General features: G+C 60.9%; 106 protein-coding genes and 2 pseudogenes (2 of these 108 running past the window's edge). 60 read left to right on the top strand and 48 right to left on the bottom strand.

Annotation, left to right across the window (positions count from 1 at the left end; all coding sequences use genetic code 11):
• From J2J98_RS17015 to ugpC, 4 genes are all read left to right on the top strand, one after another.
• Positions 1–331: the end of an extracellular solute-binding protein gene (locus tag J2J98_RS17015; RefSeq protein ID WP_064711665.1), read on the top strand. 1025 nt of this gene lie to the left of the window's left edge; only the last 331 of its 1356 coding nucleotides appear in the window; its start codon lies off the left edge, out of view; it ends in the stop codon at positions 329–331.
• Between the two features lie 129 nt (positions 332–460).
• Positions 461–1345 (top strand): carbohydrate ABC transporter permease, encoded by an 885-nt coding sequence (locus J2J98_RS17010; protein ID WP_064706041.1) that lies wholly within the window; start codon positions 461–463, stop codon positions 1343–1345.
• Positions 1346–1355: 10 nt separating this feature from the next.
• On the top strand, positions 1356–2270 hold the full coding sequence (locus J2J98_RS17005) for an ABC transporter permease subunit (RefSeq protein WP_207601663.1): 915 nt from the start codon (positions 1356–1358) through the stop codon (positions 2268–2270).
• Positions 2271–2282: 12 nt separating this feature from the next.
• Positions 2283–3392, top strand: coding sequence for a sn-glycerol-3-phosphate ABC transporter ATP-binding protein UgpC (gene ugpC / locus J2J98_RS17000; RefSeq protein WP_207601662.1), 1110 nt, complete (start codon positions 2283–2285; stop codon positions 3390–3392).
• Between the two features lie 71 nt (positions 3393–3463).
• Here the strand turns inward: ugpC and J2J98_RS16995 are convergent, their stop codons facing one another.
• Positions 3464–3937 carry a cupin domain-containing protein gene (locus J2J98_RS16995; RefSeq protein WP_207601661.1) on the bottom strand — a complete coding sequence of 158 codons (474 nt, stop codon included), beginning with the start codon at positions 3935–3937 and terminating at the stop codon, positions 3464–3466.
• 89 nt (positions 3938–4026) lie between these two features.
• Here J2J98_RS16995 and J2J98_RS16990 point away from each other — a divergent pair, with 89 nt between their 5' ends.
• Positions 4027–4560 (top strand): carboxymuconolactone decarboxylase family protein, encoded by a 534-nt coding sequence (locus tag J2J98_RS16990; protein ID WP_207601660.1) that lies wholly within the window; start codon positions 4027–4029, stop codon positions 4558–4560.
• Here J2J98_RS16990 and J2J98_RS16985 read toward each other — a convergent pair.
• Positions 4557–5327: a TIM barrel protein gene (locus J2J98_RS16985; protein ID WP_207601659.1), complete on the bottom strand. Its 771-nt coding sequence runs from the start codon at positions 5325–5327 to the stop codon at positions 4557–4559. The genes J2J98_RS16990 and J2J98_RS16985 overlap by 4 nt on opposite strands.
• A 139-nt stretch (positions 5328–5466) precedes the next feature.
• Here J2J98_RS16985 and J2J98_RS16980 point away from each other — a divergent pair, with 139 nt between their 5' ends.
• Positions 5467–6255 carry an SDR family NAD(P)-dependent oxidoreductase gene (locus tag J2J98_RS16980; RefSeq protein ID WP_207601658.1) on the top strand — a complete coding sequence of 263 codons (789 nt, stop codon included), beginning with the start codon at positions 5467–5469 and terminating at the stop codon, positions 6253–6255.
• Between the two features lie 163 nt (positions 6256–6418).
• Entirely contained in the window at positions 6419–6883 is a 465-nt protein-coding gene (locus J2J98_RS16975; RefSeq protein ID WP_064706035.1) for an RrF2 family transcriptional regulator, read from the top strand.
• Positions 6884–6896: 13 nt separating this feature from the next.
• Here the strand turns inward: J2J98_RS16975 and J2J98_RS16970 are convergent, their stop codons facing one another.
• The gene (locus J2J98_RS16970) at positions 6897–8048 is read right to left on the bottom strand and encodes a monooxygenase (RefSeq protein WP_207601657.1); all 1152 of its coding nucleotides are present in this window, start codon (positions 8046–8048) and stop codon (positions 6897–6899) included.
• Between the two features lie 202 nt (positions 8049–8250).
• On the opposite strand from J2J98_RS16970, the gene J2J98_RS16965 reads away from it, so the two are divergent.
• Positions 8251–8988, top strand: coding sequence for a metallophosphoesterase family protein (locus tag J2J98_RS16965; protein WP_138396515.1), 738 nt, complete (start codon positions 8251–8253; stop codon positions 8986–8988).
• A gap of 35 nt (positions 8989–9023) precedes the next feature.
• Here the strand turns inward: J2J98_RS16965 and J2J98_RS16960 are convergent, their stop codons facing one another.
• The 3 genes from J2J98_RS16960 to J2J98_RS16950 all read right to left on the bottom strand — a co-directional run bounded on the left by J2J98_RS16960 (position 9024) and on the right by J2J98_RS16950 (position 15176).
• The gene (locus J2J98_RS16960) at positions 9024–12209 is read right to left on the bottom strand and encodes an efflux RND transporter permease subunit (protein WP_207601656.1); all 3186 of its coding nucleotides are present in this window, start codon (positions 12207–12209) and stop codon (positions 9024–9026) included.
• A complete protein-coding gene (locus J2J98_RS16955; RefSeq protein WP_207601655.1) occupies positions 12206–13384 on the bottom strand; it encodes an efflux RND transporter periplasmic adaptor subunit in 1179 nt (392 codons plus the stop codon). The genes J2J98_RS16960 and J2J98_RS16955 overlap by 4 nt, the downstream gene beginning before the upstream one ends.
• A 250-nt stretch (positions 13385–13634) precedes the next feature.
• Positions 13635–15176, bottom strand: coding sequence for a cation:proton antiporter (locus J2J98_RS16950; protein ID WP_207601654.1), 1542 nt, complete (start codon positions 15174–15176; stop codon positions 13635–13637).
• A 217-nt stretch (positions 15177–15393) separates the two neighbouring features.
• Here J2J98_RS16950 and J2J98_RS16945 point away from each other — a divergent pair, with 217 nt between their 5' ends.
• From J2J98_RS16945 to J2J98_RS16935, 3 genes are read left to right on the top strand one after another with little or no spacing between them, the layout of a single operon-like run.
• Positions 15394–15858: a MarR family winged helix-turn-helix transcriptional regulator gene (locus J2J98_RS16945; RefSeq protein WP_207601653.1), complete on the top strand. Its 465-nt coding sequence runs from the start codon at positions 15394–15396 to the stop codon at positions 15856–15858.
• Positions 15851–17071, top strand: coding sequence for an HlyD family secretion protein (locus J2J98_RS16940; RefSeq protein ID WP_207601652.1), 1221 nt, complete (start codon positions 15851–15853; stop codon positions 17069–17071). Before J2J98_RS16945 ends, J2J98_RS16940 begins: the two co-directional genes overlap by 8 nt.
• A complete protein-coding gene (locus J2J98_RS16935; protein ID WP_207601651.1) occupies positions 17064–18605 on the top strand; it encodes a DHA2 family efflux MFS transporter permease subunit in 1542 nt (513 codons plus the stop codon). Before J2J98_RS16940 ends, J2J98_RS16935 begins: the two co-directional genes overlap by 8 nt.
• Here J2J98_RS16935 and J2J98_RS16930 read toward each other — a convergent pair whose 3' ends face one another.
• The 4 genes and pseudogenes from J2J98_RS16930 to J2J98_RS16915 all read right to left on the bottom strand — a co-directional run bounded on the left by J2J98_RS16930 (position 18606) and on the right by J2J98_RS16915 (position 21029).
• A complete protein-coding gene (locus J2J98_RS16930) occupies positions 18606–19223 on the bottom strand; it encodes a DNA-3-methyladenine glycosylase (RefSeq protein WP_246569379.1) in 618 nt (205 codons plus the stop codon).
• 50 nt (positions 19224–19273) lie between these two features.
• Entirely contained in the window at positions 19274–19588 is a 315-nt protein-coding gene (locus J2J98_RS16925) for a hypothetical protein (protein WP_207601650.1), read from the bottom strand.
• 95 nt (positions 19589–19683) lie between these two features.
• Positions 19684–19860, bottom strand: a pseudogene (locus J2J98_RS16920) (helix-turn-helix domain-containing protein); the annotation flags it as partial.
• Positions 19861–20117: 257 nt separating this feature from the next.
• A complete protein-coding gene (locus tag J2J98_RS16915) occupies positions 20118–21029 on the bottom strand; it encodes a LysR family transcriptional regulator (RefSeq protein ID WP_064706024.1) in 912 nt (303 codons plus the stop codon).
• Between the two features lie 163 nt (positions 21030–21192).
• On the opposite strand from J2J98_RS16915, the gene J2J98_RS16910 reads away from it, so the two are divergent.
• The 5 genes from J2J98_RS16910 to J2J98_RS16890 all read left to right on the top strand — a co-directional run bounded on the left by J2J98_RS16910 (position 21193) and on the right by J2J98_RS16890 (position 29910).
• Positions 21193–22008 (top strand): alpha/beta hydrolase fold domain-containing protein, encoded by an 816-nt coding sequence (locus J2J98_RS16910; RefSeq protein ID WP_207601649.1) that lies wholly within the window; start codon positions 21193–21195, stop codon positions 22006–22008.
• A 46-nt stretch (positions 22009–22054) separates the two neighbouring features.
• Positions 22055–23245, top strand: a complete 1191-nt coding sequence (locus J2J98_RS16905) for an efflux RND transporter periplasmic adaptor subunit (protein ID WP_138396468.1) — start codon at positions 22055–22057, stop codon at positions 23243–23245.
• Positions 23246–23361: 116 nt separating this feature from the next.
• Positions 23362–26562 carry an efflux RND transporter permease subunit gene (locus J2J98_RS16900; protein WP_138396467.1) on the top strand — a complete coding sequence of 1067 codons (3201 nt, stop codon included), beginning with the start codon at positions 23362–23364 and terminating at the stop codon, positions 26560–26562.
• 291 nt (positions 26563–26853) lie between these two features.
• Complete coding sequence (locus J2J98_RS16895; RefSeq protein WP_207603157.1) at positions 26854–28638, top strand: IlvD/Edd family dehydratase; 1785 nt, start codon at positions 26854–26856, stop codon at positions 28636–28638.
• A 423-nt stretch (positions 28639–29061) separates the two neighbouring features.
• Positions 29062–29910, top strand: a complete 849-nt coding sequence (locus tag J2J98_RS16890; protein ID WP_138396465.1) for a GNAT family N-acetyltransferase — start codon at positions 29062–29064, stop codon at positions 29908–29910.
• A 5-nt stretch (positions 29911–29915) separates the two neighbouring features.
• Here the strand turns inward: J2J98_RS16890 and J2J98_RS16885 are convergent, their stop codons facing one another.
• Complete coding sequence (locus J2J98_RS16885) at positions 29916–30833, bottom strand: DMT family transporter (protein WP_064706019.1); 918 nt, start codon at positions 30831–30833, stop codon at positions 29916–29918.
• A 191-nt stretch (positions 30834–31024) separates the two neighbouring features.
• On the opposite strand from J2J98_RS16885, the gene J2J98_RS16880 reads away from it, so the two are divergent.
• Together J2J98_RS16880 and J2J98_RS16875 are read left to right on the top strand one after the other, a co-directional pair.
• Positions 31025–32323 carry an adenylosuccinate synthase gene (locus J2J98_RS16880; protein WP_064706018.1) on the top strand — a complete coding sequence of 433 codons (1299 nt, stop codon included), beginning with the start codon at positions 31025–31027 and terminating at the stop codon, positions 32321–32323.
• Between the two features lie 59 nt (positions 32324–32382).
• Positions 32383–34866, top strand: a complete 2484-nt coding sequence (locus J2J98_RS16875; RefSeq protein ID WP_207601648.1) for a RodZ family helix-turn-helix domain-containing protein — start codon at positions 32383–32385, stop codon at positions 34864–34866.
• Between the two features lie 93 nt (positions 34867–34959).
• On the opposite strand, the gene rpoH is transcribed toward J2J98_RS16875, so the two are convergent.
• Both rpoH and J2J98_RS16865 read right to left on the bottom strand, forming a co-directional pair.
• The gene (rpoH, locus tag J2J98_RS16870) at positions 34960–35868 is read right to left on the bottom strand and encodes an RNA polymerase sigma factor RpoH (protein WP_064695517.1); all 909 of its coding nucleotides are present in this window, start codon (positions 35866–35868) and stop codon (positions 34960–34962) included.
• 187 nt (positions 35869–36055) lie between these two features.
• A complete protein-coding gene (locus tag J2J98_RS16865; RefSeq protein WP_064706016.1) occupies positions 36056–37081 on the bottom strand; it encodes an RluA family pseudouridine synthase in 1026 nt (341 codons plus the stop codon).
• Positions 37082–37122: 41 nt separating this feature from the next.
• Between J2J98_RS16865 and J2J98_RS16860 the strand changes: the two genes are divergently transcribed.
• Both J2J98_RS16860 and J2J98_RS16855 read left to right on the top strand, forming a co-directional pair.
• A complete protein-coding gene (locus J2J98_RS16860; protein WP_064706015.1) occupies positions 37123–37506 on the top strand; it encodes a hypothetical protein in 384 nt (127 codons plus the stop codon).
• A 6-nt stretch (positions 37507–37512) separates the two neighbouring features.
• The gene (locus J2J98_RS16855; protein ID WP_207601647.1) at positions 37513–38337 is read left to right on the top strand and encodes a TrmH family RNA methyltransferase; all 825 of its coding nucleotides are present in this window, start codon (positions 37513–37515) and stop codon (positions 38335–38337) included.
• 3 nt (positions 38338–38340) lie between these two features.
• Here the strand turns inward: J2J98_RS16855 and J2J98_RS16850 are convergent, their stop codons facing one another.
• Positions 38341–39501 (bottom strand): coiled-coil domain-containing protein, encoded by a 1161-nt coding sequence (locus J2J98_RS16850; RefSeq protein WP_207601646.1) that lies wholly within the window; start codon positions 39499–39501, stop codon positions 38341–38343.
• A 117-nt stretch (positions 39502–39618) separates the two neighbouring features.
• Complete coding sequence (locus J2J98_RS16845; protein ID WP_138396462.1) at positions 39619–40206, bottom strand: DUF1134 domain-containing protein; 588 nt, start codon at positions 40204–40206, stop codon at positions 39619–39621.
• 195 nt (positions 40207–40401) lie between these two features.
• Here J2J98_RS16845 and chpT point away from each other — a divergent pair, with 195 nt between their 5' ends.
• Together chpT and J2J98_RS16835 are read left to right on the top strand one after the other, a co-directional pair.
• On the top strand, positions 40402–41049 hold the full coding sequence (gene chpT / locus J2J98_RS16840) for a histidine phosphotransferase ChpT (RefSeq protein ID WP_064706167.1): 648 nt from the start codon (positions 40402–40404) through the stop codon (positions 41047–41049).
• Positions 41050–41168: 119 nt separating this feature from the next.
• Positions 41169–41531 carry a response regulator gene (locus J2J98_RS16835; RefSeq protein ID WP_064706011.1) on the top strand — a complete coding sequence of 121 codons (363 nt, stop codon included), beginning with the start codon at positions 41169–41171 and terminating at the stop codon, positions 41529–41531.
• Positions 41532–41707: 176 nt separating this feature from the next.
• Here the strand turns inward: J2J98_RS16835 and ctrA are convergent, their stop codons facing one another.
• A complete protein-coding gene (gene ctrA / locus J2J98_RS16830; protein WP_007533606.1) occupies positions 41708–42409 on the bottom strand; it encodes a response regulator transcription factor CtrA in 702 nt (233 codons plus the stop codon).
• A 435-nt stretch (positions 42410–42844) separates the two neighbouring features.
• On the opposite strand from ctrA, the gene J2J98_RS16825 reads away from it, so the two are divergent.
• Positions 42845–43195 carry a hypothetical protein gene (locus J2J98_RS16825; RefSeq protein ID WP_064695510.1) on the top strand — a complete coding sequence of 117 codons (351 nt, stop codon included), beginning with the start codon at positions 42845–42847 and terminating at the stop codon, positions 43193–43195.
• Between the two features lie 150 nt (positions 43196–43345).
• Here the strand turns inward: J2J98_RS16825 and J2J98_RS16820 are convergent, their stop codons facing one another.
• Positions 43346–43624 carry a GNAT family N-acetyltransferase gene (locus J2J98_RS16820; protein WP_207601645.1) on the bottom strand — a complete coding sequence of 93 codons (279 nt, stop codon included), beginning with the start codon at positions 43622–43624 and terminating at the stop codon, positions 43346–43348.
• A 134-nt stretch (positions 43625–43758) separates the two neighbouring features.
• On the opposite strand from J2J98_RS16820, the gene J2J98_RS16815 reads away from it, so the two are divergent.
• Entirely contained in the window at positions 43759–44226 is a 468-nt protein-coding gene (locus J2J98_RS16815; RefSeq protein WP_064711354.1) for a paraquat-inducible protein A, read from the top strand.
• Between the two features lie 20 nt (positions 44227–44246).
• Here J2J98_RS16815 and sciP read toward each other — a convergent pair whose 3' ends face one another.
• From sciP to cysQ, 3 genes are all read right to left on the bottom strand, one after another.
• Positions 44247–44522: a CtrA inhibitor SciP gene (gene sciP / locus J2J98_RS16810; RefSeq protein WP_007533628.1), complete on the bottom strand. Its 276-nt coding sequence runs from the start codon at positions 44520–44522 to the stop codon at positions 44247–44249.
• Between the two features lie 609 nt (positions 44523–45131).
• On the bottom strand, positions 45132–45857 hold the full coding sequence (locus J2J98_RS16805) for a sugar transferase (protein WP_064706008.1): 726 nt from the start codon (positions 45855–45857) through the stop codon (positions 45132–45134).
• Positions 45858–46495: 638 nt separating this feature from the next.
• Positions 46496–47293 carry a 3'(2'),5'-bisphosphate nucleotidase CysQ gene (cysQ, locus tag J2J98_RS16800; RefSeq protein ID WP_207601644.1) on the bottom strand — a complete coding sequence of 266 codons (798 nt, stop codon included), beginning with the start codon at positions 47291–47293 and terminating at the stop codon, positions 46496–46498.
• A gap of 533 nt (positions 47294–47826) precedes the next feature.
• On the opposite strand from cysQ, the gene J2J98_RS16795 reads away from it, so the two are divergent.
• The 6 genes from J2J98_RS16795 (at position 47827) to J2J98_RS16770 (ending at position 53358) form a co-directional block, all read left to right on the top strand.
• A complete protein-coding gene (locus tag J2J98_RS16795) occupies positions 47827–48729 on the top strand; it encodes a branched-chain amino acid ABC transporter permease (RefSeq protein WP_064706006.1) in 903 nt (300 codons plus the stop codon).
• A gap of 4 nt (positions 48730–48733) precedes the next feature.
• Complete coding sequence (livM, locus tag J2J98_RS16790; RefSeq protein WP_064706005.1) at positions 48734–50125, top strand: high-affinity branched-chain amino acid ABC transporter permease LivM; 1392 nt, start codon at positions 48734–48736, stop codon at positions 50123–50125.
• Entirely contained in the window at positions 50125–51000 is an 876-nt protein-coding gene (locus J2J98_RS16785) for an ABC transporter ATP-binding protein (protein ID WP_138396458.1), read from the top strand. The genes livM and J2J98_RS16785 overlap by 1 nt, the downstream gene beginning before the upstream one ends.
• On the top strand, positions 51000–51743 hold the full coding sequence (locus J2J98_RS16780) for an ABC transporter ATP-binding protein (protein ID WP_171049302.1): 744 nt from the start codon (positions 51000–51002) through the stop codon (positions 51741–51743). Before J2J98_RS16785 ends, J2J98_RS16780 begins: the two co-directional genes overlap by 1 nt.
• Positions 51744–51762: 19 nt before the next feature.
• The gene (locus J2J98_RS16775; RefSeq protein ID WP_064706003.1) at positions 51763–52116 is read left to right on the top strand and encodes a DUF6867 family protein; all 354 of its coding nucleotides are present in this window, start codon (positions 51763–51765) and stop codon (positions 52114–52116) included.
• Between the two features lie 120 nt (positions 52117–52236).
• Positions 52237–53358 carry a branched-chain amino acid ABC transporter substrate-binding protein gene (locus J2J98_RS16770; RefSeq protein ID WP_064706002.1) on the top strand — a complete coding sequence of 374 codons (1122 nt, stop codon included), beginning with the start codon at positions 52237–52239 and terminating at the stop codon, positions 53356–53358.
• A gap of 182 nt (positions 53359–53540) precedes the next feature.
• On the opposite strand, the gene J2J98_RS16765 is transcribed toward J2J98_RS16770, so the two are convergent.
• Both J2J98_RS16765 and J2J98_RS16760 read right to left on the bottom strand, forming a co-directional pair.
• Entirely contained in the window at positions 53541–54458 is a 918-nt protein-coding gene (locus J2J98_RS16765) for a response regulator transcription factor (RefSeq protein ID WP_207601643.1), read from the bottom strand.
• A complete protein-coding gene (locus J2J98_RS16760) occupies positions 54451–57834 on the bottom strand; it encodes a hybrid sensor histidine kinase/response regulator (RefSeq protein WP_207601642.1) in 3384 nt (1127 codons plus the stop codon). The genes J2J98_RS16765 and J2J98_RS16760 overlap by 8 nt, the downstream gene beginning before the upstream one ends.
• A gap of 427 nt (positions 57835–58261) precedes the next feature.
• Here J2J98_RS16760 and urtA point away from each other — a divergent pair, with 427 nt between their 5' ends.
• The 18 genes from urtA (at position 58262) to ureG (ending at position 73086) form a co-directional block, all read left to right on the top strand.
• The gene (urtA, locus tag J2J98_RS16755) at positions 58262–59554 is read left to right on the top strand and encodes an urea ABC transporter substrate-binding protein (RefSeq protein ID WP_064705999.1); all 1293 of its coding nucleotides are present in this window, start codon (positions 58262–58264) and stop codon (positions 59552–59554) included.
• Positions 59555–59666: 112 nt separating this feature from the next.
• Positions 59667–61292: an urea ABC transporter permease subunit UrtB gene (gene urtB, locus J2J98_RS16750; protein ID WP_207601641.1), complete on the top strand. Its 1626-nt coding sequence runs from the start codon at positions 59667–59669 to the stop codon at positions 61290–61292.
• Positions 61289–62452, top strand: coding sequence for an urea ABC transporter permease subunit UrtC (gene urtC, locus J2J98_RS16745; RefSeq protein ID WP_207601640.1), 1164 nt, complete (start codon positions 61289–61291; stop codon positions 62450–62452). Before urtB ends, urtC begins: the two co-directional genes overlap by 4 nt.
• A gap of 5 nt (positions 62453–62457) precedes the next feature.
• A complete protein-coding gene (gene urtD, locus J2J98_RS16740) occupies positions 62458–63213 on the top strand; it encodes an urea ABC transporter ATP-binding protein UrtD (protein ID WP_207601639.1) in 756 nt (251 codons plus the stop codon).
• Positions 63214–63289: 76 nt separating this feature from the next.
• Positions 63290–63808 carry a hypothetical protein gene (locus J2J98_RS16735; protein WP_064705996.1) on the top strand — a complete coding sequence of 173 codons (519 nt, stop codon included), beginning with the start codon at positions 63290–63292 and terminating at the stop codon, positions 63806–63808.
• A 17-nt stretch (positions 63809–63825) separates the two neighbouring features.
• A complete protein-coding gene (gene urtE / locus J2J98_RS16730) occupies positions 63826–64521 on the top strand; it encodes an urea ABC transporter ATP-binding subunit UrtE (protein WP_207601638.1) in 696 nt (231 codons plus the stop codon).
• A gap of 152 nt (positions 64522–64673) precedes the next feature.
• Positions 64674–65495, top strand: coding sequence for an urease accessory protein UreD (locus J2J98_RS16725; protein ID WP_207603156.1), 822 nt, complete (start codon positions 64674–64676; stop codon positions 65493–65495).
• Between the two features lie 28 nt (positions 65496–65523).
• On the top strand, positions 65524–65826 hold the full coding sequence (locus tag J2J98_RS16720) for an urease subunit gamma (RefSeq protein WP_064695492.1): 303 nt from the start codon (positions 65524–65526) through the stop codon (positions 65824–65826).
• A 9-nt stretch (positions 65827–65835) separates the two neighbouring features.
• Positions 65836–66087: a DUF1272 domain-containing protein gene (locus tag J2J98_RS16715; RefSeq protein ID WP_207601637.1), complete on the top strand. Its 252-nt coding sequence runs from the start codon at positions 65836–65838 to the stop codon at positions 66085–66087.
• Between the two features lie 10 nt (positions 66088–66097).
• Positions 66098–66403 carry an urease subunit beta gene (locus tag J2J98_RS16710; RefSeq protein ID WP_064711360.1) on the top strand — a complete coding sequence of 102 codons (306 nt, stop codon included), beginning with the start codon at positions 66098–66100 and terminating at the stop codon, positions 66401–66403.
• A gap of 18 nt (positions 66404–66421) precedes the next feature.
• Positions 66422–66829: a lysozyme inhibitor LprI family protein gene (locus tag J2J98_RS16705; RefSeq protein ID WP_207601636.1), complete on the top strand. Its 408-nt coding sequence runs from the start codon at positions 66422–66424 to the stop codon at positions 66827–66829.
• Between the two features lie 16 nt (positions 66830–66845).
• Positions 66846–67460 carry a Urease operon accessory protein gene (locus J2J98_RS16700; protein WP_207603155.1) on the top strand — a complete coding sequence of 205 codons (615 nt, stop codon included), beginning with the start codon at positions 66846–66848 and terminating at the stop codon, positions 67458–67460.
• Between the two features lie 12 nt (positions 67461–67472).
• On the top strand, positions 67473–69185 hold the full coding sequence (ureC, locus tag J2J98_RS16695; RefSeq protein ID WP_207601635.1) for an urease subunit alpha: 1713 nt from the start codon (positions 67473–67475) through the stop codon (positions 69183–69185).
• 29 nt (positions 69186–69214) lie between these two features.
• Positions 69215–69880 (top strand): TIGR02117 family protein, encoded by a 666-nt coding sequence (locus J2J98_RS16690; protein ID WP_207603154.1) that lies wholly within the window; start codon positions 69215–69217, stop codon positions 69878–69880.
• A 329-nt stretch (positions 69881–70209) separates the two neighbouring features.
• Positions 70210–71073, top strand: a complete 864-nt coding sequence (locus J2J98_RS16685; protein WP_138396448.1) for a GGDEF domain-containing protein — start codon at positions 70210–70212, stop codon at positions 71071–71073.
• Positions 71074–71161: 88 nt separating this feature from the next.
• The gene (gene ureE / locus J2J98_RS16680; RefSeq protein ID WP_138396447.1) at positions 71162–71707 is read left to right on the top strand and encodes an urease accessory protein UreE; all 546 of its coding nucleotides are present in this window, start codon (positions 71162–71164) and stop codon (positions 71705–71707) included.
• Between the two features lie 6 nt (positions 71708–71713).
• On the top strand, positions 71714–72385 hold the full coding sequence (locus J2J98_RS16675) for an urease accessory protein UreF (protein WP_138396446.1): 672 nt from the start codon (positions 71714–71716) through the stop codon (positions 72383–72385).
• Positions 72386–72474: 89 nt separating this feature from the next.
• Positions 72475–73086 (top strand): urease accessory protein UreG, encoded by a 612-nt coding sequence (ureG, locus tag J2J98_RS16670; RefSeq protein WP_064705985.1) that lies wholly within the window; start codon positions 72475–72477, stop codon positions 73084–73086.
• A gap of 104 nt (positions 73087–73190) precedes the next feature.
• Here the strand turns inward: ureG and J2J98_RS16665 are convergent, their stop codons facing one another.
• The 6 genes from J2J98_RS16665 to J2J98_RS16640 form a co-directional block, all read right to left on the bottom strand.
• Positions 73191–76517 (bottom strand): efflux RND transporter permease subunit, encoded by a 3327-nt coding sequence (locus tag J2J98_RS16665; protein ID WP_064705984.1) that lies wholly within the window; start codon positions 76515–76517, stop codon positions 73191–73193.
• Positions 76518–76529: 12 nt separating this feature from the next.
• Positions 76530–77720, bottom strand: coding sequence for an efflux RND transporter periplasmic adaptor subunit (locus J2J98_RS16660; RefSeq protein WP_207601634.1), 1191 nt, complete (start codon positions 77718–77720; stop codon positions 76530–76532).
• A gap of 395 nt (positions 77721–78115) precedes the next feature.
• Positions 78116–79087, bottom strand: a complete 972-nt coding sequence (locus tag J2J98_RS16655; protein ID WP_207601633.1) for an ABC transporter substrate-binding protein — start codon at positions 79085–79087, stop codon at positions 78116–78118.
• Positions 79088–79146: 59 nt separating this feature from the next.
• Entirely contained in the window at positions 79147–80274 is a 1128-nt protein-coding gene (locus tag J2J98_RS16650; protein ID WP_138396443.1) for an ABC transporter permease, read from the bottom strand.
• The gene (locus J2J98_RS16645; protein WP_207601632.1) at positions 80271–81200 is read right to left on the bottom strand and encodes an ABC transporter permease; all 930 of its coding nucleotides are present in this window, start codon (positions 81198–81200) and stop codon (positions 80271–80273) included. Before J2J98_RS16645 ends, J2J98_RS16650 begins: the two co-directional genes overlap by 4 nt.
• A 60-nt stretch (positions 81201–81260) precedes the next feature.
• Complete coding sequence (locus J2J98_RS16640) at positions 81261–82046, bottom strand: ABC transporter ATP-binding protein (RefSeq protein ID WP_207601631.1); 786 nt, start codon at positions 82044–82046, stop codon at positions 81261–81263.
• Positions 82047–82140: 94 nt separating this feature from the next.
• On the opposite strand from J2J98_RS16640, the gene J2J98_RS16635 reads away from it, so the two are divergent.
• Positions 82141–82554, top strand: coding sequence for a cupin domain-containing protein (locus tag J2J98_RS16635; protein ID WP_011426527.1), 414 nt, complete (start codon positions 82141–82143; stop codon positions 82552–82554).
• 58 nt (positions 82555–82612) lie between these two features.
• Here the strand turns inward: J2J98_RS16635 and hydA are convergent, their stop codons facing one another.
• The 3 genes and pseudogenes from hydA to J2J98_RS16625 all read right to left on the bottom strand — a co-directional run bounded on the left by hydA (position 82613) and on the right by J2J98_RS16625 (position 85539).
• Positions 82613–84067, bottom strand: a complete 1455-nt coding sequence (hydA, locus tag J2J98_RS16630; protein WP_207601630.1) for a dihydropyrimidinase — start codon at positions 84065–84067, stop codon at positions 82613–82615.
• A pseudogene (locus tag J2J98_RS30880) lies at positions 84064–84203 on the bottom strand (endonuclease domain-containing protein); the annotation flags it as partial. The pseudogene J2J98_RS30880 and the gene hydA, both read right to left, overlap by 4 nt.
• An 82-nt stretch (positions 84204–84285) precedes the next feature.
• Entirely contained in the window at positions 84286–85539 is a 1254-nt protein-coding gene (locus tag J2J98_RS16625) for a Zn-dependent hydrolase (RefSeq protein ID WP_064705977.1), read from the bottom strand.
• A 297-nt stretch (positions 85540–85836) separates the two neighbouring features.
• Here J2J98_RS16625 and J2J98_RS16620 point away from each other — a divergent pair, with 297 nt between their 5' ends.
• On the top strand, positions 85837–86481 hold the full coding sequence (locus J2J98_RS16620) for a TetR family transcriptional regulator C-terminal domain-containing protein (RefSeq protein ID WP_138396440.1): 645 nt from the start codon (positions 85837–85839) through the stop codon (positions 86479–86481).
• A 5-nt stretch (positions 86482–86486) separates the two neighbouring features.
• Here the strand turns inward: J2J98_RS16620 and J2J98_RS16615 are convergent, their stop codons facing one another.
• The 3 genes from J2J98_RS16615 to J2J98_RS16605 form a co-directional block, all read right to left on the bottom strand.
• Positions 86487–89060, bottom strand: coding sequence for an HWE histidine kinase domain-containing protein (locus J2J98_RS16615; RefSeq protein WP_207601629.1), 2574 nt, complete (start codon positions 89058–89060; stop codon positions 86487–86489).
• On the bottom strand, positions 89057–89593 hold the full coding sequence (locus J2J98_RS16610) for a biliverdin-producing heme oxygenase (protein WP_207601628.1): 537 nt from the start codon (positions 89591–89593) through the stop codon (positions 89057–89059). Before J2J98_RS16610 ends, J2J98_RS16615 begins: the two co-directional genes overlap by 4 nt.
• Positions 89594–89744: 151 nt before the next feature.
• The gene (locus J2J98_RS16605; RefSeq protein ID WP_207601627.1) at positions 89745–90644 is read right to left on the bottom strand and encodes a LysR family transcriptional regulator; all 900 of its coding nucleotides are present in this window, start codon (positions 90642–90644) and stop codon (positions 89745–89747) included.
• 102 nt (positions 90645–90746) lie between these two features.
• Between J2J98_RS16605 and J2J98_RS16600 the strand changes: the two genes are divergently transcribed.
• Complete coding sequence (locus J2J98_RS16600) at positions 90747–91769, top strand: zinc-dependent alcohol dehydrogenase family protein (protein ID WP_207601626.1); 1023 nt, start codon at positions 90747–90749, stop codon at positions 91767–91769.
• Positions 91770–91807: 38 nt separating this feature from the next.
• On the opposite strand, the gene J2J98_RS16595 is transcribed toward J2J98_RS16600, so the two are convergent.
• On the bottom strand, positions 91808–92218 hold the full coding sequence (locus J2J98_RS16595; RefSeq protein WP_138396435.1) for a rhodanese-like domain-containing protein: 411 nt from the start codon (positions 92216–92218) through the stop codon (positions 91808–91810).
• Between the two features lie 69 nt (positions 92219–92287).
• On the opposite strand from J2J98_RS16595, the gene ftrA reads away from it, so the two are divergent.
• Positions 92288–93286: a transcriptional regulator FtrA gene (gene ftrA, locus J2J98_RS16590; RefSeq protein ID WP_207601625.1), complete on the top strand. Its 999-nt coding sequence runs from the start codon at positions 92288–92290 to the stop codon at positions 93284–93286.
• An 87-nt stretch (positions 93287–93373) separates the two neighbouring features.
• Here ftrA and J2J98_RS16585 read toward each other — a convergent pair whose 3' ends face one another.
• On the bottom strand, positions 93374–95053 hold the full coding sequence (locus J2J98_RS16585; RefSeq protein WP_207601624.1) for a glycoside hydrolase family 13 protein: 1680 nt from the start codon (positions 95051–95053) through the stop codon (positions 93374–93376).
• 174 nt (positions 95054–95227) lie between these two features.
• Here J2J98_RS16585 and J2J98_RS16580 point away from each other — a divergent pair, with 174 nt between their 5' ends.
• From J2J98_RS16580 to J2J98_RS16565, 4 genes are all read left to right on the top strand, one after another.
• The gene (locus tag J2J98_RS16580) at positions 95228–96871 is read left to right on the top strand and encodes an alpha-amylase family protein (RefSeq protein ID WP_207601623.1); all 1644 of its coding nucleotides are present in this window, start codon (positions 95228–95230) and stop codon (positions 96869–96871) included.
• Positions 96868–97902: a TIGR03885 family FMN-dependent LLM class oxidoreductase gene (locus tag J2J98_RS16575; RefSeq protein WP_138396431.1), complete on the top strand. Its 1035-nt coding sequence runs from the start codon at positions 96868–96870 to the stop codon at positions 97900–97902. The genes J2J98_RS16580 and J2J98_RS16575 overlap by 4 nt, the downstream gene beginning before the upstream one ends.
• Positions 97903–97965: 63 nt before the next feature.
• Positions 97966–98400: a DUF6766 family protein gene (locus J2J98_RS16570; RefSeq protein WP_064705967.1), complete on the top strand. Its 435-nt coding sequence runs from the start codon at positions 97966–97968 to the stop codon at positions 98398–98400.
• A gap of 202 nt (positions 98401–98602) precedes the next feature.
• Positions 98603–99439 carry an SIR2 family NAD-dependent protein deacylase gene (locus J2J98_RS16565; protein ID WP_064705966.1) on the top strand — a complete coding sequence of 279 codons (837 nt, stop codon included), beginning with the start codon at positions 98603–98605 and terminating at the stop codon, positions 99437–99439.
• Positions 99440–99536: 97 nt separating this feature from the next.
• On the opposite strand, the gene treZ is transcribed toward J2J98_RS16565, so the two are convergent.
• The 5 genes from treZ to J2J98_RS16540 form a co-directional block, all read right to left on the bottom strand.
• Complete coding sequence (treZ, locus tag J2J98_RS16560; protein ID WP_207601622.1) at positions 99537–101525, bottom strand: malto-oligosyltrehalose trehalohydrolase; 1989 nt, start codon at positions 101523–101525, stop codon at positions 99537–99539.
• A gap of 159 nt (positions 101526–101684) precedes the next feature.
• Positions 101685–102998, bottom strand: coding sequence for an NAD-dependent dihydropyrimidine dehydrogenase subunit PreA (preA, locus tag J2J98_RS16555; RefSeq protein WP_064705965.1), 1314 nt, complete (start codon positions 102996–102998; stop codon positions 101685–101687).
• Positions 102999–103013: 15 nt separating this feature from the next.
• On the bottom strand, positions 103014–104375 hold the full coding sequence (locus J2J98_RS16550; protein WP_207601621.1) for an NAD(P)-dependent oxidoreductase: 1362 nt from the start codon (positions 104373–104375) through the stop codon (positions 103014–103016).
• 401 nt (positions 104376–104776) lie between these two features.
• Positions 104777–105772 carry a sensor histidine kinase gene (locus tag J2J98_RS16545; RefSeq protein ID WP_171049306.1) on the bottom strand — a complete coding sequence of 332 codons (996 nt, stop codon included), beginning with the start codon at positions 105770–105772 and terminating at the stop codon, positions 104777–104779.
• A 192-nt stretch (positions 105773–105964) separates the two neighbouring features.
• Complete coding sequence (locus tag J2J98_RS16540) at positions 105965–106759, bottom strand: response regulator (RefSeq protein ID WP_020922074.1); 795 nt, start codon at positions 106757–106759, stop codon at positions 105965–105967.
• 253 nt (positions 106760–107012) lie between these two features.
• Here J2J98_RS16540 and J2J98_RS16535 point away from each other — a divergent pair, with 253 nt between their 5' ends.
• Together J2J98_RS16535 and J2J98_RS16530 are read left to right on the top strand one after the other, a co-directional pair.
• Positions 107013–107219 carry a NepR family anti-sigma factor gene (locus J2J98_RS16535; RefSeq protein ID WP_064695530.1) on the top strand — a complete coding sequence of 69 codons (207 nt, stop codon included), beginning with the start codon at positions 107013–107015 and terminating at the stop codon, positions 107217–107219.
• A gap of 9 nt (positions 107220–107228) precedes the next feature.
• A complete protein-coding gene (locus tag J2J98_RS16530) occupies positions 107229–107786 on the top strand; it encodes an RNA polymerase sigma factor (protein WP_064695458.1) in 558 nt (185 codons plus the stop codon).
• Between the two features lie 281 nt (positions 107787–108067).
• Here the strand turns inward: J2J98_RS16530 and J2J98_RS16525 are convergent, their stop codons facing one another.
• From J2J98_RS16525 to hemP, 7 genes are all read right to left on the bottom strand, one after another.
• Positions 108068–108466: a hypothetical protein gene (locus tag J2J98_RS16525; RefSeq protein WP_138396424.1), complete on the bottom strand. Its 399-nt coding sequence runs from the start codon at positions 108464–108466 to the stop codon at positions 108068–108070.
• A 9-nt stretch (positions 108467–108475) separates the two neighbouring features.
• Positions 108476–108820 carry a DUF883 family protein gene (locus tag J2J98_RS16520; RefSeq protein WP_207601620.1) on the bottom strand — a complete coding sequence of 115 codons (345 nt, stop codon included), beginning with the start codon at positions 108818–108820 and terminating at the stop codon, positions 108476–108478.
• Between the two features lie 147 nt (positions 108821–108967).
• Entirely contained in the window at positions 108968–109762 is a 795-nt protein-coding gene (locus tag J2J98_RS16515) for a heme ABC transporter ATP-binding protein (RefSeq protein ID WP_207603153.1), read from the bottom strand.
• Positions 109763–109784: 22 nt separating this feature from the next.
• Positions 109785–110897 carry a FecCD family ABC transporter permease gene (locus J2J98_RS16510; RefSeq protein ID WP_207601619.1) on the bottom strand — a complete coding sequence of 371 codons (1113 nt, stop codon included), beginning with the start codon at positions 110895–110897 and terminating at the stop codon, positions 109785–109787.
• 2 nt (positions 110898–110899) lie between these two features.
• The gene (locus tag J2J98_RS16505; RefSeq protein WP_207601618.1) at positions 110900–111829 is read right to left on the bottom strand and encodes a heme/hemin ABC transporter substrate-binding protein; all 930 of its coding nucleotides are present in this window, start codon (positions 111827–111829) and stop codon (positions 110900–110902) included.
• 11 nt (positions 111830–111840) lie between these two features.
• Positions 111841–112890 carry a hemin-degrading factor gene (locus tag J2J98_RS16500; RefSeq protein ID WP_207601617.1) on the bottom strand — a complete coding sequence of 350 codons (1050 nt, stop codon included), beginning with the start codon at positions 112888–112890 and terminating at the stop codon, positions 111841–111843.
• 8 nt (positions 112891–112898) lie between these two features.
• Entirely contained in the window at positions 112899–113081 is a 183-nt protein-coding gene (hemP, locus tag J2J98_RS16495) for a hemin uptake protein HemP (protein ID WP_064706159.1), read from the bottom strand.
• Positions 113082–113258: 177 nt separating this feature from the next.
• Between hemP and J2J98_RS16490 the strand changes: the two genes are divergently transcribed.
• Positions 113259–113684 carry a hypothetical protein gene (locus J2J98_RS16490; RefSeq protein ID WP_064711373.1) on the top strand — a complete coding sequence of 142 codons (426 nt, stop codon included), beginning with the start codon at positions 113259–113261 and terminating at the stop codon, positions 113682–113684.
• 55 nt (positions 113685–113739) lie between these two features.
• Positions 113740–114731, top strand: partial view of an energy transducer TonB family protein gene (locus tag J2J98_RS16485; RefSeq protein ID WP_207601616.1) — the 5' portion only. It continues 331 nt past the right edge of the window; the window shows 992 of its 1323 coding nt (coding positions 1–992); the start codon lies at positions 113740–113742; its stop codon lies beyond the right edge, outside the window.

Here is a 114731-nt window from a genome sequence, read left to right as displayed (position 1 = left end):
AGCTCTCACCTGGTCGACCGTTACCGGCTATATCCCGGTCCGTAACTCCGGCTTCGAATATCTCAAGAAGCAGGGCTTCTACGACAAGGCTCCTTACGCCGGCCGCGAACTGGCGATTCAGAGCCTGACCGCTTCCCCGGCCGGCGACGCCGCTGCGAAGGGTATCCGTCTCGGCGGCCTGCTGCAGGTCCGCACCGAAATCGCCAACGGCCTGCAGGCGATCTTCGTCAACAATGCCGACGTCCAGGCTTCGCTCGACTCTGCTGCTGATCGCGGCAACCAGCTCCTGCGCCGCTTCCAGCAGACCTACAAGAACGTTCAGCTTCCCTGATCGTCCAACATGAGCCGCACCCGGCCTGCCTTGTGCGCGCCGGGTGCGTCTTTGTAAGCTCTTCCCAGTTAGTTGCGGATGCGAACTCGCCGCCCGCGCCTAAACGAAACCAGGCGAAAACGACCACCCATGGAAAAGCGCGTCACTTTCTCCTCGACCACGATCGGCCTCCTCTTCGCATTCCCGATGTTGCTGCTGATCTTCGTCTTCTTCTATTGGCCGAGCGCGCAGGCGCTTTATTGGGCTTTCACGCTCGAGCAGCCATGGGGAGGCGGCAACGCCTGGGTCGGCTTCGACAATTTCAAACTCCTGCTCAGCGATCCGATCTATTGGGAATCGATCAGCCGCAGCATGGTCTTCGGCCTCAGCTCGACGATCATCGCCATGGGGCTGGCACTCATCCTGGCGCTTTTGACGGATCGTGAACTGCGCGGCCATAAAATCTACCGGTCGGTCTTCATCTGGCCTTACGCGATCGCCGCGCCTGCTCTCGGTCTCGCCTTTCGCTTCATCCTGGCGCCCGAAGCCGGGCTTCTCTCGGTCATCAATCACGTCTGGCCCGACCTCTGGAACCCGGCGCTTGACGGCAAGGATGCGATGATCGCCGTGATTATCGCCTTTTCCTGGAAATATATCGGCTATAATTTCATCTTCTTCCTCTCGGCTCTCCAGGGCATCCCCCGCTCCTTGATCGAGGCTGCGGCCATGGACGGCTCCGGACCGTTGCGCCGCATGTGGGATCTCCAGCTGCCGCTGCTCACGCCGACTTTGTTTTTCCTGCTGGTGATCAACATCACCGAAAGTTTCCAGGATTCTTTCGGTATCGTCGACGTCATGACGCAGGGTGGGCCGGCGCGCGCGACGGAACTCATGGTCTACAAGATCTATTTCGACGGCTTCCGGGGCCTCGATTATTCGGGTGCGGCTGCGCAGTCCATCATCCTGATGCTGCTCGTCGTGCTGCTCACCATCTTCCAGTTCCGCTTCATCGAGCGGCGCGTGCACTACAAGTGAGGTCGCTGATATGATCGAACGCACGCCGATATTCAACTTCATCTGCTATACGCTTCTGGCGCTCGGCATGGTGATCGCGCTTCTGCCTTTCGTCATCGTCGTCATCGCGTCGACACTCGATCTGGAGACGGTCAATCGAGTACCACTGCCGCTGATGCCGGGCTCGCATTTCTGGGAAAACGCCAGGGAAGCCTGGGTGCGCGCTGATCTCGGCAACAAGCTGCTCCACAGCATCATCTTCGCCACGGCGGTCGCTGCCGGCAAGGTCATCCTTTCCGCCATGGCTGCCTTCTCGATCGTCTACTTCCGCTTCCGCGGCCGGCATCTGATTTTCTGGATCATCTTCATCACGCTGATGCTGCCGCTGGAAGTGCGCATTGTCCCGACTTATTCGATTGCGGCGAACGCCCTACAGCCGTTCCAGGCAATCCTCGACGCCCTCGGCATCAGCTGGCTTGTCGCACAGACCACCGGCATTCAGATCAAGCTCGATTGGGGGCTGTTGAACTCCTATACCGGCCTCGTGGCGCCGCTCGTCGCCACTGCGACTGGCACCTTCCTCTACCGGCAGTTCTATCTGACGGTTCCCGATGAGCTTGCGGAGGCCTCGAAGATGGATGGGTCAGGCCCGGTGCGGTTTTTCTGGGACGTTCTGCTGCCGCTTTCGCGGCCAAACATGATCGCGTTGTTCACGATCATGTTCGTTTGGGCCTGGAACCAATATCTCTGGCCGCTTCTGATCACCACCGATCCGAGTTTCGGCATTGCGGTGACGCAGCTCAAGACGCTGATCCCGTCCGAATTCGGCCTGCCCGACTGGAATGTCGCCATGGCCGGTACGCTTATCATCATGTCGCCGCCGCTGGTGCTCGTCATCCTGATGCAGCGCTGGTTCGTGCGCGGCCTTATCTCCACCGAGAAGTGAAGGAACAGTCCAGTGGCACCGATCTCAATCCGTGATGTGAAAAAGAGCTACGGCAAGCATCCCGTCGTCCACGGCGTCGACCTGGAGATCCAGTCCGGCGAGTTCATCGTCATCCTCGGCCCGTCCGGCTGCGGCAAGTCCACGCTTTTGCGCATGATCGCCGGTCTTGAGGAAATCAGCGGCGGCGAAATCGCCATCGACGGCCGCGTCGTCAACCAGCTGGAGCCGCGCGAACGCGGCTGCGCCATGGTGTTTCAGAACTATGCGCTTTATCCGCATATGAGCGTCGCCGAGAATATCGGCTATGCTTTGAAGGTGGCGGGTGTTTCGAAGGCCGAGCGCAACCGACGCATCGCCGACGTCGCCAGGGCCCTCAGCCTCGAGCCTTTCCTCGACCGCCGGCCGGCCGCCCTTTCCGGCGGCCAGCGCCAGCGCGTGGCAATGGGGCGCGCGATGATCCGCGAACCGAAGGTGTTCCTCTTCGACGAGCCGCTTTCGAACCTCGATGCAAAGTTGCGCATCGCCATGCGCGCCGAAATCCGCCGCCTGCACCGCCGCCTCGGTGCCACGTCCATCTTCGTCACCCACGACCAGAACGAGGCCATGACGCTCGCCGACCGCATCATCGTGATGAACGCCGGCAATGTCGAACAGGTCGGCACGCCGGAAGAGGTCTATCACCATCCGGTCTCCCGTTTCGTCGCTGGTTTCGTCGGCACGCCGGCGATGAACCTGCTCGAAGGCACGATCAATGATGAGGGAATTTTCGTCTACGACCAAAGCCGCAAGATTGCGTTGCCGCGCGAGCGCGCCAGCGCTCTGAGAGGCAAACGCGTCGTGCTCGGCATGCGCGCCGAAGCCGCCAGGCTGGTGGCTCCGGATGCACCGGGGGCACTAATCGCAACGGCCGATTTCATCGAAGAGCTCGGCGCGAGCCGCATCGTTCATGCCGACTTCGACGGGCTGCCCTTCGCAGTGGCGCTGACCGAGGCGGTGACGGTGAAGTCGGGCGATCCAATCGGCATCGCGATCGATCACAACGCGGTCCACCTCTATGCTGCCGATAGCGGGCGGATGATCGAACATACTGCAATGAGTGGAGCCGACGCCGTTCACGCCTGAAGGCCCGTCGCGGGCTGCGCCCCTTGCGGCGCGCCTCTCACCAAGGCGTTGCTGGCGGCGGGAGACAGCCCTCAGCGGTGGATTGGATCGATCCAGGGAACGTCTTCCGGCTTCTCGACCGGCTCAATGTTGAGATTGACAACGACGGGCTCCTGACCCGAGCGGACGAGCACGCATTCCAGCGTCTCGTCACGGCTGGCGTTGATCTCCTGATGCGGCACATAGGGCGGGATGTAGATGAAGTCGCCCGGGCCGGCCTCGGCGGTATATTCCAGATGATCGCCCCAGCGCATGCGGGCCTTGCCCTTGACCACGTAGATAATGCTTTCGAGATCGCCGTGGTGATGGGCGCCGGTCTTGGCATTGGCATGGATCGTCACCGTCCCGGCCCAGATCTTCTCGGCCCCGGCCCGCGCATTGTTGATCGCAGTCGCGCGGCTCATGCCCGGCGTCTGCGCCGTGTTCGGGTCGAGCGAATTGCCGGGAATGACCTTGACGCCATGTTCGCGCCAGTCGATGTGAGAATGCTCGTGGTCGTCGCTCATGCCCAGCCTCCGCTCGATCGGACCAATCTAGGCGGGAGTTCGGCGACGGCCAAGCAGATTTACTTCGTGCATCAGAAAGGGCGCGCCTGATGAGCCACCTGCCACAGATCGATTACGACAGTGCTTCACCAGAGGTTCGTGCGGCGCATGACGAGGAGGTCAGGCTGCGCGGGCGCATGACCAACATGAAGCGGACGCTGTTACATTCGCCGGTCGCTCATCGCATCTATGCCGAATGGTTCACGCTGCGGTCCGAGCTCGATCCTGTCATCGGCGACCGCGAGATCTGGATCTTCTCGCATGCGATCTCGAAGGCCGCGAAATCGAAGATCGCCATCACCTTCTTTCGCCGAGCCTTGATCAACAAGGGCTTCGATCCCGACGCATTGCAGCTTTCCGAAGCGGAGGCACTGCTCGACGCCTTCGGCAGGGCTGTTGTCACCGATTCCAACGCCGTTCCGGTCGAGCTCTGGGCAAGGCTGAAGGACCGCTACGAGACCAAGGTACTCGTCGACCTCATCGCCTTTGCCGGCATCATGCTGGCGACGGCCGTGTTCAACAATGTGGTCGAGGTCGAGCTCGACCCTGAGCTCGAAGCCTTCGCGGAAGCCGGCTCAGCCTAGGCGCCAAGTGAAGCAATGGCGGCCCTGACCGCGTCTGCGCCGGATCTGGTCGGCCGGTATTCCAGGCCGACGGCGCCGGCATAGCCGTTGGCGAAGATCCAGTCGAGGCGGCGGGCAAGGTCGATGCTGCCGGAGCCCGGTTCGTTGCGACCGGGATGATCGGCGACATGAACATGGAAAACCCGATCCAGACGGCCGTCCAGCACCTCTTCGGTGCGTTCATCCATCACGGCGGAATGGTAGAGGTCGTAGACGATGCCGATCTCGGGGCGGGCGACGTCATCGACGATGTCGAGGACTTCGCGGGTCGAGTCGAGGAAATAGCCGACATGGTCGATGCGGATGTTGAGCGGTTCGACGCCGAGGCGCACGCCACTGCCTTTGAGGATATCGGCGCCTGATTTCAGCGTTTCGGTGAGCGCCCGGCGCTGTTCTTCACGGCTGCGGCCGGGAAGATCGTCGCCGGCCTGGGCGATCAACACGGGCGCGCCGAGGCGCTTGGCAACAGTGACGGACTCGGTAAGGCCCACCAGCCAGGCCTGCCGGTTGGCAGCGTCGGTCAGCGCGATCATCGGTTCGGCGACGAGGCTGGTGACGGCGAGGCCGGTTTCCTTCAGCGCCGCCGCGATGGCATCCAGATCCTTGTCGGTCCAGCGCCAGAATTCGACTGCCGTCAGGCCGCCAGCATGGGCGCGGCGGATCCGGTCGGCAAAGCTGTCGACCTCTTCGGCAAACAGCCACTCTATGCAGGCTGAATAAAGTCGCATGAAAAACTCCTCCGGTACGGGCTCAGGCTGCGACAGAACGGAGTCTGCGGCAAGAGGCGTTTGGGTGCTTGACGACGGGATTCATTGACGGAACACTCGTCACCTTCTGCCGGGGTGGCCGGCGCTTCTGGAGGAAGACATGGATCTGGGATTGAGGGGTAAGATCGCCGTCATAACGGGTGCGTCGGTCGGCATCGGACTGGCGATCGCCGAAGGGCTGGCGGCTGAGGGCGTGGACCTCGTGCTGGCGGCGCGCGGCGGCGATCGGCTCGAGGCCGAGGCCGGTCGCATTGCGGAGAAATTCGGCGTCAGCGCCACCGCCGTCGCCGCCGACGTTGCTACGGCTGCGGGAACGGAGGCGATCATAGCGGCGGCTGCCGAAAAGGGTGGCGCCGATATCCTCATCAACAATGCCGGAACCGGATCGAACGAGACCGTCATGGAGGCGCCGGACGAGAAATGGCAAGCCTATTGGGACCTGCATGTAATGGCCGCCGTCAGGCTTGCGCGCGGCATCGCACCGCAGATGAAGAAACGTGGCGGCGGTGTGATCTTGCACAATGCCTCGATCTGCGCCGTCCAGCCACTCTGGTACGAGCCGATCTATAATGTGAGCAAATCGGCGCTGATGATGTTTTCAAAGACGCTCTCGACCGAACTCATCCAGGACAATATCCGCGTCAACTGCATCAATGCCGGCCTGATCCTGACGCCCGACTGGATCAAGACCGCCAAGCAGCTGACGGCCGAAAGCGGCGGAAACTGGGAAGGATACCTGCAGAGCGTTGCCAATGAGCATGCGGCCTCCAAACGCTTCGGCACGCCGGAGGAACTGGCCAATGTCTTCGTCTTTCTGAGTTCGGAGCGGGCGAGCTACTGCATCGGATCGACTTATTTCGTCGATGGCGGCATGCTGAAGACGATTTGATCGAAGCTGTCGCAAAGAGCAGTGCAGCAAGCTGGTCCGCCGCTGCTGTGGACGTTGCCGATACAAGCTATAAATATTAGCTATTTTGTTGTATCTTCACGCTTTCGACGTTATTTGCCTGCTATTGAGGGGCAAATATTACGGGTTCCAAAAGGCGACGACGATGCTGACGAAGAAGGGAAAATACGGCCTGAAGGCACTGGTCGATCTGGCGCGACTGGCGCCGGGCGAGACCGCCTTCATCAATGACGTCGCGGCGCGCAACAATATTCCGAAGAAGTTTCTCGACACGATCCTGCTCGAACTGCGCAATGTCGGTATCCTGCGTTCAAAGAAGGGGCCCGGCGGCGGATATTCTCTCTCGCGGCCGGCTTCCGAGATCCGCATCGGCCATGTCATCCGCACGCTCGACGGTCCGCTGGCACCGATTCGCTGCGCCAGCCGCACGGCTTACGAGGCCTGCGACGACTGCGCCGATCCGGAAACCTGTCAGGTGCGGCGTTCGATGACCGATGTCCGGGACGCGATCGCCGCCATTCTGGATAATATGACCCTCGACCAGTTCGTCGCAGCCGGCGGCCGCATTGAAGATGCCGGGGACGAATTGCCGATCTCCGCCGCCAGCTGAGACCGATTCGTTTTCACGGGCTATAGGGCGCCGTGCCGAGATCATGCAGGCTTTGTTTCGACATATAGTCGCCGGCGCGGTGCAGCAATCCATCCCGCGGCAGCGACAGCGCGTGGATGCGGGCGTTGCGCCAATGTCGGTCGAGATTGAGGCCGATGCCGGTTGACGCTTCGCCCGCGAGCTCGAACAGCGCGTTTGCGGCGCTGAGTGCCGTTTCTCCGGCAGTGATCGCGGCGGCCGAGGCGGAAAAATAGGCATCCGCCATCGCAGCCTCGACAGGATTGACCTGGGCAATGTCGAGTTTGCGGCCCGCCCGCTCCAGAGCTGCCGCCGCAATTTCGATGCCGACGGCGTGTTCGCCGAGCCGGGAGGCGTTGACGGTGCGCTCGTCAATCGTTGTCTTCAGGTCGGCCCATGCCGCGCGCGCGATGCCGAGGCTTACGCCCGCCTTGAGCAACAGGCCGAGCGAAATGCCGGTCGGATATCCGGACGAAGGGGCCGGCGCAATCGCGTCAACATTGACATGAATTGCGCCGGCGATCGTCGTTGCCGATCCATTGGTGCGCTGGCCGAAACCATCCCAATCATCGATCACTTGAACGTCTTCGCCATTCCGGCTGAGGTAGAGCGTCACCGGGCGGCTGGGCGGAAGTGTGACGGCAGCGGCAATCCAATCGGCATAGAGAATACCGGGCGCCTGCCGCATCCGTCCGCTCAGGCGGTAGCCCGGTCCTTCGGCCGACAGCTCGGTGCCGTCGGCGACCGTTGCACCGGCGAAGCGGTCGCCGAGCAGAACATGCGCAAACAGCGATGCCTTCAGATCCTCGGCCGCCTGGGTACGGAGCGTCTCCAGTACGGAAAAGTGATTTTCCAGGGCCTCGCCGATCGAGGCGTCGGCCTCGGCAACGATCGCAACGATTTCGGCGAGCAGGGCATTCGGTACGTCGAGCCCCTCATGCTCGGGCGGGACAGAGATTGCCGTCAGTCCCGACACCGACAGCGCGTCGAGCTCGGCAAAAGGCAGGATGCGGTTGATGTCACGCTCACTTGCATGGTGACGGAACGTGTCCGCGAGGTTGCGAGCTGTGGATACCGCCTCCTCCTCGGTTTCGATGCGGCGTGCTGGCGGCCTCAGGCGGTCTTGAAACTGCGATACCGTTCCCATCGCTCACTCTTTCCTCGACCGTGACAGGAGTGAAGGATTTTGCTGCTAATGATAAGAACCGTTTTTCCAGAAAAACCCGATGCTTCGAATTTTCTCACCAACTTGATCGCCTCGCCCTCCACGCTACTTATGGTTAACCGGGGCTTTCTTGATTGAGAAAATGATGGCGACGCACCAAGCGCGCCATAGCGAGGTTTGGAAAATGGGGCGCCAGCCGAGACCGCGTCTGACGCTGGATATTGCCGATATTCCAACCTATGCAATCGGCGACATTCACGGCCGCTACGACCTGCTCTTGAAAGCGGAGGAGGCGATCCTGCGCGATGGCGCGCGGCTGCCCGGACAAAAGCTGATCGTGACACTCGGTGACTATGTCGACCGCGGCCCGGAATCGGCGCAGGTCATCGATCATCTCATGGAGCCGCCGCCTGATGGTTTCGATCGTATCTGCCTTGCCGGAAATCACGAGATCGCCATGCTCGATTATATCGACGGCTGGCTTTCTTATGACGACTGGATGCGGATGGGGTCGGCGGAATTGCTTAAATCCTACGGGCTTGATCCGGAGCATCTGCCGCTGGTCTTCCCCTCCGGCGTGCAGCTCGACGCCTTCCTGCGGCAGTCGCTGCCGCATACGCATATCGATTTCATGCGAACGCTGCCCATCATGCTGGACACGCCGAGCGTGGTGTTCGTGCATGCGGGCATCGATCCGATGCTGCCGCTCTCCGCGCAGACGGAGGAGGACCTGGTCCTCATCCGGCATCGCTTTCTCGAAAGCAGAGTCCCTTTGCCAAAACTCGTCGTACATGGCCATACGCCCAGCGACGAGCCCGACATTCGCCCGAGGCGACTCAACCTCGATACGCGCGCCTTTCGCAGCGGCAGACTGACTGTCGCCCGGTTTTGGCAGGGCCGGGTGCATCTGTTTTCCACCTGACATCATCCCGCCGGGAGGCTGTGCCACCACGGCGATCAGACCGTCTCCCTTTCGGTCGGAACGGCTTCGACCGGCCTTTCAACCGAGCGGCTGCGGCGCCGGCCGCGCAGCACGACGTAGAAGACTGGCGTCAGGAACAGGCCGAAGAGCGTTACGCCGAGCATGCCCGAGAAGACGGCGGTGCCGAGCGACTGGCGCATTTCGGCGCCGGGACCGGTGGCGATTGCAAGCGGCAGGACGCCGAAGATGAAGGCGAATGCCGTCATCAGGATCGGGCGCAGTCGAAGATGACTCGCCTCGATAGCCGCCTCCACCGGCGACTTGCCTTCCTCTTCCGCCTGTCTTGCAAATTCGACGATCAGAATGGCGTTCTTGGCCGCCAGCCCGATCAGCACGATCAGGCCGATCTGCGTCAGGACGTTGTTGTCCATTCCTCTCAGCGACACCCCGATCAGTGCTGCGAGCACGGCAAGCGGAACGATGAGAATGATGGCAAGCGGCAGAACCCAGCTTTCATATTGGGCGGCCAGCGCCAGGAAGACGAAAATGACGGACAGGGCGAAGATGTAGACGGCGGTATTGCCAGTATGGGTTTCCTGATAGGCAAGCTCCGTCCATTCGAAGGTTGTCCCCGGCGGCAGGATCTTGGCCGCCAGCTCCTCCATCTTCTTCAGGGCATCGCCCGTCGAGGTGCCGGGCGTCGGATTGCCCTGCAGCGGCACCGAGACATACATGTTGTAGCGCTGAACGAGCGCCGGCCCGCTGGAATCCTGAATATCCATCAGGGTTCCGAGCGGCACCAGCGCGCCGGTCGCCGAGCGCACTTTCAGGGCGAGGATGTCTTCCCTGTCCATGCGATATTGCCGGTCGGCCTGGGCGCGAACCTGGTAGACACGGCCGAAGGCATTGAAGTCGTTGACGTAAGCGACGCCGAGATTGATCGACAGCGCGTTGAAGATATTGGGAATCGGCACGTTCAGGAAGCGCGCCTTGTCACGGTCGATCGACAGGAAATATTGGGGGCTGGCATCGGAGAAGGTCGTAAAGACGCCGGTCAGTCCCTCGGTCGTTGCCGCCGCCCCCATCATCTGACGGGCAAGGCCGAGCACGCGCGTCATATCCGGGTTTTCAAGATCGGAAATCTGCATCTTGAAGCCGCCGGAGTTGCCGACGCCGCGCACGGACGGCGGCGGGATGGCGATGATGAAGGCTTCCTGGATGCTTTGCAGCTTGCCGAAGAGCTCGCCGATGATCTTGTTGGCGTTGTCTCCGCCTTCCTCGCGCTCGGCGAAGGATTTGAACGGAACGAAAACGACGCCGGAATTCGAGGCGTTGGTAAATGTTGCTCCGCTGAAACCGGCAAATTGCACGGCATTGCCGACACCGGGCACGGTTCGGGCGATATCGCCCACCTGTTTAACGACGGCATCCGTACGGGCAAGTGAGGCGCCATCCGGAAGCTGCACCACGATGATCGCGTAGCCCTGGTCCATGGTCGGAATGAAGCCAGAAGGGACCTTCGTGGTCATATACCAGGTCGCGCCGAGAAGTCCGGCGAAGGCGACCATTGAGCAGGTCAATCCCACCCAGCTGCTGACCAGGTGCCGGACCGTCCAGGAATAGCCGGAGCTCATCCGGTCGAAGCCGCGATTGAAACCGTTCGCAAGGCCGGTTCCCAAGCGCGATGCGATGCTTCTGCGCTTTCTCTCGTGGTCGTGGGGTTTCAGCAATATGCCTGCGAGAGCGGGCGAAAGCGTCAGTGAGTTCAACGCCGAAATCGCGGTGGTGACGGCGATGGTGACAGCAAACTGCCTATAGAACTGGCCTGAAATGCCGGGAATAAAGGCCGTCGGCACGAAGACCGCGATCAGCACCAGGGAGATGGCGATGACCGCGGTTCCCACTTCGTCCATGGTGACGTGGGAGGCCTCTTTCGGCGTCATGCCGCGCGCCAGATTACGCTCGACGTTTTCCACCACCACGATCGCGTCGTCGACGACGATACCGATCGCCAGCACGAGGCCGAAGAGCGTCAGCATGTTGAGCGAAAAGCCGAAGGCCAGGAGGACGGCGAAGGTGCCGATCAGCGAGACGGGGATGGCGACGATCGGTATGATCGCAGTTCGCCAGGATTGCAGGAAGACCAGAACGACGATCGCCACCAGGATGGCCGCTTCGGCGATGGTTTTATACACCTCGTTGATCGAAGCCGAGATGAATTCGGTTGTGTCGTAGACGATGCGATATTCCAGCCCCTGCGGGAAATTCTGTGAGATCTCCTTCATGATCGTCTGAACTTGATGGGCTGTGTCGAGGGCGTTGGTGCCTGGCCGAGCGAAAATACCAAGCGCAACCGCGGGATCGTTGTTGAGGTAACTGTTGGTGACGTAGTCCTGTGCGCCGAGTTCGATGCGGGCGACATCCTGCAACTGCACGAGCCGGCCGGCTCCCGTCGATTTGACGATGACGTAGCGGAATTCGCGCACGTCGGAGAAGCGCCCGTCCGTTCGCACTGTATATTCGAAAGCGTTCCTGCCGGTCACCGGCGGTGCGCCGATCTTGCCTCCGGAGACCTGGACGTTCTGGTCCCTCAAGGCGGAGACCACGTCGTCCGACGTCATGCCGTAGGCAGAGAGTTTTTCCGGATCCAGCCAGATTCGCATCGAATACTGGCGCTCGCCGAAGATCTGCACGTCGCCCACGCCGTCGAGACGCACGAGCACGTCGCGGATGCGGTTGCGGGCATAGTTCGAGACGTAAAGCTGGTCGTAACGATGCGACGGCGACAGGAGGTGCACCACCATCATCAGGTCGGGCGAGCTCTTGTCCGTGGTGACGCCGAGCCGCTGGACTTCCTCGGGAAGACGGGGCAGCGCGATGGACACGCGGTTCTGGACCAGCACCTGGACCTTGTCGAGATCAGTGCCGAGCTTGAAGGTGATCGTCAGCGACATGGCGCCGTCGGCGCTTGAATAGGAGGACATGTAGAGCATGTCCTCGACGCCGTTGATCTGCTGTTCCAGCGGCGTCGAAACGGTGTCGGCGATGGTCTGCGGGTCCGCGCCGGGATAGGAGGTGCGCACGACGATCGTGGGCGGCGCGATCTCCGGATATTGGGAGACCGGCAACTGCGTATAGGCGATGCCGCCGACGACGAGGAAGAGGATCGAAATGACGGCCGCGAAAATCGGCCGATCCACGAAGAAGTGCGCAAATCTCATTGTCCGGTCTCCGCATTTGCGGCTTCCGGCGGAGTATCCTGCCGCTCCTGCGGCAGTTCGCTCATCTGAGGCGTGATTGTCGAACCCGGCCTTGCGCGCATCAGGCCGTTGACGATGATCGTCTCGGTGCCGTCGAGGCCCTCGCGAATAACGCGATAGCCGTAGAGCCGTGGTCCAGGCCGCACCGGCTTGGTCGAAACCTTGCCTTGCGCGTCAACGACATAGACGACGCGTTCATTCTGATCCGAACCAATCGCCTCATCCGGCACGAGAATAGCCTTATAGGTGTTGGAGGCTGCGACCTGCACACGGCCAAACAGGCCCGGCTGCAGGACGAGATCGGGATTTGCTAGGCGAGCGCGGATGCGGATGGTGCCGCTCTCATTGTCGACCCGGTTCTCGGCGAAATCGAGTTTTCCCTTGAAGGGCTTGGCGGTGGGGTCCGAGATCGTGACGGAGACGTCCACGCCGCCGCCGCCTTGTTGGAGGTCCGTGCCCATCTTGCGTGCGGTGTCGGCGAAATTGAGCAGTCGGCGCTCGTCGACATCGAAATAGAAATCGATCGGATCGAGGGAAACGATCGTTGTGAGCACCGTCTGGTCTGCTTGCACCAGGTTGCCCGTCGAGATCAGACGACGGTCGATGCGGCCGCTGAGCGGCGCCTTGATCTCGGTATATTCAAGGTCGAGAGCTGCGCGATCAGCGGCAGCCTGCGCGCCGCGGACATTGGCCTGGGCGGAATCGAATTCGCGGCGGCGATCATCAAGCGTCTGTGCGGATTGGCTGCCGCTCGAAGCAAGCGACTGGGCGCGCTTATACTGCGCATCGGCGAAGACAAGGGTGGATTGCGCCGCTTCAAGCGCGGCCTTTGCTTGGTTGAGCGCGGTTATGAACGGACGTTGGTCGATGACGAAGAGCAGGTCGCCCTGCTTGACCAGGGCGCCGTCCTCGAAATGAACTTCCTGCAGATAGCCGCCGACGCGCGAGCGCACGGAAACCTCATCGACCGGCTGGAAACGGCCGATGAATTCGTCATTATCGACGACATCACGCACGACAGGCTTTGCGACAGTAACGGGAGGAGGCGCGGAGGGAGCGCCTTGGGCCATTGCGGCCAAGGGCATGAATGTGGTGATACAGCCGAGCATCAATATCCGTCGAAGCACGTAAGTCATACCGGTCCCTCCAATCTCGACGGCCGATCGACTGCCGCCGAAGCTAAGATGAAGTTATGCTATTCATGTCTTGCTGCTGTGAACGGAAGCCTAGGCTCCCGTGATACCCCCGGCATCCGATCGATGGAAGGGAAGGCCGGCATGCGACGCACAATGGAAAGTCTTAACGCTATGGAACGGGATATAAACGGCTGCCGCGAAAAATAGCAAATGCCAATTGCCGGCGGTTATCAATTCTTTACGAGCGGCGTCAGCTTTCGACAATCTCATCGCGGCCTGGCGGTAAGGCTGCGAGTTCGGCCCAGTCAAGTTCCTGTTCCAGCATGTGAAAGACATCGTCGTCGATCTCGCCGGCGCGGCGCATCGCCGCCAGTTTGCGGCGTTTGGCGGTGATGACGTTGCGGCGCTGTTTGTCAAGCCGGCTGACCTCGCGCGGGTGTTTTCCGTCAGCGGCGATCTCACGCTCGGAGGTGTAGACATCGCGCAAGATGCGGGTGGATTTTTCATCGCCGTCAAGCTCGGCAAGCGCTGCATCAATGAGCGCGATGCGGGCTTTTGTGAGATCACGGTCCAAGGAGGTGTCCGGATCAAATTTCAGGAAGCGGATCAGCGGCCCGAGCGTCAGCCCCTGAACGATGAGTGTGCCGAGGACTACGGCAAGGGCGCTGAGTAGGATGATGTCGCGGTCGTGGAAGTCGATCGGCAAGGCGAGCGCGGTCGCCAGCGTCACGAGGCCGCGCATTCCGCACCATCCGGCGATAAGGCTCGTCGCGAAAGTAGGAACGGCCTGTTTCGTCAGCCTACGCACCGCCAGAAAGGTAATCACACGGTTATAGAGAAGCACCCAAGCCAGGCGGACCACGATGACGGTGATGAAGACCGAGGCGGCCAGGGTGATCGCGAAGTCGAGTCGACCGGGGTCGATATCAACGAAGATTTGGCGGACTTGCAGCCCCATCAGCAGGAAGGCGAGCACGTTGACCAGGAAGACCGCGGCTTCCCAAACCGAATAGGAGTGGATGCGATGGCGGGCGGTCTGCCTTTCGGGCATGTAGCGGGCGATCACCATCGCATAAACGACGATGGTCAAAATCGCTGAAAGGTGCAGCCGCTCGGCGATGATCCATGCGCCAAACGTGGCGACGAATTCGAGCAAGGTGCCGCCGAGCGTGCCGGCGAGTCTTACTCCGATGACCATGTAGAGACGGCCGAGGAGATAACCGAGGATGATACCTCCCGGCGCCGCCAGCGCCAGTTGCGCAAGGGCGCCGCTGAAGAAGGTCGGGCTTGAGGCGGCGGCCACCGCCGCGCTGAAGATCAGGAGCGCGACGGCATCGTTCAAAAGGCTCTCGCCTTTAAGGACCACATAGGTCTGCCGCGGCAGCTCGAAACGGTCGAGCATAGCGGTTGCCGCTGCCGCATCGGGTGGTGCGACGATGGCTCCGAGGGCCAAGGCTGCAGCAAGCGGCAGGCCGGCCGTCGTCATGGCGACGGCGGCGACTGCGACGGCCGTCAGGATGACGGCAATGGCGGCGAGCGAGAAGAGCGGCAGCCAGTTGCGCCTCAACGTCCGTGGCGGCAGGTCATAGGCAGCGTCGAAGAGGACGGGCGCGATCAACAGCGCCAGCGCCAATTGCGGATCAATGGCGACGTCGGGCGCCCAGGGCACAGCGGCAACGATGATGCCGGCGATCGCCAGCATTGTGGGATAAGGGATGCGGAATTTTCGAGAGAATTGCAGGAAGACGATCGCTACCAGAAGCAATGTCAGCATGCTTTCGAAGAACGCCATCCAGCCCTCCTGCACGCCTCCGGCGGAGGCTATCTCTGTCGAAAATTAGGGCCGAAGCCGGTCTGCGGCCACTGTACGAAGCCAGCTTTTCTCGCTGCGGCTGCGGCATTTTAGCCGCGGCTTCGGAATTTACCTGAAGCACCCTTGTGCAGTGCACGCGGCAGGAATATATCACCCATATCATAAGTATGCTTATAAATAGCCGGCAAATGTCCCCATGAGCGCCACGCCGACACTCGGTTTTCTTTTGCACGACGTCGCGCGGCTGCTGCGCAAGCGGTTCGAGCAGCGCGCGAAGTGCCTTGGGTTGACGCGTTCACAATGGCAGACACTTGCCTATCTCTCAAACAACGAAGGCATCCACCAAAGCGGCCTTGCCGAAATCCTCGAAATCGAGCCGATCACGCTGGTGCGCATCCTCGACAAGCTCGCCGAGCGCGGGCTAATCGAGCGCCGCCAGCATCCCACCGACCGGCGTGTCTGGCTGCTCTACATGCGCGAGGAGGCGCATCCGCTGCTCGCCGAAATGCGCGAACTCGGCGATGTCACCCGAGCCGAGGCGCTGGAGGGCGTTTCGGCCGAGCAGCGCGAGCAGCTTTACCGGATCCTATCTGCAATGAAGACGAACCTGGTGCAGGCTTGCCGAACACCGGTGGAAGAGAATGAGATGAACGATGGCTGATCAACCCAACCTCCGCGTCGTTGCAGACGCCGATGCCAAGACATCTGAAGCAAACCAAATCAAACAGCAGGAAACGGTAGCCGAAGCGCCTTCATCCAGTTCAGCGCCGGCTGCCGCCGTGGCTGCGCCTGGCGGCAACAAGGTCCGCCGCCGGCGCAGTCTCACACGGCCCGTCCTTTTCGCCCTTCTGCCGGCAGCGCTGGTCATCGGCGGTTATTACTACGTCAATGGCGGCCAGGTGATGTCAACCGATAACGCCTATATTCAGGCCGACATGGTCGGGGTCACCACTGATGTCTCGGGCATCGTCGACGAGATCAACGTGCACGAGAACGAGGCGGTCAAGGCGGGCCAGGTGCTCTTCAGCCTCAAATCGGATTCCTTCAGGATTGCGCTCGATGGCGCCAGGGCGCAGCTCGGCGCGCAGCGCAACCAGATCATGAACCTCAAGGCGAGCTATCAGCAGTCACTCGCCGAGATCACCCAAGCTGAGGCCGATCTGCCCTATTACCAGGATCAGTTCGACCGTCAGCAGGCCCTCGTCAACAACGGCAGTGCAACGCAATCCGCCTATGACGAGGCCAGGCACAATCTCGAAGCTGCTCAACAGAAGGTCGCCGTCGCCAAGGCGGAAGCGGCAACGACACTCGCTCAGCTCGGCGGCAGCGCCGACCAGCCGGTCGAGGAAAACCCGCTCTATCTGCAGGCCAAGTCACAGGTCGATAATGCACAGCGCGAGTTCGACCACAGCGTCGTCAGGGCCCCCTTCGACGGTATCGTCACCAATGTCAACGCGCTGCAGGTCGGCTCTTATTTGCAGGCTTCGCAGCAGGCATTCTCGCTTGTCGCCACAGACCACCTGTGGATCGCCGCCAGCCCGAAGGAAACCGAGCTGACCTACGTCAAGCCGGGCCAGACGGCCGAGATCCATGTCGACACCTATCCTGGCGTGACATGGAAGGGCAAGATCGAGAGCATCAGCCCGGCCTCCGGCTCCAGCTTCTCGCTGCTGCCGGCGCAGAACACCACCGGCAACTGGGTAAAGGTCGTCCAGCGCATCCCGATGCGCGTCAGCATCGAGGATACTCAAGGCAAGCCGCCGCTTCGTGTCGGCATGAGCACGGTCGTCGATGTCGATACCGGCCACGCCCGCGGCCTGCCGGATTTCGTCAACAAGCTTCTGGGCCGGCCTCAGGGCAAGGACCATGACTAACGCTGCCCCCTCTCCGGTGAACCCGGTCGCCAATCGTGGCGCGATCACGGCCTGCGTCATTCTTGCCGTCATCATGCAGGCGCTGGATACGACGATCGCCAACGTGGCGCTGCCCTATATCCAGGGCAGCGTGTCGGCTTCCGCCGACCAGATCAACTGGGTCCTGACCTCCTATATTGTCGCGGCGGCGATCATGACGCCGCCCTCGGGTTTCCTCGCCGCCAGGTTCGGTCGCAAGCGCGTGCTGCTCGTCGCCGTTGCCGGCTTCGTCGGCGCCTCCATCCTCTGCGGTCTTGCGCAATCGCTGAACCAGATCGTCGTCTTTCGCCTGATGCAGGGCCTTTTTGGCGCATCGCTGGTGCCACTTTCCCAGGGCATCCTCCTCGACATCTATAGCGTCGAGGAGCGCGGCTCGGCGATGGCTCTCTTCGGCGTCTCGGTCATGGTCGGGCCGGTACTCGGACCCGTCATCGGCGGTTGGCTGACCGACAATATCAGCTGGCGCTGGGTGTTCTACATCAACGTGCCGATCGGGGCGCTCGCTTTTGCCGGCATCATCATCTTCGTCTCGGAAACGAAGAGGGATCTGCTCGCCAAGCTGGACTGGTTCGGTTTCGGTATGATGAGCCTGTTCATCGCCTCGCTCCAGCTCTTCCTGGACCGCGGCGAGCAGCTCGACTGGTTCTCATCAGGCGAGATCATGCTCGAAGCGATCGTCTGCGCCGCGGCGTTCTATCTGCTCCTCGTGCACACGCTGACCGCAGAGAAATCCTTCGTCAACCCGAAGCTGTTTCTCGATCAGAACTTCACGATCAGCATGATCTTCATCTTCGTGATCGGCATCACCTATCTCGCCTCGCTGGCACTGATGACGCCTTATCTGCAGACCCTGATGGGCTATCCCGTCATCACCGCCGGTATCGTCATGGGGCCGCGCGGGCTCGGCACCATGCTCTGCATGTTCATCGTCGGGCGGCTGATCGGCAAGGTGGATACGCGTTGGCTGCTGGTGCTGGGGCTCGGGCTCACCGCCTGGGCGATGTACGACATGACGGGCTGGACGCCCGACGTCTCGCAATGGACGATCGTCTCGATCGGCTTCATCCAGGGTGCCGGCCTGGGCTTCCTCTTCGTGCCGCTGACGACGATCGCTTTCGCCACGCTGCCCTCCCAGATGCGTGGCGATGGCACCGGCCTCTACAATCTTTCGCGAAACATCGGCTCATCGGTCGGCATTTCGATCGTCTCGGCGTTGATCGTCGAGAATACTCAGCGCAATCACGAATCGATCGCGGCCTATGTGACGCCGTTCAACCATGCCTTCAACGCCGCGGCGGCGCAGGGGCTTAGTCCTGTGACGGCTGCCGGACGCGCCTCGCTTAACGAGATCATCACGCTTCAATCGACGATCATCGCCTATATGGACGATTTCAAGCTTTTGATGCTGATGTCGCTTGCGGTGATTCCGCTGGTGCTTTTGCTGCGCAAGCCGAAGGCGGCGCCCGCCGTCGATCACAGCGCCGTCATGGAATAATCAGCGAAAAGGTTTGCTGAGATAACGCGATCCCTGAATGCCGAAACGCCAGGGTGCCTCGGCATTTTTTGTAATGCCGATGCGTTTTCCCGAGACAATGGGCACCGGCGCAGACGGCGTTAGCGCATAGGGCGGGCGGTCGAGCAGCCGGTCATTGACTTCGATGTCAATGCCGAGGGCCTGGCAGAGCTTGCCCGGGCCGCTGCAGAGCGCCGTCAGCATATCGGTGCCGCGCCGCTCCATCATGGCGGGAATTCCGGTTTCCGGCTCAAGTGCGCGGATCAGCACCGCCGAGCCCGGATGGCAGACGAAGTTCAGGCACCAGTACATGCCGTAGATGCGGTAGATGTAGACATTGCCGGGTCGGCCGAACATGGCGCCGTTGCGCTTGGTCGGGCCACGAAAACTGTGCGAGGCTTCATCATCGGGGAAATAGGCTTCGGTCTCGGTGATCCGGCCGCCGGCGCCATCGACTGCGAGATGGCAGCCCAGAAGGTCGCGGGCCACGGTGACCGCGTCGCGCTCGAAAAACGTCCTGAGGCCTTCGCCGGCAAGCGCGCCGGCGCCGATCGCGCCCTTCGTCATTCCACCATCGGTCATGGCCGAGGCAGATAACATCCCGCGCGTCCCTCGTCACCCCGAAACCGCGTCACGCTTTCGGATGGGCGTCAGCGAGCGGCGTTGGGATCGCGCATCGGAATCGAGGAGACGGTGACGGAGACCGGATCGCTTGCCGGAAAGGAATCCTCCAGACCCTCCTCCAGTTCCTCTTCGAGCAAGGCCGGATCCTTGCTGCGCGCGCCGTCGCCGTGGGCAGATCCAATTGCTGCCGCAAGCAGGGCCTTGGCGCGCGGGACCGCGTTTTCCAATGTCAGTTCGGGTGCGCTTCGCAGCGTTACGGCAATGCTGTCTTCGCCTTCACCGCCGAATTCGACGACGAAGCCGTCTTCCGTCTGGTAGACGGTGATATCGCTGAGTGCCATGGCTCTTCCCCCCAAAATGCTTATATTAGGAAAGCGTGTTTTTGGAATTTTGTCGAGCGAAGACCTTCACCAGCCAATCGATGAAGACACGCACGCGTCGGACTGACATGGCGCGTCGTGCGTTGGAGCAGGCGCACGCCGAGGCGAGCCTCGGGCTGCTTGACCGCATCGGTAACGGTCGAGCGCGGCACGCCTGTGTCTTCTGCTGCGAGGGTGAAGCTGCGGCGCTCCACAACGCGGCAGGACACACGCATGGCATCGAATCTGTCCATGGCGGTGCGATCTGACGAAGGCGCCGTCACCGCGATTATGTGAACGACGCTTGTAGGTTTTTCCTCTTACAATCTTGTGGAGAGTGCTTATAAGTAATTTCTCGCGAGAGAGCGGAGTTCCCTGACGCTCTCTCGCGAGCCTCCAGAGCCTGCCGCGCCCATGCAGCGGCGCGACAGGCCCGATGTTCAAAATATTGCGGCCCGTCGAAGGTCTCCCCTGCCTTCCGGGCCGTATCTGTTTGCCGCTGCGGCATGCCCTATAAATCGTTCAGCCTGGCCTCGACCAGAAGCTTCACCAGCCAGTCTACGAAGACGCGCACCTTGTTGCTGAGGTGGCGGTTCGGCGGATAGACCACATAGAGCGGAACCGGATCGCGGCGCCAATCCGGCAGCAGGCGGATGAGTTCGCCCCGCCGCATGGGTTCACGCGCCATGAAGGTCGGCACCTGCGCGACGCCGAGCCCGGTCAGGGCCGCGGTCAGATAAGTCCTGCTGTCGTTGACCGAGGCGATGCAGCGCGGGGTGGTCTCGACCATTTCGTTGCCCCTGCGAAATTCGAAGGGCAGCGTCCGGTTGTTTTGGGCGCGGAAATAATTGACGGAGTAGTGCGTGGCCTCCAAATCCTCCGGCCGTTCGGGCATGCCGAATTTCTGAATGTAGCTCGGCGAAGCGCAGGTGATCAGTTCCATCTCCGAAACCCGCCGGGCAATCAGCGATTGGTCGGTGGGCGTGCCCGCCCGTAGCGCGCAATCGACGTTTTCGACCAGGTAGTCCACCGTGCGGTCGCCGACCCCCAGATCCAGGCGGATGTCGGGATAGCGCTGGTAGAAGTCACAAAGCGCCGGAACGACGATGGCGTCAGCAAAGGCGCCGCTCATCTCGATACGCAGCCGCCCGCTCGGCAGGCTTTGCGAGTTGGAGAGGCTGCCATCGAGTTCTTCCAGTTCGGAGATGATCTGGGCGGCGCGTTCATAATAAAGCGCGCCGTCCGTGGTTACCATGACCCGGCGCGTGGTACGGTTCAGAAGCTTGGTGCGCAGATGCGCTTCGAGGCCCTGAATGAGGTTGGTCACCGTCGCTTTGGGCATGGCGAGCATGTCGGCGGCGCGGGTGAAATTGCCCGTCTCCACCACACGGATGAAGACGCGCATTGCCGAGAGCTGATCCATCGGTTTCAAGTCCGCAGTTTGCGTTGCACCATTATTCGAAAATTGGAACAGTGTAATCGCGATATTGCTTCTTATTCCTTCCGCTGAATAACAATATCTTTTTTGTGGAAAATGCAAGGGGCGGATGCGCCTGTTTGCTCCAATGCGGAAAGAGACCGGAAGCATGTCGGTGGAATGGAAAGATATGGTGCTGGACAAGGTGGCCATCGGCCCCGTTTCCGCACGTATCTACCAGGGCGCCGATTACGGCAAGGGGCAGCCGATCGTGCTTTACCTGCATGGCGGCGCGTTTCTCGACAGCGAGACGAATGTCGACCGGCCGGTGGCGATGAGCCTGGCCAAGGCCGGCGCGATCGTCGCTGCCGTCGACTATAGCAGCCTGTCCGGCAATATGTTTCCGAAGGCATTGGAAGTTTCCTTCTCGGTTTTCAGCTACCTCGCCAACAAACGTGCTGCCGGTCTTGGCGACCGCAAGTCGCTGCTTTTTGTCGCCGGTGAGGAGGCTGGCGGCAACGTCGCCGCCGGTGTGGCGTTGAAGGCGCGGGACCAGTTGCCTGATGCGCTCGACGGCCAGATTTTGATTTCGCCGCTGCTCGATCCCTTCATGGGCACGTCCTCCATTCGTAAGGCGGAAGCCATCGGCATGCGCCAGCGTTGGACCGAGGGCTGGAGTCATTACCTGAGCGGCGGCGGCTGCCATCCCTATGCGGCGCCTTGCCTCTGTTCGCGTCTTTCAGGCGTCGCGCCGGCATTGATATTTACCGCTGAGGACGATCCTCTGCACGACGAAACAATCGGTTACGGCGCCCGCCTGAAGAAGGCCGGTGTCGGTGTCCGCCAGCATGTCCTTCCCGCCGGGATGGGCTGGCCTTTAATTTATGGTGGGAAATCCGGGGAAACGCCCGGTTGGCAGGAACACGTCAGCCGCCATTTCGGGAGTTTCCTTCAGGACGTAAGCGTCCAACCGCAATTGCATTGAAGAAGATCTGATATTTCGGCGGCTTGAGGCCGCAAGGAGAGTACTGATGACGTCCAGAAGTAAACGCTGGGCCCTGGTGGGTGCCGGCCTAGGTCTTATTGCGTCCGTTTCCGGCGCGGCATTGTTTTTTGAATTGCCTATGAGCACGGCTGCCACTGCCGCTTCCGCCCCGGCGGAGGCTCCTGCGGTGCCGGTGACGGTAGCCGTCGTCGCAGCGCGCGACGTGACGGCCTGGGAAAGTTTCTCCGGTCGCCTTGAAGCGGTCGATCGCGTGCAGGTGCGCTCCCGCGTCGCCGGCGCCATCCTGTCGGTAGCATTCCGCGAAGGCGCCCTGGTCAAACAGGGCGATCTGCTCTTCACGATCGACCCGGCGCCCTACCAGGCGAGCGTGGCACAGGCGCAAGGCCAGGTCGCTTCGGCCGAAGCCAGGGTCAGCCTGGCGCAGACCGAACTCGATCGCGGCCGCAGGCTTTCCGACAACCGCACCATCTCCCAGAGCGATCTTGATCAGCGCCAGAGCGCGCTGGCCGAGGCGCAGGCCGGGCTACGTTCGGCGCAGGCCACATTGCAGTCGGCCCAGCTCGATCTCGATTACACCCAGGTTCGCGCTCCCGTGTCGGGCCGTATCGGCAAGATCGAGGTCACAGCCGGCAACCTCGTTGCTGCCGGGTCGGCCTCGCCGGCGCTGACGACGCTTGTTTCGGTCGACCCGATCTATGCGAGCTTCAACGCCAGCGAAGAGATGGTGACGCGGGCGCTTGCCCAGCTACCGCAGACCGATAGCGCCCTGCCTCCGGTCGAGCAGATCCCTGTCGAAATCGGCACGCTGACCGATGACGGTACGCCGATCAAAGGCAAGCTGCAGTTGATCGACAACGAGGTTGATGCGGCGAGCGGCACGATCGGCGTGCGCGCCGTCTTCGACAATCCGGGCGGTCGGCTCATTCCCGGACAGTTCGTGCGGGTGCGCATGGGCCAGCCGAAGGCGGAGAACAAGATCGTCATCAGCGATCGCGCCGTCGGTACCGACCAGGACAAGAAATTCGTCTTCGTCGTCGACGGCGAGAACAAGGTCGCCTACCGCCAGGTGCAGCTCGGAACTGTGGCTGACGGCCAGCGGGTGGTCGAAAGCGGCCTGAAGGCCGGCGAGAAGATCGTCGTCAACGGTCTGCAGCGCATCCGTCCCGGCGCCGTGGTCGCGCCGCAGATGGAAGAGAAGGTCGCCACCGCTCAGTAAGATCCGGTCTTCCCCTGCAGGGAAGGCCGATACTCGAAATGATATGACCTGCCGGCGGCGCCTCACCCGCCGGCGAGGGATTTTGCATCCATGTTCACCCCGGAGAGGGCTTTGATATGAACATCTCCAGATTTTTTGTCGACCGGCCGGTTTTTGCCGGTGTTCTTTCGGTCCTCATCGTTGTTGCCGGCCTGATCGGCCTGCGGGCGCTGCCAATTTCCGAGTATCCCAACGTCGTGCCGCCGTCGGTCGTCGTGCGCGCCACCTATCCCGGAGCCAATCCGAGCGTCATTGCCGAAACGGTGGCGACACCGCTCGAAGAGCAGATCAACGGCGTTGAGGACATGCTTTACATGTCGAGCCAAGCGACGTCGGACGGCGTGCTTAACGTCACCGTCACCTTCAAGCTGGGCACCGACCCCGACAAGGCACAGCAACTGGTGCAGAACCGCGTTTCGCAGGCCGAGCCGCGCCTGCCGGCGGAAGTCCGTGCGCTCGGCATCACCACGGTGAAAAGCTCACCCGACTTCATCATGGTCGTCAATCTCGTCTCCGACGGCGAAAGTCACGACATCACCTATCTTCGCAACTACGCCACCCTCAACATCAAGGACCGGCTCGCCCGCATCCCAGGCGTCGGTCAGGTGCAGGTCTTCGGCGCCGGCGACTATTCGATGCGCGTCTGGATCGATCCGCAGAAGGCGGCCGAGCATGATCTCGCCGCCAGCGATATCAGCAATGCCATCAGTTCGCAGAACGTCCAGGCCGCTGCCGGCATCATCGGCGCGTCGCCGAGCCAGCCGGGCGTCGACCTGCAGCTCAACGTGAATGCGCAGGGCCGCCTGCGCACGCCTGAGGAGTTCGGCAACATCATCGTCAAGACGGGCGCCAATGGCGAGATTACCCGCCTTCGCGACGTCGCCCGCATCGAGCTTGGCGCCGCCGACTACACGTTGCGGTCGCTGCTCGACGGCAAGCCGGCTGTCGCCGTGGCCGCCCTTCAGGCGCCCGGTTCGAATGCGATCGAAATCGCCGACAATGTGCGCGCAACCATGGATCAGCTGCAATTGGCCATGCCTGAGGGCGTCAAATACGAAATCGTCTACGATACGACGAAATTCGTGCGCTCCTCGATCGAGAAGGTCATCGACACGCTGCTCGAGGCCATCGCGCTCGTCGTCCTCGTCGTCATTCTCTTCTTGCAGACATGGCGCGCCTCGATCATCCCGCTGATCGCCGTTCCGGTATCGATCATCGGCACCTTTGCGGTCATGTATGTCTTCGGTTTCTCGATCAACGCGCTCAGCCTGTTCGGACTGGTGCTGGCGATTGGTATCGTCGTCGACGACGCGATCGTCGTGGTCGAGAATGTCGAGCGCAACATCGAACACGGGCTGTCGCCAAGAGCCGCCACCTACAAGGCGATGAAGGAGGTCTCAGGCCCGATCATTGCGATCGCGCTGGTCCTCGTCGCGGTCTTCGTGCCGCTCGCCTTCATCTCCGGCCTTTCCGGGCAGTTCTATCGCCAGTTCGCGCTGACGATCGCGATCTCGACCGTCATCTCGGCCTTCAACTCGCTCACCCTGTCGCCTGCGCTGGCAGCTCTTCTCCTGAAGGATCATCATGCGCCGAAGGACTGGCTGACGCGGTTCATGGACGCGATCTTCGGCTGGTTCTTCCGCGGCTTCAACCGTGTCTTCGGCGCAGGCTCGAATGCCTATGGCAAGGGTGTCGGCAGCCTGGTGTCGCGCAAGAGCATCGTCATGGTGGTCTACCTGGCGCTGGTCGGCGCGACGTACAGCATGTTCACCACGGTTCCGGGCGGCTTCGTACCGTCCCAGGACAAGCAGTATCTGATCGGCTTCGCCCAGCTGCCGGATGCGGCAAGCCTCGACCGCACCGAAGACGTCATCAAGCGGATGACCGACATCGCGCTCGCGCAGCCGGGCGTCGCAAATGCGATCGCCTTCCCTGGCCTGTCGATCAACGGCTTCACCAACTCCTCGAATGCCGGCATCGTCTTCGTGACGCTGAAGGATTTCGAGGAGCGCAAGACGCCTGATCTCTCCGGCGGCGCCATCGCGATGGCGCTGAACCAGAAGTTCGGCGTCATCCAGGATGCCTTCATCGCCATGTTCCCGCCGCCGCCGGTCAACGGCCTCGGCACGACGGGCGGTTTCAAGCTGCAGATCGAGGATCGTGCGGGTCTCGGCAACCAGGCGCTCGACGAGGCTACCAAGGCGGTGCTTGCCAAGGCCTATCAGGCGCCGGAGCTTGCCGGCCTGTTCTCCAGCTTCCAGATCAACGTGCCGCAGCTCTATGCCGATCTCGACCGCGCCAAGGCCGAGCAGCTTGGAGTTTCCGTCACCGACGTCTTCCAGACGCTGCAGATCTATCTTGGTTCGCTCTATGTGAACGACTTCAACGCCTTCGGCCGCACCTACAGCGTCCGTGTGCAGGCCGACGCGAAATTCCGTGCCCAGCCGGAAGATATCGGTCAGTTGAAGGTCCGATCGGCGTCGGGCCAGATGATCCCGCTGTCGGCCCTCCTGAAGGTGGAGCCGAGCACCGGCCCGGAGCGGGCGAACCGCTATAACGGCTTCCTCGCCGCCGATATCAACGGCGGTCCGGCGCCGGGCTTCTCGTCCGGTCAGGCACAGGCGGCAATCGAGAAGATCCTTCGGGAGACGCTGCCGTCCGGCATCGATTTCGAATGGACGGATCTGACCTATCAGCAGATCCTTGCCGGCAACTCGAGCGTCGTCGTCTTCCCGCTCGCCCTGCTGCTGGTCTTCCTGGTGCTGGCCGCCCAGTATGAAAGCCTGACGCTGCCGCTTGCGATCATCATGATCGTGCCGATGGGCGTGCTGGCAGCGCTGACGGGTGTCTGGCTCACCGGTGGAGACAACAACATCTTCACACAGATCGGCCTTGTCGTCCTTGTCGGCCTATCGGCGAAGAACGCGATCCTCATCGTGGAATTTGCCCGCGAACTGGAGTTCGAGGGCCGGACGCCGCGCGAGGCCGCGGTCGAAGCCAGCCGCCTTCGCCTTCGCCCGATCCTCATGACTTCCATGGCCTTTATCATGGGCGTCGTACCGCTCGTCGTTTCCACCGGTGCGGGCGCGGAAATGCGCGCGGCCATGGGTGTCGCGGTCTTCTCCGGCATGATCGGCGTGACCTTCTTCGGCATCTTCATGACGCCGGTCTTCTACGTGCTGCTGCGGCGGCTGACGGGCAACCGTCCGCTCATCCAGCACAAGCCGGACGAGCACAAGGAGGAAGAGGCCGAGGTTATACGGCTAGCGGCGGAATAAGCGGAATTCAACCTTCCTTTGTCGAGTAAATCGGGCGGGAACTTCGGTTCTCGCCCGTATCGTTTTTCTGACTCCAGAAGAAAATGCGTTACGTTCATCAAAACGGTTGCAACCGTGGACGAGGGGACTATCAAAGACGGATAGCAACTGGAGGATCGGCGTGGGCCTCAACCCCGCTATGCGGAAGGCGAAGCCGCAAAGCCGGCGCGCGCGTGCGGAAGACGGTGAAACGGAGTTTGGCGCTCCGCTTCTAGACTTCGATGAGAAGAATGGCCGATCGGGAGGATAATGATGACGGACAGCCAACCTAAGAAACGCCGCCTGCGTTCGCAGGATTGGTTCGACAATCCCGATCATATCGACATGGCGGCGCTCTATCTCGAGCGTTTCATGAATTACGGCATCACGCCGGAAGAGCTGCGCTCCGGCAGGCCGATCATAGGCATCGCCCAGAGCGGCAGCGATCTCGCGCCCTGCAACAGGGTGCATATCGAGCTCGCCGAACGGGTGCGCGACGGTATTCGCGATGCAGGCGGCATTCCGATCGAGTTTCCCACACATCCAATCTTCGAGAACTGCAAGCGTCCGACCGCCGCCCTCGACCGCAATCTCGCCTATCTTGGCCTCGTCGAGATCCTCTACGGCTACCCGCTCGACGGCGTGGTGCTGACCACCGGCTGCGACAAGACCACGCCTTCGGCGATCATGGCTGCTTCGACGGTCGATATTCCGGCCATCGTGCTCTCCGGCGGGCCGATGCTCGACGGCTGGCACGAGGGGGAACTGGCGGGCTCCGGCACTGTCATCTGGCGCATGCGGCGGAAATATGCGGCAGGCGAGATCGATCGGGAGGAGTTTCTGCAGGCAGCGCTCGATTCGGCTCCATCCGTTGGCCACTGCAATACGATGGGCACAGCCTCAACGATGAATGCCCTGGCGGAAGCCCTCGGCCTTTCGCTGACCGGCTGCGGCGCCATTCCGGCCGCCTACCGAGAGCGCGGCCAGATGGCCTATCGCACCGGACGGCGCGCCGTCGAGATCGTGTTCGAGGACTTGAAGCCGTCAGATATCCTGACACGCGAGGCTTTCCTCAATGCGATCCGCACCAATTCGGCGATCGGCGGCTCGACCAATGCGCAGCCGCATCTGGCTGCGATGGCCAAGCACGCCGGCGTCGAACTTTATCCCGATGACTGGCAGGTGCACGGCTTCGATATCCCGCTTCTGGCGAATGTCCAGCCGGCGGGCGCCTATCTCGGTGAGCGCTATCACCGCGCGGGCGGCACGCCGGCGATCATGTGGGAGCTGCTGCAGGCCGGAAAGCTCGACGGCAACTGTCGCACGGTGACGGGCAGGACGGTGGCCGAGAACCTGCAAGGCCGCCAGGCAAGCGACCGCGAGGTCATCCGGCCTTTCGACGAACCGCTGAAGGAGCGGGCGGGCTTCCTCGTCCTCAAAGGCAATCTCTTCGATTTCGCGATCATGAAGATGAGCGTCGTCTCGGAGGATTTCCGCCAGCGCTATCTTCTGGAGCCCGGGCGGGAGGGCGTTTTCGAGGGCAGGGCGGTGGTTTTTGATGGTTCCGAGGACTATCACAGACGCATCAACGACCCTGAACTCGGCATCGACGAGGACACCATCCTCGTCATCCGCGGCGCGGGTCCGCTCGGCTGGCCGGGGTCGGCCGAGGTCGTCAACATGCAGCCGCCGGATCATCTCCTGAAACGCGGCATCCGCAGCCTGCCGACGATCGGCGACGGCCGTCAGTCGGGCACCGCGGACAGCCCTTCGATCCTCAATGCCTCGCCGGAAAGTGCAGCCGGCGGCGGCCTGGCCTGGCTTCGCACCGGCGATATCATCCGAATCGACTTCAATGAGGGGCGCTGCGACATGCTGGTCGACGAGGCTGAGATCGAACGGCGCAAGGGCGACGGCATTCCGCCAGTGCCGGCGGATGCGACGCCGTGGCAGCGGCTCTACCGCCGCTCAGTGACGCAACTGTCGGACGGCGCAGTTCTGAAAGGAGCTGCGGAGTTCCGCCAGATCGCGAAAAACCCGCCACGGCACAATCATTGACCTGGCGTGTGGACGCAGATTGCGCTTTGGCTATCCCGCGCAGGCAGCCGAGACAGGCCGGCTGTTCCCGTCGATCACGGGCGGAGTGGAAAAGCAAAAGGCAGCGATAGATGGCTGATTTTCGGCCGAGATGCTTCTCTGTCTTCTGGATTGGGTAACCAGGAAAATCTCGATGCGACATTTATTCGCGTCGGCAGGAGGATTATTGGGCAGCAAGTAATTTTCTTGAGCTTGCAACGGCATTGTTTCATGGTAATGCGGAACGAAGCTTACTGCATTGCATCGAAAACGATTGTGCGCGTGGTCAAGACCATAGACGCCGCTTCTCCATCATTCGTTCGGTGCGATCGCAGAGCCGTGACCTGACAATTGCTTTGCCGTTGGCGGGATTGACTTGCGGGACATTCAATCTGGGAAGGTCGCATGAATTCGGAATTTGCCGTTCGTTCGATGCGGCCCGGCGAATTGGAGCTCGTGCTCGAATGGGCGCGTCAGGAGGGATGGAATCCGGGCCTCGACGATTCGCTTGCGTTCCTCGAAGCTGATCCGTCGGGGTTCTTCGTCGGCTCCATCGGTGAAGTCCCTGTCGGTTCGATCTCGGTCGTGAAATATGGAGACAGCTTCGCCTTTCTCGGCCTTTACATCGTTCACCCCGATTTCCGCGGCAAGGGTTACGGCAAAGCGATCTGGAAAACGGGGATCGCAACGGCGGAGGGCCGGACGATCGGCCTCGACGGCGTTACGGCGCAGCAGGAGAATTACCGCAGGGCCGGCTTCAAACCCGCTTATGCCACCGTTCGCTATGGCGGCGTTGCCTCCGCTTTGCCGGCCTCCACGCTCGTCGCTCATCCGGTGCTGGATTCACGCCTGGAAGGGCTGCAGCGCTACGATTCGGCGATCTTTCCGCAGCCGCGGGAAGCCTTCCTCGCCGCCTGGTGCACCAGCCGCAAGGGACGGCGTACGGCCGTGGTCCGCAAAAGCCACAAGATCCGTGGCTACGGCACGATCCGCCGCTGCTACGAAGGCTACAAGATCGGCCCACTCTTTGCTAATGACGCTGACAGCGCCGCGGCACTGCTTGCCGAATTGATCCCCGAAGCAAAGGGGGCTCAGATCTTCGTCGACATCCCCGTCGAAAACCGCGAGGCAATCGCACTTGCCGAAGGCATGGGGCTTCAGCCCGTATTCGAGACGCTACGTATGTATCGTGGGCCGGCGCCGGCCATCCCGTTGAAGCACGTCTTCGGTGTGACGACCCTGGAGCTCGGCTAAAGGCTCTAATCCACTGGTGAGGCAGGCACGGTCGGAGCGGAAGCTTTCGGCCGGCCCTTTTCGGCGATAGCGATGCCGCCGAGCGTCAGCATCAGCGCTATTATATGGAAGGACTGAAGCCTTTCTCCGATCAGTACGACGGAGAGCAGTGTTCCGAACACCGGCACGAGGTTGATGAAGAGACCGGCGCGGTTGGCGCCGATAGCCTCGACGCCCTTGATATAAAGGATCTGCGCCAACAATGAGGGGAAGATCGCCGTATAGAAGGTGATGCTCCAACCGGCTTGGTCCGGCCACTGCGCAGCGCCACGGCCGATCTCCCAAAGAAGCAGCGGGAGCGAGGTCAGCATGGCGGCAAGGGCGGGGAATGCCATCAGCGTGCGCCAATCGACCGGCGGTTTCCAGCGTAGCAATATCGTGTAGAGCGAGTAGGCGGCAATGGCGATCAGCATCAGCCCGTCGCCACGGTTGAGCTGCAACTGCAGCAGCGTGGCGAGGTCGCCGTGGGCGGCCGTCAGCGCCACGCCCAGCAGCGTCGTGCCGAAGCCGAGACATTGCGCCAGCGAGATGCCAGTGCGGAAAAAGAAGAAATTCAACAGGAAGATCAGCATCGGAATGCCGGCTTGCTCGATGGCGACGTTGATCGCCGTCGTATATTGCACCGCCGAATAGAGCATGGCGTTAAAGAGTGTATAGCCGATGGCGCCGTAGCAAAGGAGGAGCGGCAGGTTTTTCTTCGCCACGGGCCAATCCTTCTTCAGTTGCGGCACAGATATTATGGCGATGAGCGCGACGGCGAGGAACCAACGCAGAAAGGTCAGCATCATCGGGCTGATATGGCCGACCGCAAGTTTGCCAGCGACGGAGTTGCCTCCCCAGCAGAGGGTGGCGATGACGAGGCAGAAATAGGCTGTGGCTTGCAAGAGCGTTCTTCCTCGTCTTTTGCAATCGATAATCGGCTATTTCCCAGGGGAAATAGACTGCCGGCTGCTGATTTGTCACGTAAAAAGCCCAATCGGCTGCGACAACAGGGTCGCTTTCCCAAAAACAAAGCTTTATAGATGCGCGGGTTTGAGCAGGTGCGCGGTTTTCCGCCGGTAATAGGAAGAGTTGGATGACGAACGTAGTCGTGGTCGGTTCGCAATGGGGTGACGAAGGCAAGGGCAAGATTGTCGATTGGCTTTCGGAACGTGCGGATATTGTCGTTCGCTATCAGGGCGGACACAATGCCGGCCATACGCTCGTCATCGACGGTACCAGCTATAAACTCTCGCTCTTGCCGTCCGGCGTCGTGCGCCCGGGCAAGATGGCCGTCATCGGTAACGGCGTCGTAGTCGATCCGCATGCGCTGATCGCCGAGATCGGGCGGTTAGAGGCGCAGGGCGTGACGGTTACGCCTGACAATCTGCGCATTGCAGACAATGCGACGCTCATTCTTTCGCTGCACCGCGAGCTCGACGCGATGCGCGAGGATGCGGCATCCAACAGCGGCACCAAGATCGGCACGACTCGCCGCGGCATCGGCCCGGCCTATGAGGACAAGGTCGGCCGCCGCGCCATCCGGGTGATGGATCTTGCGGACCTCGACAGTCTTTCCGGCAAGGTCGACCGTATTCTGACACATCACAATGCGCTTCGCCGCGGCCTGGGCGTCGCCGAGGTCAGCCACCAGGCGATCATGGAGGAACTCACCTCCATTGCCGATCGGGTCCTGCCGTTCCGCGACACGGTTTGGCTTTTTCTCGACAAGGAGCGCCGCAAGGGCGCCCGTATCCTTTTCGAAGGCGCGCAAGGGAGCCTGCTCGACATCGATCACGGCACCTATCCTTTCGTGACCTCTTCCAACACTGTGGCCGGCCAGGCTGCGGCTGGCTCCGGCATGGGGCCGGGCTCGCTCGGCTATATCCTCGGCATCACCAAGGCCTATACGACACGCGTTGGAGAAGGTCCGTTCCCGACGGAGCTGACCGACGAAATCGGCCAGTTTCTGGGTGAGAAGGGGCATGAGTTCGGTACTGTGACGGGGCGCAAGCGTCGCTGCGGCTGGTTCGACGCTGCGCTGGTACGTCAGTCGGTTGCTACCAACGGCATTACCGGCATCGCACTTACGAAGCTCGATGTGCTCGACGGTCTCGAGGAATTGAAGATCTGCGTCGGATATATGCTCGACGGCGAACAGATTGATCATCTTCCCGCAAGCCAGGGAGCGCAAGCTAGGGTCGAACCGATCTATGTCACGCTGGAGGGATGGAAGGAATCGACCGTCGGCGCCCGCAGTTGGGCGGATCTTCCGGCGCAGGCGATCAAGTATGTTCGCCAAGTCGAAGAATTGATCGGGGCGCCGGTCGCGCTCCTATCCACCAGTCCAGAGCGGGACGACACGATACTTGTGACCGATCCGTTTGAGGATTAAGGTCACGGGCCACTGTGGAGGACAGTTCGGCAGAGGCCGGACTTCTTGAGAAAGTACGAATGGCGGATTTTATTGCAGTTATTCGGCGGGCCGTCGACGGCCTGGCTGAAAATACCCCCGAGATGCGGGTAAAGGTCTACGAACGTGCTCGCGGCGCGGTGCAGCGGCAGCTCGAGAACATGAAGCCGCGTCCGCCGGAAGCCATGCTCCAACGCCAGCTCGATAAGCTCGAGGCCGCTATCCGCGAAGTGGAGGCTGAACACTCCGAAGCGCTGCCCCTTGATGAGGCGGCTGTCGCTGTCGCTGCGCCGGAAACCTTAGATCAAGCGGTTCCCGTCGAAAGCGAGTCACCCCCTGCGCCACAGACGGCCGTCGACGAGCCCGCCGATGAAGCCGATGCGGAATCGCCGACGACCGACGCCGTCCACGAACCCGACCACCAGGAAGCCGACGCACAGCAGGAAACTGAGGAAGAGGTCGCGACCGAGGAGCCGCTTTCTTCGGAACCTGAGCCCGCACAACCGCCACCTCCTGCGGAGACAGCTGCACCCGTCGAGACTCATTGGCATCCTTCGCATGAGGAGGAGGCGCCGGCCGAGGAATGGCATGCCGGCGAGGCGCGTGACGTCGCTGCCGAAGAAGTGCTGCCGGAACATCACGGCTTCGAAACGCCGTCCGCCGGTCATCTCTACGAGGAAGCGGACGAGCATCGTACCGATGAGCAGCATCCCGTGGAAGCCGAGGAGATTGCGGCCGAACCGGCGACGGTGGAAAGTCAAGAGCCGAACGCCGAGGCGGATTACCAGCCAATCGAGTCGTTCCAGCCGATCACGCGCGGCATAGAGCATGCATCCAACCGGCTGGTGGAGCCGGTTGCCGATTTCGATCGTGCGCAGGAATTCGTCGAGCATAGCCGCGAAGAACCGCTGCAGGCAGATGCCGCGGGACATTTCGATCCTGTCTGGACCGAGCCAGCCGCCGAGACGCCGGCTCCAGCGCCCAAGGATGCCGACACCGAGTGGGCCGAAGAGGAGCTCCGGCAATATTCGGAAACGGCGCCGGCGACCGCCGACGCTTCCGCGCGCGCATTCGAAGATGTGATATCGAGCCTCGAGAAAATGGCGCCCGCCGCTGTCATGCCGGTCGCCAAGGAGGCTTTCTCCTGGGAGAAGGCCGCCTTCGACGACCTGCCGCCGATCGAGGCGGGCACCGACAAGAAGACGCCGGTGTCCTCGCATTTCGAGGAAGTCGATATCTTTGCGGAAGTGCACGATGGCAAGCCCACACCCGCCGCCGGCGCACCGGGCGAGGGGTGGCGGGAAGCGAAGGCGCTGCGTGGCTATGATCGCCGCGGCTCGATCGTCATGGACGATGACGACGCCAATCCGGCGATGGATATCGATCAGATCGTCGCCTCCAAGCTGCAGGGCAAGAATTTCCGCATGGAGCCGAAGCGTCGCCGCTTCGGCATCGGCACGATTATCACTCTCCTCTTTGCGCTTATCCTGATCGGCGGCGGCGCCTATGCCGGCTGGATGAACAGAGAAGCGCTGGTGGCGATGGTCGATGGACTCGTCAGCTCGGCACCATCGCAGGCTACGAGGAATGAGCCGGCAACGACGACGGCGGAGTCCGAGACTCCAGTCCAGGCCACGACGACGCCAGCCGAGCCGGCCACGCCGGAAGCGCAGAATACGCCGGCGGCCCCGGCACAGCCGAACCAGCAAGTGGCCTCGTTGAACAACGACGGTGCGGCAGCCAACTCGAAGTTTACGCAGCGACTGCTCGCCGACGGGACCGAAGTCGACAGCGGTCCGGCGACGGTGCCGGGAACGCCGACGGCCGAAGGAAAATCGGTAGCCGAGCAGAATGTCGCTGCAGCGGATATGCCAGCTGCCGGCGCGCAGGGGGATACGGCACCGCCCCAGCCGCTGACGCCGAGCGGTCCTGCGACATCGCCACCGCAGGCTGCGCCGGTTGGCTCGTCCGAAAAAATGTTCCTCTATGAGGAGCGTATCGGCCAGAGCTCCCCGACGGCGATCGAGGGAACTGTGGTCTGGAGCGTGCAGCACGAGGCAGGGCAGAATGGCCGGCAGGTAGCGACGGTACAGGGCAACGTCACGGTTCCCGAACGCAATCTCTCGGCTCTTGTCACCTTCAAGCGCAATTCCGATCCGTCGCTGCCGGCAAGTCATCTTGTCGAGATTGTCTTCTCGGTGCCGCCCAATTTTGAAGGAGGCAGCATCGACAGCGTCCAGCGCATCTCGATGAAGCGCACAGAGCAGGATCGCGGCGACGCGCTGATTGCGGTTCCGGCCAAGATCACCGATGATTTCCATATGATCGCGCTCAACGACTATCCCGATGCGCGCAAGGCTAATCTCGATCTGTTGTCAACCCGCAACTGGATCGATATTCCCATTACCTATCGCAACGGCCGCCGTGCGCTGCTGACGATGGAAAAGGGTGGCACGGGAACGGATGCCTTCAACACGGCCGTCAAGGAGTGGACTGCGCTCGGGGATATCTCGACGAGTCAGTGAGTGGGCTCTCGGTGCGCCCTGCCGTCGTCCCGACAAAACAAAAACGCCACCTCCCGTCTAAGGAGGTGGCGTCCAATTCTCAAGTTCAGCCGATCAGGCAGTGGCTTCGACGACGCGAATGGCCTTGGCCCGCTCCAGGGCTTCCTTGCGGACAGCATCCTGTACCTTTTCAAAGGCGCGGACTTCGATCTGGCGGACGCGTTCGCGGCTGATGTCGAATTCAGCCGACAGGTCTTCCAGGGTCACCGGTTCCTCGGCGAGGCGACGGGCCTCGAAGATGCGGCGCTCGCGTTCATTCAGCACGCTCATCGCCTTCGCCAGCATGCGCCGGCGGGTTTCGAGCTCGTCCTGTTCGATCAGCACATCTTCCTGGCTGTCATGGTCGTCCACCAGCCAATCCTGCCATTGACCGCTGTCGCCTTCGGCCGCCTTGATCGGTGCGTTCAGCGAAGCGTCGCCGGAGAGGCGGCGGTTCATCGAGATGACCTCCTCCTCCGAGACGTTCAGCTTAGTGGCAATTTCCGAGACATGCTCCGGCTTCAGGTCACCGTCGTCGATCGCCTGGATGCGGCCCTTCAGCCGACGCAGGTTGAAGAACAGGCGCTTCTGATTTGCAGTCGTGCCCATCTTCACCAGCGACCACGAGCGCAGAATATACTCCTGGATCGAGGCCTTGATCCACCACATGGCGTAGGTGGCCAGGCGGAAGCCGCGCTCGGGATCGAATTTCTTGACGGCCTGCATCAGGCCGACATTGCCTTCAGAGACAACTTCGCCAATCGGCAGGCCGTAGCCACGATAACCCATCGCGATCTTCGCGACGAGGCGGAGATGGCTGGTGACGAGCTTATGGGCGGCATCGCGGTCGCCATGCTCGGCATAACGTTTGGCCAGCATATATTCCTGCTGCGGCTCCAGCATCGGAAATTTGCGGATTTCGTCGAGATAACGATTGAGGCCGGCTTCGCCGGCGGTAATGGACGGCAAGGTATTTCGGGCCATAGTGCACCCTCCTGAAGTGAATTCCGGTTCCCGATGGAAACGCGTCCCCGCGTCGAAAAGGCAAACCGGGACGTGCGGCTTTTCCCAAGCCCGCACTAAGTCTATATACAGATAAGTATGGCAAAACGGCGGTTCAAGGGTGCCGCTCACGCAGGTGTGAGGCGGGGGGCGGCAACCCGAGCCGCCTTTATCGCCGCAGCGCCTCGACCAGTTCCACCATATCGTCGGGCATCGGTACCTCGAAATGCATGAGGTCACCGGTGCGGGGATGCTCGAATTGCAGCATGAAGGCGTGCAGCGCCTGACGGTCGAAACCCTTGACCACCTTTCGGATCTCTTCCGGCAGCAGATTTGCCTTGGTCCTGAAGCCGGCGCCGTAAACCATGTCGCCGAGCAGCGGGTGACCGATATGGGCCATGTGCACGCGGATCTGATGCGTGCGGCCGGTTTCGAGGTGGCACTCGACCAGCGACGCGAGCGCCGTCGCATCAGGGTTTTCATGAAAGCGCTCGATCACCTGATAATGCGTGATTGCGTGATCAGCATCCTGACTGTCAGGGCGCTTGACGGCGCGGCGGGTGCGGTCGCCGGTGGCGCGGCCAAGAGGCGCGTCGACCGTGCCCGACAGCGTGCGAGGGCGCCCCCAGACGACTGCCTGATAAGCCCGCTCCAGCGGCATGGTGCGGCCGTGATCGGCAAATTGAAGTGAGAGGTTGCGATGGGCAATGTCGTTTTTGGCGACGACCATGACGCCTGTCGTGTCCTTGTCGAGACGATGGACGATGCCGGGGCGACGCACGCCGCCGATACCGGAAAGAGTATCGCCGCAATGATAAATCAGCGCGTTGACCAGCGTTCCTGTCCAGTTGCCGGGGCCGGGATGGACGACCAGCCCGGCCGGCTTCGATATGACGATGAGGTCGTCGTCCTCGTGCAGGATATCGAGCGGGATATCCTCACCCTGCGGAGTCGGGTCTTCCGGTTCGGGCAGTGTGATCTCGAAACTGTCGCCGACACGCACCTTGCGCTGCGGATCGGTAACCTGCTCGCCCCGCAGAGAAACCCGGCCGTCCTTGATCAGCGCCTTGATGCGGCTGCGGGAAAAATCCTCGCCGACCTGCGCCGTCAGCCAGGCGTCGAGTCGGCCTTCGGCGGTTTCATCGGCGGTCAGGACTTTTCTAATGCCGGCTGCTTGTTTAAAGGGGTCGCTCAAGACGCTTCTTCTCCGACTTATTTTTAGAACGGGACGCACAGATGACAGCAATCGAGCCAGACGACCAGGACGAGAAGCCCCTTGATCCGGCAATGGAAAATGTCCGGCGCAAGATGGTCCGCCTGCAGATCGTTTCCGGCGCCATCATGTTCGTGAGCCTTATGGCGGTCTTCGGCGCCGTTGTCTACAAGACGATGCGGGAGCCCAAGGAGACCGCGTCCACTGCCGCAGCCTCCGGGGTGCCTTCGGATGCGCCGCTTGCGGCGACCCTTTCCCTGCCGCTCGGGTTCAAGGTGCAGTCCACTTCGTTTTCGGCGGGGCAGATCCTGTTCTACGGCGAAACGGTCGAGGGCAGGAACAAGGCACTGGTGTTCGACCTCAAGACCGGCCGCACTGTCGCCGACGTCACCGTCGCGGGGAATTGAGGCCGGATGGCCGCCGACCCGATCCTCATCGACAGCGCCGACGATCCGCGCATCGCTGAATTTCGCGACATCAGAGAGCGCGACCTGACCGGCCGGGAGAACCGCTTCATCGCCGAGGGTACCGTCGTGCTGCGCATGCTCGCCGAGGCGCATGCGGCAGGCCGCGGCTTCTCGGCCGAAAAGATCCTGCTGCTGCGCAATCGCGTCGACGGCGTGCAGCCCATCCTGGAACGCTTTCCGGCCTGTGTGCCGGTTTATGTCGCCGAGGCTGACGTGCTCGACGGTGTCGTCGGCTTTCATCTGCATCGCGGCGTTCTTGCGCTTGGCAGGCGGGAGGACCGCGGCGAGGCAGCGCTTCTCGACGCACTCCCGGAACAGGCGCTGGTGCTGGTCGGCTGCGGCATTTCCAACCATGACAATGCCGGTTCGATGTTTCGCAATGCTGCCGCCTTCCGGGCGGATGCGGTGCTGCTCGACGAAACCTGCTGCGATCCGCTCTATCGCAAGGCGTTGCGTGTGTCGGTCGGCTCGGTGCTGAGCGTTCCGCACCGGCGCGGCGGCAAGGCGCTGGACCTGCTCATGACGCTTGCCGAGCGGGGCTTTGCCATCTGGACGCTTTCGCCTCATGGCAAGGCCGATATACGGGCCATTCCGGCGTCGGCGCGGATGGCGCTCGTCGTCGGCACGGAGGGGGAGGGCTTGCCGGAGGCGCTGCTAGCGCGCTTTCAGAGCGCACGCATCCCCCAATCAGACGAGCTCGACAGTCTCAACGCCGCGACGGCGACGGGGATCGCGCTATTCTCCATGGCTTCTGCGATGGCGCGGCTCTGACGCCTACCGCACCGGATTGGCGATGATGGCGGCCGCCCTCTCGGCTAGGCTGACGCGGTCGTTCGGGTTGTTATTGGCGGCATCCGGCAGAAGCGTGCGGATCGGTGAGGAAGGGCCTTCGCTGAGTGCGGTCAGCGCCACCATATTGGCGGCGATCGAGGCAATCTCCTCGCGGATCGCGCCATCGCGGCCGGTGACGGCCTTTGCCTTCTGCAGGCGCTCGGCAAGGGCGGCGCTGCGCTTGCGGACATCCTCGCCCATCTCAGCCGCAATGGCGGCTGTGTCGAATACGGAGGCGGGCATGTCTTCGACCGTCAGTTCTGCCGGTAGTTCCGCAGCCATCTTGGCTAGGCCTGCGTCGCTCAGCACCCGGTTGATCTTGCGGATCTCGGCATTGGCGTTTTTCAACTGCTCCTTCAACTTGGCGATCTCGTGCTGACGGCGGGCGAGCAGAGTTTCCTTCTCGGCGGCGGAAGCGCTTTCGCGTGCAGCCTTGTCCTCCAGACGGATCACCATATGCTGCTGCTGCGTCAGTTTCTGTTCGGCATCCCTAGCCCGCTTCTGCAGCAGGTTGACGTCCTGGCGCAATGTGTCGCGTTCGTCGCGCAGCGCGTTAGCCCGGAATTTCAGGCTTTCCGCCTCGGTCTCACGCGCGGCCAGGTCGATCCTCAGCCCGTCGGCCTGTTCGCTGAGCTTGCTCAGCCGAGTCCGCATTGCCACCAGTTCGCTTTCCTTATTGGCAGCGGATTGCTCGGCAATATGCAGATTGGTCTTCAGCTGGCTGATATAGTTCTCATCCTTGCGCAGGTGCGAGCGCTGCTCGGCCGCCTCGACGTGCATCTCGCCGATCTGCGCCTGCAATTCGCTGATTTCGGCGGCAAGCCTGCCGGCATCGACGGCGAGCGCATCGTGGCGCAGCTGGAGCGACAGGGATTTCTCGCGCTCACGCAAAAGGTCCTGGGTGGTGCGGGCATTTTCGGCGGCATGAAGGGCGCGCACCATATCCTTCTGGGCACGAACCTCCTGGGGGCTCAGCGGCATCGTCGCCTTGAGGCGGTTCTCGGTGTACCAGACAATGCGGCGATGAACGGCCGGCGAGACCAGAAAGACGAGGAAGGCGGCGGTCAGGAAGCCCAATCCGAACAAGAGAGCGTATTCGATCACGGCGCGGCCATCGATTCGACAGTTAATACGGGGTCAGCCGCGATGATTAAGCACGCATGGCACGACTGGGCAAGGCCGCCGATGAAGCCGGCGGCGATTTCCAGCGGCCCGGTGGCTTCAGAACGGGTTCCAGGTCGGCGCCTGGGTGATCTTGAGATAGCCGACATTGACGCCGAGGCGGGCGCCGACGCCGGTGCGGATCGGCACAACGAGCACGTCGTTGTTCTTCAAAACCGTCATGCCGAAGCCGGCGATCACATAGGCCGAGCCGCTGACGCCGCCGAAACGGCCGTAGATGCCGTCGATGGAGGGCAGGTCATAGACCAGCATCATGACGCGCGAGCCCTGACCGCCGTAATCGATGCCGAGAGACGGGCCCTGCCAGTAGAGCGGATGCTCGCCGGCGTTCTTAGTATTCAGCTGGCCTTCGCCATAGGTCAGTCCGGCTATGAAGGCGCCACCACCTTCCTGTCCGAGAATATAACCGTTCGGCAGACCGTATTTCTGGAAGGCGCTCTCCACCACCTTAGCAAGGCCGCCGCTGGCGGAGCCGAAGAAGGAGTGGCCGGTATCGATGATTTCCTGCATCGTATACTGACCGTTGTTCTGGGCGGCGGCCGGCCCGGCAATTATCAGCGAGGAGAAGACGATGGCCGAAAGCAATCTGCAGAAGCCAATGAATCGGTGCGGAATTCGAGGGCGCATGATGTCATCCGTTCGTCGTTTGGCCGGGAGCGGACACCCGCTCGCGTCGATTGCTGCATTTTGCGCCGATGATCTTAACAATCGGTTTACCAAATATGGTGTCATTATGGCACCGAGTATGATCGCAAACTTCGCGCAATTTTGATGAAGCATATTTGCGGGCGCGATGAGATTGCCGCCCCTCAGGAGACGATGATGTCCAAGAACCCTAACCTCACCCTGTCCGGCCCCGATCTGGCCGCGCTTCTCTGCAGCCGCGTTTGCCACGATGTCATTTCGCCCGTCGGCGCGATCAACAACGGCCTGGAACTCCTGGATGAAGGCGGCGCTGATTCCGATGCAATGGATCTGATCCGCACCAGCGCGCTCAACGCTTCCGTCCGCTTGAAATTCGCGCGCCTCGCCTTCGGTGCGTCTGGTTCCGTCGGCGCCTCGATCGATACCGGCGAGGCCGAGCGGGCCGCCAAAGATTTTGCGCTTGCGGAGAAGAAGACGGAGGTGATCTGGAACGGACCGCGGGCCATCGTCGCCAAAAACCGCGTCAAGCTGCTGCTCAACCTCTTCCTCGTCGCCTATTCCGCCATTCCGCGCGGCGGCGTGCTCGAGGTGACGCTCGAAAATCCGGAATTCGACGCCAAGTTCAAACTCACGGCGAAAGGCAAGCTGATGCGTTTGCCACCGAAGTTCGTGGAGATATCGACCGGCACGATCGAGGAGGCGATCGACGCCCATTCGATCCAGCCTTATTATACGGTGCTCCTGGCCGAGGAGTGCGGAATGGCGCTCGATCACAGTGCAAGCCCGGACGAACTGGTGTTCACGGCGGTGGTTGCTACGGTCTGAATTCGGCGCACGGAGGGGCGTTTGCGCTCGTCTGGTAACGATTCTTTAGCCTGATGGACCTATTCTCTTAGGTTGTAGGAGACCCATCGCTGCGACGAATGCGGGGAAAAGGAGCGGCCATGCAAAGGTTCATGATCACCGATAATTCGGACATCGTCCGCAAGGTCGGGAAGCGCATTCTCTCCGAACTCGACTTTCTCGTCAGCGAAGCCTCCAATGCCGCCGAGGCGCTGCAGCACTGCCAAGCGGAGCTGCCGGAATATCTGATCGTCGATTCCGGCATGGAGGGCGCGCTTGACCTCATCGCGGCCATCCGCGCCATGGACGGCGGCAAGGAGGTCAAGATCTATTACTGCGTCATCGAGGCTGACCTAAAGAAGCTGATGGCGGGTAAGAGAGCCGGCGCCACCGATTTCCTGCTGAAGCCCTTCGATCGCAAGATCCTGACCGCCGTCTTTGGAAACCGCGCGATCGCTGCCTGAGCGCAGTTTCTTTCCGACCGTATCGGCCGCCCAAACGCAGCCGAACTCCGGGCTTTATCAAGATATCGACCTGTCCAGCATCTGGATGGACCTCGACGTTTTAGCCGGCGAAGCTGAAACGAAAAATCCCGCCGGGAAGGGCGGGATTTCGTCATCCGATAAGGGGAATCGGAAGATCAAGCGGTTTCCGCATATTCGGTGCCATCCGGCTCGCGAAGAACGTAGCCACGGCCCCAAACGGTCTCGATATAGTTGGCACCGCCGGCGGCGTTGGCGAGTTTCTTGCGAAGCTTGCAGATGAAGACGTCGATGATCTTCAGTTCCGGCTCGTCCATGCCGCCATAAAGGTGGTTCAGGAACATTTCCTTGGTGAGGGTGGTGCCCTTGCGGAGCGAAAGCAGCTCCAGCATCTGGTATTCCTTGCCCGTCAGGTGGACGCGCTGGCCGCCGACTTCGACAGTCTTTGCGTCGAGGTTGACGATCAACTCGCCCGTCATGATGACCGACTGGGCGTGGCCTTTAGAGCGGCGGACGATGGCATGGATGCGGGCGACGAGCTCGTCTTTGTGGAACGGCTTGGTCATATAGTCGTCGGCGCCGAAGCCGAGGCCACGAACCTTGTCTTCGATGCCGGCCATGCCCGACAGAATGAGGATCGGTGTCTTGACCTTGGACAGCCGGAGAGTGCGGAGCACTTCATATCCGGACATGTCAGGCAGATTCAGATCGAGCAGGATGATGTCGTAATCATAAAGCTTGCCCAGATCGACGCCTTCTTCACCGAGATCGGTGGTATAAACATTAAAACTCTCTGATTTCAGCATCAACTCGATGCTCTGCGCCGTAGCGCTATCATCCTCGATGAGAAGTACCCGCATAATTATCCCCTTTACCGCCGCCGAAAGGTGGTCTGGCCCCCTACACGATACCGAATAAGCTACGTGATTTGGAAGCTGCCACGAAATGGTTAACAAATTCTAATTCACTCTGGCAAGGAGTATCGAATTTATTAAATAATTTTTCCATTTCTCTGTTTTCCAATAGGAATCTCAAAAAGGCGTCCTCAAGTTTAACATGAAGAAACAGCGCTAATTGATTCATCCGACTCACCAATGAAAAGGTTCGGAATTCCTGCCGCGGCATTTACCGAGCCTTAAATCATCGGGCCTATCATTAACGATGCCCGTAAACGAAAGGTTACCAGCGGTAGGTTTTTGTTAATATCGCAGGAAATTTTTTAGCAAACCGTGTCAAAGCGGCGCGCAGGGCGGTTTCAAGTTGAGCCGGGGTCTCGCATCACGGGAGTAATGCGTATGAAGTCGCGAGAAAGTCTCGTCCGCCTGAAGGAGTTTCAGGTGAACGAAAAACGACGTCAATTGCAGCAATTGCAGATGATGATGTCCGAATTCGAACGGATGACGAAGGATCTGGAGAGCCAGATCGTCGTCGAGGAAAAGAAGTCCGGAATATCAGACCCGAATCACTTTGCTTATCCGACCTTCGCCAAGGCTGCGCGTCAGCGGGCCGACAACCTGCAGGTTTCGATCAAGGAACTGAAGATGCAGGAAGAGGCGCTGGAAATGGCGCTCGAGGAGATGCAGGCGGAATATGCAAGGGCGACGGCGCTGGAAGAACGGGACAGCGGCGCCCGCGCCAGGGCCTAAAAAACAAACGGGCGCCGGCTTCGGCGCCTGAGGATCGCCAGAGAGAAGCCATGTATGACGGGCGCGCTGTCCGTCATACATGGCTTTTGGTGTTTCGCCTTTTACGTCTGAATGTCGTCGCCCAAACCTCATCTGCTTCAGGCCACGGCATCAGTTCACGACATCCTGCCATTCCGGGTGGCGTTGCGCTTGCGCCTTGAAGAAAGGGCAGAGCGGGATGATCTTCCAGCCGCCCGCGCGAGCCGCTTCCACTGCATGAAGCGCCAATGCCTGGCCGACGCCCTTGCCGCGCAAGGCGTCGGGAACCGCCGTATGATCGATGATGACGAGCTTCGGCGACGCGCGCGAATAGGTCATCTCCGCCTCGTGCCCCTCGACCTCGGCGGCATAACGGCCGCCGGAGCGGCCTTCTTCATTTCGAATGTCCATCGCCTTACCTCGTACACAGATATTATTGCCGCCGACGGTGACACGGCGGCGCGGCCGTGCCAAGCCGGCGAAATCATTCCTGAGGGAGACACAGTGTTCATGGAAAATATCGGATCGACACGAGCCTCTGGGCAATGAGAGCGCTTTCGATCGTCCGTCCCGCTCTTCTCGTTGCGGCGCCGTTCCTCCTGGCACTCGGGCTCATCTTACCGCTGGTTCGTTTCGAGACGCTTTATTTCTTCGATCAGACTCCGTCGCTCATCGAAATCGTCGTCTCGCTCTGGCAAGGCGGCGATGCGCTGCTGGCGGCGATCGTTGCGCTGGTCTCAATCGTGCTTCCGCTTCTGAAGATGATCGGGATCGCGGCGGAAGCGACGGCTGCCGGCGGCGGGGCCGGGAGCCTGTTCTATCGTCGCGTCGTGCCGCATCTGTCCAAGTGGTCAATGATGGACGTGCTGCTTGTCGCGATCGTTATTGCTGCGGCGAAGACAACGGGGTTGGCGGATGCGTTCACGCAGCCTGGCCTTTGGTGCTACGCCGCCTCGTCAATAATTTCGGGCCTTCTTCATTCCCTGATGGGAGATGCGTCCGGCCCGAAATAAATGTCGACGATGGCGTGCGATCAGTGGCGGTATTGCTGGATGCGGGTGGTGCGCAAGCCAGCCAGGCCATGGCTGTTGATCGACGACTGCCAGGAAAGGAACTCTTCGACCGTGAGCGTGTAACGCTCGCAGGCCTCTTCCAAGCTCAACAGGCCACCGCGCACTGCCGCGACAACCTCTGCCTTGCGGCGGATCACCCAGCGCCGCGTATTGGGCGGCGGAAGATCGGCGATGGTCAGGGGGCTGCCATCGGGGCCGATGACATATTTCACTCGGGGACGTATCATTTCGGTCATTGGACTCTCTACACAACGCAAGACCACGAGCGCCACTCTAGCCTGCCACATTTAAAAATTGCCTAAGCCCAACGTAAGACTTTGATAACAAATTTAGATGCCCGCTGCCGCCGGTGAATGAACGACCGGATCAGCAATTGGCCCCAAAGGTCGCCGGCTTTCAAAGGCGCGTCGATCCTTTTCATTGCAGCAGATTGGTGACGCCGATGAAGCGATCATCTGCAAGGAGGGATCGTTTGCGGGGGGGGACGGCGCCACGACACTGGCCTGAAACAAGACACTTTCGCCTTCTCAGACAGGTCCATGTCGGCTCGGGAGTGCCCAATGGCAATGTTCTATAGCTGTACGAGCTTCTGGACCAGCTCTCGTGAACAACAATCCGGAAGATCGCTCGCCGGAAACGTTTGCCCGGCGCCAGATCGAAGAGCTGCGCTGTCGACGGCAGGCAAGAGCAGCGATGAGACTGCGATCATTCTCGCTCCCTCGTCGCACATGGTCGATGATTGTTTGAAGAGCGCGATGCGCGAATCCCATGCGGTCAACCGCACGCAGGCGGTCGCCGGAAAGGACCGGCTGCCCCGAGGCAGCCGGTCCTTTCTCACTAAAAGCTTAGAAGCCTTTTCCGCCGGTCAGTTCAGAGACGACGGTACCGACGATGATGCGCATATCCATCCAAATCGAGAAATTCCCGACATAATAAAGATCACAGGCGATGCGCGCGCGCGCCTTGGCGGGACGATCGGTCGGGCCACGCAGGCCACGCATCTGGGCAAGACCGGTCATACCGGGGCGCATCGCGTGGCGTTGATGATATTCCGGTACCAGCTCTTCGTAGAGCATGCCGCCGGCGCGCATGCCGATTGCATGGCAGCGAGGACCGACGACCGACATGTCGCCCAACAGCACGTTCAACAACTGCGGCAGCTCATCGATGTTAGTGCGGCGCAGAATAGCGCCGATGCGGGTGATGCGCGGGTCGTTCTTCACCGTCTGGGCAACGCCCGAGACATCGCAGAGATCGGTGCGCATGGAACGGAACTTGTAGACCTTGATGGCCTTGCAGTTCTTACCCCAGCGGGTCTGCTTGAACAGCACCGGTCCCGGGCTGTCGAGCTTGATCAGCAGGGCGACGAGGAGAAGGAAAGGGGCGAGGACGAGGAGGGCGCTCAACGATGAAACTATGTCGAACGCCCGCTTCAGGGCGAGATCCACCCACGGCGCCTGGGAGGCATCGCTGTGGATGACAGGGGTTTGAATCTTCAGGCTCGGCTGCTGGCGGCGGCTCGGCCGGAAGGAATCAGTCGAAATGGTGTTGTTTAATTCCGTGATGCTCAAGGATCGTACTCTGTTGTCTTCGAGGGGCGCGGCGGCAATAGGCGATCAATGGTTTACCCTGTCACCAGGGCTGCACTCAGGTGTTGGTAACCCTACTAAAACGGAAAAATGCGACAATTGTGTAATGCTGTCCAGAGAAATATCGCATCGCAATAAATCTTTCGCACATGCGTTAAGTTGAGGCAAGCTCATGATATTTCGTTAAGAATTGAAATTTCGTCAAGGTTTTTAGGCCTTTGGCGAGGGCTTCCAGGGGTCTGTCGCCGTGTTGTTTCGACACGCGACCGACAGTTGGCATACGGCATTTTTAACGAATTCCGACGTGAATTTTTTCGCCGCTTATGTTCGGCCGTTCTCAAACTGTGTCACAATATGACAAAATCAAGGCCGAATCGACGCGGTCGAAATTGCTCGATGAGGCCTCGTTAAGACCCGACTCGGCAGTTGCTGATCACCTGCCGATTCTGCGGCAGTCTGCTTTGCGCTTCGATCGCTGCAGGATTATCTCTGGAGAACTAATAGCAGGGGCCGCGACGGGCGCTGCGCGCCAAGGCATTTGTGCATGGCGCCACAAGTGCAGGACATCATAATGAGCGGTATCGCGCCATCACAGTATTTGCGGACTTCCCCGCGGATGATCACGCTGGCTCGAGCACGCGTTTCCTGCCGCCCCAGGAGATGAAGTTCGGGTTGGCGAAGTCGAAATCCGCCGCCGTTCCCGTCTTGCCATAGGTCAGCGGCGCTCCGTCGAGCGTCACCGTCGATCCCCCGGCGGCGCGCAGCACCGCGTCGCCGGCCGCGGTGTCCCATTCCATTGTGCGGGTGAAGCGTGGATAGACATCGGCCTTGCCCTCCGCCAGCAGGCAGAATTTCAGCGAGGAGCCGATATTGGTGCATTTGGAGATCGCGTGATCGGCGAGGAAGGTTCCCGTCTCCGGGCTGTTGTGACGAAGGCTTGCAAGCGCAAGCCGATCGTCCGGCTGCTCGCGCACGGTGATTGCGGTCCGTGCCCCGATGATGAAGTCCTCCGTGACGACGAGCCTTTCGGCACGGCCACGTTGCCCACAGAAGGCGAGCCCGAGCGCCGGCGCATAGACGATCCCCGCGACCGGGGCGCCGTTCTCGATGTAGGCTATATTGACGGTGAATTCGTGCCGTCCGTCGACGAATTCGCGGGTGCCGTCGAGGGGATCGACCAAAAAAAAGCCCCGGCCGTGAATGTCGGGCACCTTGCCGGCCGCAACCGACTCTTCCGCCACGACGGGTATATCGGGATAATCCCTGCCGAGATGGGCGAGTATGATGCGTTCAGCTTCCTCGTCGGCGACCGTCACCGGGCTTGCATCCGCCTTCATGGCAATGGGAAAGCCTTCGCGCAAGACCGCGATGATGGCCCTACCGGCTTCGAGCGCCGCCTTTTCAAATGTCGTCAGCATTGTCCTTTGCCGTCCGCCGCGCGGCGAGCGCCCGCTGTCGCTCGTCCGTCAACCATCCCTGTCGCACCAGATTTCGATATGGTGGTTCTCGCCGCGTCCCGCACCCCCGATACGCAGATTGAAGATGCTACCATAAGTTCACGCAGCTGTCAGGCGAGGATCATGGCATTTGCTTGTGAAATACCATTCGCAAAAAGTCAGGGCTCGGGGGCTGAATTTGCGCCTTCTTCTGATCTTCTGGAATAGCTTACGCCGGAGGCGACGCAGGAAATTGAAGGTTCGATTGCTGGATGGTTAAGCCGGGGCGAGGTTTTGGCTAAAAATGGGTCTGTCTTTGCCGATTTTCTGTGGATTTTGGTTCAAAATGCACCATTTCGGCCTGTTCGAACAAGAATCTGCTGGAGTAAATCCTTTTTGTCTTCACATTTTCAACGAAACCGCTATGCATGCGGCCTATGAGGTCCCTGCATGGGGAGCCGAATAACCAAAAAGAGGTGCAGCGTCTTCCGCTCGCATCCAGGGGAAAGCGACATATGGAGTATTTCGTCCAGCAGCTCTTCAATGGGCTGACGCTCGGATCCATCTATGGCCTTGTGGCTATTGGCTATACGATGGTTTATGGCATTATCGGCATGATCAACTTCGCCCATGGCGACATTTTCATGCTCGGTGGTTTCGCCGCTCTTATCGTCTTTCTCGTCCTCACATCCATCTTCGCAGGTCTCCCTGTGGCAATTTTGCTGTTGGCGATGCTTGTGGTCGCGATGCTGATGACGAGTTTGTGGAATTGGACGATCGAGCGTGTTGCATACCGTCCGCTGCGCGGATCCTTCCGCCTCGCGCCGCTGATCACCGCGATCGGCATGTCGATCGTACTGTCCAACTTCATCCAGGTGACTCAGGGGCCGCGCAACAAGCCGATCCCGCCGATGGTGAGCTCGGTTTACCAGTTCGGCAACATCTCGGTGTCACTGAAGCAGATCATCATCATTTTGATCACGGCGGTGCTGCTGACGGTCTTCTGGTACATCGTCAATCATACCGCCCTCGGCCGCGCCCAGCGCGCCACGGAACAGGATCGCAAGATGGCGGCGCTGCTCGGCGTCAATGTCGACCAAACGATCTCGATCACCTTCGTCATGGGTGCGGCGCTCGCTGCCGTCGCCGGCACGATGTATCTGATGTATTATGGCGTCGCTTCGTTCGCTGACGGGTTCACGCCGGGTGTGAAGGCATTTACCGCAGCCGTTCTCGGCGGCATCGGCTCGTTGCCCGGCGCCGTTTTTGGCGGCCTGCTTATCGGCCTTATCGAGTCGCTGTGGTCGGCATACTTCACCATCGCTTATAAGGACGTCGCGACCTTTGCGATCCTGGCTTTCGTGTTGATCTTCAAGCCGACCGGCATCCTCGGGCGGCCGGAAGTCGAGAAGGTATAACGTCATGGCAAACATCGAAGATTCTGTAGGCAAGCCCGATGCCGGACTTGTCCGCAAAGGCCTTACCGAAGCTCTTTTCGCAGCGGTCCTGTCGTTCGGCATGTTTGTTCTCTATGTCGGCCTCAAGACCGATCAGAACATCAGCAATGAGCTGATCATTGTCCAGCGCTGGGGCCTGCTTGCGATCTTCGTCGCGGTCGCCGCTATCGGCCGCTTCGCCATGGTCGTTTTCATCAGGCCGAATATTGACCGCCGCAAGCTCAGTAAGGCTCGCGAGGGCGAGCTCGACATCTCGACAGAGAAGAGCTTCTTCCACCGGCATTTCCTGAAGATCGCGCTGATCGCGCTGCTGCTTTATCCGATGGTAGTGGTTGCGATCAAAGGCCCTCAGGGCTCGCTCACATATGTCGACAATTTTGGCATCCAGATCCTGATCTATGTGATGCTCGCCTGGGGGTTGAACATCGTCGTCGGCCTCGCCGGCCTGCTCGACCTCGGCTACGTCGCCTTCTATGCCGTCGGCGCCTATTCCTACGCGCTGCTTTCAAGCTATTTCGGCCTGTCCTTCTGGGTGCTGCTGCCGCTTTCGGGCATCTTCGCGGCGCTTTGGGGCGTCATTCTCGGATTCCCGGTGCTGCGCTTGCGCGGCGATTACCTCGCGATCGTGACGCTTGCCTTCGGTGAGATCATTCGTCTCGTCCTCATCAACTGGACTGAAGTGACGAAGGGCACCTTCGGTATCTCCAGCATCCCGAAGGCAACCCTCTTCGGCATTCCCTTCGACGCGACGGCCGGCGGTTTTGCGAAGCTGTTTCACCTGCCAATATCCTCGGCCTACTACAAGATCTTCCTGTTCTATTTGATCCTGGCGCTCTGCATGCTGACAGCCTATGTCACCATCCGGCTGCGCCGCATGCCGATTGGACGCGCCTGGGAAGCTTTGCGCGAGGATGAGATCGCCTGCCGTTCGCTCGGCATCAACACGGTGACGACTAAGCTAACCGCCTTTGCGACAGGCGCGATGTTTGCCGGTTTCGCCGGCTCGTTCTTCGCCGCCCGCCAGGGCTTCGTCTCGCCGGAATCCTTCGTCTTCCTGGAATCGGCCGTCATTCTCGCCATCGTTGTCCTTGGCGGCATGGGGTCATTGACCGGCATTGCAATCGCCGCCATCGTCATGGTCGGCGGCACCGAGTTGCTGCGCGAGATGAGCTTCCTAAAACTCATCTTCGGACCGGATTTTACGCCGGAACTTTACCGCATGTTGATCTTCGGCCTCGCCATGGTCATCGTCATGCTGTTCAAGCCGCGCGGCTTCGTCGGCTCGCGTGAGCCGACAGCCTTCCTCAGAGAGCGCAAGGCGATATCCGGAAGCTTTATCAAGGAGGGCCATGGTTGATGAGCCCCGTAACGAATACTATGTCTGATGACACCCTTCTCAAGGTCGAACATCTGTCGATGAAGTTCGGCGGCCTGATGGCCATCAACGACTTCTCCTTCGAAGCGAAGCGCGGCGATATCACCGCTCTGATCGGGCCGAACGGCGCAGGCAAGACCACTGTTTTCAACTGCATCACCGGCTTTTACAAGCCGACAATGGGGATGATCACGTTCAACCAGAAGAGCGGCAAGCAATATCTGCTAGAGCGCCTGCCGGATTTTCGCATCACGAGGGATGCCAAGGTCGCGCGTACCTTCCAGAACATCCGGCTGTTCTCCGGTCTGACCGTTCTCGAAAACCTGCTGGTTGCCCAGCACAACAAGCTGATGAAGGCATCGGGTTATACGATCCTCGGCCTTATCGGTGTCGGCCCCTATAAGCGGGAAGCGGCCGGGGCGATCGAGCTCGCCCGTTTCTGGCTCGAGAAGGCCGACCTGATCGACCGCGCCGACGACCCCGCCGGCGATTTGCCCTACGGCGCCCAGCGGCGTCTGGAAATCGCCCGCGCCATGTGCACCGGCCCGGAGCTGCTTTGTCTGGATGAACCGGCTGCCGGCCTCAACCCACGGGAATCGGCAACGCTCAACGCGCTGCTCAAGAGCATTCGCGCCGAAACCGGAACGTCGATCCTGCTGATTGAGCACGACATGTCGGTGGTCATGGAAATCTCCGACCACGTCGTCGTCCTCGAATATGGTCAGAAGATTTCCGATGGCACGCCGGATCACGTGAAGAACGATCCGCGGGTCATTGCGGCCTATCTCGGCGTCGAGGATGAAGAAGTGGAAGAGGTGATCGCAACCGTCGAGCAGCTCGAAGGAGGCGCAAACTGATGGGCGATGCAGTAATGACGGGTCAACCGCTCCTTCAGGTGAATGGCGTCGAAACTTATTATGGCAATATCCGAGCGCTCGCCGGCATTGATGTACAGGTCAACAAGGGCGAGATCGTCAGCCTGATTGGCGCCAACGGCGCCGGCAAGTCGACGCTGATGATGACGATCTGCGGCAGCCCCCAGGCGCGCACCGGTTCGGTCGTCTTCGAGGGCCGCGAGATCACCCGTATGCCCACACACGAAATCGCACGGCTGCGCATTGCGCAGTCGCCGGAAGGGCGCCGCATCTTTCCGCGCATGACGGTCATGGAAAATCTCCAGATGGGCGCCGGCCTCGACAATCTGAAACACTTTGCCGAAGACGTCGAGAAGATCTTCACGCTCTTCCCGCGTCTCAAGGAACGTCATGCCCAGCGTGGCGGAACACTTTCGGGCGGTGAGCAGCAGATGCTGTCGATCGGCCGCGCGCTGATGGCGCGCCCGAAGCTATTGCTTCTCGACGAACCCTCGCTCGGACTTGCGCCGCTGATCGTCAAGGGCATCTTCGAGGCGATCAAGAAGCTCAACGAGGCGGAGGGGCTAACCGTTTTCCTCGTCGAGCAGAACGCGTTCGCCGCCCTCAGGCTTTCTCACCGCGCCTACGTGATGGTGAACGGCAAGGTGACGATGAGCGGCTCCGGCAAGGAGCTTCTTGCCAATCCCGAGGTCCGCGCCGCCTATCTCGAAGGCGGAAGACACTAGGTCGAAAGGAGAGTTTGATATGCAGGGACTTTTCTTCGAAGCGGATGCCGGTCCCCTTGTGGCGATCCGTGTCATCGTCTTGCTCTTAGGCTTCTGGACGGCTTGGCGCGCTGGCAAAGCGGTTGCCGAGGGCTGGGGCGACTATCCGCTGGTCATCGTCTACACATTTCTGCTCGCCTGGGCGATGCAGTTCCTGCATCATGCCTTGTTCAATGGGCCGATGCTCAACGCCTTTTACTATATCCTCGACTTCGTGACGCTGCTGGTCTTCTCGACGGCCGGCTTCCGCTACCGCCGCACCAATCAAATGGTCAACAACTATTACTGGCTGTACGAAAAAACTTCCGCGTTTTCGTGGAAGGACAAACATTGACAGTCCGTTGAAACTAGGCATGAATTGCCTTCAGAGTGGAACAGCTTTCCTGGCGCAGTCAATGGTGGGTAATGCGTCGGGCCTTGGACCGGAACCCGCCCAAAAATTGGGAGTAACAATATGAAGAAGTCTCTTCTGTCGGCAGTGGCTCTGACGGCGATGGTCGCCTTCAGCGGCAACGCTTGGGCCGACGTCCTCATCGCCGTGGCTGGTCCGCTGACCGGCCCGAACGCCGCTTTCGGCGCTCAGCTTCAGAAGGGTGCCGAGCAGGCGGCTGCCGACATCAACGCTGCCGGCGGCATCAACGGCGAGCAGATCAAGATCGAGCTCGGCGACGACGTCTCCGACCCGAAGCAGGGCATTTCGGTCGCTAACAAATTCGTTGCCGACGGCGTCAAGTTCGTCATCGGCCACTTCAACTCGGGCGTTTCCATCCCGGCTTCGGAAGTCTACGCCGAAAACGGCATTCTCGAAATCACCCCGGCCGCCACGAACCCGAAGTTCACCGAGCGCGGCCTCTGGAACACGTTCCGCACCTGCGGCCGTGACGACCAGCAGGGCGCCATTGCCGGCAAGTATCTTGCCGACCACTTCAAGGACGCCAAGATCGCCGTCGTCCATGACAAGACCCCCTACGGTCAGGGCCTCGCCGACGAAACCAAGAAGGCCATGAATGCCGCTGGTGTCACGGAAGCCATGTACGAAGGCATCAACGTCGGCGACAAGGACTTCTCGGCCCTCATCGCCAAGATGAAGGAAGCCGGTGTCTCGATCATCTATTGGGGCGGTCTGCACACCGAAGCCGGTCTCATCATCCGTCAGGCCGCCGACCAGGGCCTGAAGGCAACGCTGGTTTCGGGCGATGGTATCGTTTCGAACGAACTGGCATCGATCGCTGGCGACGCCGTTGCCGGGACCCTGAACACCTTCGGCCCCGATCCGACGCTGAACCCGGCCAACAAGGAACTCGTCGAAAAGTTCAAGGCTGCCGGTTTCAATCCTGAAGCCTACACGCTCTATTCCTACGCCGCGATGCAGGCGATCGCCGGTGCTGCCAAGGCTGCCGGTTCGCTCGATCCTGAAGCCGTCGCCACGGCGATGAAGGAAAAGGGTCCGTTCCCGACCGTTCTCGGCGACATCTCGTTCGACGAAAAGGGCGACCCGAAAATTCCTGGTTACATCATGTACGAATGGAAGAAGGGCCCGGACGGCAAGTACACCTACGTCCCGCAGGGCATGTAAGCTTTACTTCCTTTCCGAGAATATGATCATTGAAGCCCGGTTTCGACCGGGCTTCTTTTTTGGCAGCACTTCACCACCGCGGACGCGGCGCTGGCTTGCACGGATGGAGAAGTGGAATCTGCTGCCGCATGTCGGCGGTGCGGCGGAGGAGACGCGAACCACGGAGGGCCCTCGGCTATCCCTCACATCTCATGCAGGACATGCGTCGCCTTGACTGCGGCCGATGCCCGGTTTTCCACGCCGAGCTTCACGTAGATCTGCTCGAGGTGTTTGTTCACGGTGCGCGCCGACAGTCCCAGTATTTCGCCGATATCGCGGTTGGCTTTGCCCTTGGCAATCCAGAGCAGCACTTCGGATTCCCGTTGCGTGAGCGAGAAGCGCTGGCGCAGCACCTCATCATCGCTGCGCTGGCTGGCGGCGGTAAGACGGAAGAGATATTCGTCCGGGCCGATCGCGCCGAGGAAGGCGAGCTGCAGCGCAGCCTGGCCAGCATCGGTGATCGAGATGATGCCATCGCGCGCTGCTGCCATGCGGTCGCGCATCCAGCCAGCGATTTGGCGGACGACGATCTCCATGCCGTCGTCGCTGCCCAAGGCGGCATTGACCAGCCGCGTCGCCTGCGGCGTCGACCAATGAATGGCGCCATCGCCCTTGACAGCCAGCAAATGGCGGCCAGCGGCATCGAGTGCAACACGGGCGCTCTGGGTCGAGCGTGCATTGCGCAGGTGAACGCGGATGCGGGCGCGCAGTTCGTCGATGTTGATCGGCTTGCTGAGGTAGTCGACGCCGCCGGATTCCAGCGCATGCACGACATGCTCGGTTTCCGTCAGGCCGGTCATGAAGATGACCGGCACCTGGGCGACGGCGGCATTCGCCTTCAGCCTGCGGCAGGTCTCGAAGCCGTCCATCACAGGCATGACGGCGTCGAGCAGGATGAGATCGGGCGTGATCCGCTCTACGATGCCAAGTGCCGCCGTGCCCGAGGTGGCGATCAGAACGGAGAAGCCGGACTGTTCGAGCGCATCTGTGAGGAAGCCGAGCGCTTCGGGCGAGTCGTCGACAAGCAGAACAATGTCGCGAGGGAGGGCCGGCTCAGCCAATGTATTCCACCTTTTCGTCGAAGTCGTTTAGGAAGGTCATGAAGCCGGCTAAATCGAAGGCGGCGACATAGGGTCGAAGAGCTTCCGTGAATGGCCGATTTTCCTCCAGGTTGGCAAGGTCCGAAAGCTTGGCTTCGATGCCCCTGATGTAGCCGATCTCGCCGAGCCGCAGCAATTCCTGCACATGGGCAGCACCCGGGCTCAGCATCGGCGCTTCGGTCTTTGCAGGAGCGATGGGCGCCTCATCGGCATAGACCCAGTTCAGGCCGAGATGCAAAGCGAGCCTGTCGCGCAGCTGGCGGATATCGACCGGTTTGCCGATGGCATCATTGTGGCTGTCGTCGCTATCGCTCAGAACCATCGCATCGCCGATATTGGCCGAAAGCATCAGCACCGGCGCTGTCTGGCCGGCCTCGCGCAGGCGCGAGACGAGCTGCCAGCCGCTCATGCCGGGCATCAGTATATCCACGAGGAAGAGATCGGGCATGATGCCGTCGATCAGCGTCAGGCATTCCGCACCTCCTGCCGCCGTGAGCACGGTGAAATCGAGCGGCGCGAGGATTTCGCGCATCATCTCGCGGTGATCCTCATTGTCATCGACGACGACGATCGTGCGGCGCGGGCCGTCGTAGCCGGCGATGCGTTTTTCCTGCGGCGGCGCGGCGGCGCGCATGACGGCGGACAGCATCAACCGCACGCGGAAGGTCGAACCTTCGTCCTTGACGCTCGAAACCGCAATCTCGCCGCCGAGCGTGTTGGTCAGAAGTCGCGTAATGGTAAGGCCGAGGCCAAGGCCAGGCATCGGCCGCACCATGTCTGCCTCGCCCCGCTGGAAGGGTTCGTAGATGCGCGTCAGGTCCTTCTCGGCGATGCCGCGGCCGGTATCGGTGACGGTGAAGGTCGCAACCTGGCTCCGGTAGCCGACATCGAAGGTGACGCTGCCCTCGTCGGTGAACTTGATGGCATTGGAGAGCAGGTTGACGAGGATCTGGCGCAGCCGCTTTTCATCGGTGCGGACGAATTGCGGCAGGGCTGGCGAGCGCTCATGCAAGAAGGCAAGCCCCTTTGCCTGCGCCTGCGGGCGGAACAACTCGATGATCTGGTCGAGGAAATCCTGGATGTTGGTCTCATTGGAGTAGACCTGCAGGCGGCCGGCCTCGATCTTGGAGATGTCGAGAAGACCATCGATCAGGCCGGAGAGATGCTCGGCGCTGCGGCGGATGACTTTGATCGAGGATTGGCGCGGCGCCGGGATCGTCTCGTCGCGCTCGAGGATCTGGGCATAGCCAAGCACGGCGTTCAGCGGCGTGCGCAGTTCGTGGCTGAGGCCGACGACATAGCGGCTCTTGGCGCGGTTGGCGGCTTCGGCCGTTTCCTTGGCATTCTGCAGGGCGGCGTCGGTCTTCTTGTGGGCGGCGATCTCCTTGAGCAGCAGCGTGTTCTGGCGCGAGGACTCCTCCTCTGCGACGACGCGGCTGTCATGGGCGAGCACATAGAACCAGCAGACGACGCCTGAAATTACCGAGAAGACGAAGAAGACGATGAGGATGGTGCGGTTGACGACTTCGGCCGTCTCGGGCGAGGCGGAGGCGACCTGATGGGCGATCATCGCCAGGATCGCACCGATGGCGGTCAGCGCCAGCGCGACAGCGATGCCATAGCGTCCGAGGCGCGTCGTCAGCTTGCCGATGACGCTTTCCGGCAGCAGCGTCCTAGCGACGGTGCCGACCTGCGCGTTGAAACGGGCCGCCGGCTTGCACATGTCGTGGCAGCGGCTGTCCAGCGAGCAGCAGAGCGAGCAGATCGGCGCGGCGTATGCCGGGCACCATGCCATATCTTCCGGCTCGAAAGGATGTTCGCAGACCGAGCAGGTGATGCTCGTCAGCTTCTTCCAGCTCTGGCGCGGTTTGCGGGCGAGATAGAATTTGCCATTCGTCGCCCAGGCGAGCGTAGGCGTGGCGATGAGCGCGATGACGAGGGTGATATAGGGTGCGAGCGAAGCGGCTGTCTCGCCGAAAGCGCCGAAATGGGCGACCAGCGATACCGTTGCCGACAGCGTCATGGCGCCTAGGCCGACCGGGTTGATATCGTAGAGATGGGCGCGCTTGAATTCGATTCCGGGAGGGGCGAGCCCCAGCGGCTTGTTGATGAAAAGATCGGCTGATATCGTGCAGAGCCAGGCCATGGCGATGATCGAGAAGATGCCGAGCGTCTCTTCCAGTAGCCTGTAGATGCCGAGCTCCATCAAAAGCAGCGCGATCGCGACGTTGAACACCAGCCAGATAACGCGGCCGGGATGGCTGTGTGTCAGTCGCGAGAAGAAATTCGACCAGGCTAGCGATCCGGCATAGGCGTTCATCACGTTGATTTTCAGCTGCGAGACAACGACAAAGGCCGCCATCAACAGCAGTGCGGCGTTGTGCCAGGGAACCATGTAGCCGAAGGCGGTCAGATACATCTGCGCCGGATCGGCGGCACGGTCGAGAGGCACGCCCGAGGTGAAGGTCAGCACGACAAGGAACGAGCCAGCAAGCAGTTTCGGCGCCCCGATGATGACCCAGCCAGGACCGGCGAGGAAGACGGCGAGGCGATGGCGCCACTTGCGCTGCGGGACCGGCGGCAGGAAGCGCAGGAAATCGGCCTGTTCGCCGATCTGCGACATCAGCGCCAGGATAACGGCGGAAGCTGCGCCGAATTCAACCAAATCAAATTCGGCGACGGTTCCCGGAGGGCCGGAGGCGTCGCGGATGCCGGCGAAGGCGCGCCAGAGATCGAACTTTTCCCAGTCCATGAAGGCGATGAAGATGAAGGGCAGGATGTTCAACACGATCCAGAAGGGCTGGGTCATCAGCTGGAACTTGCTGATCAGCCGTACGCCGTGCGTCACCAGCGGAATTACCATGACGGCGCTGATGATATAGCCGATCCAGAGCGGTATGCCGAGGGTGAGTTCCAGCGCCCCGGACATGATCGAGGCTTCGATCGCAAACAGCATGAAGGTGAAGCTCGCATAGATCAGCGAGGTGATGGTCGAGCCGATATAGCCGAAGCCGGCGCCGCGCGTCAGAAGATCGATGTCGACGCCGTGACGGATGGCATAGCGACTGATCGGCCATCCGATCGCAAGCATGGCAATCGAGGCGCCGATGATGGCATAGAAGGCATTCGTGGTGCCGTATGAGAGGGTGATCGCGCCACCGATCGCCTCCAGCGCCAGGAACGAAATCGCGCCGATCGCCGTCTGCGAAATGCGCTCGGAGGAGAAATGCCGGGCGCTCTTTGCGGTAAACCGCAACGCGTAATCTTCCAGCGTCTGATTGGCGACCCAGCGATTATATTCGCGTCTCACCGGAATGATGCGTTGACGCGCTGTCATGCCCTCTTTCCGGCGCTCCGGTTAGCTTATCGTCTTCCGGGCAGTTTTGGCGGGATGAGCGGGAAAGGCAAGAGGCGGAACACCGGCGGGTTCACAGAACGGCGATATTTTTGAAAGCGGTCTGTCGCATGAGCGCTCTAACTCTCGCGCTGTTCGTTCAACCATTACACCAATGTCTGCTTTGAGCCTTTGCCGCCTCAGTGCAGCCCGACCTCGGCCAGCCTGACGATCAGCGGATAATTCCACCGGCAATCGGAACGCCATGCTCTGGGGCGGGGCGCCCCTCCTCCTCTTACATGCGCGTTTGCCCCCTGCGCCTACGTCATTTTGCGTATGTGTTTTCGCGCTGCAGCACCCGATAGTCCCATCGGCAACAGTAATTTCCGTTTCCGGCCTGTTGCGGAACAAGAGAGGGGAGTTCAATCAGATGAATCTCAAAACCACAATTGCAGGTGCCGCGCTCAGTGCCGTCATGGCGGCGTCGGCTGCCTTCAGCGGTGCGGTTGCTGCAGACGATACGATCAAGGTCGGTGTGCTGCATTCGCTGTCCGGCACGATGGCGATATCCGAAACCACACTGAAAGACGCCATGCTGATGCTCATCGACGAGCAGAACAAGAAGGGCGGCCTTCTGGGCAAGAAGCTCGAAGCCGTCGTCGTCGATCCGGCCTCCGACTGGCCGCTCTTTGCCGAAAAGGCACGCGAACTGATCGAAAAGGACAAGGTTGCCGCCGTCTTCGGCTGCTGGACGTCGTCCTCGCGCAAATCCGTCCTGCCCGTCTTCGAAGAGCTGAACTCGCTCCTCTTTTATCCCGTGCAGTATGAGGGCGAGGAATCGTCGCGCAACATCTTCTATACGGGTGCGGCTCCGAACCAGCAGGCGATCCCGGCTGTCGACTATCTGATGAACACCGAGGGCGTGAAGCGTTTCGTGCTCGAAGGCACCGACTACGTCTATCCCCGCACGACCAACAAGATTCTTGCAGCCTATCTCGAATCCAAGGGCATCCCGAAGGAAGACATTCTCGTAAACTACACGCCGTTCGGCTTCTCCGACTGGCAGACCGAGGTGGCCAAGATCAAGCAATTCGGCTCGGCCGGCAAGAAGACCGCCGTCGTCTCCACCATCAACGGTGACGCCAACGTTCCTTTCTACAAGGAGCTCGGCAACCAAGGCATCAAAGCGACCGACATCCCGGTCGTAGCCTTCTCGGTCGGCGAAGAAGAGCTTGCCGGTCTCGATACCAAGCCGCTCGTCGGCCATCTCGCCGCCTGGAACTACTTCGAGTCCGTTGAAAGCCCGGCCAACAAGAAGTTCATCAAGGAATGGCATGCCTTCACCAAGAACGACAAGCGCGTGACGAACGACCCAATGGAAGCCGCCTATATCGGCTTTAACGCTTGGGTGAAGGCCGTCCAGGCCGCCGGCACCACCAATACCGATGCCGTTCTCGACACCATTATCGGCGTCACCGTTCCGAACCTCTCGGGCGGCTATGCCACCGTCATGCCGAACCATCACATCACCAAGCCGGTGCTGATCGGTGAAATCCAGGCCGATGGCCAGTTCGAAATCGTCCAGCAGACGCCCGCCGTCGTCGGCGACGAATGGTCCGACTACCTGCCCGACTCCAAGGACCTGATCTCCGATTGGCGCAAGCCTCTCTCCTGCGGCAACTTCAATGTCGCGACCGGCAAGTGCGGCGGCAAGGGCTCCTGAGCAGGGCCCAACCGTTGACAGCCCGAAGACTTCCGCCCGGAGCTGATCCGGGCGGAAGCTCCGTCCTTACCGCTGTGCCGCAAGGCCGACGACAATCCAGGCGAGAGAGCCGATGTTTCGCGCCATCAAGATTTTCCTTCTGACTTTTTGCCTGATGCTTTCGGGCCTCACTCTTTCGGTAAGCAGCCTTCGCGCCGAGGGCGACGTGCACACTCTCGTCGATGCGCTCGGCGTCGGCGGCTTTCCCGAGCGCGACGCGGCCATCCGGGCGCTCGCCGCTTCGGGGGATCCGCAGGTCAGCCAGATCCTGCAGCAGTTGAGCGATGGCCAGCTCTACGTCAATTCGGAAGGCGGTCCCGTTCTTGTTCTGGGCGGCACGGATGACGAGCCTGTCTATTCCGATCCGATAACCGGCGAGGCGGTCGCCGATGTCGACCCCGACATGATGTCGAAGGTCAAGATCAACAATGCGCTGCGCACCACGATCACGACGTTGATGAGCCAGCTGACGCTTCTGAGCCCGGATCGCTCCGCGCGGCTCGCTGCGGCTGAGGGCATGCTCAGGGATGCCGATCCCGCCAATCTCGATCTTCTGAACTCGGCTCTTTCGGGCGAGAAGGACGGCGAGATCAAAAACACGATGGAAGCGGCGCGCGCCGTGATGACGCTGAAGAGCGATGCCGGCAGCGAGGAAAAGAAAGCCGCGATCGATACGATCGCCACCCGCGGCGGTCGCGATGCGTTGACGATCCTGACGACGGCGATGGCAAGTGCGCCTGATGATCTGAAACCCGCGATCCAGGCGGAGATCAATGCAATCAACCGCGACCTGGCGCTCTGGGATGTCGTCCAGAACGTCTGGTACGGCCTGTCGCTCGGCTCGGTGCTGCTGCTGGCCGCGATCGGCCTTGCCATCACCTTCGGCGTCATGGGCGTCATCAACATGGCGCATGGCGAGATGGTGATGATCGGCGCATACACGACCTATGTCGTGCAGGAAACAATCGCTTCGGCCTTCCCCTCGCTTGCCGATCATACGCTGGCATTCGCCGTGCCGGCCGCCTTCATCTTCACCGGCTTCGTCGGCCTCGTTATCGAACGATCGGTAATCCGCTATCTCTACGGCCGGCCGCTGGAAACCCTGCTTGCCACCTGGGGCGTTTCGCTGATCCTGCAGCAGGCAATCCGGAGCTATTTCGGCCCGACCAATCGCGAGGTCCGCAATCCAAGCTGGATGTCCGGCGCCTTCGATTTCGGCGGTCTCGTCATCACCTGGAACCGGCTCTGGATCATCGTTTTCTCGCTGGTGGTATTCCTGACGCTCTTGATGCTGCTCAAGCGCTCTGCTTTCGGTTTGCAGATGCGGGCGGTGACGCAGAACCGGCGCATGGCCTCGTCGATGGGCATCCGGACCGGCTGGGTCGATGCCTTCACCTTCGCGCTCGGCTCCGGCATCGCCGGAATGGCCGGCGTGGCGCTCTCGCAGATCGACAATGTCTCGCCGAACCTCGGCCAGAACTACATCATCGACAGCTTCATGGTCGTCGTCTTCGGCGGCGTCGGCAATCTCTGGGGCACGTTGGTTGGCGCGCTGTCGCTCGGTGTCGTCAACAAGTTCCTCGAGCCCTTCGCCGGCGCCGTCCTCGGCAAGATCCTGGTGCTCGTCCTCATCATTCTCTTCATCCAGAAGCGCCCGCGCGGGCTCTTCGCACTCAAAGGAAGGGCGGTGGAAGCATGATAACGGCCTTCCTTCTCCGGTCTCTCGATCGCAGGATCTCCTTCGCCGTCGCCCTGCTGCTGGCGATCGCCATTCTCGTGCCGGCGCTGAACCTTGCGACCGGCCCCAGCCATCCGCTGCACGTGCCGACCTACATCATGGCACTATTCGGCAAGTATCTTACCTATGCGCTGCTGGCGCTGGCGCTCGATCTCGTCTGGGGTTTCTGCGGCATCCTTTCGCTCGGCCACGGCGCCTTCTTTGCACTCGGCGGTTATGCGATGGGCATGTATCTGATGCGCCAGATCGGTCCCCGCGGTGTCTACGGCGACCCGATCCTGCCGGACTTCATGGTGTTCCTGAACTGGAAGGAATTGCCCTGGTTCTGGTACGGCTTCGATCAGTTCTGGTTCGCGGCCCTGATGGTGCTCCTCGTGCCCGGTCTGCTCGCCTTCGTCTTCGGCTGGTTCGCCTTCCGCTCGCGCGTCAACGGCGTCTATCTCTCGATCATCACCCAGGCGATGACCTATGCGCTGTTGCTTGCCTTCTTCCGCAACGACATGGGTTTCGGCGGCAATAACGGCATGACCGATTTCAAGGACATCCTCGGCTTCAACATCCAGGCCAATGGCACGCGCGCCAGCCTCTTTGCCGCGACCGCGATCTTCCTGGCGCTGTCGCTCGCGATCGCCTCGGCGATCGTGCGTTCGAAGTTCGGCAAGGTGCTCGTCGGCGTGCGCGATGCGGAAAGTCGCACCCGCTTCCTCGGCTACCGCGTCGAGCATTTCAAGCTCTTCACCTTCGTCGTCTCGGCGATGATGGCGGGCATCGCCGGCGCGCTCTATGTGCCGCAGGTGGGCATCATCAATCCCGGCGAATTCGCGCCTGCCAATTCGATCGAGGTCGTCATCTGGACGGCGGTCGGCGGACGGGGGACGCTGATCGGGCCGATCATCGGCGCGATCCTCGTCAATGGCGGCAAGACCATCTTTACCGGCCTCTTCCCGGAAATCTGGCTGTTTGCGCTCGGCGGCCTCTTCGTCGCCGTCACGCTGTTCCTGCCGAAGGGCGTAGTCGGCACGATCACCCACCATCTCGGCAGGCGGAAAGCCGTCTCCGAGGCTGCGCCGCCAGCGACGCAGGAAGACGGCATCGAGCCGAAAATCCAGGCAGCGGAGTGAACTCCATGATTCCCGACGTCAAACCGAACAGCGTGCTCTATCTCAGCGGCGTCTCCGTTTCCTTCGATGGTTTCAAGGCGCTGAATTCCTTGTCGATCGTCATCGAACCCGGCGAACTGCGCGCCATCATCGGCCCGAATGGCGCCGGCAAGACGACGATGATGGACATCATCACCGGCAAGACCCGGCCCGATGAGGGCGAGGTGTTCTTCAATGGTACCATCGATCTTACGACCAAGGATGAGGCTGACATCGCTCAGCTCGGCATCGGCCGAAAATTCCAGAAGCCGACGGTATTCGAAAGCCACACGGTCTGGGACAATCTGGAATTGGCGCTGAACCGCCGGCGCGGAGTGTTTTCGACGCTGTTATACCGGCTTTCGGGCGAAGACAGGGCGCGCATCGAAGAGATCCTGGAAACGGTGCGGCTGACGCACCGGCACGACGAGCTGGCCGCCAATCTCTCGCACGGGCAGAAGCAGTGGCTCGAGATCGGCATGCTCCTGGCGCAAGAGCCGAAGCTGCTCCTCGTCGACGAGCCTGTTGCCGGCATGACGGATGCGGAGACGGCGGAGACTGCGGTCCTGCTCAAGAATATTGCCAAGACCCGGTCGGTCGTCGTCGTCGAACACGACATGGGCTTCATCCGTGACCTCGGCGTCAAAGTTACCTGCCTCGCGGAAGGGTCGGTGCTCGCGGAAGGGTCGATCGATTTCGTGAGTTCGGATCCGAAGGTGATCGAGAACTATCTGGGGCGGTGACCAGTGCAACTTGAAGGCTTGAACCCGACGACAGAACAAGCTCTAAAACGAGGGGGTTTTATCGTGGGGTTTCAGCATGGCTTTTCTCGGTATTCTGGTCGCCGCGGTCAGCGGTGCGGTCATCTGGTATTGGCGTTTCAAAATGGTGCGTGAGGCGGGAAACGAGATCATCGATTCCGTCGAGCGGATGCGGGGTGCTTATAAGCGCGGAAAGCGCCGCAAGCAGGCGGAGGCGGCGCCGCTGGCTTCGATTGCTGATCCGGCGATTGCGGCGGTGGCCTTCTTCTTCTGCCTTGCCAAGGAGAAGCCGATGTATGCCGACGCGGCGAAGGATGTCATCCGCGGCCGCATGAAAGGCATCTTGCGGCCGGGCGACATGGAAGAGGTTCTGGTTTTCGGCGAGTGGGCGTCCAAGAACGTCACCAGTCCCGAAGATCCGATCCGCCGGTTCCGGGACCTCTGGATGAAGACGCTCGACATGGAGGAGCGTCAGCAACTGATCGGTATTGCCGAGGATGTGGCCGCTGTCGGCGGCGAGAGAACGAAAGAACAGGACTACGCCCTGCAGACGCTGAGGCGTAGCCTGATGAACTGATGGGAACGGGTAAACGGATGCTGACAGTCGAAAACGCAAATCTGCATTATGGCGCGGCGCAGGCTTTGCGCGGCATCTCCATCAAGGCGGAGATGGGCAAGATCACCTGCGTGCTGGGCCGCAACGGCGTCGGCAAGAGCTCGCTGTTGCGCGCTGTCACCGGCCAGCACCCGCTGTCGGCCGGCACCGTCACCTTCAACGATACGAAGCTTAACGGTTTGCCGCCCTTTGCCCGTGCCAAGCACGGCATCGGCTACGTGCCGCAGGGACGCGAAATCTTTCCGCTGCTTACCGTGAAGGAAAATCTCGAAACCGGCTTTGCGCCGCTTGGCCGCCGCGACCGCAATATTCCCGACGACATCTTCAGTCTGTTCCCGGTTCTGAAATCGATGCTGTCGCGTCGCGGCGGCGATCTTTCCGGCGGACAGCAGCAGCAGTTGGCGATCGGACGCGCCATGGTGACACGGCCGAGAATTCTCGTGCTCGACGAGCCTACGGAGGGTATCCAGCCCTCGATCATCAAGGATATCGGCCGGGCGATCCGATATCTCCGCGATTCCACCGGCATGGCGATCCTGCTCGTCGAACAATATCTGGATTTCTGCCGGGAGCTTGCCGACTATGTCTACATCATGGATCGGGGCGAGATCGTGCATCAAGGGCCCGCCGAGACGCTGGATACGCCGGAGGCGCGCCGTCATCTGACTGTCTGATCGGCAAATGCCTCATTTAACAGCAGAGGGAGCAGCGGCGCACTGGTCTCTTGCGCGCGCCGTGAGGCCCGGTCGGGCGGCACGAGAATTGCTTGCATTCCGTCATCCTCGCGATTGAATGGAACTCCGATCGCGCGACCGAAAGGAACGATATGACGATCGCGGCGGCAAGTTCGAGACCGCAAAGAGCGGAGGGACGCGGGCATCTGGCGGCAAGGCTGCTCGATGGCCGCACGCGCATCCGTGAGCTCTATCAGGAAGGCGCGGCGAAGATCCGTCTGCCCGATACTTTCGATGGTTCGATGGAAGCCGTCATCATCAACACATCAGGCGGGCTGACCGGCGGCGACCGGATGAATTGGAGCGTCGTTGCCGGCGCCGGCACGAAGATCGATGTCACCACCCAGGCCTGTGAGAAGATCTATAGGGCATCGGCTGGAACCGCCGAGGTGACGACCCGCATCGAAGTTGGAGCGGGAGCGCGCGTCGACTGGCTGCCGCAGGAGACGATCCTCTTCGACCGCGCCTCACTATTCCGCCGGCTCGATGTCGATCTTGACGAGCGCGGCGAATTCCTGGCCGTCGAGGCGGTGCTGCTCGGCCGCAAGGCGATGGGCGAGGCGGTGGAGACGGGGCTCTTTCGCGACCGCTGGCGTATCCGCCGTTCGGGCCGGCTGATCCATGCCGAGGAGCTCCGGCTTTCCGAGCGCGTCGCGGCATTGGCAGCGCGCCAGGCGGTGCTCGGCGGGCAGGTCGCGTTCGCGACGCTGCTATATGCCGGTCCGCTAGCAGAAGCCTATCTCGGCCGGGTGCGGCCGCTCGTCGAAGGGCCGATGGGCGGCGCAAGCGCCTGGAACGACAAGCTCGTTGTGCGCCTTGCCGCAGCCGACGGCTTCTCGCTCAGAAATGTCCTGATCCCGGTCATTTCCACCTTGCGCAATGGTGCGCCTGTGCCGAAAGTCTGGAATCTATGAATTCAAGCACGAAGCAGATGGGCAAGCAATGAACCTCACTCCGAGAGAAAAAGACAAGCTGCTGATATCGATGGCGGCGATGGTGGCGCGGCGGCGGCTAGAGCGCGGCGTCAAGCTGAACTATCCCGAAGCGATTGCGCTGATCAGCGATTTCGTCGTCGAAGGCGCTCGCGACGGCCGTCCGGTCGCCGAGCTGATGGAGGCTGGCGCCCATGTGATCGGTCGCGACCAAGTGATGGAGGGCGTTGCCGAAATGATCCACGACGTGCAGGTGGAGGCGACCTTCCCAGATGGCACCAAGCTCGTCACCGTGCACGAACCGATCAGGTAAGGAGAGGATATGCTGGAGCTCAGGCCCAATTGCGAATGTTGCGACAAGGATCTGCCGCCGGAGAGCATGGAGGCGCGGATCTGCACCTATGAATGCACCTTCTGCGCCGATTGCGTTGACGGTGTGCTGAAAGGTCTCTGCCCAAATTGCGGCGGCAATCTCGTCGCCAGGCCCATCCGGCCGGCCGCCATGCTTGCCAAAAATCCGGCGTCGACGAAACGTGTGCTGAAGGCCGAGGGCTGCACGCCCAGGGCGGCTTAAGGAGAACTGGATGATTCCGGGCGAAATCATTGCCGCTAGCGGCGACATCGAACTCAATGCCGGCGCGCCGACAATCACGCTGGAGGTTTCCAATACGGGCGATCGGCCGGTGCAGGTCGGCAGCCATTATCATTTCGCTGAGACCAATGCCGGGCTTTCTTTCGACCGCGCGGCGGCGCATGGCAAGCGGCTCGATATTCCGGCGGGAACCGCCGTACGCTTTGAGCCCGGGCAGACGCGCTCGGTGACGCTGATCCCGCTTTCAGGCAAGCGCGAGGTCTATGGCTTTCGTCAGCTGGTAATGGGCAAGCTTTAGAAGACCGGGAGGGATGGAATGCGTTTGAACATCTGCCTCATCGGGGCGGCAATGTTGCTGGTTTCAGGCGCGGCCTCTGCCGAGGATATCGACTGCCAGAATCCCAAGACGCAATCGGACATGACTTCCTGCGAAGCGGCACGTCATGAGACTGCCGACAAGGCGCTGAACGAACAATATAAGAAGACGCGTGCCGCCATGATTGCGATCGACAAGGATCTCGATGGTGACATGAAGGGTGCCGAAAAGGCGCTGGTCAAAGCCCAACGCGCTTGGATTGACTATCGCGACGCCCAATGCGACGCCTTCGGCTTTCAGGCCCGCGGCGGCACGATGGAGCCGATGCTGGTTGCTGGATGCCTGGCCGAAGAGACGGATAAACGCACGAAAGAGCTGAAAGAGCTCGAAGACGCGATGAGCAACTAAGGTGATGAAAAAGATCGTGATCGTCGGCAATGGCGAGGTCGGAGAAGGACAGGCAGGCATTATCGACGCTGCCGATTTCGTCATCCGCTTCAACGATTGCCGCTCCTACGGGGCGGGCGGGAGCCGCACCGATGCCGTGGCGGTCTGCAATACTGGCCGACCGGCAAAGGCAATGCTCTGCTCGCCTGAGTGGCGCGCTCATCCCGGCGTCGTTGCGGCGCGCGAAATCTGGAGCGTACGTGATCCGGAAAGGTTCGCCGCGATGCGGGCGCCGCTTGCCGTCTCGCATCCTGATCTCGACGATTTCTGCGACGACTATACGGATGCATTCAGCGCCTTCTGTGCCGACACCGGCAAGACGCATATCGTCATCGATAAATCCGTTCATGCGTCAGTCGACGCCTCGCTTTCGGCCTTTGCGACCGCGCCCTATGTCGTGCCGAGCAGCGGCATGATCGTCATTGCCGAGGTGCTGAACAAATTTGTCGACGCCGAGGTAATGTTGGCCGGCTTCGGTCATGTTGGCTGGGAATGGCACCCGTTCGCGGCTGAAAGGCAATTGGTCGATAGCTATGTTGCCGCCGGCCGGCTCACGCGGCTCAGCGGAAAAATACTTGTTTCTTCCTTCTAAGGAGCCTGATGGATGCCCTATAAGATCTCGCGCGCCGCTTATGCCGGCATGTTCGGACCGACCACCGGCGATAAGGTGCGCCTTGCCGATACGGAGCTCTTCATCGAGATCGAGAGGGATTTCACCACCTATGGCGAGGAGGTGAAGTTCGGAGGCGGCAAGGTGATCCGTGATGGCATGGGCCAGAGCCAGGTGACGCGAGCGGACGGCGCGGTTGATACCGTCATTACCAATGCCGTGATCTTGGATCATTCGGGAATCTACAAAGCCGATATCGGGCTCAGGAACGGTCGCATCGTCGCGATCGGCAAGGCGGGCAATCCCGACATGCAGCCCGGCGTCAATATCATCGTCGGTCCCGGCACGGAGGCGATTGCCGCCGAAGGCAAGATTGTCACCGCGGGCGGCATGGACAGCCATATCCACTTCATCGCGCCGCAGCAAATCGAGGAAGCCCTGATGTCAGGCATGACCTGCATGCTCGGCGGCGGCACCGGGCCGGCGCATGGCACGCTCGCCACGACCTGCACGCCCGGCCCCTGGCATCTCGCGAGAATGATCGAAGCGGCGGACGCTTTCCCGATGAACCTTGCCTTTGCCGGCAAGGGCAATGCCTCGCTGCCGGGTGCGCTCACCGAAATGGTGCTTGCCGGTGCCACCTCGCTGAAACTTCACGAGGACTGGGGCACGACGCCGGGCGCCATCGACTGCTGCCTGTCGGTCGCCGATGAATACGATGTGCAGGTGATGATCCACACCGACACGCTGAACGAAAGCGGCTTTGTTGAGGATACGATCGGCGCCATCAAGGGCCGCACCATTCATGCCTTCCACACGGAAGGCGCGGGCGGCGGGCATGCGCCCGATATCATCAAGATTTGCGGCCAGCAGAACGTTATCCCGTCCTCTACCAATCCGACGCGGCCCTATACGGTCAATACCATTGCCGAACATCTCGACATGCTGATGGTCTGCCATCACCTGTCGCCGTCGATCCCCGAGGATATCGCTTTTGCCGAAAGCCGCATTCGCAAGGAGACGATCGCCGCCGAAGACATTCTGCATGATATCGGCGCCTTCTCGATCATCTCCTCAGATAGTCAGGCCATGGGCCGCGTCGGCGAGGTGGCGATCCGCACCTGGCAGACGGCCGACAAGATGAAGCGCCAGCGCGGCCGGCTGAAAGAGGAAAAGGGGGACAACGACAATTTCCGCGTACGCCGCTATATCGCCAAATACACGATCAATCCGGCGATCGCCCATGGCCTCAGCCATGAGATCGGCTCGGTCGAGATCGGCAAGCGGGCCGACCTCGTGCTCTGGAACCCGGCCTTTTTTGGCGTGAAGCCCGACATGGTGCTACTCGGCGGCTCGATTGCCGCCGCTCCGATGGGCGATCCGAACGCCTCGATCCCGACGCCGCAGCCGGTGCACTATCGGCCGATGTTCGCTTCCTATGGCCGCAGCCTCACCAGTTCTTCCGTGACCTTCGTCAGCCAGGCCTCGCTCGATGCCGGTCTGAAGGGCCGGCTCGGGGTCGCGAAGGAACTCGTGGCGGTGAAGAATACGCGCGGCGGCATCTCCAAGGCGTCGATGATTCACAACGACCTGACGCCAGCGATCGAGGTCGATCCGGAGACCTATGAAGTCAGGGCAAACGGCGAATTGCTGACCTGCGAACCGGCAACGGTGCTGCCGATGGCGCAGCGTTATTTCCTGTTTTAGGCCATTCTTTCGTGCGCGCCGGGCGGCTGATGAGGACGGGGACCCGCTGGCTGTTGCGGGTCCTATTCCTGCTCCTGGTTATGGCGGCGGGAGGGACGTTCATTCCCCGGCCGCTGATTGCGCCGGTCAAGGCGTCGTCCGCAGCCCACCGGGTCCTTCTGCTGTCGGGGCCGATTCATACCGACATTGCCATTCCGCTCGATGAGGAGACGCGGGCGGCCTTTTCCTTCCTCGATGATCCCGATTTTCCACTCAGTCATCCAAATGCAGAATGGCTCGTGGTCGGCTGGGGCGGCCGCGCCTTTTACCTGGAAACACCGACCTGGGCTGAGGTGAAGCCACTCCCGGTGCTACGGGCGCTGACGATCGATCGTTCGGTTCTGCATCTGGATCTCGCGGGCCATATTGCTGAGCCGCACCCGGCCGTTACGGCATTCGATATCGGTGATCATGAACTGACGCGGCTTCGTCGCTTCATCGCTGACAGCTTCGTCCGCAACGCGGGGCAGATCGCGCCGATACCGGATGCCGGTTACGGGGAGGTCGACCGGTTTTTTGAAGCCAAGGGATACTTCAACGCCCTCTTCGGCTGCAACACCTGGACCGCCGCTGCACTTCGCTCGGCGGGGCTTCGGACAGGCTTTTGGAACCCGCTTCCACAATCACTGCGATTATCTGTCAGTGTCTACAATTGACGCGTCCTCCGGCCGATCCGCGCTTAAACGCAATTGTGAATGGATTCCCCATTCGGTTGTAAAAATCGGAGAGAAAACCTGCGTTTTCCCCAAATAGACCATTCTGGAACAACCCGGCTTCGAAACCCGAAAAAAATATTATCTTTCAGACACTTAAGTACTCCTATACCTTGTTCGATTCAGGGATTGGAAGCTTGCAGCCCATGCTAGAAAAAATCTGCGCGGCGAATCGTCCAGAACCGTTCGGATTTTAACGAGTCGATTAAGACACCCGCAGCAATTGGGCTTCTATCAATGCCTTGAAACGCCGGGCAGGAAGGTCGATTCTGATGAGAAACTGGATGTCGCTGCAGGCCGATTTCGGCAATTTTCAATATCGCAGGAACGTCTATGTCTTTGCGTTGAAGATGAGCTTTCTTGCCGTCATTCTCTCCGGCGCCATCATCGCGCTGACAATACCGCCGCTCGGTTTTCTTGGGTTGCTGCCGGTGACGCTTTCGCATGCGATCGGCTTTGGCGCCATTTTCTCCTGGCTCGTCGGCGGAACCGTTTCCGGCATGCTGTCGCTGGCGGCGGGTTTTACAATGCATGAGCTGACGCTGTCGCGGGCGGAGTTCGAAAAGCTCAGCCGCACCGACACGCTCTCCGGACTCCTGAACCGGCGCGCCTTCACCGAAGCGCTGGACAGGACCGAAGGCGATGCCTCGCTCGTCATCTTCGATGTCGACCGCTTCAAGGCGATCAACGATCGCTTCGGTCACGCCTGCGGCGATGCCGTCATCACGGCGGTCTCGGCGGTGCTGCTCTCCGCCTTCGACGAATTGTCCGTCGTCGCGCGCCTGGGCGGGGAGGAGTTCGGCGTCATCGTCTCCGGCGAACCGCTGGAGGCGCGGCTGGAGCGGATCGAGGCGGTGCGGGCGAATATTGCCGGCAGGCCGATCGTGGCGGATGGGTGTCAGATCGCCATCACCATTTCCGGCGGCGTTGCCGATCTTGTCGCCGGGCGCAACAAGCAGCAGGTCTATGCTTCGGCAGACCGGGCGCTTTATCTCGCCAAGGCACTCGGACGCAACCGCGTCGTGCATGAGCGGGAGGGATTGCATCACGCCTGGCACGGGCTTGCCGAACCCCGTGCCGACGCCGAGGGCAGGGGGCTGGGCAGCGACAACGTGATGCAGGCCTACGGAATATAAAAGCCGATCTCCCATACGAAAGGCCATTGGTGCTTGCATCAGCAAGAGCTATTTTGCATGTTCGCCCTTTCAGCAAAACGGACATGTCATGCAGCGCGTCACCTCCTATCTTCCTGCCGGAACCCCTTCCTCGCATCCGACCGCTCAGGTCAAGCTGCCGCATGACCTGCGCCATTTGCGTCGCAAACTGCTGCATCTGGAAAATGGCGAGATGGTCATGCTCGATCTCAAGGATCCGGTGCTCTTCGCCAATGGCGACCTTCTCGTGCGGGAGGACGGGGAGCTGATCGAGATCCTGGCCGCCGACGAGAAGCTCTTCGAAATTCGCGGACGCGACCGCACGCATCTGGTCGAGCTGGCCTGGCATCTCGGCAACCGTCATCTCGCCGCGCAGATCGAGGAAGACCGCATCGTCATCCTGCGCGACCATGTCATACGCACCATGCTGCAGGGGCTTGGCGCCACCGTCCTCGATATCGAGGAACCCTTCCAGCCGGCGCGGGGAGCCTATCATTCCCATGGCGGGCATTCGCATGATCACGGACATGCTCACCATGACCACGGGCACCACCATGACCACGGGCATGATCATGGGCACGATCACGATCATGATCATGGCCACAAGCACGACTGAGGCGCGATGACTGGAGATCGCGAGTTGCAGGCCGTGCTGCGCCTGACGGCATGGCTTTCACCGGCCTTTCCCATCGGTGGTTTTGCCTATTCGAGCGGATTGGAGCGTGCGGTGGCGGACGGGCTGGTCACCGATGCGGCTTCGCTTGCGGAGTGGATCGGAACGCTGATCGGCCACGGCTCGACCTGGAACGATGCTGTGCTTCTGGCCGAGAGCCACAGGCGCCAGGCGGAAGCGGCACGCCTTGCCGAGATTGCCGCACTCGCCGAGGCTCTTGCCGGATCGCGCGAGCGTCATCAGGAAACCATACTGCTCGGCGAGGCCTTCCTCGCGGCGGCGCGGGCCTGGCCGGACGCGGTCTTCCAAAGGCTGCCTGGCAAGACCGCCTATCCCATCGTGGTCGGAGCGGTTGCGGGCGCGCATGGCATAAGGCCTGAGAAGGTGCTCGCGGTCTTCCTGCATGCCTATGCCTCGCAAGCGGTTTCAGCAGGCATCCGCCTCGGCGTCGCTGGGCAAGCGAGCGGCGTTGCCGTGCTTGCCGGTCTTGAAGAGCACATAGCGAAGGTGGCGCGGCGGGCGGCAGGATCGACGCTCGATGATCTCGGTTCGGCAACGGTCCAGGCCGATATCGCCATCCTGCGCCACGAAACTCAAACTACGCGGCTTTTCCGCTCGTAGCGGACCAAATTATCCATGCAACTGCGTCATTTGACGGTGGCGCGCGCGTGCGGCGTCGCTATCATCGGCATCCTATTGGAGTACAACATATGAAATCGAGAAACGGACCCTTGCGCGTCGGAATCGGCGGCCCGGTCGGCTCTGGCAAGACGGCGCTGACGGAAAAGCTCTGCAAGGCGATGCGCGACGATTATTCCGTCGCCGTCGTCACCAACGACATCTACACGACCGAGGATGCGGAGGCGCTGGTGCGCATGCAGGCATTGCCTTCGGACCGCATTGTCGGTGTCGAGACGGGCGGCTGTCCGCATACCGCCATTCGCGAGGATGCGACGATCAATCTTCAGGCGATCGCGAGTCTCAACGAGCGTATCCCCGATCTGGACGTCGTCTTCATCGAGTCCGGCGGCGACAATCTGGCGGCGACCTTTTCGCCCGATCTAGCCGATATTACCATCTATGTGATCTCCGTCTGCCAGGGCGAGGAAATCCCGCGCAAGGGCGGACCCGGCATTACCCGCTCCGACCTGCTCGTCATCAACAAGAAGGATCTGGCGCCCCATGTCGGCGCCGATCTCGAGGTGATGGATCGGGATGCGGCGCGCATGCGCGCTAGCCGCCCTTTCGTCTTCTCCGACATGAAGCGCGGCGACGGCGTCAGCTCGATCGTCAGCTTTTTGAGAGAGCAGGGCGGCCTCTGAGCGGCAAGCCCGCAGCAGGCCGAAGTCGCTGACGGCGACGAGGGTGATAAAACAAAAGGGGCCGGGAAATCGCTCCCAGCCCGTAGTTATTTCTTCGGTTTCGCTCACTCCGCCGCAAAGGGCGGCAGGCGGAGCACATTGGTGTCGTTGGCGTTGGCGCTCTTGCGCTTGCCCTCCGGCTTTTCGATCGCTGTGAGCCGCTCGTCCAAAGCGTCGATGTCGCTGCGGTTCTCGCGGGTCACGCGGGTGAGATCCTCGCGCGACAGCGGCAGGTCCTCCTCGTCTTTCCTGCCGACCAGGCGGCCGAACATCCAGCCGAGCAGGCGGGACAGATCGTCCATGATCAGGAAGAAAGACGGTACGACAACGAGCGAGAGCACCGTCGAGACGATGATGCCGCCGATCACCGCAATCGCCATCGGCGCGCGGAACGAGCCGCCTTCGCCGACGCCGAGTGCCGAAGGCAGCATGCCTGCCGACATGGCGATCGACGTCATGATGATCGGCCGTGCGCGTTTGCGGCCGGCTTCGACCATGGCTTCCACCCGAGGCATGCCCTGATGGCGCATTTCGATTGCGAAATCGACCAGCAGGATGGCATTCTTGGTGACGATGCCCATCAGCATCAGAATACCGATCATCACGGGCATGGACAGCGGATTGCTGGTGATGATCAGGCCTGCCGCGACGCCGCCGATGGCGAGCGGTAGCGAGAACAGGATGGTGAAGGGCTGGATGACGTCCTTGAAGAGCAGGATCAGCACCGTCAGCACTAGCAGGAGGCCCATCAACATGGCGTTGACAAAGCTCTGCTGCATCTCGGTCTGCACCTTCGTATCGCCGCTTTCGGCAAGATGCACCGTGGCCGGGATGTTTGCCGCCTGGACGATCTCGCGGAACCGGGCCGAAGCCGTGTCGAGCGCCACACCCTGCGGCAGATCGGAGCCGATCGAGACGACGCGGTTACGGTTGTTGCGCTTGATCGAGCTTACGCCTTCCGAATAATCGATATTGGCGACGCTCGATAGCGGAACGGTGCTGCCGCTCGCGGTCTGGATCTTCAGCGCCCGGATGGCGGCAAGGTCGCGGCGCATGTCGAGCGCCGCCTGCACGCGGATCGGAATCTGGCGATCGTCGAGCGAGATCTTGGCGAGAGCCGCATCCACATCGCCAATGGTGGCGACGCGGATCGTCTCGGAGATCTGCTGCGGCGTGATGCCGAGGCGGGCGGCCTCGTCCTTGCGCGGGTAAACCTGCAGTTCCGGACGGGGCAGGGCGCCGTCGGCGCTGACATTGGCGAGCAGCGGGTCGGCGCGAAGCTTCGATTCCAGAATGCCGACGGCGTCGTTCAGGTCCTTCTCGTTCTTGGAGAGGAAGTTGAAGGAGAGGTCACGTTCGCCACGGTCGTTGAGCTTCAGGATATGAACGTCGGGAATGTCGCGCAGCTTGGCGAAGACTTCCTTTTCAATGTCCCATTGCGGGCGCTCACGGCCATGGACCTCCACCTTCGGCAGCATTGGCCCAATGAACGGGATGACGCCGAAGACGTCGTTGACCACCTTCTTCACCAGCGACTGATCGAGTTTGTGAAGCGCCAGCGTGATGGTCGCACGACGCAGTTCGAGATCACCCTTCGGCGATGCGCCGCCGAGGACGAAGACGCTTTCGACGCCGTTGATGTCCTTGACCCTGTCATAGATCGCCTTCGTCGTCTTCTCGGTGTCGTCGAGCCGCGCATTGGGCGGCAGTTCGACGGAGAGAACGATGCGCGAGGCATCTTCCGGCGGCAGGAAGCTGCCGGGAACCTTCATCAGCAGCATAACTGAACCGACGAGAAAGCCAATCGCCGCAAGCAATGTCAGATATCTCGAATATTTATGTCCCGTCGTGGCGCGGATCAGGCGCGTATAGCCCTTCATCAGCAGACTGTCATTGTCGTGATGGTCGTCCACGCCGTCTTCGGCGCGCATGAGGTAGGCGGCCATCATCGGGGTGATGAGGCGCGCCACCATCAGCGAGAAGAAGACGGAGAAGGCGACGGTCAGACCGAACTGGATGAAGTATTGACCCGGAATGCCAGGCATGAAGGAAACCGGCACGAAAACGGCGATGATCGTGAACGTCGTGGCGATGACTGCAAGTCCGATTTCATCCGCCGCCTCGATCGCCGCCCGGTAGGGCGTCTTGCCCATCTTGATATGACGGGCGATGTTCTCGATTTCAACGATGGCGTCGTCGACCAGGATACCCGTTGCGAGAGTCAAAGCGAGGAAGCTGACGAGGTTCAGCGAGAAACCCATGATATCCATGACCCAGAAGGTCGGGATCGCAGACAGCGGCAGCGCGATGGCCGAGATCAGCGTCGCTCGCCAGTTCTTCAGGAACAGAAGGACAACGATGACAGCAAGCAGCGCGCCTTCGAGCAATGTGTGGATCGCGGCTTCGTAGTTGCCGTAGGTGAAATAGACCGAATCGTCGATCATCTCGATCTTCACATTCGGGTTTTCTCCTCGCACCTTGTCGAGGCTCTGCGCCACGGTCTCGGCGACACTGACCTCGCTGGCGCCCTTAGAGCGGAAGACGCCGAAGGTTACAACAGGCGTATCGTTGAAGCGCGAGAAGGATTTCGGCTCCTCATAGGTGTCCTTGATGACGCCGAGATCGGACAGCTTGACGAAGCGTCCGCTCGGCAGCGCAATCGTCGTGTCTGCAAGCTCAGCGACGTTGCGGGCGTCGCCAAGAACGCGGATCGCCTGTTCGCTGCCTGCCACCTGACCGCGACCGGAGCCAAGGTCGATGTTGGTGCCGCGCAGCTGCTGGTTCACGCTTGCGGCGGTGATGCCGTAAGCATCGAGCTTGCCGGGCGTGAGTTCGATGCGCACTTCGCGCTCCGCGCCACCGTATCGGTCGACGCGGCCGATACCGGCTTGGCCCTGCAGCGCGCGCTTGATCGTATCGTCGACGAACCAGGACAGTTCTTCTAGCGACATGTCGGGAGAGGAAACGGCAAAGCTCTGGATTGCCTGACCTTCGACATCGACCTTGGTGACGATCGGGGTTTCGGCCGTTGCCGGCAGATCACTGCGGATGCGGTCGATCGCGTCCTTTACGTCCTGTACGGCCTGTTCCGTCGGTATTTCCATCCGGAACATGACGTTGGTCTGCGAGCTGCCATCGGTTACGGTCGACTGGATTTCGTCGATGCCGGTGATCGAGGCGATCGCGTCTTCGATCTCCTTTGTCACCTGCATTTCCAATTCGGCCGGCGAAGCGCCGCTCTGCGTGACGCTGATCGAAACGAGCGGCACGTCGATGTTCGGGAAGCGCGTGATCGGCAGCGTGTTGAAGGACTGGATGCCGATGAAGATCAGCAGGCAGAAGGCCAGGAGCGGCGCGATGGGGTTTCGAATGGACCAGGCTGAGAAATTCATCGGATGGTCTCTTTAGTTGGAAGCCGGGGGCTGTTCGCGCACCGGCGTGATGCGGTCGCCGTCGCGGACATAAGCGCCCGCCTTGGCGACGACTTCGTCGCCGCTCTTCAATCCATTGACGATCTCGACATAGCCGCCGTCCTGGATGCCGGTCTCGATCTTGGCGAATTTCACTATGCCACCTTCGACCTTGCGGGCGGAGGAGCCTTCATTGCCGGTGAGCACTGCTGTCAGGGGAAGCGATACGCCCTCGGTTTCGCGGACGATGATCTCGGCACTGCCATACATGCCGGAACGCGCCTTGCTGTCATCGTCGATCGAGATATGGACCAGGCCGAGGCGGGTCACCGGATCGACGGTGGGCGAAACAAGGCGCACGGCGCCGGAAAGCTTTTCGCGGCTGCCGGAAAGGGAAATGGTCGCCTTCTGGCCGGCCATGATCCTGACGATGTCGCTTTCGGCGACTTCCGCGACAAGCTCGATATCGCCGTCGCGAATGATGGTGAACAGCGGATCGCCGTTGCCGGCAGCGATCGCGCCGACCTTGGCGTTCTTTGCGGAGACCACGCCGGCAACAGGCGTCTTCACGTCGGTGCGGGCGAGTTTCAGATCGGCGTCGGCGATTTGGCTATCGAAGACCTTCAAATCGGCTTCGGCGACCTCGATCGCCTGTTCGGCGGAGACGACGCGGGCATTGGCGGCGGCGGCGGTAGCATCGGCCTGCTCGACCTGGGCGGTGGAAACAGTGCCCTTCTTGACCATTTCCTGGGCTCGGGCCTGCTGCTGCCTCGCCTGTTCGGCATTGGCCTGCGCCTCGATGAGCTGGGCACGCAGCTGAGCGAGGCTGGCCTCCCCCTTGGCCCTCGTCGCCATCATCTGGCTCTTCTCCAGGACCAGCGCGTCGTCGTTGAGCGTCGCCAGCGTGCTTTCGGCCTGAACCTTGTCGCCGACATCGGCCTTCAACGTCCGGATCGAGAGGCCCTCGACCTGCGGCTGGATATAAACTTCCTCGACGGGCTTGACCGTTCCGGTGCCGATGACACGGTCGACAAGTGTGCGGTTCACAGCTGTGGTGACGACGATTGCCGGCAGGTTCTGCAGCGGCTTTGCGGCCGGCGCTTCTTGCGAAAATGCGGTGGATGCAGCCAGCGCCGCTGCAAAAAGGGTGGATGCGCCTAGAATTCCATTCGGCTTGCGTGCCATTCGTTTTCGTCCAATCTCGTCACAAGGTTAGCCGAATTCGCGCGTCTGCCATTGAGGTCGCGACCAGGCCACTGCCTTTCCTGCATTCTCAGGGGTATCCACACATCATTTGCCGTCTTCATCCCTCGCCGGCAAATCGGCTTGTAGTTGGTATCGATTTGCTCGATATGCAAGCCCGGCAGAAAACAATTCCCCATGAGCCGATAATAAATACCCTCGGAACCTGAATCAATCACCGTAAGGTTATGTGAACATTACGATGATTGATCCTGCTTTTCCCTCAATGACGTTTGAGGCCCGAGAAATGCGACAGTTGCGAAGTGTTTTTTTATAACTGCGGAAAAAATACGAAACGCGCGGGGATGTCCCCGCGCGTTTCCCTTCAATCCGCCGCCTTACTTGGATGCGGCGTCGGTGATCTCATGCGTCCAGGCGCCTGATGGCTCTTTGCTGATGATCTTCTGATCGAGCAGCGCCTTCGCCGTGCGAGCATAGAGCGCTTCGTCCAGCTTGCCGGAGCCGTTGCCGACGAGTTTAGCGACTTCGCCCATCATCCGCTTCTGATGGTTTTCGTCCTGGCCGCCGTTGTCGACGACGATCTCGGCCGCCTCGTCCGGGTTTTCGGTCGCATATTTCCAGCCCTTCATCGAGGCGCGAACGAACTTGACCATCTTCTCCTTGAAGGCCGGATCCTTCAGCTTGTCTTCCATCGCATACAGGCCGTCTTCCAGAAGGTCGTTGCCCATCTCGGTATAATTGAAGACAGTCAGTTCCTCCGGCTTGAAGCCGGCATCGATCGCCTGCCAGTATTCATTGTAGGTCATGACGGAGATGCAGTCGGCCTGCTTCTGGACGAGCGGCTGTACGTCGAAGCTCTGCTTCAGCACGGTGACACCGTTCGGGCCGCCATCCGTGGATAGACCGAGCTTATTCATCCAGGCGAAGAAGGGATATTCGTTGCCGAAGAACCAGACGCCGAGCGTATGGCCCTTGAAATCGGCCTCGGTCTTAACAGGGCCGTCCTTTCGGCAGATCATTTGCAAGCCGGACTTCTGGTAGGGCTGGGCGATGTTGACGAGCGGAACGCCCTTTTCGCGTGCAACCAGGGCGCCGCCCATCCAGTCGACGATAACATCGGCGCCGCCGCCGGCGATCACCTGCTCGGGGGCGATGTCGGGACCGCCCGGCTTGATGTCGACGTCGAGGCCTTCTTCCTTGTAGAAGCCTTTGTCCTTGGCGACGTAATAACCCGCGAACTGGCTCTGTGTGACCCATTTCAGCTGCAGCACCACCTTGTCGGCGGCCATCGCATGAGCAGCGGCCAGCGACATGGCGCCCGCCACCATTGCAACCATCAACTTTTTCATTTTCTTGTCCTTACCCTCTGAAGTTATGCCCGGACCCCGTTTGCGAAGCCCGCGCGCGCCTAGCCACCACGGATAGACGGATGCCAGAACGTCACCGCCCGTTCCGTCAGGGCGATGATGCCATAGAAGATCGAGCCGGCCAGCGCCGCAACGGCGATTTCCGCCCAGACCATGTCGACATTCATGCGGCCGATCTCGGTCGAGATGCGGAAGCCCATGCCGACGATCGGCGTCCCGAAGAATTCGGCAACGATGGCACCAATCAGCGCCAGCGTCGAGTTGATCTTCAGTGCGTTGAAAATGAAGGGCATGGCTGCCGGCAGCTTGAGCTTGAGCAGCGTCTGCCAGTCGCTCGAGGCATAGGTGCGCATTAGGTCGCGCTCCATGCTGCCGGAGGCGGCAAGGCCCGCGACGGTGTTCACCAGCATCGGGAAGAAGGTCATGATGATGACGACGGCGGCCTTCGACGGCCAGTCGAAGCCGAACCACATGACCATAACGGGTGCGATGCCGATGATCGGTAGAGCCGATACCATATTGCCGATCGGCAGCAGACCGCGGCGCAGGAAGGCGATGCGGTCGGCCAGAACCGCCACCGCGAAGCCGGCGAGGCAGCCGATGATATAACCAATCAGCACTGCCTTGAAGATCGTCTGCCTGACGTCGTCACCAAGGATCGGCAGCGAGGCCATGATGCGTGCGCCGATCGCGCTCGGCGGCGGCAGCAAAATGAAGGGGACGCCGGCGCCACGCGTGATCGCCTCCCAGAGGATGAGAATCCAGGCGCCGAAGATCGCCGGGATCAGCAGCTCAAACGCCGACTTTCCGAAGGTGGTGACGGGCTGCTGGTTCGACAGCTCCGTGACGCAGCGCCAGGCAAGCAGCCAGCAGGCGAAGAGCAGTAGAAAGAATGCCCGCGTCGCCATGCCTTCATTGCCGGAAAGAGCCGAAAGCAGCATCCAGGCGGCGCCATGCGCGCCGATAAACAGCACAGTGGCGCGGTAGGCCGGCGGCTGCGGCGCGAAAGACAGGAGGGCGGCCGCAATGACGATGATGAAGACGAGGCTTGCCATGCCGTCCGTCAAGGGTTGCGCCGCGCCCTCGGCCAGAAGCGGTAGGCTCGTCAGCGCCAAGAGGCAGAGGAGGAGGGCGACGACGCCCTGCCAGGAGAAGTTCAGATGTCTCATGCCGGTCTCCCGCCCATGGCGCGATCAACCATCTTGCCGGCAAGGCCGACGATTGCAACCAGGATCCCCGCCAGCAGCGACCCGGCGACAAGGGCTGCCCAGATATCGATGGTCTGGCTGTAATAGGAGCCGGCGAGCAGCTTCGAACCGATGCCGGCAACCGCGCCCGTTGGTAGTTCGCCGACGATGGCGCCGACCAGGCTTGCCGCGATCGCGACCTTCATCGAGGTGAAGAGAAAGGGGATCGAGGCAGGGACGCGCAGCTTCCAGAAGGTCTGCATCGGGCTGGCGTTATAGGTACGCATCAGGTCGAGATAGATGATTTCGGGCGACCGCAGCCCCTTCACCATGCCGACGGCGACCGGAAAGAAGGAGAGGTAGGTGGAGATCAGCGCCTTGGAGACGAGGCGCGAGGCGTCGGAGTCGAGATTCAGGAGATGCGCCAGCGCATTGTCGCCGGTCAGCACGTTGTAGGAGATGATGACGATCATCGGAGCGATGGCGAGGATCGGTATCGTCTGGCTTGCCACAAGCCAGGGCATCAGCGAACGGTCCATGGCGCGGTTGTGCACGATCAGCACGGCAAGAAGAATGCCGAGCAGCATGCCCAAGCCAAAGCCGAGCAGGGTGGAGGAGAGCGTTACCCAGCTGTGATAGACGAGGCTGCGGCTGCTCGAAAGGCTGCGCAGGAAGGTGTTCTCGTAGACATTCTCAGCCACCTGATGCGGTGCCGGCAGGATCGGCTTCGGCTGGGCCAGCGTCTTGCCGATGAATTCCATCGTGGTCGGCGTGACGCCGGCGCGGCTGTCCATGTCGCGCTGGAACGGCGCATTCATCAGGATGGCGGCAACATACCAGATGGCGATGAGGGCGAGCAGGATCGTGGTGACAGGAACGATCTTGTATTTGAAGGTGTCGGGTTTCACAGCGACTGCCTCCATTTGTTGGCGTCGAATGCGCAGCCACCCACCCTTGAGCTCAACGCCCTAAACCTCATGGCTATGCCCCGTCCTCAGCCCCTCGCGGACGCGATGGGCGATTGCCAGGAATTCGGGAGTGTCGCGAATGTCGAGCGGGCGTTCGGCCGGAAGAGTGGATTCGATCACGTCGGTTACGCGGCCGGGGCGCGGCGACATCACCACGATCCGGGTCGAGAGGTAGACCGCCTCGGGGATGGAGTGGGTGACGAAGCAGATCGTCTTGTTGGTGCGGGCCCAGAGTTTCAGCAGTTCTTCATTCAGATGGTCGCGGACGATCTCATCCAGCGCGCCGAAGGGTTCGTCCATCAAGAGCAGATCGGCATCGAAGGCGAGCGCGCGGGCGATCGAGGCGCGTTGCTGCATGCCGCCGGAGAGCTGCCAGGGGAATTTCTTCTCGAAGCCGGAGAGACTGACAAGGTCGAGCGCTTCGGCGATCCGCCTCGTCCGATCGGCGCCGCCATAACCCATGATCTCCAGTGGCAGGGCGATGTTGTTCTCGATGGTGCGCCAGGGATAGAGCGCCGGCGCCTGGAAGACGTAGCCGTAGGCGCGGGCCCGGCGGGCCTCCTCCGGCGTCATGCCGTTGATCGAGATCTCGCCTGATGTGCTCCTTTCGAGATCGGCGATGACGCGCAGGAAAGTCGTCTTGCCGCAGCCGGAGGGGCCGATGAAAGAGACGAAATCGCCCTTGCGGACATCGAGATTGACATCGCTCAGCGCCCGCACCGGGCCATCATTCGCCTGGTAGGTGAGACAGAGGTCCTTGGCGGATACGACGGAGGGTGCTTGCATTAATGCGACCGATCTTGTTTTCCCCGCTTGAAGGCGGTTTGCATGTTACCATCGCCGCCAGCTATGCCGGCGGCACAATTCTTGGAGGAAGAAAATGGACGCGACATCAAAACCCACCTGCCACATCGTTCGCCCCAAGCACGCCTATGACGGCAAGCAGGGGCTCAGCTATTTCGAAGGGATCGCGGCCGAGACCGTCGGAGCCACAGGCATTTGCATGCATCTCCTGACGATCCCGCCAGGCGTGCGCGCCAAGGCGCACCTGCACGAGGCGCATGAGACAGCGATCTACGTGCTCTCCGGCGAGGCCCATACCTGGTATGGCGACCGGCTGGAGCATCACGTCATTACCCATGCCGGCGAGCTCTTCTACATCCCGGCGGGCGTGCCACATATGCCGGCGAACCTCAGCAGCACGCCATGCACGGCGGTCATTGCCCGCACCGATCCGCACGAGCAGGAAAGCGTCGTGCTTCTCCCGGAGCTGGACGCTCTCGTGCCCGCGTGAGGTCATCCGCATGGAGACGTCGTTCCCCGGTTGATGGCCGTATCTTTATGCTCCATCGTCATACGCCGGTTGCCGGGATGCCGCTGCGTTCCACCTTGCGCGGAGAGGTGATCTCCTTCCAGGTGGATAGTGCCTTGCTGACGGCAGTGACCGGTTCGCGCCTGACGAACTCGCCGTGGCCCTCGCGGGTCTTGACCGTGCTTTCCTCGATCGCCACGACGCCGCGCGTCAGCGTGAAGCGCGGCAGGCCCGTCACTTCCTTACCCTCGAAGACGTTGTAATCGATCGCCGACTGCTGGGTCTTGGACGAGATGACCTTCGAACGGTTCGGGTCCCAGACGACGACATCGGCATCGGCGCCGACGAGGATCGCGCCCTTCTTCGGATAAATGTTGAGAATCTTGGCGATGTTGGTCGAAGTAACCGCGACGAATTCGTTCATCGTCAGCCGGCCGGTGTTGACACCGTGCGTCCAGAGCATCGGCATGCGGTCTTCGAGGCCGCCGGTGCCGTTCGGAATCTTGGTGAAGTCGCCGACGCCGAAACGTTTCTGCGCCGTGGTGAAGGCGCAATGGTCGGTCGCGACCACCTGCAGCGAACCGGAGGCAAGACCGGCCCAGAGCGAGTCCTGATGCTGCTTGCTGCGGAAAGGCGGCGACATGACGCGGCGGGCGGCATGATCCCAGTCTGGGTTGGAATATTCGCTCTCGTCGAGCGTCAGGTGCTGGATCAGCGGCTCCCCATAAACGCGCATGCCTTTAGCACGAGCGCGGCGGATCGCCTCGTGCGCCTGTTCGCAGGAAGTATGGACGATGTAAACGGGGCAGCCGGCCATATCAGCGATCATGATGGCGCGGTTGGTGGCCTCGCCCTCGACTTCGGCGGGGCGGGAATAGGCATGCGCCTCGGGGCCGTTATTGCCTTCGGCGAGCAGCTTTGCTGACATGGAAGCGACGACGTCACCGTTTTCGGCATGCACCAGCGGCAGCGCGCCGAGTTCGGCACAGCGCTGGAAGGATGCGAACATCTCGTCGTCGTCAACCATCAGCGCGCCCTTATAGGCCATGAAGTGCTTGAAGGTATTGATGCCCTTGTCGCGGACGATGGTCTCCATCTCCTTGAAGACCTGCTCGCTCCACCAGGTGACCGCCATGTGGAAGGAATAGTCGCAATTGGCGCGGGTGGACTTGTTGTCCCACATGGTCAGCGCTTCGAGCAGCGACTGGCCGGGTGCGGGAAGGGCAAAATCGACCACCATGGTCGTGCCGCCGGAAAGAGCCGCGCGCGTACCGCTCTCGAAATCGTCGGAGGAATAGGTGCCCATGAAGGGCATTTCGAGATGCGTGTGCGGATCGATGCCGCCAGGCATGACGTAACAGCCGGAGGCGTCGAGCGTCTCTTCAGCCGACAAGTTCGGACCGATCTCGACGATCTTGCCGCCGTCAATCTTGACGTCAGCCTTATAGGTGAGGTCGGCGGTGACGATGGTGCCGTTTTTGATGACTGTAGTCATGATCGTTCCCTATTCTTTATCGTTGTTCGGCTGGCGAATGAAAGCTGGGCGGATCGGCGCTGTATTCGAGCCGGCCCTGCAATGCCGCCAGGATCGTTTCGAGAACCGAGCGTCTTTCCCGCGAGATTTCCTGGTCCGCGGCGTCCACCGTTCCCTTCCCCCAGCGGGGAGAAGGTGGCCCGAAGGGTCGGATGAGGGGGCGGTCGCTGCGTTGGACATCACACCACGATCTCCGCCGTCTCGGCCACCGCGTGGAACAGCACATCGGCGCCAGCCGTCGCCCATTCCTTGGAGATCTCTTCCGCCTCATTGTGCGAGAGGCCCCCCACGCAGGGGCACATCACCATCGTCGCGGGGGCGACCTTGGCGGCCCAACAGGCGTCGTGGCCGGCGCCGGAGATGATGTTCATATGGCTGTAGCCGAGGTGTTCGGCGGCAGTGCGAACCGCGGTGACGAGTTTTTCGTCGAAGGTGACTGGCTCAAAGTGGCCGATCGCCTCGATGGAACAGCCGACACCCAAGGCGTCGCAAATGCCAGGCGCTTCCGCTTCGATCTTTGCCCGCATGCGGTCGAGCTTGGCCTTGTCGGGCGAGCGGATGTCGACGGTGAAGACGACCTTGCCGGGCAGGACGTTGCGGGAATTGGGGGAGAAGAAGACCTGGCCGACGCCGCCGACGGCGCCCGGCTGCTCGCCCATCGCCACGCTCTGCACCATTTCCAGGATGCGTGACATGGCAAGGCCGGCATTGACGCGCATGTCCATCGGCGTCGAGCCGGTATGGGCTTCCTTGCCGGTCAGCGTGAATTCCAGCCACCAGAGACCCTGACAGTGGGTGACGACGCCGATCTGCTTGGCCTCGGCTTCGAGGATCGGGCCCTGCTCGATATGGTATTCGAAATAGGCGTGCATCTTGCGGGCGCCGACCTCTTCGTCGCCGACCCAGCCGATGCGTTTCAGTTCATCGCCGAAGAGATTGCCCTCGGGATCCCTGCGGTTATAGGCGAAGTCCAGGCTGTGCACGCCGGCAAAGACGCCTGAGGCGAGCATGGCAGGGGCGAAGCGCGCGCCTTCCTCGTTCGTCCAGTTGGTAACGACGATGGGATGTTTCGTCTTGATGCCCAGGTCGTTCATCGTGCGCACGACTTCGAGCGCCGAAAGTACGCCCAGCACGCCGTCATATTTTCCGCCGGTCGGCTGGGTGTCGAGATGCGAGCCGACATAGACGGGCAGGGCGTCGGGATCGGTGCCGGGGCGGGTGGCGAACATGGTGCCCATGCGGTCGATACCCATAGTCAAGCCCGCTTCGTCGCACCACGTCTTGAAGAGGTTGCGGCCTTGCGCATCCGCATCCGTTAGCGTCTGGCGGTTATTGCCGCCCGCAATGCCTGGGCCGATCTTCGCCATGTCCATGAGACTGTCCCAGAGACGGTCGCCATTGACGCGCATGTTCTCGCCTGGTGCTGCCACCATTCTTCAAGCCCTCACCTGTTTGCGGCAGCCATGCAAGGGCATGTCCGCCTGTTCCCGTGGTCAGTCCCGCGCCTCTTATTGGTTTTGTCGAGCGCGGGAAAATCGCCAGTTGCCTTTGGTTTTCATCTGACGGATATTTGACCGATTGGTAAACATTACAGCTTCCACCGCCGGGCTCAAGACGAAAATCACGAAAATTGCCGATAAAAATGCGGGAAGTTGCTTAGAAAAGGGCAGGGAGCGTAACCTGCCGAAACTTGAGCGAAGAAGTTGAATATCAAGGGGAAACAATAGCCGATGGCTATTCCGAGAGCAGCGAAGACCTTGAGGCGGACGCGGATCCAGGAGGAGAAGGAAGAGCAGATCTTGGAGGCGGCGCTCGACGTGTTCTCGGCACGCGGCTTTCGCGGCTCGACGATCGATCAGATTGCCGAAGTGGCCGGCATGTCGAAACCCAATCTGCTCTATTACTTTCGCACCAAGGAAGCCATGCACCGGGCGCTGATCGACCGGGTGCTCTATACTTGGCTGGAGCCGCTGCGCGCCTTTGACGCCGAGGGTAATCCGGAGGAGGAGATCCGCAGCTACATCAGACGCAAGCTGGAGATGGCGCGCGATTTTCCGCGCGAGAGTCGGCTTTTCGCCAACGAGGTGCTGCAGGGCGCGCCCCATATCGAGGACGAGCTGAAGGGGCCGCTGAAGCAACTGGTCGACGAGAAGGCGGAGGTCATCCGCGCTTGGGCCAAATCGGGCAAGATCGTCGAATGCGATCCCTACCATCTGATCTTCTCGATCTGGTCGACCACCCAGCATTATGCCGATTTCGACGTTCAGGTGCGCGCAGTGCTGGGACAGGAACATTCCGGCGAAGGGCGCTTCGAGGATGCCGCGCGGTTTCTGGAGCAACTCTTCATTGGCGGGCTGCGGCCGAAGCTCGCTTGACCGTTCTACCCTCGCTTGGGAAGCTGCACCCGGGCAAGGAAATCCGTGATGCCTTCTGTCGTATATGGCTTCTGTAGCACCGGCGCGTCCGAGTGGCTGTTGGCCTGGGCGATGCCTTCCCCATAACCGGTGGCAAAAACGAAGGGTACGCCGTCGGCTGCCAAGCGGTCGGCAATCCCGAAACTCGTCTCGTCGCCGAGATTGACATCGAGAAGCGCGAAATCGAAGGACTGGCCGGCCAGGATCTCCATCGCCTCGGCGACACTGGGCACCGTTGTCACTTCGGCGCCGAGCCGGCGCAGGATATCCTCTCCATCCATGGCGATAATCAGGTTGTTTTCCACCAGCAGGATTTTCAAGCCCGAAAGCGGCTCTCGATCGACGGAAGCAGCCGCGCTTTGCGCAGCGCCGGCAGGCGCTACATCCGGCAATGGGCTTGAACCGACTGCATTCACATACCGAACCGGAATAAAGAAATCCGCCTCCAGCCCCTCCTTCATGTAGCGGACTTCGGCCTTGCCGCCGAGGTCGTAGGGAATGGAGCGCCGGATGATCGTCGAACCGAAGCCGTGGCGTTTCGGGTCTGCGACGGGCGGGCCGTCCTTTTCGCGCCAGCCGATGCGCAGATTGCCTTCATCGTCACGACGCCAGTCGAGTTCGACGGTGCCGCTGCCGGCGCCTGAAAGGCTGCCATATTTGGCGCTGTTGGTCATCAGCTCATGGAAGACCAGAGCGGCGGTCGAAAAGGCCTGGGGATCCAGCAACACGTCTTCGCCGCTCATCCGGAAGCGTTGCGCGTTCTTTCCAAGATAGGCCGCGGTTTCGGCCGAAAGCAATTGCCGCAGCGAAGCTGGCGCCCAGTGGTCCCTGGTGATCTGGTCATGGGCGCGGGCGAGCGACTGAATGCGGCCCTCGAGCTGGCGGATATAGTCGCCAAGGCTGACCGACGTCGTCTGCGACTGCCGAATGATGCCGGTGATGAGGCTCAATATGTTGCGGACTCGGTGATTGAGTTCGGCAATCAGCAGTTCCTGCCGCTCGTTCGCCATCTGGCGTGCCATACTGGCCTCGTCGGTCAGCCGCAGCACCACCTCGATCAAGGTGACGCGGATCGTTTCCGCGACCCGGCGCTCTGCCTCGGTAAAGGGGAGGGAGCGGCCGCGCACCAGTTCCGACCAGGCTTCGAAGCTCTTGCGCGGCGTCAGCCGCGGGCCGTTGGGGCCGTATTCCACCGGTTTGTGCGGATCGCCGCCCCAGCGGACTGTGCGCACCAATTCCTGACGGAAAAGCACGACATAGTCCCGCGGCGAACGCGAGATCGGTATGGCGAGCATGCCTGCCGCTCCATGGTCGATCTCAAGATCCGGGTAGGTTTCGCCGAGCCTGTCTACGGCATAGATGCGTCCGCCGGCGTTGCGGTTGAGATGGCGCACGAGGGCCGCGAAAGCCTTCTCGTCCGGCCCGGTGCCGGCAAGCGCGATCCGGCCGTTGATCCAGACACCGATCCCGTCGGCGGGAACGGCGTCGGCGAGAGCCTCGATCAGCCAGGCAGGGTCGTCGAGCAGGCTGGCATTATCCGCCACGGAAGTGAGAAGCCGGTCGGCGATGCGGCGCGCCTTGGTCTCGTAGTCGAGCGCCAGCCGCCGCTCGCGGCTTTCAAGGCGTGAAGCGAACATCTGGCCGAAGAGTTCGGCCGTGGAGCGGATTTGTGCCGACGGCAGACGCGGGCCGTAGTGATGGCAGGCAAAAAGGCCCCAGAGCTTGCCGTCGACGACGATCGATATGGAGAGCGAAGCGCCGACTCCCATATTCTTCAGATATTCGATGTGGATCGGCGAGACCGAACGCAGCACCGACATGGAGAGATCGAGTGGCTGGCCCTGTTCGTCGAGCTGCGGGAGAACCGGCACGGGAATTGCATCGACATCGGCGATGATGCGGAACAGATTGCGCAGATAAAGAGCGCGCGCCTGCACCGGAATGTCAGAGGCCGGATAGTGTAGCCCCAGGAACGAACCGATGCCGCTGCGGGCGGCTTCCGCCACGACCTCGCCTGAGCCGCCCTCATCGAAGCGATAAACCATGACCCTGTCGAAGCCGGTGAGTGCGCGTGCCTGCCTTGCGCCCTCGCGGAAGAAGGCTTCCAGCGTTTCAGTCTGATCGAGGCGCGACATCATGCTGCGCATGGAGAGCGAAGGGGCGTTGCGCTTGTCTTGCTGGCAGCGCTCGCCTTCGAGGATGACCAGATTTTCCTGGAGGTGGACGGCGAGGTCGAAGCGGGACTGATCAGGCAGCAGTGCAATGTCGAAAATGCGCTCGACGACATCCGAGCTGCGTATGGTGGTCAGCTTGTTGCGAATCGTGTGGACCGCCTCGGGCAAAATCAACGAGGAAACGGGACGCCCGAGCGCGTCGGCCTGCTCCACCCCGAGAAACTCCGAAAGATTTGTGGAGGCCCGCGTGACCATCCAGTCGAGCGATACCGCCAGCAGGAAACCGAAGGGCTGGATTGCACCGAGTTGATGGATGGGCTCGCGATCGCAATTGGTGAGATCAACGGGTTCTCGCAAGTCGCTCATGGGACGGCTTCCAATTCGAGCTGCCCTGCCTTGAGGAAAAGATCGAAGAGCGTGCGAGCAGTCCGAACGGCGGCAGCAGGATCGTCGATGTTGCTTGCATCGAGACGATCCATAAAAGTCCTGACGGCGCCATTCGGGCCTCGAGGGGTGAGATAGCTGTTGGGTAGGCGATTGGGAACGGATTTAGCGAGCAGTGCGCCGCCGAGTTTGGAGCCTTCGAGGACGTATACGGCGCCCCAGAGCGCTGCGTCGTCGTCTAAGGCCGGCGGCGGAAGGCGCTCGGGCAGACGGTCGCCGAGTTCGCCGATATCGGCAAACAGCAGCTGCGCGCGCCTTCGTTCCGGCCAGTCGGGCAGCAGGCGAACGATCCCGGCTTCCTCAAGCGCATTTTCGGCTGCGGGGATGACCCGGGCGTGGGCGCGCAGGAATGTCCTGTACTGCTCTTTGCTGGAGAGGTCGAAAATGCCGAATAGCTTATCGACTTCGGCGTGGCAATCTGCTGTCTGTGCGCGGAGCACGCTGCGAAGTGACATATGGACCGTGTTCTTAGTGATGTGGCAGACGATGCCGAGAATGCGAGAGCGACAAACTAGCGATATATTGCAGCGTCTCGGCATTTCCAGAGAAAGACATAGAAAAACATGGGCTTCCCGGTCGGCTCGATTTCGTGCGACGGTACCTCTTTTAGCTCATGATCGCCGGCAGTTCCGCGGCCAGCATATCGATGGCAAGGCGCACCTTCGGCAGCATGACCGGCGATCTCGGCCAGACAGCATAGGCCTCGAAAATGGTGGACGGCACGTCGGTCAGAACCCGTACAAGTTCTCCCGACAGGACTCTATCCCGTACGAGCCAGCAGGTCAGCCAGGCAAGTCCACGACCTTCAACCGCGGCGTCGGCGATCGAGGCGAGATCGTCGAGCCGCAGCCGCGATTTCGGCAGGACGTCGCGCGGCGGACCGGCCGCCGTAGGGAAGGTCCAGGGCCTATCATTGTCGCCTCTGCGATAGACGATGCCCTGATGGTTGGCGAGATCGTCGAGCGTTTGCGGCACGCCGTACTCTTTGAGATAAGCGGGCGAGGCGCAGACCGTCATGGACTGCCGGGCGATTGTCCGCGCCATCAGGTCAGGATTGTCCTTCAGCGGGCCGTTGCGGACGGCAAGGTCGAAGCCATCCTCCAGAAGATCGACGACGCGATCGCCGAAGGATAAATCGAGTTCGAGGTCCGGATGTTCGTCCAGCAGGCGTGTCAGGATCGGGGCGGCGCAATGGCGGCCGAATAGTGCCGGCATCGATACCCGCAGCCTGCCGCGGACCTCACGTCTTCCAGATTCGAGCTGGGCTTCGCCGATGCGGATTTCCTCGATGGCTCTCAGGCAGCGCTCATAAAAGAAGCGGCCTTCGTCGGTGAGGGTCTGGGTCCGGGTCGTGCGGTTGAAAAGCCGGACGCCGAGCCGCTGTTCGAGCCTCGCGATCGTCTTGCTGACCGCCGAGCGGGTGAGATGAAGCCGTTCAGCGGCAACGGAGAAACTGCCCGCTTCCACTGTTTCGACGAAGATCGAAATGCCCTTCAGCCGCTCCATATTGTTTCCATTATGGCACCATTGTGGCGATCTAATATCGCAACAGGAGATGAAAGTTCAACGATATATCTGGTGCTCCTCCAATCGAGAAGGAGCAGAAAGATGCAGACGACAAGGCAGTGGCAAACCAATGCCATCGGGCCGGAGGCCAATCTGAAAATCGGTGAAGCCAGAATTCCCGAAGTGTCCGGCACGATGATCAGGGTGCGCACACAGGCGGTCTCCCTCAATTTCCGCGACAGGCTGGTGCTCGAGAGTGGCATGGGGCTGCCGTTGCAGTTTCCCTTCGTGCCGGCATCGGACATGGCCGGCGTGGTCGAGGCCGTCGGCCAGGATGTCACACGCTTCAAACCAGGCGATCTCGTTATCTCCACCTTTTCCCCGGACTGGATCGACGGCCGCGGGCCGGGCACCGCGCGTACTCCGCCCTACCAGACGCGCGGCGGCCTCTATCCGGGCGTGCTCTCCGAACACACGGTGCTTTCCGAGGAGTGGTTCACGCTTGCTCCGAAAACGCTCGATGCCGCCGAAGCGAGCACGCTGCCCTGCGCTGGACTGACGGCATGGGTCGCGCTGATCGAATGCGGCAGGCTGAAGGCCGGGGACAAGGTGCTCGTGCAGGGGACTGGCGGCGTCGCGCTTTTTGGCCTTCAGATTGCCAAGGCGCATGGCGCCGAGGTCTTGATCACGTCAGGCAGTGCCGAAAAACTGGAACGGGCGCAGGCACTCGGCGCTGATCATCTGATCAACCGACACGAGGGCGACTGGGTGGAGCGGCTCCATCATCTGACCGGCGACTACGGTGCCGACCACGTGCTCGAAATCGTCGGCGGGTCGCATCTCGGCCAGGCGCTGAAGGCCGTGGCGGTCAACGGCCGAATTTCGGTGATCGGTGTGCTCGAGGGTTTCGAGGTCTCGGCGCCGGTGGCACCGCTGCTTCTCAAGGCGCCTGTCGTGCAGGGAATTGCCGTCGGTCATCGCCGGGCGCTGGAAGATCTGGTGCGCGCCGTCGACCAGACCGGGCTGAAGCCGGTCATCGACAGGCGTTATGCCTTCGCGGAACTGCCGCAGGCCCTCGATCATCTCTATCGGGGCCCCTTCGGCAAGGTCGTGATTGAGTTTTAAGAGATGCGCTCCTCTCTCATTGTTGAGGGAGCGTCAGCCTATTCGGCAGCAACGGCTTCGCTTTCGAAGGCGAAACCCTCGTCGGCCCAGCCCGTCATGCCGCCGATCATCAGCTTGGCCTTAAGGCCGAGCTTAGCAAGGCGGAAGGCGGCCTTGTCGGCGCCGTTGCAATGAGGGCCGGCGCAATAGACGACGAAGAGCGTGTCCCTTGCCCATTCCGACATGCGATGCGCGGTCATCTTGCCATGCGGCAGGTTGATCGCGCCCGGCACATGGGACTGCGCAAACAACGCCGGCGAGCGTACGTCGAGAAGAACGAAATCAACCTTCCCGGCCGCAAAGGCGGCACGGACATCCGAACAATCGGTCTCGAAGGCCAGCTTGGCGGCGTGATGGGCGGCAGCGAGATCGGGCTCGGCGGCGGGGATTTCGGAGACGGCGCTTGGCATCGGTCCTTCCTTTCGTGTTGGATTGCCGCCTGGTATCGCTGATGCTACAGCTTGGCGAAATTGGTCATCGTGACTGACAGCGTAAAGATCATGCCAAACGTGTCTCCGCAGACAAAGGGACCGCTGGTAGCAGTGCTCGCCTATGACGGGCTCTGCACCTTCGAATTCGGTATTGCCTATGAGGTCTTCGGCTTGCCGCGTCCGGAGATGGGTGAAGCCTGGTATCGCTTCGCGGTCTGCGGCATCGAGCCGGGGCCGCTTCGCGCCGCCGGCGGATTAACGGTCGCGGTCGATAAGGGGCTGGAGGTGCTCGACGAGGCGGACCTGATCGTCGTTCCCGGCTGGCGGGCGATCGATGCACCTGTGCCGGAACCGCTTTCCACCGCACTCAAGGCAGCGCATCAGCGCGGTGCGCGCATCATGTCGCTCTGCTCCGGCGTTACGGTTCTTGCCGGCGCCGGCCTGCTTGCCAACCGCAGGGCGACCACGCATTGGCGCTATGTCTCGTCGATCGCGGCGCGCTATCCGGATGTCACGCTCGATGCCGATGTTCTGTACATCGATGAGGGCAGTCTGCTGACGGCGGCCGGCAGCGCTGCCGGCATCGACCTCTGCCTGCACGTCGTGCGCGGCGATTTCGGCTCGGAGGCCGCCAACAGCGTTGCGCGCCGCCTCGTCGTGCCGCCGCACCGCGAAGGCGGGCAGGCGCAGTTCATCAGAGCGCCCGTCCCGGAGGAGCGCGAAGGCATACGCCTGGGCCCGCTTATCGAGTGGATGCGCGAAAGCCTGGCCGAGGAGCAGCCGATCAGCCTCCTGGCCAAGAGGGCGGGCATGAGCATGCGCACCTTCCAGCGCCGCTTCGAAGCAACGACCGGTCTCAGCGTCGGCGAATGGTTGCTGAAGGAGCGGCTGCGCCATGCGCGCGACCTTCTCGAAAGAGAGCTTGCCGTATCGCTCGACGATATCGCGACATCAAGCGGCTTCGGCACGCTGGCGACGATGCGGCACCACTTCCGCAAGCGGCTGGGGACGAGCCCGCATGCCTATCGGAAGTCATTCGGCGGCTGAACGCGTCGTGCCGAAATCGCGTGCAACTTTCGATGTTGTCAAACCCGTCACTCCGTCGCTTGGGGAAACCACGTTGCCCCGAGAGCTTCACTTACACTCTATCGCGAAGGTTTCGTACGGCTTGAGCTCGATAGTTTCACCGATCATGTGTACCGATTCATAATTGCAGATCAGGCATTCTCCGTTGATGGCGAGCTCCTTCGGCAAACTCAGCGTAATCTCCCTGGGTGTGAAGTTGGCGACCACGATGATCCAACTCCTGTCGAGGGCGCGGGTATAAACGAAGACATCGGGGTGCTGGTCGAGCCAGGACCGGTATTCGCCATAGACGATGACGGGGTGGTTTTTCCGGAGAGCGATGAGTTTGCGATAGTGGTTCCAGATCGACTTTTCGTCGTTGATGGCCGCTTCGGCGTTGACCTTCGAGTAATTGGGGTTGACCTCTATCCAGGGCACGCCGGTTGAAAAGCCGCCATAGGGGGCGGCGCTCCATTGCATCGGGGTGCGGGCGTTGTCGCGGCCGTTCTCATTTGCTCCCCGGATGAATTCCTCCGGTGAAAGGCCGGCCTCCACATGCAGCCTGTGCATGTTGATTGTTTCGATATCCCGATATTGTTCGATGGAGGTGAAGGGGACGTTCGTCATGCCGATCTCCTCGCCCTGATAGACGAAAGGGGTGCCCTTGAGGAGATGCAACACGGTCGCCAGCATCTTGGCCGACTCGACATGATAGCCGGTGGCATTGCCGTAGCGCGAGACGGCGCGCGGCAAATCGTGATTGCCCCAGAAGAGGGAATTCCACCCGTCTTCCGACAAGGCGAGCTGCCACTTGCTGAGGACCGTCTTGAGATTCACCAGATCGAACGGTTTCGGGCGCCATTTCCCATAGACCGCGTCCCACTGCTGGGTGACGTGTTCGAACTGGAAGATCATCGACAGTTCCCGGCGTTCGCGCCCGGAATAGAGCAGCGCTGCGCCGGGGGTGGCGCTCCAAGCTTCGCCGACCGTCAGTATGTCGCGGCTGCCGAAGGTTTTGGCGTTCATCTCCTGCAGATAGTCGTGCAGATGCGGTCCATCCTTGACCAGCTCCCGGTCCACCTGTTTGCCGATGTAGTCGATGACATCCATGCGGAAGCCGGCGATGCCCCGCTCCAACCACCAGTTCATCATGTCATAAATTTCCGCCCGTACCTTTTGGTTCTCCCAGTTGAGGTCCGGCTGGCGGCGGGAAAACATATGCAGGTAATATTCGCCGGTCGTGGGATCGAGGGTCCAGGCCGGGCCGCCGAAGGAGGATTTCAGGCCATTCGGCGGGCCTCCGTCCGGGGCGGGCTTGCGCCAGATGTAGAAATCGCGGAATGGATTGTTAGGCCCCTGGCGGGATTGAAGAAACCACGGATGCTCGTCGGATGTATGGTTGACGACGAGATCGAGCATGATGCCGATCCCTCGCTCTTTTGCCTCAGCTACCAGCTTGTCGAAATCTAGGAGTGTGCCGAACTCGGGTGCGATGTCTCGATAGTCGGATATGTCGTAACCATTATCGTCCATCGGCGACTTATAGATCGGCGAAAGCCAGATGATGTCGATGCCGAGCTTCTTCAGGTAGTCGAGCTTTGAAGTGATGCCGGGAATATCACCAATGCCATCTCCGTCGGAATCGCAGAAGCTGCGCGGATAGACCTGGTAGACGGTTGCCGTATGCCACCATTTCGGTTGGAGAGGGGAGCGCTCGGGACCTCCCAGCGGTGTCGTGGACTGATCCATCAAAGGCTTTCCTAGATGTTTGGGATACGGAGAAAACACCCCGGATGCCGGCAGGTTCCAACAAAGTGAGGCCTGCCTTGCCGTTTCCTGCCGCGCCCTGTCGCGTCAGCGGAAACGGAACCTGGTCCTTCCGGAACAGTTAGAAGCTTCCAAAGGACTGGCAGGAGAGTGGCTGTGCCGAACCGAAGCAGTAGCTGGTATGAGGAGGCTGTGATCTACAGCATCGATGTCGAAAAGTTCGCCGATGGCAATGGCGACGGCATCGGCGACTTCATCGGCCTTGCCGAGAAGCTGAGTTATCTTTCGGAACTCGGAATCACCTGCATCTGGCTCCTGCCGTTTTATGGCAGCCCGGACCGCGACAATGGTTATGACGTCAGCGATTTTTATTCGGTCAATCCGAAGGTGGGAACGCTTGACGATTTCCTGACCTTCCTGCACAGCGCCGGTGAACATGGGATTCGAGTGATCATCGACCTTGTCGTCAATCACACATCCGATCAGCATCCCTGGTTCCAGGCCGCCCGGCGGGACGACATGACGCGATACCGCAACTACTATGTTTGGAGCGCCGATCCTCCCCCCGTCGCCTCCGGGGCGAAATCGATTTTTCCGGGCGAAGTGAACAGCCTGTGGACCTATGACGAGGTGGCAAGAGCCTATTACTTCCATAGTTTCTACGAATTTCAGCCCGAACTGAATGCCGCAAATCCGCAGGTCCGCGAAGAGATATTGCGCATCGTCGATTACTGGATCGCGTTCGGCGTCAGCGGGTTCAGGCTCGATGCCGCCCCGCTCATCATTGCCGACAAAGGACTTGAACATGCCAATCCCCGCGATCCCCATGGCATACTGAGGCAGATCGGCGGCTATCTGCAAAGCCGGCGGCCCGGCGGTGTGCTGCTCGGGGAAGTCAATCTTCCGCCGGAGGCATCCGACGCTTTTTTCGGAGAAGGGGACCAACTCCAGCTTCTGCTCAATTTCATGCTTGCCTGCTATCTCTTTGCCGGTTTTGCCGGAGAAGACGCCGCTTCGATCAATCAGGGGCTGAGCCTGCTTCCGGAGCCGCCGCCGGGTTGCGGCTGGGTCAACTTCCTGCGCAATCTCGACGAACTCGATTTTTCCCGCGTTCCCGAGGATTTGAAGAAGAAGGTCTTCGAAGTCTTCGCGCCGAAAGAAGAAATGCGGGTTTTCGGCCGCGGCATCCGGCGCCGCGTTGCGCCCATGCTTCAAGGCGACCAGCGGCGGATCGAACTCGCCTTCAGCATCATTTTTTCTCTGAGCGGGCCGCCCCTCATCGTCTACGGAGATGAGATCGGCATTGGCGAGGACCTTTCCCAGGCCGGACGCAATACGGTGCGGGTTCCGATGCAATGGTCGGCGGAGAAGAATGCAGGCTTCTCCGGCGCCAGCACCGGAAAACTGTGCCAACCGCTCGTCGCCGATGGGCCGTTTTCCTACAAGAAAGTGAATGTCGCCGACCAATCGGCGGATTCCAATTCCCTGTTGAACAGAATCAAGCGCTTCATTTCTCTTCGCCGGAACCAGCCGATTTTCACCAAGGGTCGGCTGGTGCGGTTGAGCGCCGAGGATCCGGCGGTTTTGGTCCATGGATTCGAAGATGCCGGGTCGCTCCTGTTGCTTGTCCACAATCTCTCGGATCGTCAAATCAAGACGGAAATCAATTTTGGCGGCATGCAACCCAAAGGGTTTCGAGATTTGATTGACGATATCGAGTACGAGGGTCTCAAGGAACCACGCCTCGAGCTCCAGCCTTATTCCTATCGTTGGTTTATTTCAGAAGGCAATGGAACATGACGCTCATCGGCTATCACGCGTCCCACGAACAATTTTCGCCAAGCGAGCTCCTTGGTTATGTGCAGGCTGCGGAGGCTGCAGGTTTCGACTCCGTGATGTCATCCGATCACCTAACGCCATGGAGCGAGAGGCAGGGACAATCAGGCTTTGCGTGGGCATGGTTGGGCGCGGCGCTGCAGGCTACGCGATCCATTCCCTTTGGTATCATCACCGTTCCTATGGGCTGGCGTTATCATCCGGCGATTACTGCACAGGCCGGCGCGACGATCGCCGAGATGTTTCCGGGACGGTTGCCGTGGATCGCGGTCGGCAGCGGACAGGCCATGAATGAACACGTCATCGGCGAACGCTGGCCTTCCAAGGCTGAAAGAAATGAACGACTGCGTGCCGCGGTCGAAATCATGCGGGACTTGTGGATGGGGAAGCTTGTCAGCCGGGAAGGACCTATCAAAGTCGATCAGGCCCGCATCCATACTCTTCCAGAAGAGATACCTCGCATTGTTGCCGGCGCTCTTTCGCCGGAAACGGCCGAGTGGGCGGGAAGCTGGGCCGATGCGCTCATCACCATCAACCAGCCGCCCGACAAGCTCGGCGAAATCGTCGATGCCTTCCGGCGCGGCGGCGGGGAGGAAAAACCGCTCTACTTACAGACACATGTTTCTTATGCAGGCTCCGAAGAGGAAGCCAGAGCAAACGCCTTCGAGCAGTGGCGGAGCAACGCAATTTCCGCCGCGATCTCGGAAACGCTTCGTTTGCCGCAGGAATTCGATGAGGCGTGTCTGAAGGTGCGTCCGGAAGACATGGATGAGCACGTGCGCATCTCGGTCGATCCGCAACAGCATGTCGCGTGGCTGAAAGCCGACATCGCGATGGGATTTAAAGAGATTTATATTCACAATGTCGGGCGCAATCAGCGCGAGTTCATCAAAGCCTTCGGACACGAGGTCCTACCCGCTTTCAGGACAGGCGCGCCAGCTGCTGCATCGACCTCTCTAGGGGATGACTTGAAGGGCAGGCCAGGGGTCAGCTGATGAGGATCTCGCAAATGTGCCTGATCTCGCACTCGCACCGGTTGCCTGACCAAAGGAGGTAGCATGTTCAAGAAATACGCCTACGCCTGGATCACTGTCGGCTTCTTTCTATTTTCGCTCACCGGCCATTGGTTATTTGGTTGGTTTGCTTTTGTCGGCGAGCAGCAGAGCCACGGTCAGGTGCCTGATTTCAATGCCTATATCATGGAGATGGGCAGAGACACATTTGAAAATTGGCAGTCCGAATTCCTGCAGTTGCTCTGGCAGGTCGTCGGTCTTGCCTACTTTCTCTATATCGGGTCTCCTTCTTCGAAGGAAAACGATGACCGCACCGAAGCGAAACTGGACGCTCTGATCAGATTAAATGGCGGAGAGAAGGCTGAAGCGATCATCGCCGAGATCGATAAGCACTTCATGAGAACCGGCGGACATGCGGGACCATACGCCCACGAATTGGAAACGCATAGGGGCCCCCAGAGGGTTGGTGACGCCACGTAGGCCGGCTCAGGCGGATGACGGAGCTGCCGGTCGGTTGCATCCTTGCGGCCGCCCGCCCAGGACCCGCCGAGGGAGGCCGCGAACCGCGATGCGTGGTGAAGGATTGCGGGGCACCTCAGTCACGCGCGCCAATGGGTGGTACGTTATCGCACGGAAACAAGTCTCCCCAGACGACGTTCGGTCTAAGGAGTCAGGAGGATTCGTGCCACACGATGAACAGATATTGGCGATCGCCAGCGCGCTTGAACGCCGGCAGGCCATTTTGTTCGTTGGGGCAGGAATATCGATGAACGTCGGCTTGCCGTCATGGACCTGCCTCATCGACCATATGTTGATAGATTTAGGGCTGCCTTCGTCATTCGCCGCCGAGCACGGCACGACCTACCAGGAAATCGCCGAATATTACCGGTTGAAACACGGTTCATTGTCTCAGTTGGTCGAATGGATGAAACGCGAGTGGCAGGTTTCGCCGGAGCAACTGAGGGCCTCGGAGTTGCATCGGCTCATCGTGGAATTGGATTTTCCTCTCGTCTACACCACAAACTACGATGACAACCTTGAAATGTCATATGAGACGTTCGGGCGGGCGTTCACGCGGATTACAAGTGCGAAAGACATGGCGACCGCGCCGGTCGGCAAAACTCAGATCGTCAAATACCATGGCGACTTCTCCGATCCGGACACGCTGGTGCTGACGGAGTCGGATTATTTCGACCGCCTGTCGTTTGACGCTCCCTTGGATATCAAGTTCAGGAGCGATGCCTTCGCCTCGACGTTGTTGTTCATCGGCTACAGCATGTCCGATCTGAATATTCGCTTTCTGCTCCATCACCTGTGGTCAACATGGCGGCGGACAGGGATGGACCGACACCGGCCACCGCTATTTCTCTTCATGCACGAGCCAACCGAAGTCCAGGTGCATGTTCTGAAGAGGTGGGGCGTCACTGTCCTTGGTGGCGATGGCGAGAATTCAGGCCACTCCCTCGCTCAGTTCCTCAAACGTCTGCTTGAACGACGAACACCGGATGCCTGCAGTTAGAGCAATTCCAGCAAAAATGTGCAGCGGTTTTGCCGCCGGTATTGCGTAAAACAACGAGATGGAGCAATTCCGTGCTTCGAAGAAAGACGGAATTGCTCTAGGTGCCCGGACCGGCGGCTCTCAAAATGCCGGCTTGCCATTCCTCCATCGATACCGCCGAGGCGTTTTGCTGGTCGTCAACTTTTACGGGGGCGAGAACCAGGGCGATATCGCCATTCAATACCCAACGCTTCTGGAAGTCATAGGGGCGGCGTCCGCCGCCACCGTAAGAGGCATCTTCACTTGACCAAGAGAGATGCCATTGGTGAGCCTCTGGTGGAGCAAAAAGCGGGTCCGGCAGACTGTCGATCACGAGATCATTGCCGAAGTTGATCAGCAACAGCCTCTCGTCAGAAGGTTTCTCGGCGAAGAACCTGAGGAGGAAGGCGGTGCTGGACAAGATGCTGCCGTCCATTTGGCCATCACGGGCGCAGGCTTGCTGAGAAAATGCCTTGTCTGTCTGACGTAGATTCAGCAGGTCGCGATGAAGCAGAACGACCGCCGCGTTCCTCTCCCATTCGGCCCAATCAAGCTTCACCTTGTCGAACGTTGCGCGAGCGCATGGATCTGCCATGCGTTTGATGAGTTCTTCATCTCGCAGGTTCGGGAACTGGCTAATGAAACTGCGCCGCCCTTGCCGTACGATGTCGGCGATTTCTCCGTCGTGATCCGCGAAATAATAGAACGGAGAAGAGGAACCAAACTCCTGCCCCTGAAAGAGCATCGGCGTCTGCGGCCCCAGTAGCTGGAGTGTCGTCAGGACCCGAAGGCGGGCCGGCGATGTTATGTGGCCGATCCTGGCTCCTGTGCCGGAGTTGGCGATCTGATCGTGATTTTGGAGGAAGTGTATGAAGTTCCAGGGCTTGAGGTCCAGCCCGGCGCTCCCCCGCGGTTTGTCCTGCCAATCATATCGCTGTCCTTGAAACAAGCAGCCATATTTGGCGGCAGAAACGAGCTCCTGGGCCGTACCGCGATGATCGTGATAATAGGCTTCGTTGCGGCCCGTCGCCGCCACTGTCGCGGAGCGGTGGAAATCCTCATTCCACAGGGCATCCAGCCCATGCCCTCCTATACCTGCCGACCGCACCATATCGGTTTGTTGCGGCTCATTTTCGCTCACGAGATAGATCTGACGCCCTCCCGATGCCGCGCGAGCTTTTCTGGCGATGAGGGTGACTATGTGTTCGCGGCTTGAGTCGAACAAGGCCTGCGTTGCATCGATGCGCAGTCCATCAAAATGGAACTCCTCGATCCAGTAGGCCGCGTTCGTTGCGACATATTCGCGAACGCCACGGCTGTTCGGACCATCGAAGTTGATCGACTTACCCCATTCGTTCGAGTAACGCTCGGTAAAATAGTCTGATGTGAATTCGCAAAAGCGCTCGCCGTTACCGAAGTGATTGTAGACCACGTCGAGGATCACTCCCATGCCGATCCGGTGAGCTTCGTCGACGAAAGCGCGCACATCATCGGGTGATCCATAGAGCCGGGTCGGAGCATAGAGCAACGTGCCGTCGTAGCCCCAGCCGAATTCGCCTTCGAACTCATTGATTGGCATTACTTCCACGCAGTTGATGCCAATCGCACGAAGTTTGGCCAGCTTTTCCCGGGCTGCCGCAAAGGTACCATCCCTTGTGAAGGTGCCGATGTGCAGCTCATAGAGAGCAGCTCCGAAAGCGGGAATTCCTTGCCAATCGTGATCGTTCCACTGATACCGCGCCGGATCAACGATGACTGATGGCCCCAATGGACCATCCGGCTGAAATCGCGAAGCAGGATCGGCAAGAAGATCATCCGCGTCTCCAAAGTGAAACTGGTAGCGCGTCCCAGCAGTCAGACCGGGCAGATAGAGGCAGAAGTAGCCGCCATCCTCCGCCGACATCTCGTATTCGGAATTTCCCTCGATCACGAGGAAGCAGCGTTCTCTGGCAGGAGCCCATAGCCGGAACGAAACGCCGCCAGCATCAACCTCCGCTCCGATCGGGAGGCGTCGGCTCGAACTTGGAGGTATCGGTGTTGACTTTTCGCTGCCTGAGTGGTCGTGCATGGTTCTCTCGTGGAGATCGCCTGCGCTAACTTCGGTAGCCTTATGATGTTCCCATCATTGCTATTCGCTCCCTTTCGGGCTGCCTATCAACCCCCAAATCCGCATTTGGGGTACGTCGCAACGCCGCGGACCGAGCTTGTCCGCGGCGTTGTAAAGCCGTCACTCCGCTGCCTGGCGGGCCATCGGGTTGTTCGGGTGGGTCGTCCAGTTGGCATAGTTCGGATCGACGGCGCGGCCGGTACGTTTGTCGATGGTGCCGGCGGCAAGCGGTTCCATGGTGATGCAGTTCTCGACCGGGCAGACGTTGACGCAGAGATTGCAGCCGACGCATTCCTCTTCGATCACCTCGAAGTGACGCAGACCGTTGAGGACATTGGTAATCGCCTGGTGCGAAGTGTCCTCGCAGGCAATATGGCAGCGGCCGCATTTGATGCAGGCGTCCTGATCAATCTTCGCCTTGGCGACGTAGTTGAGGTTCAGATATTGCCAGTCGGTGACGTTGGGCACGGCGCGACCGGTAATGTCGTCGAGGGTGCGATGGCCCTTTTCATCCATCCAGTCGGAGAGGCCCGATATCATCTCCTGTACGATCTTGAAGCCGTAGGTCATCGCCGCCGTGCAGACCTGAACGTTGCCGGCACCGAGGACGAGGAATTCGGCCGCGTCCCGCCAGGTGGTGATGCCGCCGATGCCGGAGATCGGCAGGCCGTAGGTTTCGGGGTCACGAGCGATCTCAGCCACCATGTTGAGCGCGATCGGCTTGACCGCCGGGCCGCAATAGCCGCCATGGCTGCCCTTGCCGCCGACCGTCGGGTTGGGGGCGAAGTTGTCGAGATCGACGGAGACGATCGAATTGATCGTGTTGATCAGCGAAACGGCGTCGGTGCCGCCGGCCTTGGCGGCGCGGGCGGGGCGGCGGATATCGGTGATATTTGGCGTCAGCTTGGTGATAACGGGCATGCGGGTGTACTGCTTGCACCAGCGCACGACCATTTCGATATATTCCGGCACCTGGCCGACGGCCGAGCCCATGCCGCGTTCCGACATGCCGTGCGGACAGCCGAAATTGAGTTCGATACCGTCGGCGCCGGTCTCTTCGACCAGAGGCAGGATCGCCTTCCAGGCCTGTTCCTCGCAGGGCACCATGATCGAGGCGATCAGCGCCCGATCCGGCCAGTTCATCTTCACCTGCTTCATTTCGCGCAGGTTGGTGTAGAGGTCGCGGTCGGTGATCAGCTCGATATTGTTGAGGCCCAGTAGGCGGCGGTCGGCGCCAAAGATCGCGCCATAGCGGGGGCCGTTGACGTTGACGACGGGCGGTCCTTCCTCGCCGAGCGTCTTCCAGACCACGCCACCCCAGCCGGCCTTGAAGGCGCGCTCGACGTTATAGGCCTTGTCGGTCGGCGGCGCGGACGCCAGCCAGAACGGGTTCGGGGATTTGATGCCGACGAAATTGTTGCGGAGATCAGCCATTGGTCATTCTCCCCTTCAAGCAACCGCGACAGCCGGAGCGGCCGTTGCGGAGAGAGCGCGATGGATGGATTCAGCCGCATCGCGGCCGTGGGCGACAGCGGAAACCGTGAGGTCCTCGCCGCCGAAGACGCAGTCGCCTCCGGCCCAGACGCCGTCAAGCGAAGTCCGGCCTTCGACGTCGACCGCGATGCGACCGGATTCCATGCGCAGTGAACCGAGGCCGGAGGCATCAAAGGTCTGGCCGATCGCCTTGAAGATCTGATCGGCGGCAATCACGCCGGTCTCGCCGGTACCGACCAGGCGGCCTTCGACGATTTTGGTATATTCCACCTCGATGGCGGCGACTTTGCCGTCCTGCGACAGGATTGATTTCGGCGCGAGCCAGTGGCGGATGATGACGCCCTTGGAACTGGCCAGATCCTGCTCGTATTCCGAGGCGTTCATATGTTCCTTGCCACGGCGGTAACAGATCGTCACCTCCTCGGCGCCGAGCAGCTTTGCCTGCACGGCAGCGTCGATCGCCGTCATGCCGCCGCCGAGCACGACGACACGGCGGCCGATCGGGATCTGACCCTTGTCTTCCGCCTGGCGGAGCGCGGCAATGAAGTCGACGGCATCATCGACGCCGGCAAGCCTTTCGCCTTCGATGCGCAACGCGTTGACGCCGGCAAGGCCGATGCCGAGGAAGACAGCGTGATACTGCGCCTGCAGATCGGAAAGCGAAAAATCGCGGCCGAGAAGGACGCCGTGCCTGACGTCGATACCACCGATCGACAAAACGTACTCGACTTCCTTCTGGGCGAAGTCATCGACCGTCTTGTAGGTGGCGATGCCGTACTCGTTGAGGCCGCCGGATTTTTCCCTGGCGTCGTAGATGGTCACGCTATGGCCCTTCACCGCCAGGCGATGGGCGGCGGCAAGGCCTGCCGGGCCGGCGCCGACAACGGCGATCCGTTTGCCGCTCGCCTCGGCCCTGACATAGAACTGCTTGCCTGCCTGCATGGCGGCATCGGTCGCATAACGCTGCAGGCGGCCGATCTCGACGGGCCGTTCCTCGGCGGTGTTGCGTACGCAGGCCTGCTCGCAGAGCTCTTCGGTGGGACAGACGCGGGCGCACATGCCGCCGAGAATGTTCTGGTCGAAGATCGTCTTTGCCGAGCCGAGCGGATTGCCGGTCGAAATCTGGCGGATGAACAGCGGAATGTCGATCGAGGTGGGGCAGGCCGTCATGCACGGCGCGTCATAACAGAAATAACAGCGGTCGGCGGCGACCAGCGCCTCATGATTGTCGAGGCGCGGATGCAGATCGGAAAAATTAGCTTCATACTCGGCGGGCGAAAGCCGCCCGGCATGAATCCCAGTTTCCAGTCGTTCCATTGAAGTTCCCTCATTATTGGTAAACGGCCTGTGAGGGCAAGCGTAACTCAGGTTCAAAAATTTATCAAACGGTAAAATTTTCCAACGATGGCTCCTGCATGCGTCTGTCTTTACACGATAAATTTCTTCATCTCGAACTGGTGATCCATTTGAGCGTGCGGGAGGGGACGGGCATTCGAAAAAAAATAAAAATAGGTCGATTTTTTTTGATGCCCAGGGAACCAAAGGTGAGCTTCGCCGTTATTGCGATATCCGGATGGTGATCGCATCGACCCAACATGCGCGCCCCCAACCCACCGTCCGGACGTACTCACGGTCCCCTCCCGGTGAGTGAAGACAGCCGGTGCGCCGCCCTCGCACCGGCTGTTTTTCCGTTGCCGGCGGCTCATCGGTTCTGGCTTTCACATGCGCTTGAAGATTTCGAATTCTGTTTCCGGAATGGTCAGCCGATATTCGATTCGGCCCGGCACGAGGCTCAGCTCCGCTTTACCGTTGACTGACGAGGGCACGACACGCTCCAGTACGGTGCGCCCGAAGCTGTTGTCGCTGAATTCATGGACTTCCGACTGATCCTGCAACACTTCGGCCCAGGCAATCTCGATCGCTTTCCTGTCGTTGATCATCGCCTCACGGCAGTTCAAAGTGATTGAGGCGGCGCCGCTTGATATCGCTCCATAGGAGGCGGAGTTGACGATGAGTTCGTGGAGGGCAAGCCCGAGATGCACGGCTGCATTCGGCGTCAGGTGGGCATTGATGCCATAGATCGGCATGGAGCCGGCCGTCTCCGGCCAATAGGGGGCGAACTGTTTTTCGGCAAGCTCGAAGAGGTAGGCGCCGCGCCAGCTGGAATCCGTGACCAGGTCCTGGGAATTGGAAAGCGACTGCAACCTGCCGCGGAACTTGAGAAGGAAGCTGTCGAGCGAGAGCGTGTTGCGCGCTGTTTGCGTCGCGATGCCCTGAATGATGGCGAGAAGGTTCTTCGAACGGTGCGAGAGTTCGCGCAACAGCGATTTCAGCACTTTTTCACGATGCCGGCTTTCGGTCACCTCCGTCATCACGGATAGTAGCCCGAGCGTGCCGCGTTCGCCGGTTCGCTGGATTTTCAATTCATAGGTTCGCATTTCGCCGTCGACATCGATGTCGACCTCGGCATTGTTGGGAATACCGGTCTCCAGCACCTTACGCTTCAGCGCCGTGAGATATTGCCCCTGGACATCCCCGAAAAGGGCGGCATCACTGCCGCCGGGCAAAAAAAGCGCTGCGAAATGCGGCGGCAGATTTTCGGCGTAAAAGATCGAAAGCCGGGCGTCCTGGCAGAGGATTGAAATCCCAGCGCTGCCGAGCGCTCGCTCCATCATTGCGGCTTTGCCTTCGAAGGTGAAAGGCGTGTCCGACAATGGTTCAGTCGTATTCACTCGGCCGCCTTTCCTTTGTGACATCTCGGAGCGTCGCTGAACGGGACCCCTTTCAGAAACGCCTGCCAACTCTAGAATAAAGCGCTGCAAAAACCGTTAAAGTCGCCGGGGCGCCCCGGTAGCACCGGAACGCCTGTTTCGGCGGTTTGGTTCCGAGAGCCGGAAAATTGCGTCTCAGGCGGCTACCTTGGTCGATTCATTGAAGAAAAGCGCTTGACTGATCAGAGCCTTGACCATGTCGGGGTTGAACGGTTTGGTCACGAGGAAAGTCGGTTCGGGGCGCTCGCCAGTCAAAAGCCGTTCCGGGAATGCGGTGATGAAGATCACCGGCACGCTCGATGTCTTGAGGATGTCGTTCACCGCGTCGATACCGGAACTGCCGTCGGCAAGCTGGATGTCGGCGAGCACCATGCTCGGCTTCGTCTTATTGTAGAGCGCGACGGCTTCGGCGTGCGTGCGGGCGATGCCGGTAACACGGTGGCCGAGGCTTTCGACCATTTGCTCTATATCCATGGCGATCAGCGGTTCATCCTCGATGATCATGATGTCGGTTGCGACCTGACGGGAGATTTCCTGTGAGGCCTTGTCGAGCAACTGCATGACATCCTGTTCATCGAGTTCGAGAATTTCTGCGATCTCTGCAACGCGGAAATTTTCCACCGAAGCGAGCAGGAAGGCCTGGCGTGCACCCGGTGAAACCTTGGACAGGTTGAGCGTAGCGCGCTGTTCCCATGCATAAGGGGAGGTAGGCTCTGGAATCTGGACTGCGGTGGAACCAAACAGTTGCGTGAACAGTTTGTAAAGTGCGACCCGGTCATTGGCTGTATCCGGGAAAATCGACAAGTCGGCTATAATGGCTTCGAGAACGGCAGCGACATAAGCGTCGCCTGAAGTCTGGGTGCCGGTAAGGGCGCGGGAATAGCGACGCAGATAGGGAAGGTGCGGCGCAATTCGAGTAGAAAGTGTCATTAATGGCTCCCGTATGCAGGCCGGTAATAGGTTCAATGAGCGATTAACGCTGCCTTGATAAAAAAGTTCCGGAACGGCAGGAACTTTTTTTGTCGCGCCGCATTATTCCAGCCGACAAAGAAAGGGCGTAGCATTTTGACCCATGCCGCGGCTAATATCAGCGACATCGATAGTGTAACGGTCGGTGTCGGTGTTTGATTTCGTAATTATCCGTGCACGCTCTGCATCAGACAAACGGCGAGAAGACGAATTGATGACGACACGCAAGAAAGATGCAGCTGATCAGCGAAAGCTGGAGCTGCGGGCAAGCGATATTTTGGACCCGAACAATCAGATCGGTGTCAGGTTGCGGTCGCTTTACGCGGCTGCACAGGATGAGGCGATCCCGGATCGTTTTCTCGATCTTCTCGAAAAACTCGACCATGCCGAGATGATGGCTTCCGCCAAGATGGCCGAATAGGATCGTCGCATGGAAGAAAAAGTGCAACCCAGCTTCAAGCGGGAACTGCTGGCCGCCCTACCTAGTCTTCGCGCATTCGCGATCTCACTCATCGGCCGCCATGACCGTGCCGACGATCTCGTCCAGGATACGATCATGAAAGCCTGGGCCAAGCAGGATCATTTCGAGATGGGCACCAATATGAAGGCTTGGCTCTTCACGATCCTGCGCAATGAGCTCTATAGCCAGATGCGCAAAAGCGGCCGCGAGGTGCAGGACAGCGACGGGCTGTTCACGGAATCGATGGCGATGCACCCCTCGCAATATGGCGCGTTGGATCTTCAGGACTTCAAAAAAGCACTCGACCAGCTTCCGCCCGACCAGCGCGAGGCGATCATCCTCGTCGGCGCCTCTGGCTTTTCCTACGAAGAGGCAGCAGAAATCTGCGGCTGCGCCGTCGGCACGATCAAGAGCCGTGTCAACCGCGCTCGTCAGCGGCTGCAGGAATTGCTGCAGATTTCAGGCGAGGCCGATTTCGGTCCGGATGCGACGTCCGCACCGCTGACGTCAAAGGCTTTTGCGTTCTAAGAAGTAATTGAGGCCGGCGGCTCTTTGGGATCCCTTTTGGGCTGTCATGAGCGTAGGCGCCACACGCTGCGGGCACCAAGCGCTCTCTTCCCTCAATCCTGTGCTCGTCACAGGACTCCAGTGCGTCCAAGTCCTTGGGCGCGAAAGACTCATTTGTTGCAATAAGAGTCATTCACGGCGCGGACGCGCCGTGGCTGGATTTCTGTGACAGGCACAGGAATGAGGGAGGAGAGGTAGTGCGTTTCATTTCACGACCGATTTCAGGACCTTGTCCTGCTTACTCAATCCTCGCGCTTCGAACCCACAAGATTGGCCGCGACGATCGCCGCAAGCACGCCGGCGGTGAGCAGCGGCTGGGCGCGGACGAGGCCGAGGCCCACCGTCGCCAGAGATTCCAGCGCCGCGCGGCGATCGCGGGCGCGACGTGCCTCACGCGCGTTGATGATCGACATGACCACCAACATGATGATTGCGATCAGCAGTGCGCAGACGGCCAGGAACAGGACTGCGGCAAGCGGACCATAGATGCCGGCGAGCCAGATGGCGCCGGCGGCCACCGCCAGCGCATAGGCCGTGAGGAGGAAGAGTGCGGCAAGCGCGATGAAGATGCTGTTGCGTTTGACGCGCGCGATGGTCCGATGCATGCTTGCGCCGGTCAGCAGGCTGAGGATCGAGAGCATCGAGCTTCCTCAGCGACGGGCGAGGAAGGCGAGGGCCAAGCCGAAAGCGGCAGCGGCGCCGATGGTCGCCAGCGGATGTTTGCGCACCGTCTCGCGCATTTCGGTCGCTCCGCGCTCATAGCCGTGCTGCAGCTCGCGCAGCAGGTCCTCGCTGCGGCTGAGCAGTTCCTCATAGCCGGCGTTGGCCTGAGTGCGAATATTCTCGCTCTGGTGGCGCGAGTTCTTGCCGACGAGGCGCGTCAATGCAGCGAGCTCATCGCGCAATGCCTCGATCTGTTCTTCGATACCGGATTCGAGGTGGCGGAAGGTGCCGTTGCGGCGGCTGCGGCCGGACTGGAAGATAGAATAGCTCATGGCTGTCTCCATTGGCTGGGGCGCGCGCGAGCCCGCCTGTTTCGCACGAGGGTCACCACCGTCCGTTGCATGAATGATGTCGCCCGGCATTGACCCAGATCATTGCCGACAACGTCTTGCCGGGGCAAAAGTTCCGCTTGCGCAGGCTCAGGCGTGGGAGACGGCGCTGTGGGCAAGCACGAAAGGCGTGCCGTCGGCCGGGATTTGGTTGATCCTTAGCGCGCAGCCGAACACCGAAAGCATCGTCTCGTCCGTCATCACTTCCTCGATGCTTCCGGCGGCGGCGAGGCGACCGGATTTCATCAACACGATGCGGTCGGCAAAAAGCGCTGTCAGGTTGAGATCGTGCATGACGGCGATGACGCCGCCGCCGCGTTCGCAGAACGTGCGGGCAAGCGACATGATGGTCAGCTGGTGGCTGATGTCGAGACTGGAGACCGGCTCGTCGAGCAGCAGCCAGCAAGGCTTGCCGTCGGCGACGGGCTCGGAGATCTGGCAGAGCACGCGGGCAAGCTGCACGCGCTGCTGCTCGCCGCCCGAAAGTTCCTGATAAAAGCGGCCTTCGAAGCCGATCAGGTCGACGGCGGCCAGCGCAGCGGCAGCCGTCTGATCGGCCTTGTCGGGATTGAGGTTCAGGCCCGAGGTCAGCCCCATGCGGACGATCTCGCGCACGGTGAAGGGAAAGGAGATGGTGCTGGCCTGCGGCAGCACGCCGCGAACGGCTGCAAGCTGCCAGGGTTTCAGCCCCTTCACTTCCTCGCCGCCGATACGCACGGAACCGTCGTAAGCGAGCTCACCGGAGATCGCTTTCATCGTTGTCGTCTTGCCGGAGCCGTTCGGTCCGGCGATCGCCGTCAGCTCGCCGGCCTTTGCTGTGAACGCGACGTCGCTGATGATTGATTTGCCGGAAAGGCGCACGGAGAGGCCGGACACTTCGATCATCTGTACGTAACTCACAACTCGCTCAGAGGGCAAGGCGCGAACGCTGCTTCAGCAGAATCCACAGGAAGAACGGCCCGCCGACCGCCGCGGTGATGATGCCGATCGGCAGCTCGGCCGGGGCGACCACGGTGCGGGCGAGCACGTCGGCGAAGATCAGCAGCGAGCCGCCGAGAAGGGCTGCGGCCGGCAGCAGAAAGCGGTGATCCGGCCCGATCGCCATGCGCAGGATATGCGGCACGACGATGCCGACGAAGCCGATGCCGCCGCTGACGGCGACGGAAGCACCGGTCGCAGCCGCGACGCCGACGATTGCCACATTCTTCAGCCGTTGCACCGGCACGCCCATATGAAAGGCGGCCGCCTCGCCGAGAGTGATGGCATTGAGGCCGCGGGCCATGAAGGGAAGTGCGGTGAAGGACAAGAGGATGATCGGACCAGCGGCGGCGATCTTCGTCCAGGTGGCGCCGGCAAGCGAGCCCATGCTCCAGAACGTGAGATCGCGCAACTGCTGATCGTTCGCCCTGTAGATCAGCAGGCCGGTCAGGGCCAGCGCGAGCGCGCCCAGCGCGATTCCGGCAAGCAGCATCGTCGCCACCGAGGTCTGGCCGTGGCGCGTCGCGATCCGGTAGAGCAGCAGCGTCGTGATGAGGCCGCCGCCGAAAGCGGCCGCCGGCAGAGCATAGATGCCGAAAAGTGCCTGTAGCGGGGCTGCGACACCGCTGCCGAGCACGATCATCACGACGGCGCCGAAGCTGGCACCGGAGGAGACTCCGACGAGGCCGGGATCTGCCAGCGGATTGCGGAACAGGCCCTGCATCACCGTGCCGGAGACGGCGAGCGAGGCGCCGATCAGGAAGCCGAGGATCGTCCGGGGCAATCGGATATCGAAGATGATGATCCGGTCGCGGGCGCTGAGCGCCGTCTCGGAGCCAGCCGTGTTGGCGATAACGTCGACGATAGAGGCATCCGAGGCGCCCGTCGTCACCGAAAACAGCATCGAGAAGGCAGAGCCCGCGATAAGCATGGCGATCGCCAGGAGGGCGAGAGGCGTCCTGTCGCCTGCCTGCCTGCTCTCGTGTATTGCCGCCATCGGGAATAATCGCCTTCGCTCCGTCAAGGCTTGCGGCAGGGCCATGATCAGCCCCCGTAGATCGCCGCGTTCAGGTCACGCGCAGCGCTTGCCGTGCGTGGGCCGAAGCCGAGCAGGTAAACGCCGTCCATCCGTATGATCGCTTTCTTCTCACCGGCCGGCGTCAGAGCGATCGCCGGCTGCGCCAGCAGATCCTCGTTCCTGGTGCCGGCGCCATCGCCGCGGTTCATCATCAGGATGATGTCGGGCTTCGCTTCAATGATCGCTTCGTCCGTCAGCGGCTTATAACCCGGGAATACGCCGACGGCGTTGATGGCACCGGCAAGTTTGATGACGCCATCAGCTGCCGTGCCGGTGCCCGATGCCATGATCCGGCCGTTCTGGGCGCTGAGGATGAAGAGAACACGCTTGCGCTCCGCCTCAGGACGCTTTTCAGCGTCGGCAATCGCCGCGTCGAGACCGGCCGCGACCTTTTCTTCGAGCGCTTTCGCCTTGTCGGACACGCCAAGTAGAGCACCCACCCGGTCGATCTTGGCAATGATGCCGTCGCGCGTAAAGGTATTCGGCACGGTTTCGAAAGGCACGCTGGCATTCCTCAGCACGGTCAGCGCCTCCGGCGGGCCGGATCCTTCGACTGCGATGATCGCCGTCGGGTTCATGGCGAGGATGCCCTCCGGGGAGAGCGCGCGCATGTAGCCGACGTTCGGTAGCTTCAGCGCCGCCTCGGGATAGAGGCTCGTGGTGTCGCGGGCGATCAGCCGGCTTTCTTCGCCGAGCGCATAGATGATCTCCGTGACGTCGCCGCCGACCGAAACCAGGCGCGACGTATCGAGTTTTTTCTCCTCGGCCTGGGCGGCGCCGACAAAGGCGAAGCTCTTGCTGGCCGGCGCCGTCGGGATCAGGGGCAGCGCCATGACGGCCGCCGACAGGGCCAGTTCCCAAAGGCGCATACGGCGCAGATTGTTACGCATCGTCATCGCTATGATCCTTATGCGGCGACACTTGCTGTCCGCGGTAGGTTTTCCATGATCTCGCGCCACTCGGCGCGTTCGCCGACACCTTCCTTCCGCTTGCCGAAGAACTGGATAATCATCTCGCCCTCGGCATTGTAAGACTCAAGTGAGGTCACGTGGCCATCCTTGGTCGGCTTGCGCACGGCCCAGGTCTCGGCGATGTGATCCTGGCGCAGATGCAGGTGGAAGGTCGGGTCCATGATGTTGATCCACGGTCCCATCGCCTGCACGTTGAAAATTGGGCCGGAATGGATCTGGACAATCCCGTTATTGGCGACGAAGCACATGATCGGCAGGCCTGACTTCACCGAGGCATGCATCATCTCTGCGGTCGCGGTATTGTCGAGCTTCCAGGCATAGTCGTCGCCGACGGTGCGGATTGCTGCCTGCCTGCCGATCTTCAGGCGCTTAAGCATGCCGAAGAATTCATGGGTGTCGGTGAGCTTGCTCCAGTTGTCGCGCAGCTCATCGCGGCTGACGTCGCCGGATTCGTCAGCGGGATTCGAGACCTCGGCCTCGACGAATTCCTGCGACTGGTCTTCGAGCTTCAGTTCGGCGACGATCGCGTGATAGGCTTCGATATTCGAATTCGGGCGCAGATGCACCTTATGCACAGCGTTGCCTGCCTTGTCGAAATATTGCAGGCTGAGGCGTTCCTGATCGCCATCCCTCTTGGAGACGGCGAAACCGTACTCCCAGCGGCTCGGGAAGATGCGCAGGTCGATATTCTCGCCCAGCACGATCGCGCTCTGCATGCCCGTCTTGATGTTTTCGAAGACGCCGACCTTCTCGTGCACGGCGCTTTCGTTGCGCGAGAGCACCATCACTTCGCCGAGGCGTTCCACGCGCTCGAGAAGTCTCATCGCGCTACCGTCGATGCGGGTGACGCTGATGCCGGCTTCCGCGGCGATGAGGGCTGCCTCGGAAATCTTCAGCTGGGCGGCGATATCGCGCTCGCGCATCTTCGGATTCTCGGCGCGAAACGCGCGGATTTCTGATGGAGCCGGTCTTTTCTGCTCAGTCATGTCTTGCCCTATTTATTGAGAATGAGTTTGCCCTGGCGGGTAATCTTCAGGCGGTAAACCAGCCCGTCGTGTCTGATCATGATCTCGTTCGTGCCGCGGAAAAGATCCGCGCTTTCGACGATCCGGTGTTGCGCCGCCGGCTCGCTGGGCAGTGGCGCATGCTTAAAGGTGTCTGGCTTTTCAACCATCATTTCGGCTGGCAATTCCGTGAGACCGGGGATCTGAAGGTCCCCGGTTGCGTTTACAATTATCTTGACTTTCTTACTCATAGTTTTTTAAAGACGCAATAGAAGACTAACGTAGTCAAGTTTTTGAGATTGCTGATACGACGCCGTCCGCCGACGGCTCGCGACAATGCGGAGAAGATTATGACGGGTAGGTTTGCGGCCTTTGCGGCCGGCTTGGTGATGACGATTGCAAGCGTAGCCCAAGCGCAGGAGGCAGCGCCCGCAGCTTCCCTCGACGTCGAGCTCAACGCGCTGGCGCCCTCGCAGAAGGGCTGCATGATGACCTTCGTGGCGCTCAACAAGCTGCCCGCCGCCATCAATAAGATTTCCTTCGAGCTCGCCTTTTTCAACGACAAGAATGCCGTCGACCGCATCACGGTTCTCGACTTCCGCGATCTGCCGCAAGGCAAGAAACGGGTACGCCAGTTCGACATGCCGAATGTCAAATGCGAGAGCGTGACTCGCATCCTCATCAACGACACGCCGGTCTGCGATGGGCCGGCGACCGGCGAGTGCATGAAGGGTCTCGTCACCCGCTCGCAGATCTCCGTTCCCTTCGAGGGATAAGAGGACGCCGGGATGAACCCGGCGGACCTGTTTTTGGCTGTCCGAGGCGTAAACAATGGCGATTTCAGCGAAATCCAGATCGAGACACGTGCTCATCGGGGAGGCGGACGCCGGTAGCAGTTTGAACGACAATAGGCCCGGCATGCACCCCGGTCACGAGCTTCCGGAACTTCGCAACGCGCAACGGCAGCCAGCCGGCGAAACAGTGACCCACTACACGCGTTTTGCGCAGATATCCTCCTTTCCCGACCATCCGGAAGCCGCACCAGCCGCTCCCGTTTCCGCGCCGCCAATGGATGCGTCGGCGGAGAAGCAGGAGGATGAGAGGAAGCCGGTACGACGGCGGGTGGCGCTGACGTGCGTCGGGTCGCTGATTTTCCACGCTGCGCTGGCCGCGGCGCTACTCATCGCTTTCCCCAAGGTCCCGGAGGAGGCGGTTGAGGAGGCTGGTGAAGCCGTGAGTGTCGTCATGTTTGGCAACTCGGATGTCGATGAGACTGCTGCCGGCGAGACCGAGGTGACTGTCCAGGAAGAGATCATTCCGGAGGCGGTCGAGCCGGATACTATCCAGTCGACGGAAACGGCAAGTCTTCAGCCCGAAAATGTTCAGCCAATTGAGGTTACACCTGTCGAGACGCAGGATCACGTTCAGCAAGCTCCGGCTCCTGAGATAACGCGTGTCTCTCCGGAATCCATGGCAGCCGTCGAGCCGGAAGTTCTCGTGTCGGAAGTGCCGGCTGAAACCGCCGTTGCGCAGCCGATGTCGACGGTTGTTCCGGAGGAGCAGAAATCTGAGGAAGTTCCTGCGGAAGTGCAACCCTCCGAGGTGCCGCCTGTTGCGGCTGTGGAGCCCGAAGAGGTGAAGCCGATTGAGATGACGGAGATTCAGCCGGAGCCGGAAGTGCCGCAAGAGATTGTGACGCCGAAGCCGAAGCCAAAAGTGGCGCTCCAGGAGAAACCGAAACAGGTTGAAAGGAGGCGGCCGCCGAAAAAGTCTTCTGGTTCCCAGAGCGAAGCGCAGCAGGATTCGGTACGAGGTTTTGCCGA

The organism is Rhizobium bangladeshense, assembly GCF_017357245.1.
Lineage (GTDB): Bacteria > Pseudomonadota > Alphaproteobacteria > Rhizobiales > Rhizobiaceae > Rhizobium > Rhizobium bangladeshense.
The sequence above is the reverse complement of the archived record's forward strand: the minus strand, read 5'-3'. Positions and strand labels throughout refer to the sequence as shown.

Bases quoted from the DNA above. Each gene is read 5' to 3' on its own strand.
- treZ (WP_207601622.1), bottom strand. From the start codon at position 101,525: ATGCACGACCACTCAGGCAGCGAAAAGTCAACACCGATACCTCCAAGT.
- urtB (WP_207601641.1), top strand. From the start codon at position 59,667: ATGTTTCGCGCCATCAAGATTTTCCTTCTGACTTTTTGCCTGATGCTT.
- J2J98_RS16950 (WP_207601654.1), bottom strand. From the start codon at position 15,176: ATGGCGTTCTTCGAAAGCATGCTGACATTGCTTCTGGTAGCGATCGTC.
- J2J98_RS16500 (WP_207601617.1), bottom strand. From the start codon at position 112,890: ATGACTGAGCAGAAAAGACCGGCTCCATCAGAAATCCGCGCGTTTCGC.
- J2J98_RS16935 (WP_207601651.1), top strand. From the start codon at position 17,064: ATGACTAACGCTGCCCCCTCTCCGGTGAACCCGGTCGCCAATCGTGGC.
- J2J98_RS16960 (WP_207601656.1), bottom strand. From the start codon at position 12,209: ATGAGATTTGCGCACTTCTTCGTGGATCGGCCGATTTTCGCGGCCGTC.
- J2J98_RS16975 (WP_064706035.1), top strand. From the start codon at position 6,419: ATGCTGACGAAGAAGGGAAAATACGGCCTGAAGGCACTGGTCGATCTG.
- J2J98_RS16705 (WP_207601636.1), top strand. From the start codon at position 66,422: ATGCGTTTGAACATCTGCCTCATCGGGGCGGCAATGTTGCTGGTTTCA.
- J2J98_RS16985 (WP_207601659.1), bottom strand. From the start codon at position 5,327: ATGCGACTTTATTCAGCCTGCATAGAGTGGCTGTTTGCCGAAGAGGTC.
- J2J98_RS16895 (WP_207603157.1), top strand. From the start codon at position 26,854: ATGACGGACAGCCAACCTAAGAAACGCCGCCTGCGTTCGCAGGATTGG.
- J2J98_RS16660 (WP_207601634.1), bottom strand. From the start codon at position 77,720: ATGGCACGCAAGCCGAATGGAATTCTAGGCGCATCCACCCTTTTTGCA.
- J2J98_RS16785 (WP_138396458.1), top strand. From the start codon at position 50,125: ATGAGCCCCGTAACGAATACTATGTCTGATGACACCCTTCTCAAGGTC.
- J2J98_RS16855 (WP_207601647.1), top strand. From the start codon at position 37,513: ATGGCCGCCGACCCGATCCTCATCGACAGCGCCGACGATCCGCGCATC.
- sciP (WP_007533628.1), bottom strand. From the start codon at position 44,522: ATGACCGAAATGATACGTCCCCGAGTGAAATATGTCATCGGCCCCGAT.
- J2J98_RS16820 (WP_207601645.1), bottom strand. From the start codon at position 43,624: ATGGACATTCGAAATGAAGAAGGCCGCTCCGGCGGCCGTTATGCCGCC.
- J2J98_RS16890 (WP_138396465.1), top strand. From the start codon at position 29,062: ATGAATTCGGAATTTGCCGTTCGTTCGATGCGGCCCGGCGAATTGGAG.
- J2J98_RS16815 (WP_064711354.1), top strand. From the start codon at position 43,759: ATGAGAGCGCTTTCGATCGTCCGTCCCGCTCTTCTCGTTGCGGCGCCG.
- J2J98_RS16770 (WP_064706002.1), top strand. From the start codon at position 52,237: ATGAAGAAGTCTCTTCTGTCGGCAGTGGCTCTGACGGCGATGGTCGCC.
- urtA (WP_064705999.1), top strand. From the start codon at position 58,262: ATGAATCTCAAAACCACAATTGCAGGTGCCGCGCTCAGTGCCGTCATG.
- urtC (WP_207601640.1), top strand. From the start codon at position 61,289: ATGATAACGGCCTTCCTTCTCCGGTCTCTCGATCGCAGGATCTCCTTC.
- J2J98_RS16615 (WP_207601629.1), bottom strand. From the start codon at position 89,060: ATGAGCGACTTGCGAGAACCCGTTGATCTCACCAATTGCGATCGCGAG.
- hydA (WP_207601630.1), bottom strand. From the start codon at position 84,067: ATGACTACAGTCATCAAAAACGGCACCATCGTCACCGCCGACCTCACC.
- J2J98_RS16625 (WP_064705977.1), bottom strand. From the start codon at position 85,539: ATGGTGGCAGCACCAGGCGAGAACATGCGCGTCAATGGCGACCGTCTC.
- J2J98_RS16515 (WP_207603153.1), bottom strand. From the start codon at position 109,762: ATGATCGAAGTGTCCGGCCTCTCCGTGCGCCTTTCCGGCAAATCAATC.
- J2J98_RS16510 (WP_207601619.1), bottom strand. From the start codon at position 110,897: ATGGCCCTGCCGCAAGCCTTGACGGAGCGAAGGCGATTATTCCCGATG.
- J2J98_RS16490 (WP_064711373.1), top strand. From the start codon at position 113,259: ATGACGGGTAGGTTTGCGGCCTTTGCGGCCGGCTTGGTGATGACGATT.
- J2J98_RS16955 (WP_207601655.1), bottom strand. From the start codon at position 13,384: ATGACTTACGTGCTTCGACGGATATTGATGCTCGGCTGTATCACCACA.
- J2J98_RS16780 (WP_171049302.1), top strand. From the start codon at position 51,000: ATGGGCGATGCAGTAATGACGGGTCAACCGCTCCTTCAGGTGAATGGC.
- J2J98_RS16610 (WP_207601628.1), bottom strand. From the start codon at position 89,593: ATGTCACTTCGCAGCGTGCTCCGCGCACAGACAGCAGATTGCCACGCC.
- J2J98_RS16520 (WP_207601620.1), bottom strand. From the start codon at position 108,820: ATGAGCTATTCTATCTTCCAGTCCGGCCGCAGCCGCCGCAACGGCACC.
- J2J98_RS16690 (WP_207603154.1), top strand. From the start codon at position 69,215: ATGAGGACGGGGACCCGCTGGCTGTTGCGGGTCCTATTCCTGCTCCTG.
- J2J98_RS16650 (WP_138396443.1), bottom strand. From the start codon at position 80,274: ATGAGACATCTGAACTTCTCCTGGCAGGGCGTCGTCGCCCTCCTCCTC.
- J2J98_RS16775 (WP_064706003.1), top strand. From the start codon at position 51,763: ATGCAGGGACTTTTCTTCGAAGCGGATGCCGGTCCCCTTGTGGCGATC.
- J2J98_RS16620 (WP_138396440.1), top strand. From the start codon at position 85,837: ATGGCTATTCCGAGAGCAGCGAAGACCTTGAGGCGGACGCGGATCCAG.
- J2J98_RS16535 (WP_064695530.1), top strand. From the start codon at position 107,013: ATGACGACACGCAAGAAAGATGCAGCTGATCAGCGAAAGCTGGAGCTG.
- J2J98_RS16910 (WP_207601649.1), top strand. From the start codon at position 21,193: ATGTCGGTGGAATGGAAAGATATGGTGCTGGACAAGGTGGCCATCGGC.
- J2J98_RS16575 (WP_138396431.1), top strand. From the start codon at position 96,868: ATGACGCTCATCGGCTATCACGCGTCCCACGAACAATTTTCGCCAAGC.
- J2J98_RS16905 (WP_138396468.1), top strand. From the start codon at position 22,055: ATGACGTCCAGAAGTAAACGCTGGGCCCTGGTGGGTGCCGGCCTAGGT.
- J2J98_RS16930 (WP_246569379.1), bottom strand. From the start codon at position 19,223: ATGTTATCTGCCTCGGCCATGACCGATGGTGGAATGACGAAGGGCGCG.
- J2J98_RS16525 (WP_138396424.1), bottom strand. From the start codon at position 108,466: ATGCTCTCGATCCTCAGCCTGCTGACCGGCGCAAGCATGCATCGGACC.
- J2J98_RS16725 (WP_207603156.1), top strand. From the start codon at position 64,674: ATGACGATCGCGGCGGCAAGTTCGAGACCGCAAAGAGCGGAGGGACGC.
- J2J98_RS16600 (WP_207601626.1), top strand. From the start codon at position 90,747: ATGCAGACGACAAGGCAGTGGCAAACCAATGCCATCGGGCCGGAGGCC.
- J2J98_RS16585 (WP_207601624.1), bottom strand. From the start codon at position 95,053: ATGGATCAGTCCACGACACCGCTGGGAGGTCCCGAGCGCTCCCCTCTC.
- J2J98_RS16875 (WP_207601648.1), top strand. From the start codon at position 32,383: ATGGCGGATTTTATTGCAGTTATTCGGCGGGCCGTCGACGGCCTGGCT.
- J2J98_RS16685 (WP_138396448.1), top strand. From the start codon at position 70,210: ATGAGAAACTGGATGTCGCTGCAGGCCGATTTCGGCAATTTTCAATAT.
- urtE (WP_207601638.1), top strand. From the start codon at position 63,826: ATGCTGACAGTCGAAAACGCAAATCTGCATTATGGCGCGGCGCAGGCT.
- J2J98_RS16640 (WP_207601631.1), bottom strand. From the start codon at position 82,046: ATGCAAGCACCCTCCGTCGTATCCGCCAAGGACCTCTGTCTCACCTAC.
- J2J98_RS16945 (WP_207601653.1), top strand. From the start codon at position 15,394: ATGAGCGCCACGCCGACACTCGGTTTTCTTTTGCACGACGTCGCGCGG.
- J2J98_RS16540 (WP_020922074.1), bottom strand. From the start codon at position 106,759: ATGACACTTTCTACTCGAATTGCGCCGCACCTTCCCTATCTGCGTCGC.
- J2J98_RS16655 (WP_207601633.1), bottom strand. From the start codon at position 79,087: ATGAAAAAGTTGATGGTTGCAATGGTGGCGGGCGCCATGTCGCTGGCC.
- J2J98_RS16735 (WP_064705996.1), top strand. From the start codon at position 63,290: ATGGCTTTTCTCGGTATTCTGGTCGCCGCGGTCAGCGGTGCGGTCATC.
- J2J98_RS16760 (WP_207601642.1), bottom strand. From the start codon at position 57,834: ATGACAGCGCGTCAACGCATCATTCCGGTGAGACGCGAATATAATCGC.
- J2J98_RS16880 (WP_064706018.1), top strand. From the start codon at position 31,025: ATGACGAACGTAGTCGTGGTCGGTTCGCAATGGGGTGACGAAGGCAAG.
- rpoH (WP_064695517.1), bottom strand. From the start codon at position 35,868: ATGGCCCGAAATACCTTGCCGTCCATTACCGCCGGCGAAGCCGGCCTC.
- J2J98_RS16900 (WP_138396467.1), top strand. From the start codon at position 23,362: ATGAACATCTCCAGATTTTTTGTCGACCGGCCGGTTTTTGCCGGTGTT.
- J2J98_RS16665 (WP_064705984.1), bottom strand. From the start codon at position 76,517: ATGAATTTCTCAGCCTGGTCCATTCGAAACCCCATCGCGCCGCTCCTG.
- J2J98_RS16990 (WP_207601660.1), top strand. From the start codon at position 4,027: ATGAGCCACCTGCCACAGATCGATTACGACAGTGCTTCACCAGAGGTT.
- J2J98_RS16595 (WP_138396435.1), bottom strand. From the start codon at position 92,218: ATGCCAAGCGCCGTCTCCGAAATCCCCGCCGCCGAGCCCGATCTCGCT.
- J2J98_RS16635 (WP_011426527.1), top strand. From the start codon at position 82,141: ATGGACGCGACATCAAAACCCACCTGCCACATCGTTCGCCCCAAGCAC.
- ctrA (WP_007533606.1), bottom strand. From the start codon at position 42,409: ATGCGGGTACTTCTCATCGAGGATGATAGCGCTACGGCGCAGAGCATC.
- J2J98_RS16995 (WP_207601661.1), bottom strand. From the start codon at position 3,937: ATGAGCGACGACCACGAGCATTCTCACATCGACTGGCGCGAACATGGC.
- J2J98_RS17010 (WP_064706041.1), top strand. From the start codon at position 461: ATGGAAAAGCGCGTCACTTTCTCCTCGACCACGATCGGCCTCCTCTTC.
- ureE (WP_138396447.1), top strand. From the start codon at position 71,162: ATGCAGCGCGTCACCTCCTATCTTCCTGCCGGAACCCCTTCCTCGCAT.
- ureG (WP_064705985.1), top strand. From the start codon at position 72,475: ATGAAATCGAGAAACGGACCCTTGCGCGTCGGAATCGGCGGCCCGGTC.
- J2J98_RS16970 (WP_207601657.1), bottom strand. From the start codon at position 8,048: ATGGGAACGGTATCGCAGTTTCAAGACCGCCTGAGGCCGCCAGCACGC.
- livM (WP_064706005.1), top strand. From the start codon at position 48,734: ATGGCAAACATCGAAGATTCTGTAGGCAAGCCCGATGCCGGACTTGTC.
- J2J98_RS16570 (WP_064705967.1), top strand. From the start codon at position 97,966: ATGTTCAAGAAATACGCCTACGCCTGGATCACTGTCGGCTTCTTTCTA.
- ureC (WP_207601635.1), top strand. From the start codon at position 67,473: ATGCCCTATAAGATCTCGCGCGCCGCTTATGCCGGCATGTTCGGACCG.
- J2J98_RS16860 (WP_064706015.1), top strand. From the start codon at position 37,123: ATGACAGCAATCGAGCCAGACGACCAGGACGAGAAGCCCCTTGATCCG.
- J2J98_RS16940 (WP_207601652.1), top strand. From the start codon at position 15,851: ATGGCTGATCAACCCAACCTCCGCGTCGTTGCAGACGCCGATGCCAAG.
- chpT (WP_064706167.1), top strand. From the start codon at position 40,402: ATGTCCAAGAACCCTAACCTCACCCTGTCCGGCCCCGATCTGGCCGCG.
- J2J98_RS16795 (WP_064706006.1), top strand. From the start codon at position 47,827: ATGGAGTATTTCGTCCAGCAGCTCTTCAATGGGCTGACGCTCGGATCC.
- J2J98_RS16925 (WP_207601650.1), bottom strand. From the start codon at position 19,588: ATGGCACTCAGCGATATCACCGTCTACCAGACGGAAGACGGCTTCGTC.
- cysQ (WP_207601644.1), bottom strand. From the start codon at position 47,293: ATGCTGACGACATTTGAAAAGGCGGCGCTCGAAGCCGGTAGGGCCATC.
- J2J98_RS16715 (WP_207601637.1), top strand. From the start codon at position 65,836: ATGCTGGAGCTCAGGCCCAATTGCGAATGTTGCGACAAGGATCTGCCG.
- urtD (WP_207601639.1), top strand. From the start codon at position 62,458: ATGATTCCCGACGTCAAACCGAACAGCGTGCTCTATCTCAGCGGCGTC.
- J2J98_RS16720 (WP_064695492.1), top strand. From the start codon at position 65,524: ATGAACCTCACTCCGAGAGAAAAAGACAAGCTGCTGATATCGATGGCG.
- J2J98_RS16965 (WP_138396515.1), top strand. From the start codon at position 8,251: ATGGGGCGCCAGCCGAGACCGCGTCTGACGCTGGATATTGCCGATATT.
- J2J98_RS16825 (WP_064695510.1), top strand. From the start codon at position 42,845: ATGAAGTCGCGAGAAAGTCTCGTCCGCCTGAAGGAGTTTCAGGTGAAC.
- J2J98_RS17005 (WP_207601663.1), top strand. From the start codon at position 1,356: ATGATCGAACGCACGCCGATATTCAACTTCATCTGCTATACGCTTCTG.
- J2J98_RS16710 (WP_064711360.1), top strand. From the start codon at position 66,098: ATGATTCCGGGCGAAATCATTGCCGCTAGCGGCGACATCGAACTCAAT.
- J2J98_RS16915 (WP_064706024.1), bottom strand. From the start codon at position 21,029: ATGGATCAGCTCTCGGCAATGCGCGTCTTCATCCGTGTGGTGGAGACG.
- J2J98_RS16550 (WP_207601621.1), bottom strand. From the start codon at position 104,375: ATGGAACGACTGGAAACTGGGATTCATGCCGGGCGGCTTTCGCCCGCC.
- J2J98_RS16605 (WP_207601627.1), bottom strand. From the start codon at position 90,644: ATGGAGCGGCTGAAGGGCATTTCGATCTTCGTCGAAACAGTGGAAGCG.
- J2J98_RS16835 (WP_064706011.1), top strand. From the start codon at position 41,169: ATGCAAAGGTTCATGATCACCGATAATTCGGACATCGTCCGCAAGGTC.
- J2J98_RS16675 (WP_138396446.1), top strand. From the start codon at position 71,714: ATGACTGGAGATCGCGAGTTGCAGGCCGTGCTGCGCCTGACGGCATGG.
- J2J98_RS16505 (WP_207601618.1), bottom strand. From the start codon at position 111,829: ATGACGATGCGTAACAATCTGCGCCGTATGCGCCTTTGGGAACTGGCC.
- J2J98_RS16530 (WP_064695458.1), top strand. From the start codon at position 107,229: ATGGAAGAAAAAGTGCAACCCAGCTTCAAGCGGGAACTGCTGGCCGCC.
- J2J98_RS16845 (WP_138396462.1), bottom strand. From the start codon at position 40,206: ATGCGCCCTCGAATTCCGCACCGATTCATTGGCTTCTGCAGATTGCTT.
- preA (WP_064705965.1), bottom strand. From the start codon at position 102,998: ATGGCTGATCTCCGCAACAATTTCGTCGGCATCAAATCCCCGAACCCG.
- J2J98_RS16980 (WP_207601658.1), top strand. From the start codon at position 5,467: ATGGATCTGGGATTGAGGGGTAAGATCGCCGTCATAACGGGTGCGTCG.
- hemP (WP_064706159.1), bottom strand. From the start codon at position 113,081: ATGATGGTTGAAAAGCCAGACACCTTTAAGCATGCGCCACTGCCCAGC.